Here is a 112,938-nt window from a genome sequence, read left to right as displayed (position 1 = left end):
GGCGGACGGGTCAGCGTCCGCTTCCAGGAGTATTACGCGGGCTTCCCGGTGGAGGGCGCCTACCTCACAGTCACCCTCTCCGCGGACGGTCGCGCCGAGTCGATCAGTGCCCGGTTCGTCACGTTCCCCACCGCGTACCCGGAGGCGACGGTGACCCCGGCGTACGCCGTGGCGGCCGCCAACCTGAAATACCGGGGCGTCGTCTGCCGGTGGCAGCAGAGCTGCCAGACCCAGTTGACCAACTGGTTGTCGGCGAACCCGCCGGTGACCCCGCTGGTGATCCTGTCGGCGGACCTGTTCGCCGGCACCACCCTGAGGCCGGGCGAGGAGCGGCTGGTCTACCGGGTGGCGCTGCCCGGCCGCGTCTCGTACGTCGATGCCCGCGGCGGCGGCAACGAGGTGTTCGCCGTCGACTCGCACGCCAACGCCGTGCCCTACACGATCCTCAACGGGCAGCAGGGTGACCGCGCGGAGATCACCAAGGCGCCGGGCACCCCGGCAACGACACCGGGAACTCATCTCGTCCCCGCCAACACGATGCACCCGGATTCGCTGGCGGTGTCGGGGTTCCTCAACCTGACCGACGCGTTCTACACCGCTCTGGGCCGCAACAGCTTCGACGACCAGGGCTCGCAGGTGAAGGCACGGGTCGGGCTGCCCTACGACGGCAACGCCGTCTGGTGCGGGCGTACCCCGCAGGAGACCAACCTGCCGCGGCAGACCGCGGACCCGGACCTGTACGACTGGCTCGACTGCCTGGATATCCGGATGCACCTCGGCACCAAGATCACGTCGCTGGACATCGTGGCGCACGAGTTCACCCACGGCGTCGTGGAGAGCAGCACCGGGTTCCTCGCCACCGGTGAGCCAGGCGCCCTCGGTGAGCACTACGCGGACCTCATGGGCAACCTGGTGGAGAACGACGCCAACGACTGGCGCATCGCCGAGGACTCCCCGGGCGGCGCGGTACGCGACATGCGCACCCCGCGGGCGTTCGGCCACCCGGACCACGTGGCGGCGCTCAACTCGGGCTGCTGGCTGTGCACCCACGAGATGGCCGGGGTGCCCAACAGCGCCGCCGTGATGAGCACTGACGGCAACGTGCCGGGCGTCAGCAGTCCGGGTATCGGGCGGCCCGCGATGACCGAGCTCGCCTACGCCACCCTCGTCGGCGGCCGCCTGGGCCCGGCGGCGGACTTCCTCAACCACCGGGTCGAGACCCTGGCCACCTGCAATGACGCCGTGGGCACCGGGCTGCGCGGGATCACATTCACGGTCCCGATGTGCGAGCACATCGCCAGGGCGTTCGACGCCGTGGGGGTCGTCGCGTTCGAGGACATCGGCTGGCAGGTGCAAGCCCTCGGCACGCTGCAGTACACGGTGAACGGCGGGCTGACCCTCTATCGCGGCTGCACGATCGCCGGGCAGACCCTGGTGGGCAAGGACCTGTCGACCGGGCAGGTGGTGACGTCGAACATCGCGGGCGGGCTGAGCATCAGCTTCGCCGGCGAGTGGGACGCACGCGTGGTGTCGCGAGCGGCCGCAGGCGACCCGATGGCGCGCGAGGCGGTGATCGAGATCTTCGTGCCGTGGCAGGACGGGGACGGCCGGGTCATCGTCGACCTCGTCGAGACGTACAACAAGCCGCCGGGAGTCACCGACGACCAGTGCCGGACGCCGCCGGAGCCGGTGCACCGCCGGAGGGTCTACAGCACCCAGAAGTTCGCGCACTGGCCGGTGATCTTCGACGGTGCCCGCGGCCACACGGTGATCAACGCGTTCCAGTCGCTGCCCGCCGGGTGCCGGGTCGAGCGGGTCACCGGCCTGCTCTACTGGCGGACCAACGGCTCCGGCGGGCACACCACGCCCGCGCCGCCGTCGACCACCACGTACGGCGACGGGATCCGCGGCTTCACCATCGGCCGCACCAACCCGGACCAGCCGCGGGACCTCGCGGCGAGCCTGCACTGGTGGCACATCGGCACCGGCGGGATCTTCCTGCGGGTGGCGTACGACATCTGGGAGCCGGACGGCGTCGACTGCCTGACCGCCGGCATCCAGGCCAACCCGTAACCCCACCGGCCGTCGTGGCCCGATAGGTCGTCGTGGCCGCCCAGGCGAATGCCGGGGCGGCCACGACGCGTACCAGAAGTCCCGTCAGGGGCGGCCGAGACCCGCCTCGCGGGCCCGGCGGGCCGCGGCGTGGCGGTCGGCCACGTGGAGCTTGGTGAAGATGTTCGACACGTGGTTGCGTACCGTCTTCGGGCTGAGATAGAGCCGCGCGGCGATTGTCGCGTTCGCCTCCCCGTCGGCCAGGTGAGCCAGGATCTCCCGCTCGCGGTCGGTGAGCCCGGGCAGCGCCGCCGTGACCGAGACGGCCGGGCGCGCGGTGAAGTACTCGACCAGACGCGCCGCGATACTCGGCCCGAACACCGCCCCGCCGGACGCCACCGAGCGGATCGCGGCCACCACCTCGTCCGGCGTCGCGCCCTTGAGCAGGTAGCCGCGGGCCCCCGCGCGCAGCGCCGCGAACACCGACTCGTCGTCGCCGTGCATCGTCAGCATCAGCACCCCGACCTCCGGCGCCTGCGTCCCGATCTCGCGGACCACCGCCACCCCCGACAGGTCGGGCATGTCCAGGTCCAGCACGGCCACGTCCGGACGCCGGGCCACCACCTGCCGCACCGCCTCCGTCCCCGACGTCACCGCCGCGACGCAGTCCAGCCCCGGGTAGGCCGCCAACAACTGCCGCATCCCGGCCAGGAAAATCGGGTGGTCGTCGGCGACCAGCACACCCAGGGGCGTCACCGGATCTTGCTCAGGCAAGCTACCCTCCTGACCGGGATTCGGGGACCTGCATCACCATGCGTTCGCCGCCGTCCCGGCGTCAATGGGTCGGCCGTCCCGGGACAGCACCTCTGGAGACCGATGACAGCCGTGGTCGAGCCCTCCGCCCGCGCCAGCCGCGCCTGGATCGCCCGCATGGTCCTCGCCATCCTCGTCACGCTCCTCGCCCTGGGCTGGCTGTGGGCGGCCCGGGCCGGGCACCCCTCCGACGGCACCTCCACCAACACCGACTCCCGCGCCTGGCACACCGACGGCCTCGTCCTCGACGTCGCCGTAGGCGACCGCACCGGGCTGCGCGCCGGAGACGTCGTCGTCGCGATCGCCGGTCGCCCCCTCGCCGCCGGATCCCTCGCCGACCAGCCGACCCGCATCGGCGACACCGTCGTCTACACCGTGGACCGGGACGGGCGTCGGATCGACGTGCCCGTCACCCTCACCGACTACCCGTTCCCACGGCTCGCCGCCCGCAACGCCTACACCCTGCCGTACATCCTCTTCCTGGTCCTGCTGCCCGCGTTTCTGGTCGCCCGGCGTCCGCGCGACCCGGCCGCCGTCACCCTCTACCTGGTCGCGGTGCTGCAATTCATCGGGTACGCCTCGCACATGTACGGCACCCAGGCCATCGAGATCGCCACCGGCCGGCTCTGGGTCACCACCGCGGCGGAGGTGGTCAACTGTGTCCTCTGGGCGTGCCTGCTCCACTTCGCCATCTCGTTCCCGCGAACCTGGCCCCTGCTGCGCCGCCGGCCGTGGCTGATCGCCCTCGGCTACGCCCTGCCCTTCCTCGCCTACGGCACGGCCCTCGCCACGAGCCTGCCCGCCGAGCGGGGGCTGCGGCACACCTGGACCCTCATCGGCGTCTCCGTGCCCGCCGCCCGGTTCTTCCCCGTACTCGTGCTCGCCGCGGTGGTCGCCAGCTACGTCCTCGCCCGCGACCCGTTGTCCCGGCAGCGGATGCGCCTGGTCAGCTACGGTCTCGCCGTCCTCGCCGGGGGCTATCTCCTGCTCGGCAAGCTTCCCGAACAGCTCCTCGGGCACCCGCTCATCCCGTGGCAATACCTCACCGTCGTCTGGATCCCCGCCCAACTGCTCCTCGCCGCCGCCGTCCTGCGCTACCGGCTCTGGGACATCCAGCTCATCCTGCGCCGGTCCCTCGTCCACGGCCTCGTCACCGTCACCCTCATCGGCGGCTACCTCGGTGCCGCCGCCCTGCTCAGCCGTGCCCTGCACGCTCGCCTCGAAGTCGTACCCGTCCTGCTCGTCGTGGTCGTCGCCATCTCCTTCAGCGCCGCCCGATCCGGGCTACGCCGCGTCGTCAGCCGCCTCGTCTACGGTCAGCGGGAAGACCCCTACGAGGTCATCCGCCAGCTCGGGCAGCGGCTGGAATCGGCGCATTCCGCCGAGGCCGCGTTGCACCAGCTCGTCGCGACCCTCGTCCGCGCGCTGCGCCTGACCCACGCCGCCATCGAGGTACCCGGGCTCGCGCTGCCGTCCAGCAGCCACGGCGTGCCCGGACCCACCGCCACCCGCCTCGACCTCGTCCACGACGGCGAGCCCATCGGCCGCCTCGTCCTCGACCCGGGCCCCGACCGGGAACCCTTCGGCCCCGCCGACCGCCGCCTCCTCGGCGGCCTCGCCCGCCAGGTCAGCTCCACCGCCTACAGCCTGCTGCTGGCAGCCCGGCTGCAGCGAGCGCTCGAAGGCACCGTCACCGTGCTGGAGGAGGAACGCCGCCGGCTGCGCCGAGAGATCCACGACGGCCTCGGCCCCACCCTCGCCTCCGCCGCCATGCGCCTCGAACTCGGCCGCTCCCTCATCGGCACCGACCCGGCCGCCGCCGAACGCATCCTCGCCGACCTCGCCGAAATCCACCGGGCCGTCCTCGGGGACATCCGGCAGCTCATCGACGGCCTCCGCCCCACCGTCCTCGACCACCTCGGACTCCCCGCCGCCCTGCGCGAACTCGTCGACCGGCTCACCGGCGGCATGCGTACCCAGCTCGACTGCGCGATCGGCGCCGACCCGATCCCGGCGGCGGTGGAGGTCGCCGCCTACCGAATCGTCTCCGAGGCGCTCACCAATGTCGTCCGGCACGCCGCCGCCGAGAACTGTTCCGTGTCGGTGTGGCGGGACGGGGACCTGCACATCGAGGTCACCGACGACGGGCGGGGCATCGCGCCGGACTACCGGCCGGGAATGGGCATGACGAGCATCCGCGAACGCTGCCTGGAACTCGGCGGCCGGGCCACCATCACCGCCGCCACCCCCGCCGGCACCGTCGTCCGTTGCCGGCTGCCCATCGCCGTACCCACGCCCGCCCCGGCCTGACCCTGGGGAGGCAAGGCGGGGGCCCTTGTTGACGCATTCGGTAGAGGAGGGGGCCCCGCTTGACCGTCCCGGGCGGCGGCGATCGTCGCCGTACCGGCCCGCTGAGGCGGGTCGACGTGGTGGAGGGCTGTTCGGGTCGCATAGCAGATCCACTGCGATCGCGGTCGTTGTCCACAGCGCTCCCGGTTGTCCACAGGCGACGGCGCCGGGGCGGCGCGGGCGGGGCGTTCCGGAGGAGTGTCTGGCCCAGCACCCGAGCCCGAGCGCTGGAGACCACGATGCCACCCCGTACCCTGCCGTCCCGTCCGCGACTGCCGCTGCTGGTGACCGCCGACGGCGACCTCCTCGACGAGCTGCTCCGCCTCGCCGCGGCGGGCGGCACCGAGGTGGAGCTAGCCGCCGACCCGGCGGCGGCCCGGGCCCGGTGGTTGCCCGCGCCCCTGGTGCTGGTCGGCAGCGACCAGGCGCCGGCCTGCCTGCGGGCCAGACTGCCGCGCCGGCCCGGGGTCGTCCTGGTCGGCCGGTCCGGTGAGATCGAACCGGGCTGGGAGGTCGCCGAGCTGATCGGCGCCGAGCACGTGGCGACGTTGCCGGCTGCGGAACCGTGGCTGGTCGACCGGTTCGCCGAGTGCGGGCCGGACCGCACCGGCCCCGGCCCGGCGCGGATCGTCGCGGTGCTCGGCGGGCGGGGTGGCGCCGGCGCCAGCGTGCTGGCCGGCGGGCTGGCCGTGACCGCCGCCCGCGCCCGGCTGCGCACCCTCCTGGTCGACGCCGACCCGCTCGGCGGCGGCCTCGACCTCGTCCTCGGCTGGGAGCAACTGGACGGGCTGCGCTGGCCGGCGCTTACCGACGCCGACGGGCGGGTCGACGCGCCGGCCCTGGTCCGGGCCCTGCCCAGCCGCGGCGATCTCGTGGTGCTCTCCTGGGATCGGGGTGACCTGCTGCCCCTGCCCGCGCCGGCGATGGCGGCGACGGTGGACGCCGCCCGCCGGGGTCGGGACTTCGTGGTGATCGACCTGCCCCGGCAGCTCGACGACGCCGCGGTGATCGCCCTCCAGGCCGCGGAGCGGGTGTTCCTCGTCGTACCGGCCGAGTTGCGGGCCACCGCGGCGGCCGCCCGGGTCGCGGCGGCGGCGGCACCCCATTGCGCCGACCTCTCCGCGATCGTGCGCGGCCCGGCGCCGGGCCGGTTGAAGGCGGCCGAGGTGGCGCGCGCCCTCGGCCTGCCGCTGGCCGGCACGCTGCGCCCCGAGCCCGGGCTGTGCCGGGGGCTGGAACGCGGCGAGGCGCCGGCGGCGGCCGGCCGTGGCCCGCTCGCCGCCCTCTGCCAGCGGCTGGTGGCGGAGCTGACCGGCGCGACCGGGCAGGGTGCGGCATGACCGACCAGGCCCGCCCCGAGGAACTGGCGATCCGTGTCCGGCGCCGCTTCGCCGCGGCGGCCACCCCGGTCACCCCGGCGGCGGTCGTCTCCGCCGTACGCGCCGACCCGACGGCCGCCGTCCTCGGCGACACCGCCGTGTTGCGGATCGCCGACCGGGTGCACGACGACCTCGTCGGCGCGGGGCCGCTCGCCGCGTTGCTGGCCGACCCCGAGGTCACCGACGTGCTGGTCAACGGCGTGCGGGTCTGGGTCGACCGGGGGCACGGCCTGCACCAGATCGCGGTGCCGCTCGGCGGGGTGGACGACGTCCGGCGGCTGGCCCAGCGACTGGCGGCGAGCGCCGGGCGCCGGCTGGACGACGGTTCACCGTACGTCGACGCCCGGCTCGCCGACGGCACCCGGCTGCACGCCGTGCTGCCGCCGGTGGCGACCGACGGGCCGTACCTGTCCCTGCGTACCTTCCGGCAACGGCCGTTCACCCTCGCCGAGCTGGTGCAGCACGGCACGGTGCCCCGGCCGCTGGCCCCGGTGCTCGCCGCGATCGTGGCGGCCCGCCTGGCATACCTGGTCGTCGGCGGCACCGGCTCCGGCAAGACCACGCTGCTCAACACGATGCTCGGGCTGGTGCCGTCGACCGAGCGCATCGTGCTGGTCGAGGACGCCGCCGAGCTGCGGCCGGTGCACCCGCACGTGGTGGGCCTGCAAGCGCGTACCTCCAACGTGGAGGGCTCCGGGGCGGTGCGGCTCGGTGACCTCGTCCGGCAGGCGTTGCGGATGCGGCCCGACCGGCTGGTGGTGGGCGAGTGCCGGGGCGCCGAGGTGGTCGACCTGCTGGCCGCGCTGAACACCGGCCACGACGGCGGCGCCGGGACGCTGCACGCGAACGCACCCGCCGACGTGCCGGCCCGGCTGGAGGCGCTCGGCCTGCTCGGCGGGCTGCCCCGGGCGGCGCTGCACGCCCAGGTCGCCGCCGCCCTCCAGGTGGTGCTCCAGGTCCGCCGGGGCGGCAGCGGGCGGGTGCTGGAGTCGGTCTGCCTGCTGCTGCCCGAGGGGCCCGATCGGCTGGTGACCGCCGTACCTGCCTGGGTCCGGGGCCGTGGGCTGGGGTTGGCCGGGCGGGCGCTCGGGTCGTTGCTGCACGAGCGCGGGGTGACCGTGCCGCCTGTGCTCTGCTCGGCCTGGCCCGAATCGGCGGCCCCGGCATGACCCCGGCACTCTGGTCGGCGGCCCTCCTGCTGGTCGCCGCGGCGCTGACCGTCGCCTGGCCGGTACGCGCCGGCCGGGCCCGACGCCGGGTCGTGCTCGGCACCGCCCCGACCGTTGGGTCCCAGACGACCGTTGCGGGCGAGGCGCGGCGTTCCGGTGCGGCGAGCGTGTCCGGTCTCCTCGGCGATGTCGCCGCGCCCGACCTCGCAGAACACGGCCGTGCTCACCACGGCGGCACCCACCGCGGCCCTTCCGGTGTCGGCGCGGCCGGACGCGGTGCTCCGCCGGGTGAGCCGTCCGCCGCGCGACCGGCGGCCCATCTGGTCGGCGGACGGTCGACCGGCCCTGGCCGATCGGTGCCTCGCCCGATTCCCGCCGGCGGCCCGCCCGGCCGGCACGACCCGCGCCGCCCCGCCGGTCCCTACCGGCCCGGGGCCGCCCTCCCGTCGGACGGCCACGGCTCCACCTGGCGTGCCCTCGCGGGCCGGGCGGGGCGCTCCGCGCCGCGCCCAGGGTGGCTGCCGATCGGGCGTAGCGGGCGGCGCCCGGGGTGGCTGCCGATCGGGCGTTCCGATGCGACCGGCCCGCCGGCCGGCACGAGCCGACTGAGGGTCCTGGTGGTCCTGGCCGGGGCCGTGACGGGCGGCATCGTGGCCGGGCCGGTGGCGGCGGTGGTCACGGCCGGTTACGGGACGCTGGGTGCCCGAGCGTGGCGCCGCCGTCACACCGTCCGCCACGCCGAGCGGGCCCGGCGACGCCGCCTCGACCAGCTCTGCGCCCTGGCCGCCGACCTCCGGGCCGGGCTGCCCGTGTCGGCGGCGGCCGACGGCACCGGCCTGCTCGACTCCACCGAGGACGGCCCGCGCAGCGCCGACTTCCCGCCCGCCCCCGGCGCGATCGCCACCTGGAACGAGCCGACCGGCGGGCGGCCGGCGACTCCGGCGGCGGCGCCGGACCGGCTGCACCGGCTGGCGCTGGCCGCCGTACGGCTCGCCGACCGGACCGGGGCGCCGCTGGCCGAACTGGTGGAGCGGATCGAGGCGGACGCCCGGGCCACCGACCGGGGGCTGGCCGGCGCGTCGGCCCAGGCGGCCGGCGCGCGGGCCACCGCCTGGCTGCTCGCCGCGCTGCCGGTCGGCGGCATCGGGCTCGGCTACGGCATCGGCGTCGACCCGGTCGCCGTGCTGCTGCACACCCCGCTCGGTGGTGGCTGCGCGGTGGCCGCGATGGTCCTCCAGATCGTCGGGCTGCTCTGGGCGGAACGCCTCGGCGCCGTGCCGGGCGGGGCGCGCTGATGCCCCGGGAGGCGCTGGTCGCGGGCTGCCTGATCGTCGCGGCCCTGCTGCTCGCCATAGTCGGCGGACCGGCGCGGCGGTCGGCGCACCGGCTGCGGTGGGTCGGCGCGGCCGGACCGGAGGCCCGGTCGGTCAGTGCGGCCGGACCGGAGCCGCGGTCGCTCAGTGCGGCCGGACCGGAGTCCCGGTCGGTCGGCGCGGCTGGGCCGGGCGCCCGGTCGGGCTGGCGGGCGGTACGCGGTGACCCGATCCGGCTCGGCGCCGGGCTGGCCGGGGTGGCGGTCCTGGTGGTCGTCGGTGGCTGGCCGGGACTGTTCGGCGGCGCTCTCGTTGCGGCCGTCGCGGATCGCCTGCTGCGCCGGATCGAGCCACGGGCGGCCCGGGACCGCCGGCTGCGGGAGGTGGCGGACCTGCCGCTCGCCGCCGATCTGCTGGCGGCGACGCTGCGGGCCGGGGCCCCGGTGGACCGTTCGGTGCTGGCCGTCGCCGAGGCCCTGGGCGGTCCGCTCGCCGACCGGCTCGGGCGGGTCGGCCGGACCCTGCTGCTCGGTGGCGAGCCGGGCGAGGCATGGGCCCACCTGAGCCCGGTGGCCGGGGCCGAGCGGCTGGTCACCGCCGCGGTGCGGTCGTCGAGCAGCGGGGCCGCCCTGGCCGGCGCGCTCACCCGGCTCGCCGACGACCTGCGGGCCGACCGGGCCACCGCCGCCGAGGCGTCGGCCCGGCGCGCGGGCGTGCTGATCGTGCTGCCGCTGGGGCTCTGCTTCCTGCCGGCCTTCATTCTCGCCGGCCTGGTGCCGGTGGTCGTCGCCGTCCTCGGCGACGTGCTCTGAAAACCAACGAGGGGAGAACGGCAATGCGCAAACTCGTCGCCCGCCTGCGCGGGGACGCCGGGATGAACACCGCCGAGTACGCGGTCGGCACGCTCGCCGCGGTGGCCTTCGCGGGCATCCTGCTGAAGGTGCTCACGTCGGGCAACGTGCAGTCGGCGTTGACCGCGGTCATCGACCGCGCGCTCAAGTGAGCGGGCGCCGGCGGGCCGGCCGGGACCGGGGTTCGTTCACGGCCGAACTGGCGGCCGGTCTGCCGGCGCTGACCCTGTTGCTGCTCACCGGACTGACCGCGATGGACGCGGTCGCCACCAAGGCGGGCTGCCTGGCCGCGGCCCGGGACGCGGCGCTGGCCGCGTCCCGGGGCGAGGCCGGTGCCGCGGCGGTTGCCGGCACCGCACCGCGCGGGGCGCAGGTGCGGGTCGCGGTGGACGGAGACCGGGTGACCGCCACCGTCCGCGCCCCGGTCCGGGCGCTCGGTGCCCGGCTGCCGCGACTCACGGTGGCGGCCAGCGCGGTCGCCGCCGTCGAGCCTGGCCTACCCGAGGCGCGGCCATGACCGGCCGGTGCCCCACCATCGACGCCGGACACGAGGAATGCGGCGCACGAGACGGCACCGACCGTCAGATCGGGCACGGCGCACCTGCCGCCGCCGCCGAGCGGGGTGGCGCGACGGTCTACCTCCTCGCTGTCGGGCTGGTCTTCGTCGTGTTCGGCCTCTTCGGCGCGACGGTCGGTGCCGCCCGGACGGCGCGGCAGCAGGCCCGGGTCGCGGCCGATCTCGGCGCGCTGGCCGGAGCCGGCCGGGCGGTCGGGGGCAGCGACCTGGCCTGCGCTGCGGCGGCCGAGATCACCCGGGCGAACGGCGCGCGGCTGGCCGCCTGCCGGCTCGACGGCCTGGACGTGCTGGTGACCGCCGAGATCACGGTGACCGCGCTGCCGGGGCTGGTGCGGGTGGTCAGCGTGACCTCCCGCGCCGGGCCGGTGCGCGGTTGACCGTCGGCCGGATGACCTGCGCCGACCTACGCAGGTGGGTTGCATCGGCTGGTCGCTCATCCAACCGGTGCCGGAGTCAACTACCCAGGTGCGGGGAGCCGAGTTCCTTCCGCAGTTGGCGGACCAGGTTCTGGAAGGCTGTTTCCGCCACCGCATGCTGAGCCGGGTCAGAGTCGGGGCCGAGACGGCGGAGCGCCTCTGCGACGTCATTCGCCAGTGACACCGTCTTGGCGCTGCACAAGAGGGTGAGAGTGGAACGGGCGACTTGCATCGTCTTCCGCCACTCTCGTCGGTCGTCCTGATCCATGCCGCGCTCGCCCACCGTCCGAAACTTGTTGAGCAGGTACCGCGTGCTGGTGACGTAGTCGACAGCTCCTCGAAGCGTCTGATCGCGGAGCCAGTGCCGACGCTCGCGCTGGGCCTGGAGCAATGCGCCAATGGCCACAACGACGAGGCTGGCGAGGGCGCCGAAGCCCGCCGCAGCAAGGTTCCCCATGGGCGTCGAGGCTACGGAACCATCGAAGTTCGGGCGAGACCAAACCGGACGGAACGGCTCACCGTTCGTAGCAGACGATAAGTCGCCAAGATCTACCGCGGGTGGGTTCACGGGGAAGGCGGGCGGGGGCGCGTACCTCGGGTGGTACGCGCCCCCCGGGCCTGATCAGCGGCCCTGGAGCGCGTCCAGGCCGATCGCCATGGCGATCACCAGTCGGCGGTCGACCTGCGGGTGCTGGATCTCGACCACGTACCGGTCGCGCAGGCCCCACTTCTTGATCACCGAGAAGACCGGCTGGCCGTTGGCGGTGAAGTCGAAGTGGTATGGCAGCCAGGACAGCGAGTCGACGAAGCGCCGCAGCAGGGCCACCGGCATGCTCCGCTCCTGGCCGGTGATCTGCGGCAGACCAGCCTGCTCGACGTGCCACGTCGAGCGGAGCAGGGACTGGGCGAAGTCCTTGCGGAACAGCCCGATCGGCTGCCCCGCGTGGTCGGTCACGTCGTACGTGGCGCCGAGGTCGAGCCGCTGGCGGGCCTTGAACCCGAGCAGCGGGGTCTGCTTCGAGTCGTCGGTGTAGATGGTCACCTGCTCCTTGAAGGCGAGGCGCTTCTGCTGGGCGAACGCCAGCAGCCCGCCCTCCGAGCCGTCCGGCGCGACGCTGTGGACCTCGTACTGGTTGACCATCATCCGGATCCGCTGCCGGACGTGGAACTGCTGCTGTTGCTGAAGGGCGTCGAGCTGCATGAAGTCTCCAATTCAAGGGGGTCGGGCCGGAGTCTCGCACAGCTGGCCCGTCAGCGTCCGACCTCCATGGTGGCCTTCATCGCCCAACCGTTCAGCACCTGGTGGATCCGGCGCAGGTGTTCCTCGATCTCGGCGAGCCGTTCCGCCTGGGCGAGCGAGGCCAGCGCCGCGCCGAGCGATATCAACTGGTCGGGGGTGAGTTTCTCCTGGTCGATGGCGTAGAGCAGGTCGACGGTCTCGGCGATGGTGTCGGCCACGGCTCCTCCTGCGGCAACGGGAACGGCGAATACGGCTGGTGGTCGAGCGCCGGCGAGTCAACGATGACTTCCTATGGAAGCGCTCCCATGTATCAATGCCCCGCCCGCACGGCGCTCATGCATGTCTTGTCCGCCGACCGGTCCCGGGTGGGCCCCCACGTGCGGCAGGTGGGGGTGTGCCGGGCGAGGGAGAGCCCAAAGTGCGGGATTTGGGCGTGCGTCAGGCGGGTGGGGCCGAGGTGCGGGAGGTGGCGGTATGTCGGGCGAGGGAGGGCCCGACGTGCGGGAGATGGGGGTGTGCCGGCGGAGGCAAGATCAACCCCCGGATCGCACGTCCCCGGCGGGCACGTCGCCGCTCCGGTCACCCTGCTGGGGCAGCGCCGGCACGGTCGGATCATCAGCCGGGAGCGGGTCCGCCTCGGCCGGGGGCAGGTTCGCCAGCACCACGTCGAGCACCTTGAGCGCGTCCGGTTTGGACAGCGGGTTGTTGCCGTTGCCGCACTTCGGGGACTGCACGCAGGACGGGCAGCCGGTCTCGCACCCGCACTCGGCGATCGCGTCCCGGGTGGCCCGCAGCCAGGCCGCCGCCGTCCGGTACGCCCGCTCGGCGAAGCCCGCGCCGCCCGGATGCCCGTCGTAGACGAAGACCGTCGGCGCCTCGGTGTCCGGGTGGATCGCGGTGGAGAGCCCGCCGATGTCCCACCGGTCGCAGGTGGCCATCAGCGGCAGCAGCCCGATCGCCGCGTGCTCGGCGGCGTGCAGCGCGCCCGGGATGTCGGCCGTCTGCACCCCGGCGCGCGCCAGCGACTCCGGCGACACGGTGAACCACACCGCGACCGTCCGCAGCTCCCGGGTCGGCAGGTCCAGCGGCCGGGTGTCGATCACCTCGCCCGAGGCGATCCGCCGCCGCTGGTACGACACCACCTGGCTGGTCACGTCGACCTCGCCGAGGAATAGCCCGACCGGCCCGGCGTCGGTGTACGAGCGCACCGAGGCCACCGACAGCGAGATGACGTCCCGGGCGTGGGTGGACCAGTCCGGCTCCTCGGCGTGCACCAGCGCGCAGCCGTCGGCCAGGTCCAGCGAGTCGACCACGTACGAGACGCCCTGGTGCAGGTAGACGGCGCCGGAGTGGACGAGGAAGTGCGACGAGCCGCCGTCGACGGTGCCGAGCAGCCGCCCGGTGGACGCCTCCACCACGCAGACCGGCGCGCCGTCGGAACCGCGCAGGTCCACCTCGGGGCGTTCCCGGTGCCGCCAGTACCAGCCGGTGGGCCGCTGCCGCAGTGCGCCCGCCTCGACCAGCGACTCGACCGCCTCCTTGGCCCCCTCGCCGAAGAGTTCCAGGTCGGCGGGGGTCAGCGGGGCCTCGGCCGCGGCGCAGGCCAGCTGCGGGGCGAGCACGTACGGGTTGGCCGGGTCGAGCACGGTCGCCTCGACCGGCCGGCCGAACAGCGCCTCGGGGTGGTGCACCAGGTAGGTGTCCAGCGGGTCGTCCCGGGCCACCAGCACGGCGAGGGCCTCCCCGCCGGAGCGGCCGGCTCGGCCCGCCTGCTGCCACAGCGACGCCCGGGTGCCCGGCCAGCCGCAGATCAGCACCGCGTCCAGCCCGACCAGGTCGACCCCCAGCTCCAGTGCGTTCGTTGAGGCGAGCCCGAGCAGGTCGCCGCGGAGCAGGGCCCGTTCCAGCTCCCGCCGCTCCTCCCGCAGGTAACCGGCCCGGTAGGCGGCCACCCGCTCACCCAGGCCGGGCACCGCCTCGTCCAGCCCGCGCCGGGCGCTCGCCGCGACCACCTCGGCGCCCTTGCGGGAGCGGACGAAGGCGAGCGTGCGTACCCCCTCGGCGACCGTGTCGGCGAGCAGGTCGGCGGTCTCCCGCAGCGCCGAGCGGCGGACCGGCGCCAGGTCCGCGGCCTGGTCCTCGGCGGCGGCCGGCAGCAGCGGCGGCTCCCAGAGCGCGAAGGTCACCCCGCCGCGCGGCGAGCTGTCCTCGGTGACGGCGGTGACCGGCAGGCCGGTGAGCCGGCCGGCGGTGGTCGCCGGGTCGCCGGAGGTGGCCGAGGCCAGTACGAACGTCGGCCCGGCGGGCAGCCCGGGGCGGCTGGGCCGGCCGTACTTCGCGCACTGCCGCCGCAGCCGGCGCAGCACGTGCGCCACGTGCGAGCCGAACACCCCCCGGTAGGTGTGGCACTCGTCGACCACCACGTGGGTCAGCCGGCGCAGGAAGCCCGACCACTGGGCGTGCCCGGGCAGGATGCCGTGGTGCAGCATGTCCGGGTTGGTCAGCACGAACCGGGAGTGCCGCCGGATCCACTCCCGCTCGGCCCGGGGGGTGTCGCCGTCGTAGCAGGCCGGGCGGACGTCCTCCAGTTCCAGCGCGGCGACCGCCCGCAGCTGGTCGGCGGCGAGCGCCTTGGTGGGGGCCAGGTAGAGCACCGTCGCCCGCGGGTCGGCCAGCAGGGTGGCCAGCGCCGGGAGCTGGTAGGCCAGCGACTTGCCCGAGGCGGTGCCGGTGGCGACGACGACGTGCCGGCCGGCGTACGCCAGCTCCGCCGCCTCGGCCTGGTGCCGCCACGGCGCGGTGACGCCGCGCCGGGCGAACGCCGCCCGCAGCTCCGCCGGGGCCCACGCCGGCCACGGCGCGGTCGTGCCCGCCCGGGCGGGCACCCGCTCGACGTGGGTGACCGGGTCGGTGGTCGTCCGGGCGCGCAGCCGGCGCAGCAGGTCGGCCGGCGCCCGCCCGGTGCCCGGGTCCGCGGCCGACGGCTGCCGGTCGGCGCGCGGCGCCGGGGGCGCCGGGCGGGGGCTGTCGTCGGTCACGTCCTGCACTCTCGCACTGGTTCGGGGTGAAGCCCGGGGCCGGTGGGTATGGGTTGCCTCTGCCGGTGACCTTCGGGTTCGTCTGGTGGAAGGTGGTTAGATGCCCAGGAGAGTTTACGGCTCTTGCGAGGGAGGGACCGATGGAGCTGTCGCTGGCGACCCGCACCGTGGGCGAGCACACCGTGCTCGAGGTCGGCGGTGAGGTGGACGTCTACACGGCCCCCCGCCTGCGCGAACGACTCCTTGAGTTGATCGACGGCGGGGCCCGCCACGTGGTGGTGGACCTCGGCCGGGTGGACTTCCTCGACTCCACCGGCCTCGGCGTGCTGGTCGGCGCGCTCAAGCGGCTGCGCACCGTCGGTGGCACGTTCGCGCTCGTCTGCGACAAGGAGCCGCTGCTCAAGATCTTCCGGATCACCGCCCTGGACCAGGTCTTCCCGCTGCACGCCACGGTCGACGCGGCGGTCGCCGCCGGCCCGGCGGCATGATGGCCACGGTCAAGCTCTCCTTCTCGCCCGCCCCGGTGCACGTGCGCACCGCCCGGCTGGTCGGCGTGGCGGTCGCCCGCCGCGCCGGCGTACGGGAGGACCTGCTGGACGAGGTGCGGCTGGCCATCGGTGAGGCGTGCACCCGCGCGGTGGCCCTGCACCGGCAGTACCACGTGCCCGATCCGGTGCTGGTGGAGATGGACGACACCGGCTCCTACACGGTGCGGGTGATCGACCGGGCGCCGATCGAGGCGAGCATCGGGCTGACCGCGCTGAACGCCGACCAGTTGGCCAACGAGTCGCTCGACGAGGACGACCTCACCACCGGCGTCGGCTTCGCCCTGCTCGCCGGGTTCGTCGAGGATCTCCAGGTGCGCCCGGTGCCGGAGGGCGTCGGCACCGAGGTCCGGATGGTGTGGCCGACCGGTCGCTGACCCACCCCGCAACCACCGCCGGCCGACGCCGGCGCGCCACGAGGCCGTGTCCCGCAACCGGGGCGCGGCCTCGTCGTGCTGGCCGCCTTCTATATCAGATAACTCCTCATAACACAGCGATGAAGATCATCGGGACACGGTGCCACCTCGGTGTGACCTCCAACACTGCGGAGGGCTACAGTACCCGGGTTGTCAGCAAGTGATCCGTTCCCGCAGCCAGCGGGAACGGGTGTTCATCGCTGGTCCGCCGGGGTGGGTTGGCGCGCGCTTGCGAGTCCACATCCAAGGCGTCGGCCCGTGCGTCTCCACGGATCGACGCGAGTGTTCGGTTACAGGAGGACACAGATGTCCGGGACCTTGGCCGCCGACGGCGGCGGGCTGTCCCTTACCGGAGCCAACGTGACGTACGTCGTCATCGCCGCGGTCATCGCGCTGGTGGCACTCGTCTTCGCCGCCGCCCTCACCAGGGCGGTACTGGCAGCCGGCAAGGGCACCACCAACATGCAGGAGATCTCCGGGGCCGTCCAGGAGGGCGCCTCGGCCTACCTGCTCCGCCAGTTCAGGACGCTGGCGATCTTCGTCGTCGTCGCCGTCGTACTGCTCTTCCTGCTGCCGGTGCACGACACCGACGGCAGCGAGATCGCGGTGAAGATCGGCCGGTCGGCCTTCTTCGTGGTGGGCGCCCTGTTCAGCGCGTTCATCGGTGGTGCCGGCATGTGGCTGGCCACCCGCGCCAACCTGCGGGTCGCCGCGGCGGCCCGGGAGCGCGAAGGTGGCCGTGAGGGCGCCATGAAGATCGCGTTCCGCACCGGCGGCGTGGTCGGCTTCCTCACCGTCGGCCTCGGCCTGTTCGGCGCCGCGCTGGTCGTGCTGCTCTTCAAGGGCGACGCGCCGACGGTGCTGGAGGGCTTCGGCTTCGGCGCCGCGCTGCTCGCCATGTTCATGCGGGTCGGCGGCGGCATCTTCACCAAGGCCGCCGACGTCGGCGCCGACCTGGTCGGCAAGGTCGAGCAGGGCATCCCCGAGGACGACCCGCGCAACGCCGCCACCATCGCCGACAACGTCGGCGACAACGTCGGCGACTGCGCCGGCATGGCCGCCGACCTCTTCGAGTCGTACGCGGTCACGCTGGTCGCCGCGCTGATCCTCGGCCGGGCCGCGTTCGGCGAGACCGGCCTGGTCTTCCCGCTGATCATCTCCACCATCGGGGTGCTGGTCGCGATCGTCGGCGTCTTCATCACCCGGCTGCGCACCAGCGACCGCAACGGCCTGACCGCGATCAACCGGGCCTTCTACCTCTCCGCGCTGATCGCCGCGGTGCTGGTGGCGATCGCCGCCTTCGCGTACCTGCCGGCGACCTTCGACGAGCTGGAGGGCGGGCTGACCGGCATCGACCGCGACCCGCGGCTGGTAGCCATCGGCGCGGTCGTGATCGGCATCGTGCTGGCCGCCGCGATCCAGGCGCTGACCGGCTACTTCACCGAGACCAACAAGCGTCCGGTGCAGGACATCGGCAAGAGCTCGCAGACCGGCGCGGCCACCGTCATCCTCGCCGGCATCAGCGTCGGCCTGGAGTCGGCGGTCTACTCGGCGCTGCTGATCGGCGCCGGCGTGTTCGGCGCGTTCCTGCTCGGCGGCAGCTCGATCACGCTCTCCCTGTTCGCGGTGGCGCTGGCCGGCACCGGCCTGCTCACCACGGTCGGCGTGATCGTGGCGATGGACACCTTCGGCCCGATCTCCGACAACGCCCAGGGCGTGGCGGAGATGTCCGGCGACATCGACGAGCACGGCGCGCGCACGCTGACCGAGCTGGACGCGGTCGGCAACACCACCAAGGCGATCACCAAGGGCATCGCGATCGCCACCGCGGTGCTGGCCGCGACCGCGCTGTTCGGCTCGTACACCGACACGCTCCAGTCGGCGGTCGCCGGCGCCCGCGGGCTGGACGTCACCGACCCGGCGGTCGGCAACGAGATCATCAACTTCCTCAACGTGGCGAACCCGCGCAACCTGGTCGGCCTGATCATCGGCGCGGCGGTGGTGTTCCTCTTCTCCGGCCTGGCCATCAACGCGGTCTCCCGCTCGGCCGGCGCCGTGGTGATGGAGGTCCGCCGGCAGTTCCGCGAGCTGCCCGGCATCATGGACGGCACCCAGCGCCCGGAGTACGGCAAGGTCGTCGACATCTGCACCCGGGACGCGCAGCGCGAGCTGATGACCCCCGGTCTGCTCGCCATCCTCGCCCCGATCGCGGTCGGCTTCGGCCTCGGTCCCGGCGCGCTGGCGGCGTACCTGGCCGGCGCGATCGGCGCGGGCACGCTGATGGCGGTGTTCCTGGCCAACTCCGGTGGCGCCTGGGACAACGGCAAGAAGCTGGTGGAGGACGGCGCGTACGGCGGCAAGGGCTCCGACGCGCACGCCGCCACGGTCATCGGCGACACCGTCGGCGACCCGTTCAAGGACACCGCCGGCCCGGCGATCAACCCGCTGATCAAGGTGATGAACCTGGTCTCGCTGCTGATCGCGCCCGCCGTGGTGGCGTGGAACGTCGGCGACGACGCGAACACCCCGCTGCGGGTGGCGGTCGCCGTGGTGGCCACGCTGATCATCGTCGCGGCGGTGGTGTTCAGCAAGCGCAAGGGCGTGGCGATGAGCGACTCCGACTCCGGGGTGGACACCCCGGATCAGCGGCCGGAGACGATCAACGCCTGAGTCCCGTACGACGGTCACGGTTCCCGGTCGGCGCCCGCCGGCCGGGAACCGTGCCGTCCGGCCCGGACCCGGCAAACCTGACCGGTGGCGGTTCCCCCGTCAGGCCGTACGCTGCAACGCATGCGTACGTGCCGGGCGTCTGCCGCCGGGAAGCTCACGGTGGTCCTGGCCACGCTCCTGCTCACGGTCGGCGCCTGCGGAGGTGGGCCCAGCCCCCGGGCCTGGGCCGCGTCGGTCTGCCAGGCGCTCGCCCCGTGGCGGGCGGAGATCAGCAAGCTGACCAGTGGGACCCAGCAGCAGATGACCGCGCAGACCACCCCGGCGCAGGCCCGGGAGAACCTGGTCCGGCTCTTCGACGGTGCCCACCAGGCGAGCGAGGACGCCCGCCGGCAGGTGGTGGAGGCCGGCGTCCCGGAGATCCCCGGCGGCGAGGAGATCTCCGCCGGCTTCCGGGCCTCGCTGACCCGGATGCGGGACGCGTACGGCCGGGCCCGCGACACCGTCCGCGGCCTGGACACCACCCGGCCCGCTGCCTTCTACGACGGGGTGCAGGCCGCGGTGGAGAACCTGAGCAAGGAGTACGACGCGAGCGCGCTGGACACCAGCCGGCTCCGATCCAAAGAGCTCAAGGCCGCCTTCGACGAGGTTCCGGAGTGTCGCTGACCCCACCCGACTCGCCCCCCGACCCGGGCCGCCAGCTGTCGCTGTTCGGCACCGAGGCCGCCGATCCGTCCGTCGCCGACCTGGCCGGCCTGCTCGCCGGGCCGGGGGAGGTGGTCCGGATGGGCGGCACGGCGCGGCTGTCGGTGGCGGTGGACGCGGGCTGGCGGGTGCACGTGCTGGTGGCGGAGCTGGCCGCGCGAGGGCTGTCGGCGACCTGGGAGACGGCCGGCGCGGAGGAGACCGGGCAGCGGCGGCACATCGTGCGCACCGCGTACGCGAGCACGCTGGCGCCGCTGGCGCTGGCCTGGACGCGCGGCGGGGTGAAGCGGCCACCGGCGGGCTTCCACCTCAACGGCCGCCGGCTGCGGATCTGGCTCGCCGCGGCCGGCCGGGCCGACCCGTCGGGCTTCCTGCTCCGGCTCGGCCCGGTCGACGAGGAGTGCTGGCCGCCGGTGCGGCGGGCGCTGGCCGCGGTCGGCCTGGCCGGGGCGCTGCTGGACGCCGACGCGGGCGGCCCGGCGTACCGGATCTCCGGCCGGCGGCGGCTCGCCCGGCTGGCGGAGCTGGTGGGCGACCGGCCGACCGCCGCGCCCCCGGCCGACTGGCCGGCGCGCCCGCCCGCCGGCCGGTGACCGCGGTCCGATACGTCCAGCGCGGATCGCCCGTGATCGCGGCAACCGGTGCCGGCCAGGTGTCCGATCATGGACAGCTGGCGCGGTGGTCCCGGCCGGAAAACGGCCTGATCTGCCCCCCACCGACGGTGCGGCGTCGTCACAGTCACCACTGTCCGGCCTACCCACGGTGTACGGTGGCGCCGTCCGGCACAACCGCCGGCGCGGCCGGCCCGTGGGGCGCCGCACCGGACGTTCGCCGCCCGTGACAACCGGAAACCGGACGGCGCGTTACGTTGGACATCCACCATCGGCGGTGGTCTGCCGGTGCAACGCGGCCCGAAACGGGCATTGAGTAGGAGTGAGGTCGGAGAGAGACGTGCCGAGCAAAGCTGCAACCACCCGTCTGGTCATCGTCGAGTCACCGGCGAAGGCCAAGACGATCTCGGGCTATCTCGGCCCGGGGTACGTCGTGGAGGCCAGCTTCGGCCACGTCCGGGACCTCCCACGCAACGCCGCCGACGTGCCGGCCAAGTACAAGGGCGAGCCGTGGGCCCGGCTCGGGGTGGACGTCGACAACGGCTTCCACGCCCTCTACGTGGTCTCCGCCGACCGCCGCCAGCAGATCAGCAAGCTGGTGAAGCTGGCCAAGGAGGTCGACGAGATCTTCCTGGCGACGGACGAGGACCGCGAGGGCGAGGCCATCGCCTGGCACCTGGTCGAGACGCTCAAGCCCAAGGTGCCGGTCAAGCGGATGGTCTTCCACGAGATCACCAAGCCGGCCATCCAGGCCGCGGTGGCCAACCCGCGCGAGATCGACCGGGACCTGGTCGACGCGCAGGAGGCCCGGCGCATCCTGGACCGGCTGTACGGCTACGAGGTCTCCCCGGTGCTGTGGAAGAAGGTCATGCCGAGGCTCTCGGCGGGCCGGGTGCAGTCCGTGGCGACCCGGATCGTGGTCGAGCGGGAGCGCCAGCGGATGGCCTTCCGCACCGCCGAATACTGGGACATCCTGGCCACCCTGGCGGTGGCGAACGCGGGCGAGGGCCCGCGCACCTTCAACGCCACCCTGGTCGCGCTGAACGGCGACCGGATCGCCACCGGCAAGGACTTCGAGCCGACCACCGGCCGGGTGAAGCCCGGCGCCGGTGTGGTGCACCTCGACGAGGGCGGGGCCCGGGGCCTCGCCGCCCGCCTGGCGGACCGGCCGTTCACGGTCACCCGGGTCGAGGAGAAGCCCTACCGTCGCCGCCCGTACGCGCCGTTCATCACCTCCACCCTCCAGCAGGAGGCGGCCCGCAAGCTGCGCTTCTCGTCGCAGCAGACGATGCGCACCGCGCAGCGGCTGTACGAGAACGGCTACATCACCTATATGCGTACCGACTCGGTGAACCTGTCGGAGACCGCCATCGCGGCGGCCCGCCGGCAGATCGTCGAGCTGTACGGCGAGCGCAGCGTGCCGCCGGAGCCGCGCCGGTACACCGGCAAGGTGAAGAACGCGCAGGAGGCGCACGAGGCGATCCGCCCGGCGGGGGACAACTTCCGCACCCCGGGCGACGTGGCCAAGGAGCTCTCCGGCGAGGAATACAGGCTCTACGAGCTGATCTGGCGGCGGACCATCGCCTCGCAGATGACCGACGCGGTCGGGTCCAGCGTCTCGGTGCGCATCCGGGCGGTCTCCACCGCCCAGGAGGAGGCCGACTTCGGCGCCACCGGCAAGACCATCACCGACCCGGGCTTCCTGCGGGCGTACGTCGAGTCCAGCGACGACGAGAACGCCGAGGCCGAGGACGCCGAGCGGCGGCTGCCCACCCTGGTCAAGGACCAGCCGCTGACCGCCGACGAGCTGGCCGCGCAGGGGCACCACACCCAGCCGCCGTCGCGCTACACCGAGGCGTCGCTGGTCAAGGCGCTGGAGGAGCTGGGCATCGGCCGCCCGTCGACGTACGCGTCGATCATGCAGACCATCCAGGACCGGGGGTACGTCTTCAAGCGCGGCCAGGCGATGATCCCGTCGTTCCTGGCGTTCGCGGTGATCGGGCTGATGGAGCGGCACTACCCCCGCCTGATCGACTACGACTTCACCGCCAGCATGGAGAACGAGCTGGACGAGATCGCCGGCGGCGACCACGCGGCGGTCGACTTCCTCACCTCGTTCTACTTCGGCAGCGCCAACGGCACCGGCGACCAGGCGATCGCGCACGCCGGTGGGCTCAAGAAGCTGGTGACCGAGAACCTGAGCGAGATCGACGCGCGCAGCGTCAACTCGATCCCGCTGCACACCGACGACGAGGGTCGCGAGGTGGTGGTGCGGGTCGGCCGGTACGGGCCGTACCTGCAGCGGGCGCTCCCCGGCGAGCAGCCCACGCCGTCGGGTGAGGGCGAGGAGGGCGGCGGCCAGGGCGACCGGGCGCCGATCCCCGAGGGCCTGGCGCCGGACGAGCTGACCCCGGAAAAGGTGCACGAGCTGTTCCTCGGCGGCGGGGGCGAGCGCAAGCTCGGCGACGACCCGGCCACCGGCGAGCCGATCCTGCTCAAGTCCGGCCGGTTCGGGCCGTACGTGGCCAGCGGGGAGCGCAAGTCGTCGCTGCTGAAGTCGCAGTCGCCCGACGAGCTCACCCTCGAACAGGCGTTGAAGCTGCTCAGCCTGCCCCGGGTGGTCGGCGTCGGCCCGGACGGCGCCGAGGTGGTGGCCAAGAACGGCCGCTACGGCCCGTATGTGCAGCTGGGCGAGGAGTCCAGGTCGCTGGAGTCCGAGGAGAAGCTCTTCACCGTCACGCTGGACGAGGCGTTGGCCCTGCTGGCCGCACCGAAGACCCGCCAGCGCCGGGCCGCCGCGCCGCCGCTGCGCGAGATGGGCGCCGACCCGCTGACCGAGAAGCCGCTGGTCATCAAGGACGGGCGGTTCGGCCCGTACGTCACCGACGGGGAGTTCAACGCCTCGCTGCGGCGCGGGCAGACCCCGGAGGAGCTGACCCTGGCGCAGGCCTCGGAGATGCTCGCCGAGAAGCGGGCGAAGGGGCCGGCGCCGAAGAAGAAGGCCACGAAGAAGGCGGCACCGGCCAAGAAGACGGCCGCGGCGAAGAAGACGACCGCCGCCAAGAAGACGGCCACGAAGGCGACGGCGGCGAAGAAGACCGCGGCCGCGAAGTCCACCGCGACCAAGAAGGCGACCACCGCCAAGGCCACCCCGGCCAAGAAGGCCGCCCCGCGCAAGGCCACCGCCGCCACCGAGTCCGACTGAGCCCGCTCTCCCGCCCCCGCGAGGCGGCGGGTTGCGGCGTGTCGCGCTGTCCTGCCGGCGTGAGGCAGCGCTATGCGGCATGTCGTGCTGTCCCGCCGCCCCGAGACCGCGAAATGCGGCACGTCGTGCTGAGCCCGCCGCCGCGAGGCCGACGTCGCGAGGCCGACGTCGCGAGGCCGACCGCCGCGAGATGGGAGTGGAGTGGCCGTTGCGCGACAGCGGTGAAGACGACCGCCCGCCTTCGGGTGAAATAACCGAAACGAGGGCCACCGGCGGTCCACCGCTCACCTAACGTGGGCCAGATGCTCGTGTCCGTGCTGCCCCGCCGGGCGCTGCTCGCCGTCGGGGCGGCCCTCGCCCTGCTGCTCGCCGTGGTGGCGGGGTGGCAGCTGCTCCGCCCGGCTGACCACGCTCCGCCAGGTGCCGCACCGGAGCCGCCGGTCCAGTCGACCGCCGGCCGGTCGGTCGCACCGGAACCGCCGGCCCGTCGGACGCTGCGGCTGGTCGCCGCCGGTGACGTACTGGTCCATCCTCCGGTCACCGAGCAGGCCCGCCGGGACGCCGGCCCGGCCGGCGGGCTCGACTTCGCCCCCATGTTCGCGGGCGTGGCGCCGGTGGTGCGCGGGGCCGACCTGGCGCTCTGTCACCTGGAGACCCCGCTGGCCGAACCGGCGGGCCCGTTCTCCGGCTACCCGTCGTTCAACGCGCCGCCGCAGGTGCTCGACGGGGTGCGGTCGGCGGGCTTCGACGGCTGCTCGACCGCCTCGAACCACACCCTGGACCAGGGCGCCGACGGGGTGACCCGGACGATCCGGGCGCTCGACGCGGCCGGCCTCGGGCACACCGGGAGCGCGCGCAGCGCCGCCGAGGCGGCCACCCCGCGGATCTACCGGGTCGGCGAGGTGCGGGTGGCGCACCTGGCGTACAGCTTGAACTTCAACGGCCTGGAGCGCCCGGCCGGCCGGGAGTGGCTGGCCAACCTGATCGACCCGCCGCAGATCCTGGCCGCCGCCCGCCGGGCGCGGGCCGCCGGCGCGGACATCGTCGTGCTCAGCCTGCACTGGGGTACGGAGTACGCGCACCAGCCCGACGCCGACCAGCGCGACTGGGCCCGGCAGTTGATCGCCTCGCCCGACGTGGACCTGATCCTGGGCCACCACGCCCACGCGGTGCAGCCGTTCCAGCGGTTCGGCGACAAGTGGGTGGTCTTCGGGATGGGCAACCAGTTGGCCCGGCACGCCGAGCCGGTCGCCGACAACCGGGAGGGGGTGATGGCCCGGGCCACCTTCACCGAGGTGGCGCCCGGCCGCTGGCGGGTGACCCGGATGGAGGCGCTGCCCACCTGGACCGACCTCACGCCCCGGCTGCGCCTGGTCGACCTGACCGCGGCGCTCGCCGACCCGGGCACGGCGCCGGCCGCCCGCCGGGACTACCAGGCCGCGTACGACCGGGTGCTGGGGTATGTGGGGGCCGGTCAGGCGGTGCTGCCGGAGGGCGCGCCGCCGAGCACCCGGTCCAGGTAGCCGTTGCCGAACACCCGCGCCGGGTCGAGCCGGTCGCGCAGCGCCAGGAAGTCGGCGAACCTCGGGTACGCGGGGGCCAGCGACGCCGCGTCCCGCCAGTGCAGTTTGCCCCAGTGCGGCCGGCCGCCCAGCTCCGTCGCCACCCGCTCGAACGCCCGGAAGTACGGCTCGTACGGCATGCCGACGTACTGGTGCACGGCGAGGTAGACCGAGTCCCGCCCGTAGCCGTGCGAGAGCCAGATGTCGTCGGCGGCGGTGAACCGCACCTCGACCGGGAAGAGCACCTTGAACGGCAGCCCGTCCACGATCCGCCGCAGGGCGGCCAGCGCCTCGGGCAGGGCGGCGCGCGGCAGGCCGTACTCCATCTCCACGAAGCGGACCCGGCGCGGGGTGCAGAAGACCGCGTCGGAGCGGCCGGTGTAGCTGCGCTCGGTGAGCGCCCGGGCGGAGACCGCGCTGATGGCGGGGGCCAGCGCCGGCACGGCGCGGCCCAGCCGGCAGGCGCCCGCGAAGACGGTGTTGGCGAGGAAGTCGTCGTCCAGCCAGCCGCGCCAGCGGGGCAGTGGCCGGTCGTCGGCGGGCACCCGGTCGTTGGTCTTGACCTGCACCCGGTCGGTGTACGGGAACCAGTAGAACTCGACGTGGTCGTGCTCCGCCACCAGCGTCGGCAGTTCGGCCAGCACGGCGGCCAGCGGCGCCGGCCGCTCGTGCGCCCGCAGCACGAAGGCGTCCACGCAGCGCAGGGTGACCTCGACCAGCACGCCGAGCGCGCCCAGGCCGACCCGGGCGGCGGCGAGCACGTCGGGGTGCTGGTCGGCGGTGCAGCGCAGCACCTCACCGGTGCCGGTGACCAGCGTCAACGCCTCGACGAAGGTGGACAGGCAGCCGTAGCCGGCGCCGGTGCCGTGGGTGCCGGTGGAGATCGCCCCGGCGACCGTCTGGGCGTCGATGTCGCCCAAATTGGGTAGGGCGAGGCCGTGTTCGGCGAGCAGCGCGTTGAGCGTTCGCAGGGTCATCCCGGCGGGTACGGTGACCAGCCGGGCGGATCGTTCCACCCGGATGTCGGTGCGCAGGGCGCCGAGCTCCAGCTGCCGGCCCTCGGGCCGGGCGATCGAGGTGAAGGAGTGCCCGCTGCCCACCGCTCGGATCCGCTCCCCCGCCGCGCCGGCCGACCGGACTGCCTCGGCGACGGCCTCCACCGTGGCCGGGCGCAGCACGGCGCTGGGGTCGGCGTGCTGGTTGCCGGCCCAGTTCGACCAGGCGGTGGTGGGCGGCGCGGTGGCGGCCATCAACCCTCCTCGAAATGAATATGAACTGACTTCATATCAGGAACGTTGTGCCTGGTAAATACCGCAATCGGGGTCCGATCGTTAGTACCGGTAGTCACGGACTCGTGACGTGCAGATATGTTCATCCGTCGAAGGGGGGTGGCGTCGAGTGTCCACACCAGCCGCCACGACCGGACCGCTGCGCCGCGTTCCGGTGCAGGGTCGAAGTGTGGCGCGCGTCCAGCGGATGCTGGACGCCTGCGCCGAGCTCGTCGACGAGGTCGGGTACGAGGGACTGACCACGACGTTGCTCGCCGAGCGGGCCGAGGTGGCGATCGGGTCGGTCTATCAGTTCTTTCCGGACAAGCGGGCGATCGTCCAGGCGTTGACCCTGCGCACCATGGAGTCCTACCTCCAGCGGCTCGACGAGCGGTTCGCCTCCGACGACCTGACCCACTGGTGGGACGGCGTCGACGCGGGCATCGACGAGTACATCACCATGCACCGCACCGTTCCCGGGTTCCGTACCCTGCACTTCGGCGACGTGGTCGACCTGCACCTGCTCGACGAGCAGCGGGACAACAACGGCGTGATCGCCGACCAGTTGGCCCGGGTGCTGACCGAGCGGTTCGGCCTGCGTGACGTACCCGACCTCCGGTTCTATCTGGAGATCGCCGTCGAGGCGGCCGACGCCCTGATCAAGCTGGCGTTCCGGCGCAGGCCCGAGGGCGACGACCGGGTCCTGATCGAGGCGAAGGCGCTGATCCGGGAATACCTCTACCGCCAGGTCGACACCAGGACCGAGGCCGGCCAGTCCAGCTGAGCCGGTCCGCCACCGGCCGGCGCCGGCGGCGACGCCCGGGGTGCGACCGGGCAGGGCCACGGCGGCGGGCGCCCGAGGTGCGCCGGGAGCCCCGCCGCCGCTCACAGATAGGCGTGACCCTCACCCCGGTAGGTGGGCGCGGTCGCCACGACGGCGTCGCCGTCGACCAGATGCAGCTCGTTGACGTGCTCGCAGAGCTCGCCGGCCTTGGCGTGGCGGAACCAGACCCGGTCGCCGACCCGCAGGTCGGCCGCGGCCCGCCCGGCCAGCGGGGTCTGCACCTCGCCGGCCCCCTCGGCGCCGAGCAGCCGCAGCCCCGCCGGCAGCCACGGCCGGGGGAGCCGGCTCTGGGCCGCCGGGCCGGAGGCGATCCAGCCGCCGCCCAGCACCGTGGCCAGGCCCGGCCCCGGGCGCCGGACCACCGCGCAGGCGAAGAACGCGGCCGGCGTCGGCCGCCAGGCCCGGTAGGCGTCGAACAGGGTCGGCCCGTACAGGCCCGATCCCGCGGTGACCTCGGTGACCGCGGGATCCGCGCTGGTCGCGGCCAGGCTGCCGGTGCCGCCGCCGTTGACGAACTCCAGGTCGGCGTGTTCGCGTACCGCGGCCACCGCCGCGCCCCGGCGGGCCAGCAGTTCCCGGTACGAGCCACGCTGGGCGAGCCGGATCGCGGTCCCGTACGCCGCCCGGCCGGGCGGGGCGTCGCCCAGGCCGGCGATCTGTGCCTCGTACGCCATCAGGCCGACCAGCCGGAAGCCCGGCCGGCCGGCGACGGCGGCGGCCAGCGCGCCGGCGGCCCGGGCGCTGTGCACCGGGGAGCGGCGCACACCCACGTGCACCCGCCCGCGCAGCGGTCGCCAGGAGGCGTCGAGTTCGAGGCAGATCCGCAGCGCCGGACGCCGTCCCGGGGGGCGGACGGTGTCGATCAGATCGAGCTGCTCGGTGCCGTCGACCATCAGCGTCACCGCGCCGGCCAGCGCCGGGTCGGCGGCCAGCCGGGCGAGCGCGCCCCGGTCGGCGGTCGGGTACGCCACCAGCACGTCGTCGCTCACCCCGGCCTCGACCAGCCGGAGCGCCTCGGGCAGCGTGAAGGCCATCACGCCGCGCCAGCCCGGCCGGGCCAGCGCGCGGGCGATCAGCTCGCGGCACCGCAGCGACTTGCTGGCGATCCGGATCGGCTTGCCACCGGCGCGCTCGGCCAGCGCCGTGGCGTTGGCGTCGAAGGCGGCCAGGTCGACCACCGCGTACGGCGGGTCGAGGTGGGCGGTCGCGGCGTCCAGGCGCCGCCGGAGTTGCTCGGTGTGGGTCACCACGTCTGCACGCTAACTGTCGGGGAGTGAATGCGAAATACCCTCGTATCTGTCCCGGGACTGCGCCGGCCGGACATGGCCTAGGCTCGGCGAGCAGGATGTCGCGGGCGGGGACCATCGCGGCCGCGGGACTAGAGTGTTCCACCGGGGGAGCCCAACGTTGGGCCGGCACGTGGAGGTACGGCCATCGAAAGCCAGCAGAACGGCGAGTCGTCCGGCGTGTCGCCGTCCGGCCCGCAGCCCGCGGGGTCCGCCGGCCGACCGCCGGCGGACGACCACGCCCGCCCGGACCTCGACGACACCTCGGCCGGCGCCGAGGCCCGGCAGCCCGGCGGGGGCAGCGCCCAGGCCGACCGCTCGGGGGCCAGCGCGATCCGCTCCGTGCTGCGCATCCGGCCGTTCCGCCGGCTCTGGATCGTGCTCGGCGTGGCCTCCTTCGGCGACTGGCTCGGCCTGCTCGCCACCTCCGTCTTCGCCGCCGCGCAGGTCTCCGGCAGCACCGCCCAGGGCGCCGCGTTCGGTGGCGTGATCGCGATCCGGCTGCTGCCCGCCCTGCTGCTCGGCCCGGTGGCCGGTGTCTTCGCCGACCGGTTCGACCGGCGGTGGACCATGGTCATCTGCGACCTGCTGCGGTTCGTGCTCTTCGCGTCCATCCCGCTCTACGCCCTCACCGGCGCCCCGGGCGGCCTGGTGGTCGGCTGGGCCGCGATCGCCACCTTCCTGATCGAGACGATCACCCTGCTCTGGATCCCGGCCAAGGAGGCCGCGGTCCCGAACCTGATCCCGCGCCCCCGGCTGGAAGCGGCCAACCAGCTCACCCTGATCACCACGTACGGGCTGACCCCGGTGGCCGCCGCCATCGGGCTGGCCGTGCTGGACCGCAGCGTGCGGGGTGCCACCGGCGGCGAGATGCCCGGCTGGGCCGAGCCGGCCCAGCTCGCGCTCTGGTTCAACGCCTTCTCCCGGCTGGCCACCGCGCTGGTGGTGGCCCTCGGGATCAAGGAGATCAGTCACGCCCAGCGTGGCGAGGCGGAGCGCACCGAGCAGAGCATGTTCCGCCAGTTCGCCGAGGGCTGGCGATACATCGGCCAGACCCCGCTGGTGCGCGGCCTGGTGCTCGGCATCTTCGGCGCGTTCGCCGGCGGCGGCATCGTGATCGGCACGGCGAAGTTCTTCGCCGCCTCGCTCGGCGCCGGTGACGCCGCGTTCTACCTGCTCTTCGGCGCGATCTTCGTCGGCCTGGCGCTCGGCATCGGGCTCGGTCCGATGATCGTGCGGGACATGTCCCGCCGCCGCTGGTTCGGCATGAGCATCGTGCTGGCCAGCGCCTCGGTGCTGGTGCTCGCCTTCGCCATCCACCTGTCCATGGCGATGCTCGGCGCGATCCTGGTCGGCGCGGGCGCCGGGATGGCCTTCCTCGCCGGCACCACGCTGCTCGGCGGCGAGGTCGCCGACGAGGTGCGCGGCCGGGTCTTCGCGGTGGTGCAGATCGGCACCCGGCTGGTGCTGATCCTGGCCCTGGCGCTCAGCAGCGTGCTGGTCGGCGTCGGCGGTTCGCGCCAGCTCACCATCGCCGACCTCGGCATCTCCGTCTCCTCCACCCGGCTGCTGCTGCTGGTCGCCGGTGCGGCCGGCATCTTCGCCGGGATCAGCGCGTTCGGCCAGATGGACGACAAGAAGGGCGTGCCGGTCCTGGCCGACCTCTGGGGCTCGATCCGGGGCCGCCCGCTGATGCCGGCCGAGCCGTTCGTCTCCGCCGGGCTCTTCGTGGTCTTCGAGGGCGGCGAGGGCGCCGGCAAGTCCACCCAGCTCGAGGCGCTCGCCGAGCGGCTGCGCGGGCTGCGCCGCGAGGTGGTGGTGACCCGCGAGCCCGGTGCCACCACGGTCGGCGCGCGGATCCGCTCGATGGTGCTGGAAAATGCCGGTGCCGAGGCGCCCTCGCCCCGGGCCGAGGCGCTGCTCTACGCCGCCGACCGGGCCCACCACGTGGCCACCGTGGTGCGGCCGGCGCTGATCCGGGGCGCGGTCGTGATCAGCGACCGGTACGTCGACTCGTCCCTGGCCTACCAGGGCGCGGGCCGTACGCTGCCGGTCGACGAGGTCTCCTGGCTCTCCTCGTGGGCCACCGGTGGGCTCAAGCCCGACCTGGTGGTGCTCCTCGACGTCGAGCCGCGCACCGGGCTGTCCCGGGTCGCGGCCCGCAACCAGGGCGCCGACCGGCTGGAGGCCGAGTCGCTCGCCTTCCACGAGCGGGTCCGGTACGCCTTCCTCGACCTGGCCGCCAACGACCCGAAGCGCTACCTGGTGCTGGACGCGGCCCGCCCGGCCGAGGAGATCGCCGAGCTGGTCGCCCGCCGGGTGGACGAGTTCCTGGCCGACCCGGCCGGCATCGTGCACCCGCGCCCCGCCCAGGGCCCGGACACCTCGGTGCAGCCGGAGTTATCCGACGCGGAGCTGGTGACGCTGGAGCGCCGGACCTGATGCCGGACGTCTTCGCCGACCTGGTCGGTCAGGACGAGGCGGTCGACACGCTGCGCCGGGCCGCCGCGTCGGCCGCCGCCGTGCTGCGCGCCGCCACGCCCGCCACCGACCCGGCCGGCGAGGATCGGGCCGGCGACCCCGGCGCCGGGATGACCCACGCGTGGATCTTCACCGGTCCGCCCGGCTCCGGCCGCTCGGTCGCCGCGCGGGCCTTCGCCGCCGCGCTCCAGTGCGTGCACGGCACCGGCTGCGGCGAGTGCGCCGGCTGCCACACCACCCTCACCGGCACCCACGCCGACGTCCGGCTGGTGGTGCCGGAGGGGCTCTCCATCGGGGTGAACGAGATGCGCGCGCTGGTGCTGCGCGCGGCCAGCACCCCGGCCGGCGGCCGGTGGCAGATCGTGATCATCGAGGACGCCGACCGGCTCACCGAGGCGGCCGGCAACGCGCTGCTCAAGGCGGTCGAGGAGCCGCCACCACGGACGGTGTTCCTGCTCTGCGCCCCGTCCACCCACCCGGACGACGTCTCGGTGACCATCCGGTCGCGGTGCCGGCTCGTACCCCTGCGGCAGCCGCCGGCCGCCGCGGTGGCCGAGGTGCTGGTCCGGCGGGACGGGATCGCCCCGGACGTGGCGGCCTGGGCGGCAGCCGCCGCCCAGGGCCACGTCGGGCGGGCCCGGCGGCTGGCCCGTGACCCGGAGGCGCGCAAGCGCCGGGACGCGGTGCTGGCGGTGCCGCGCCGGCTCACCGGGGTGGGCGCCGCCTTCGACGCGGCGTCCGCGCTGATCGAGGCGGCCGAGGCGGAGGCCGTCGCGTCGGTCGCCGAGGCCGACGAGGCGGAACGGGCGGCGTTGCAGACCGCGCTCGGCGCGGGCGGCACCGGGCGCGGTGCGGCCGGCGCGGCCCGGGGCGCGGCTGGCCAGCTCAAGGAGCTGGAACGGCGGCAGAAGTCGCGGGCCACCCGCGCCCAGCGGGACGCCTTGGACCGGGCCCTGGTCGACCTGGCCGGCTTCTACCGGGACGCGCTGACCACGGCGCTGCGCGCGCCGGTCGCACCGGTGCACACCGACACCGCCGCCGTGGCCGCCGCCGGGGCGCAGAAGTGGGCGGCCGAGGGGGTGCTGCGCCGGCTGGAGGCCGTGCTGGAGTGCCGGTCGGCGATCGAGGCGAACGTCAAGCCGAGGATCGCGGTGGAGGCCATGATGCTCGCCCTCTGGCGCGGCTGAGCGACGCGGGGGCGCTGTCCACAGGCATCGACAGCCTCGATTCGGGTGCGGTACGGTCCGGTGACGCCACGGTGATCGTGGCGGGACGCTCAGTGAGGGCCTGCCGGGAGGAGTCCGCCGATGCCGCGCGGGGAGATCGACGAGGCCTGGATCGAGGAGGCGGTGCGGCGCTACCGCCGCATCGAGTCCCTGCAGGCCGAGTTCGACCAGGCGGTGTCCACCGTGGAGGTCACCGTTCGCTCGCCCGACGGGCTGGTCGAGGTGGTGGTGACCGCCGGCGGCCGGATCACCGACGTCCGGTTCCTCGGCCCGCTGCACTCCCGCAGTCCCAGGGACGTGGCCGGCTCGGTGCAGGCCGCGGTGACCGCCGCAGCGGACGCCGCCCAGTGGGCCCGGGAAAAGCTGCACAACGAGACCTTCGCCGTCTACCGGCCGCTCGCGGGGGCCTGAGATGGAGTCTCTGCGCGCCCTCGCCGCGCGGCTCGACGAGGCGAGCGACACCCTGACCACGCTGGCGCACACCGTCACCGCCGCCGACCCGGCCCACCCGGTCTTCGGCGCGGACGCGCCCGGCCGGCCCGGCGAGATCGGGCGGGCCCTGCACCGGCGCTGGGCCGAGGCCACCGGCGACCGGTCCCGGGAGGCGGCGGCCGCCGCGGCCCGGCTGGCCGCCGCCGCAGCCGCTGTCCGGGCCGCCGCCGACCGCTACGCCGACACCGACGACGCCGCCCGCCGCCGGCTGACCAGGGAGGCCTGATGGACGCCCTGGACCGGCTCGCCGAACCCGGGCTGGACCTGCTGCGCCGGGTCGACGTCCTGCTCGCCGCCGGCGCGCCGGAGGGGCACCCGGTCTGGCCGCTGCTGCGCCGGATGCAGGTGCTCCCCGGCGACGCGCTGCGCGCCTTCCTCGACCTGCACCCGGCGCCGCTGGCCTCCGCCGGCGACGCGGTGCGCCGACTCGTCCAGGGATACGACGACGCGTGCGCCGCGCTCACCGATCCGGGCCTCTGGTCCGGCCCGGCCGCGGCCCACTACCACCAGGCCCGGACGACCCTGCTGCGCCACCTCGACGAGGGGCCGGAGAGCCTGGTCGGCCGGATGGAGGCGACCGCGGGCTACGCCGACGCGCTCGCCGAGTGGGTGACCGGCAGCCGGCTGGCGGTGGCCCGGGCGCTGGCCGAGGTGCTCGGCTGCACCGAGGCGGTGGCGGTCGTCGCGGCGACCCGACCGGTCGGTGCCGGAGCGTTTCCGCACGGCGCCCCGGGGGGTGCCTTTCCCGATGGCGCCGGGGCCGCCGGTCGCGCCGGGGTGGCCGAGGCCGCGGTGATCGCCACCCGGGTGCTGGCGGTGCTCAGCGTCGCCTACGACGGGGCCGAGACGCTGCTGCGGCAGTGGTCGCCGAGTCTGGCCGAGTCGACCTGGCGGCCGGTGGCGGAGGCCGGTCCGCGCTGGGGCGGCGCCGGCACCCGGATCGGCCGCTGACGCGCCCGGCGCCGGTGCCGGGCGCCGGGCGGGCCGGTGGCCCCGCACGGCACACGGCGCCGCGCTCGGGTCCGGTGCGAAGCCGGCTCCCGGGGCGACGCCGTGGCCTTACCTGCACCCCCCGCAGGTCTTCCTCCACTCAACGCCCCGAGCCGGCCGTTGTCCCGGTCGGCAGCCCGGATTCAGCCGTCCGGGCGAGGCAGGACCGCACGACGGGGCCGATGCCGGTAGCCGGGTCGACAGACGTCAACCGTCGCGCGCGGTGACCACCCGGCGACGGCCGGCGCGCCGGGACGGTCCCGGCGACGTAGGGTGAGGCCATGGGCATGCTCTGCGCGGTCAGCTTCAACCGGTACGGGCGCCTCTACTACCTCGACCCGGGCGAGCTGCGCCCCCAGGTGGGCGACAAGGTACTGGTGCCCACCGACGAAGGGCCGGAGGTGGCCGAGTGCGTCTGGGCCGCCCAGTGGGTCACCGAGGACACCGACGGCTTCCCCAAGCTGGCCGGCCTGGCGCAGGAGGACGACCTGCACCGGGACGAGCAGCTGCGCCGGCGCAAGGCGGACGCCAAGGTCGCCGCGAAGCGGCTGATCCGGGAGCACGGCCTGCCGATGAAGGTGGTGGCCGTCGACCACGTCCTCGGCGCGGTCGAGGGCGGCGGCGGGGAACGGACCACCATCTACTTCACCGCCCCGCACCGGGTCGACTTCCGCTCCCTGGTCCGCGACCTGGGCGCGACCCTGCACTGCCGGGTGGAGCTGCGCCAGCTCTCGGCCCGCGACTCGGCCCGGGTGCAGGGCGGCATCGGCTCCTGCGGGCGGGACCTGTGCTGCGCCACCTTCCTCAAGGACTTCGAGCCGGTCACCATCCGGATGGCCAAGGACCAGGACCTGCCGCTCAACCCGTTGCGGATCTCCGGCGCCTGCGGCCGGCTGATGTGCTGCCTCAAGTACGAACATCCGCTGTACCAGCGCTTCCAGGAGTCCGCGCCGGCGATCGGCAGCCGGGTCGGCACTCCGGAGGGCGACGGCAAGGTGGTCGGCCACAGCGTCCCGAGGGACACGGTGACGGTGCGCCTGGACGCCGACGGCTCCCGCTGCGCCTGCTCCCGCGCCTCCGTCTGCGCCCCCCGCCAGGCCCACGACCAGCACTACCCCCGCTGACCCCCGGGCCCTCCCGCGCCCCTCACCCGGGCGCGCAGGGTGCGGCCGTGGCGCGTCGAGGCAGCACTTTCCCCGAAGTTGCTGCCTCCCAGCCGGTCGAGGCAGCAGTTTCCCTGAAGTTGCTGCCTCCCCGTGGGTCGTGGCCGCGCTTTCCCTGAAGTTGCTGCCCCCGCCGGTCGTGTCAGCACTTTCCCCGAAGTTGCTGCCTCGCTTCCGGTCAGGCGGTCGGGCGGTCAGGTGAGGGTGATGGGGGGTTCGGCGAGGTGGGGGGTCAGCGGGGTCTTGGGGAGTAGCCACGGGGCGTGGGGGGTCTGGTCGGGGTTGACCTGCCAGTCGCGGGAGACCCGGTCCACGGCCACCGGATAGATGGTGAGCGTGCCGTCCGGGTCGATGCGCAGGCGGAGGAAGGCCTTCGCGTCCTCGATCCCCTGGCCGGCGAAGAGCTCGTTGACGTTCACCCCGAACGAACCGGCCACCAGCAGGTACACCGCCACCAGCTCGGCGGCGACCAGGCCGAGCACCGGCCCGTACAGGACCGCGGCGGCGACCGCCGGCAGCGGCCAGGGCCACTCGTAGAACGGCAGCTTCAGCCAGGCCCAGGTGCCGGCGGCGGCCAGCGCCAGGTGCGCCAGGCCGTGGCTGACGCCGAGGATCCAGTGCCGGGCGTGCCGCTTCCCGCCGGCACTGGGCGGCTTGGCGAAGAAGGCCGCCCCGAGCAGCGTCACCACCAACATGATCATCAACGGTACGCTGAACAGCCGCTGCTCGCTGGTGCCCGCCCGGTTGGTGACCACGCCCGCCATCGCCAGCATCAGCAGCGTGTGCAGCGTGCCGAGCAGGGTGGCGAAGCCCGGGTTGCGCAACGGCAGCCGCCCGAGGATCCCCCAGCCGTAGCGCCGGGAGCGGGCCCGGTCGGGATAGCAGGCCGCCAGGTCGTACGGGCGGGTGCGGCTGGCCCGGCGGGCGAGGGTGTCCCGCGGCGGCACCTCGATCCGCTCCGGCAGCTCGTGCGTCGGATAGAGGTACGCGCCACCGCCGCCACAGGTGATCAGCTGCCGCTCCGGGCCGGCGTACCGGGCGTAGTGGTGCAGGTCGCCGGAGAGCAGCAGCCGTACCTGCGCCCCGGTCGGGGTGATGATCGTCCGGATGAAGTAGTCGACGGAGTCGTACGCGGTGGGGTGGTCGGCGGCCTTGACCCAGGTCGGTGCCGGCACCGCCACGATCACCCGGCTCTGCGGGGTCAGCTTGCGGGCCACCTCGTCGAAGTAGCTGAGCTGCGGGTCGTCCAGGTACGAGCCGGACTGGTCGTCCAGGCCGATCAGCCACCAGTCCGCGGGCAGCTGCACCGCGAAGTACGAGCGGGACTGCCCGGTGGTCCAGCCGCCGAAGTTGCGGTCCCGGGAGCGGACGAAGAGCCGCAGGAAGGCGGTCAGCCCGTCGTACCAGTCGTGGTTGCCCGGCACCGCGAACAGCGTCGGCCGCTCGGGCGGCGCCACCGGCAGGGCGGCCTGGTACGGCCCCTTGCATCGGTCCTCGTACGCCTCGTACGCGGCCGACGGGTAGACCTGGTCGCCGCCCATCACCAGGGTCTGCGCCCGGGGCAGCCGGTGGCCGTCCACGGTCAGCTCCGGCTGCGCCAGCAGGTAGGCGATCGAGTAGGTGGCGTTGAACCCGTCACCCAGGTCGGCCACGTAGTCCAACCACAGCCCGCCGTCCGGCCCCACCTGCCGGCTGATCCGGGCGTCGAGCGCGTTCTGCAGCTCCCGCTTGTCCAGGTACGCCCCGAACAGCATGGCCAGCAGCGTACGGATGCCGGTGCTGATCAGCAGGAACGGCGCCAGCCACGGCACCGGCTTGCGCGGCGTGAAGCCGAGCTCCAGCGGATCGGTGCTGCGGGGCCGGCGGGCGGCCCGGGGCGCCTCGACGTCCGGCCGCCCCGGGCCGGGCGCGGCGTCGGGCTGGTCGGGACTGCCGTCCGGTGCGCGATCGTCGGTCACCCGCGGCAGCGTACGCCGGGCGGAACGCGAACGGTGTCCGGCCAACGACTGGACCGGCCGCGTTGTCCGGATCGGCCGGGCGGGGGATCCCGTTCGGTGGCGGCGGCGGTGTGCCGTACACTTGACGATCGTTGCCGCCTTAGCTCAGTCGGCTAGAGCGACGCACTCGTAATGCGTAGGTCGACGGTTCGATTCCGTCAGGCGGCTCCACGGAAAGGCCCAGGTCACCGGCTTGATCGCCGATCATGACCTGGGCCTTTTGCCTGCCATTGCGAGGCTGAGCAGCCAAGCGAGCAGCCAACCTCATTCACCCGACCACAGCGCCCCCTCCAGCCGTGACGCAGCTTCCCGCGCGACCTCGGGGGCCACGTGCGCGTAGATGTTGAGGGTGACGCTGATCTGGGAGTGACCGAGGATCTCCATGACCACGCGGGCGGGCACGCCCTGGGCGAGAAGGACGCTCGCCGCCGTGTGCCGCAAGTCGTGAAGACGAACCTGCCGGAGGCCAGTCCGCCGGATGATCTCCCGAAATGACCGGTAGTCGTTACGCGGGTGGATAGGCGTACCAACGGCCGTGGCGAAGACCAGGCCCGGATCGGCCCAGCTATCGGCATCGAACCGTTCCGTTGCCTGCCGTTCGTGGTGCCGACGCAGCGCCGCCAGCACCGTCGGTGGCAGCGGGAGTGTCCGACGAGACCGGGCAGTCTTCGTCTCGACGAAGACCAGGCCGCCCGTATCGGGGTCGCGTTGCAACTGCCCCCGTACCCGCAGGGTGCCGGCGGCCAGGTCGATGTCGTCCCACCGCAGTCCCAAGACCTCGCCTTGACGGAGCCCGAGCGCAATCCCGATGAGCCAGCGGGCTTCTAACCGCAGTCCCTCGACAGCCCGGAGGAAGCGCCGCGCCTCCGCCAGCGGGTCTGTGGATCTAAAGGTGTTTCCGGCCTGACCCGCCGGGCGTTGTGCCTGGTGAGGAGGGTGCCGTGATGACCGCGACTGAATGACCAGACCGGACGTAAGAAGCGGCCTGAGCCGTCGGCGGAGGCGAAGGCCGCCGCGGAGCTGGTCCGGGCCGCTAAGGAACAGGGCCTGTCGCTGACCGGGCCAGATGGGCTTCTGAAGCAGTTGACCAAGACGGTCCTGGAGACCGCGTTGAACGAGGAGATGACCGAGCACCTCGGCTACGACAAACACGATCCGGCCGGTGCTGGGTCGGGCAACATCCGTAACGGCAGCCGGTCGAAGACGGTCCTGACCGACGCCAACGGTCCGGTGCAGATCGACGTGCCGCGGGACCGGGCTGGCACGTTCGAGCCGCGGATTGTCCGTAAGCGGCAGCGCCGGCTGTCGGGGGTCGACGAGGTCGTGTTGTCGTTGTACGCCAAAGGCCTCACGACCGGGGAGATCTGCGCGCACTTCGCCGAGATCTACGGCGCTTCGGTGTCAAAGGAGACGATCTCGCGGATCACTGACAAGGTGATCGAGGAGATGACTGACTGGTCCCACCGGCCCCTCGACGAGGTTTATGCTGCGGTGTTCATCGATGCCATCGTGGTCAAGGTCCGCGACGGGCAGGTCGCGAACCGGCCGTTCTACGCCGCGATCGGGGTCACCCTCGACGGGGAGAAGGACATCCTCGGACTGTGGGCCGGCGCCGGCGGTGAGGGCGCCAAGTTCTGGATGAGCGTGCTAACCGACCTGCGTAACCGAGGCGTCAAGGACGTGTTCTTCCTCGTCTGCGACGGACTGAAAGGCAGCCTGCCCGAGGTGGTCACGAACGTGTGGCCCCAGACCGTGGTGCAGACCTGCATCATCCACCTGATCCGCAACACGTTCCGGCTCACCTCACGGCGGTACTGGGACGAACTGAAACGCGACATCAAGCCGATCTACACCGCCGTCAACGCGGACGCGGCCAGGGCCGCGTTCGACGACCTGACCGACAAGTGGCGCAGCCGGTATCCGGCCGTGATTCGCCTGTGGGACAACGCCTGGGCGGAGTTCATCCCGTTCCTCGCCTACGACCTGGAAATCCGCAAAGTCATCTGCTCCACCAACGCGATCGAGTCGCTCAACGCCCGCTACCGGCGGGCGGTCAAGGCCCGCGGCCACTTCCCCAACGAGCAGGCCGCGTTGAAGTGTCTGTACCTGGTGACCCGCTCCCTGGACCCCACCGGAGCAGGAAGAACCCGATGGACGATGCGCTGGAAACCCGCCCTGAACGCCTTCGCCATCACCTTCAGCGACCGCTTCCCCGGCGCTGAATCCTACTAACCAAGATCGCCGGAAACACCCTTAGCGAGACAGGCCCGCCCAAGTTGCAGTGTAAGCAGGTGTCGACGACCGATCGCGCTGGTGGCGGGACAGCGGCTCTATGTTCGGCTTCGACTCAACGAGGTGCGGGCAGCGGTGACCCCTCTGTCACGTCCATGTCGAGTCCGTGCGCGGCGACGTATGCGTTCACGATCTCGGTAGCGAGTCGTCCCCTTACGCCGACCGGCAGCCCTTGAGCTCGGGCCCACGCACGGATCGTTGGGCCGGGAGCCGGCAGGGCGGAGCCTGTCGCAGTGGCGGCGGTCGGCGCGGTCGGCGAGGGAACAGTTTTCGCGGGGGCGTGAGTTGTGGCCTCGGTCTTGGCTGGCTGGATGTAGTGAACCAGTTCGGCGAAGACGTCTGGAGTCACGATCCGCGTCTTGAGCTCGCGGGCTGCCTGTGCCTTGGTCGTGTACGGATCCACCCCGTCGGTGACGAGAACGACGGTCTTGCGGGACACGGAGCCGGTTACGCGGAGGCCCGCGGCTTGCGCTCGGCCTTCCAGACGAGCCCGCAGCAGCTCGTCGCAACCGGTGAAGGCGACGCCCTGGCCGATGCGCAACGGTTCGCCGTGCGGCCACGAATTTGGCAGGGGCAGGCAGCCTTTCCCGCGTTGCTCGGCGAGGGCGCTGCGAGCTTCGTCGAGAACGGCCTTGACGATCCCGTCGGTGAATCCGAGGGCCTGGGCGGCAGCGAGCAACTCTTGACGTTCGTCGCGAGTGACCTTGCCGTCTTCGATGGCCTTGTGCGACAGCGCCAAGAGGAAGCCGCGGTGAGCCGCATCGACCTGCTCCCGCGTCAGCGCGTAGGTATTAGCGAGGCCCGCGAGGGAAGCTGCCTCGTCGTCCGTCAAGACCCCGTCTTCCAATACCTCCGCCAGCAGCTCCAGGTAACCCGCTGTGCTGGTGGGTGCGCCTTCTTCCATTGCTGATGACAAGGGCAGGTCGTCGAGAAGAGCGGCAAGTGCGCCAGCCTGGGCCGGGACGGGTGTAGGGCCAACCGGGCGTCGCAGGGTCATGTTGATGGCTTGCCGCGGGATCACCGGCCATGTGACTTGGGTTGCGCGCGTGGGCAGGTGTAGATGGTCGGGTTCCGGTGGGCGACCGAAGTTCCGATCGAGATAAGACATGAGCAGGGTGGCCGTTGCGCGAGCATCCCCGAGTGCCGAGTGAGCGTTGTCGAGCCGGATTCCAGTGGCCCAGCAGCAGTCGGACAGGCGCCGACGGTCTAGACGTGGGAGGTAGGTCCAGCTCGCTTCCAAGGTGCAGAGGTGTGGACAGGCGGGCATAGTCCAACCTGCGCGCTCGTACTCATTGCCAAGGAACCCGAGGTCGAACCGGGCGTTGTGAGCGACCAGCGCGCGGCCGGTCAGGCGGGCATTCATCTCGCCGATAAGTTCGGCGAACCGAGGAGCCCTCCTGACCTCTGCCGCAGTGATCCCATGGATCCTGGTGGCACCTACAGGGCCATCCGGGTTCACGAGAGTCGTCCACTCGTCCACTACCCGACCGAACGGATCGGTAGTGATGACCGCGACCTCGACCAGGCGATCTCTAGAAGCCACCAAGCCGGTGGTCTCGACGTCGACAACAGCGAAGCCACCTACGGGTGGGGCGAAGGCAGCAGTGGGCTGGTGAGCATCCGAGGGCTGCCTTTGCAGGGGCGGCGGGTTGGGGGTGCTCAGTCGTCCACGAATTCGGTCCAAGATCCCCACGGCAACCCCCGCCTCCAGCGCGAAGCCGTATGGTCCGACAGCAGGTCGCAGGCTGCAAGCAGGATCAGCACCTTCGTCGGCTTTCGGACAGATGCCGTGGCCGAAAGGAGTAGGTGGCGGAGCGACCCGGGAATTCATGGAAGACGAGCCAGCAAGATCATCGGGCACACGCCGGGCACAACTGAGGCCGGCAAGGGCTGTCAGCCGACGTAAGGCAACAACAACTCTCGCCCTAGTCAGCCGGCCGATCCGTCCGATGTTCAGGGCAGCCCCGGCCTGCCGACTACCTCCGCCCCACCGGCTGGGCCGGGCGTGGGACTGCTCGACTCGGGGCGGGATCGCACCGCCCTGCGCTAGCCGCCTGAAAATGGCCAGCACGGCGAGTAGCCCGATGATCCTGGCGGCCGCTTCGCCGTCCAGTGGGCACGATAGCCGACCTCATTGATGACGGTGGGTGTCTCGGCGCCCTATCTCGCTCCGGCTAGGTGAGGTGCGGCCAGCCGTTTGCAGCAGGCGCTGCGCCCCGGGGTCAAGCTCCGCCGGCGAACGGCATCAAACGGCGCCCTGGATCGATAGAAACACCGAGATGGCAGGGCCAGCAGCTGACGACGCGCCTCCTCACGAAAAACCAATTGCCATCGCGGCCGGGCAGCAGCCCATCGTGCGGAAAGCAAAATTCGCCTCTAGGGACTCGGAGCCTTTACATCTAGCAGGAGGGGAGGAAGACCCATGCGCGCAGTGAGACTATGCACTTGCTCACGAACGTAGGGATGAACGAGGTCGAGAACGCCTCCCATGCCGAATTTCTGCAACTCTTCATCGGTCAATGAGGGGTCGCTAAAGTCGAACACCGCGCTCATAGTCAAGGCTGCCCGAAACGCTACCGACTTCCCGTCTGCGGAAAGCGCCTGCAGTTGGTACGTTACGTGATAAACCGCTGCTGAGTCGCCAAGGCGAACCATGGTTGGCAAAATCTCCGATTCAACGGAGAGAGGCAAACGAGGGCTAGGCGTTACCAAATCGCCTTCGATATTCCGAAGGCGAAGGTCCACGATCGACGCGACGTTTGCTACCTTGTCCGCATCGGATGGTCGATCGGCGGGTGACTTCGACATCTCAGCCAGCAACGGAGGGTAGCGCAGACATGGGGGAATGGCTTAGGCAAAGCTGGTCCAAGTCGCCTCTCGTAAGAAAGTTGTCCTCGCCTGGCGCCCGCACTGAGACAGGCTCAACATTAAGGCGGCGGACTGAGATGTCTTGCTCATGGCCGTCTGACTCACGCTGGTTTTGAATCACGGCAATCCACAGGTCATCCGCCTCGTGCATGATACGCATTTCTTGAGCAGACGTGCCGTATGCTAAATCTCTGGCCTTCCAGGAGTACAAAATTACCCACGGCCCCATTGAGAGGTGAACACGAAGCTCAAAGCCCAGAGCTCTAGCGAGCCGCTGAAGAGTCGAGAGACGCGGATCCTTCTGGCCCTGTTCAATGTCGGAGATCGCCGACTGCGACGTTTCCATGATCCGCGCGATATCTGCCTGGCTCATCTGCTTGTAACGTCTTGCCCAGGCAAAAGTCTTGAAAAGCGTTCGCCGGCGCCGCGCATCTTCGTACTCAGCGCGGGCGTCCGGATCGTTCAGCAGCTCGCGATCAAGCGCCTCCTGCAATGCCAACGCTTGTTCGAACAGGTCGGCCCGCCGGCGGGCGCTGCGCTTGGAGACGTCTCTGTCCCGGTGGCCCTCGTTGTTGGTCATCGTGAGTCTCCTCCGTCCCAGCTCGCCTGGACCCCGAGCCGGCATCGGTTAACACCGATGATGACAGGCGTCGGTCGCCTAGGGGAAGGGGTCGCCATCAAACTTAACTCACCTCTCCCTGGAGCGGATCAGCCACTCGGTCAGTCGATCTTGCGCTATCTCTAGTTCCCGATGAGGAACTTCTCCTCGTTGGACCGCCGCAAACGCGCGAAGTCCCCATGCCGCCAGTCGACTTCGGTGCGCTGTGGCGTAGAGCACGCCGTAGGTCCTGGTCCTGCCTGTGAGCCAGTACACGTGGATCGGGTGCTCTACTTCGTCCCCCTCGCGGAGGTCTTCGAACATGTAGGCACGCACGAGATCAACAAAGCCGCCTCGTGCGTCAGGGCCTAAGTCATGTAGCTCACCTTTGAGCGACTGATGCGGAGGTGGAGGCTCGTAGCAGCTCCAAGGGCGCAACACCGTATGCGACCTCCAGGTAACGGCCCGTTGCAGACACCATAGTGGAACTTCAAGTATCTGAATACTTGACCTCTCGGCGAGACGTGCACCTCAGACGGCAGGGTCGGCTGTGATCTCATTCAAAAGTTTCGCCATATGAAACTTGCGCACTACCGCGTGTCGAAACTCTCACTATAATCTGCCCATCCCTACAAAAAGGCGCAGGTAGCCTTGGGCACAGCTCCTAGCTCGCTCTTGAGATGGCCGGCTGGAGTAAGTGACGGCACCCGGCGGCTACCGGGTGCCGTTACGCGTAAAGTGATGGGATTGGGTCCTGGCCAGTGCCGATGCTGGGCGCCGAGGTGGACCAGGCCCTCGCCAGCCCACCTCGGACGCGTTGTCAGCAGGCGCGCAGCACCGCCGCGAGACCGCCCAGCAGGGGAACCCCGACCGTCAAGTAGCGGAGCACGAGGCCGTGCGGGAAAGACTTCCGGTTCTTCTGCCGCCGTTCGAGCTCGCGCTCCGGCTGGCTCCGCTGCTTGCCGCTGCGGCGAGCGTGTCGGCTAGGCGACTCTTCTGAGCGAGTGGCCCGCTTCTGCTCGGGGGCGCCCTGGACGGAGCGGCGCCGGTTGGGCTCCTTCTTGGCCTGGTTGGGAGTGGCCGGGTTGCTCGGGTTCGCCGCCGGCTTGCAGGACGTGGAGCGGCGCCGGTTGGGGTCCTTCTTGGCCTGGTTGGGAGTGGCCGGGTCGCTCGGGTTCACCGCCGGCATGCCCGCGGCGGGGGAGCGCCGCTTGTTCGCCTTCTTCGTTCGACGAGGGGTTCGCTCCTTGGTCCCGTCCGGCTGGACGTTGCGCGCCTGCATCGGGATCGAAACCGGGCTGAAGAGGCGAGCGTTGGTGGGGGTGGGCTCGTCGCCCGAGTACTGGAGGTGCTTCATCGCGTCTCCTGATCGTTCTCTGAGATGGCCGGCTGTCGTAAGTGACGGCACCAGGTTGTGGCTGAGGGGCCTCATCGGTCTGCACCTGCGGCTACAAGTGCGCTTTGACCTGCCCCTTCGTCAGCCCTCCTATGTTTTAACTGTGATTACCGATGAACGTGAGACTACCAGCGGGCTACGTCTGTCCTGTCTTCGACACCCGTCGGCGTGTCTGAGACGCCTGTCACCTTCTGAGGCGTAGCATTGAGTGTTTGCCCTGCCACCCAGAGCGACAGGGCGTGCCGCATGTGATCTTGTTTGGGCGCGAGACGCGCTGGGCGGAGAAGATCACGCGGCCCTCCAGGCGGGAACCGATCGCCCCAACTGGGCGGTCCAGGCTGTCGCCTGTGTCTCCTTGTTCTTGAACTCGAGCGAGCCAAACTTGGGGAGCGACTCTGGCCCCTCCGATCTTGCTGTCTCCGCGAGGTCTCGCACCTGGTCGGACACTGCCAGCACGATCGGCCGAGTGGTGGTCGCAAGCTGGCGCCGCATGGTTTCCGAGCCGAGCATGCGAACGGCAAAGGTCAGATCTCGCCCGATATACCCTCGCCCGTCGTAGGACGTCAACCCCACATGAAGGGCGAGGCGGAGCCGCAGGACCAGGCGAGAGGGCCGACCACGGTTGTAGTCATCGAGAAGCGACGTCAGGCGCGGTACGACCTGCGTCAGTACCTCCAGGGGTCTGCACGACATGATTACGAGAGCCCCGTCGCCACGATCGAGGATGTCCGCAGCGGAGTGCAGGCCGCCGTCTTCAAGCGCCCTGTCGAGGATGTGCATCAGCTCGGCCCGCAGGGCTTCTTGTGTCGCGAGGTCGCGGTCCTCGCGATGAAACTCCTCGATGTCCAGGCCAAAGATCGTGTAGGTGCCGCGCTTGTACATGGGGTCCCTCCCTCCGGTGGCCGGCAGGACACCGGGACCCCAATGGTACTACGACCCCTTACTAGTGTGAAGAAGTACCAAAACCCGTGGCCTTCTTACGTGCTGCCGGCGGATATGGCTCGGAGGGCAGCAGCATCATCGATCGTGATGGCTCGTCTGGCCGTCGTGATCATCCCCTTGGACCGGAAATCCCTCAGAACCTTGGCAACTGCCTCACGGGAGGCTCCCACGTAGCCCGCAAGCTCGGTCTGTGAGATGTCGGGGACCATGTACTTCTCGGCCTCAGAGTGGGCCGACGCCGGGGATCTGACGGCAAGCTCCAGCAGCGTCGCCGCCACCCTGGCCGCGACAGTCAGGGTAGCTAGATCCACTCGGCCGTGATCCGAGTCGCGCAGCCTTTGGACCACCTGCTGAAGCAGGAATCGCATGACGCGGGGGTGTGTGTCCAGGAAGTCGTTGAAGGTGTCGTCGCTAACGATTGCTGCTTGCACAGGCGTCACGGCTACCACAGTTGCCGACCTGGGCCGGTGGTCGAGCGGGGCCATCTCGCCCACGACCTCGCCGGGCCCCCGGGTGGCTAGTACCACTTCCTGGCCATGTGGGCCAGTAGAGACCACCTTGACCTGGCCGTGTCTGATTAACACAGCGTGGGTGGTGGTGTCGCCCTCGGCAAAAAGGACAGTTCCAGGCGCCAAGTCAACCGGGATCCCGAGCCGCTCCAGCTCAGCTATCTCGTCTCTACTGAGAGCCGCGCGAAGCTGAGCCACCTGGGAGTCCACCACGCCCGGATTTTACCCATGCCAACACGTAAATCTAGGCGCAGGACTAGGCGCCAACAGCTCGGAGTTGTCGCTCTCCGTCATGGGCAGCTGACAGCAGCTATTTACATCAACGGCGGCGACCAAGGTCAGACGCGCGGCTCTCACTGCAACCGGCTCGTAAGCGAGAGGGCGGGACCGGGGATGGACGACGGCTGCGACGGTGAGTGCCGCCAGTAGCGGGCAAGCGGTTAGGGGCTGCCGTCACCCACTTGTGGTCATACCCTGACCAGATGCCACAAGATCCAGACCATGTCCACCTGTACCGGTTGTTAGCGATGCTTCCAGGGCCAGACGATCAAGACTTCTGGGAAGTCGTTGCCAGGGCCAACGGCGTAGACCTGCACTACATCTACGAGAAGATGGGCCACTTGGCCCACTACCGCCGAGATCCAGCGCCTGCGAACAACCCTGGCTACACGATCGCAACCTTCTGCACCTATCTGATCATGTTCTTCGGTGGAGAGAAGCCGGAGATCTGGCGGCGGATCGCCGGTTCACTGTTCAACGTCGGTGACAATCAAGGCGGTCTCGGCGCGAGGTTCGTTGCCGACCTGACCGATACGGCTTGGCGCCTGACCGCACGCTACCGGCCCACGAACGATGCCCGTCTAGGTAACTGGTCCATGGCCCAGGTGCGTTACCCATCGGTGAAGGACTAGCACCGGGTTATGCCGATGCGCAAGAGGGCGTCGATGAGGCGAGCAGCCAATTGAGCAGCCAAGCCGGCGAGCATGGGCGGACGATCACGGACCCGGGCATCCAGTCAGCCACAGCAGCGCCGCTCGGAACAGGGGCCGGCGACCGACTTGTAATGCGTAGGTCGACGGTTCGATTCCGTCAGGCGGCTCGGTATGAAGCCCAGGTCGATGACCTGGGCTTTGCCGTTTCCGAGGTCGACGCCGCCGGGCGCTGATCGAGGGCCGGCGGCCGGTGCTGGTGGCCCCTGGTGCACGAGCCCTACCATGAGCCGATGATCGAGCAGGGTCGGCGACGCGTTCCGGTGCCGGTCGCCGCCGCCTCCGTGGTCCTGCTCGTGGCGGCCGCCTTCTCGGCGTCGAGGATGTTCAATGGTTCCTCCGTCGCGGCCGGGTTGGTCGGGGTGCTTCTGCTCCTGGCGTTGGCCTACGGCCTGTGGCGTGGCAGCGGGCGCGCCCGGTTCTGGGCAACCGTGCTCGCGACGGCCACCGCGGGGTACGGCGTGATCACGGTCAGCAAGGCTGACGCGTCCGGGTTGCTGCAGATCCTCGGTGCCTGCGTCGTCGTCGGTCTGTTGCTGGTGCCCGCGGCGTCCCGGCGGTGGTTTCACGCGTCGCCGACCGAGGATTAGCGCCGACCGGCCTCACATCCGGGCTTTCAGCACGTCGACCTCGCAGCCCGGCGCGGCCGGGTCGAAGCCGTGCTCGGCCAGCCAGCGGATCGCCAGCAGGCTTCGCATCGACCACCACGCGCGGATCACGTCGAGGTCGACGTCGGTGCCGTAGCCGGCGAGGACGTGACCGAGCCGCTCCTCGTGCCCGAGCGTCAGGATGGCGAGGTCGTACAGGGCGTCGCCCCAGCCTGCCTCGGACCAGTCGAGCACGCCGGTGATCTCGTCGTCCTCGACGAACACATGGGTGAGCTGCAGGTCGCCGTGCATGAACACCGGCGTCCACGGCCGGAGCGCGGCCTCGGCGACCCGGCGATTGCGGGCGACCAGGTCGGCGGCGAGGAGTCCGTTCGTGACGAGCCACTCGCACTCACTGTCGAGGCGGGGCGCCAACCCGTCGAGGTGGCGGCCCTGCCAGGGTGGCAGCGGGGCGTCGTGCAGCTTCCGTACGGCGGCACCCGCCGCGGCCCACGCGGCCGGCGACGCGGTCGACGGCTCGCCGAGGCGGCCGAGTGCCGTCCCCGGCAGGGCGGCGAGCGCGAGCGCGGGCGGCTTTCGCCACAGCACCTCCGGCGTCGGGATCGGCGCGATGGCCATCGCCTCGACCTCGACGTCCAGGCGCGTCTGATCGGCGTCGACCTTCAGGAACACGTCACCGACGCGCAGGGTCGCGCGCTCGTTGTGGGCGACGACGACCTCAACCTCCTCCACGCCGGCCATTATGGCGGGGACGACCAGCGATGTCGCCGGGTTTATTCGCGTGCGACCGCACGGTCCTGCGGCCCGCTTCCGGATGGCCCGATGGGGCCACACCGAGTGGCGAGCGAGGCATCAGGCGTCCGTCCGGCTGCCGTCACCAGCGGTCTCGACTCGGTTGGCCACCCCGGTAGGCGCGTCGTGCGCCGGTAGTGCCGGTGGCCCCGGGTTGCCACAGTGGACCTGTGCCGGCGGCCGTCTCGCCGGCGGGGAGGGGCGGCCGGTGGAGACGGTGGGGCCGGGCCCCGTAGCCCGCGGAAGCCGCGACATGAAGTCCGGCGATGACAGGTCGTTCGGGTGGTGGTATTTCCAGCACGTGTCCGACGAATTCGCCATCGTGGTGACGGTTCAGGCGACCAACATTCTCGGCGGTGGCAGGGGTTCGCCGAGGATGTCGGTCCATTTCTACGACGTCGGTGGGACGGCACGGGAAAGCTGGGCCGTCCCGATCGACCGGATCTCGCTCGCCGAAGACGGGCGTCTGTCGGTCGATGACATCGTCGCGGAGCAGGAGGACGGCCTCCGGATACGTGTCGGCACCGCCGCCCTGTCGCTCGACATCCGAATGGGCAGGTCCTGCGGCCCGTGGGGGCCCGTGGACGGTGAGATCGCCAGCAGCCACGGGGGCGCGAGGTCTGCCAGGTGGCAGGTACGGCTGCCACATGGACCGTCCCGGGCGTGGATCGCGTTCGCGGGGGCTGAGCACCGGGCCGCGGGTCACGCCTACCATGACCGGAACTGGGGCACCCTGCCGATGTCCGAGGCGTTTCGCCGCTGGAGTTGGGCGACGGTGGTCATAGCTGACTCAACCCTGGTGGCCGCGCGCCTGGTGCACTCCTCCGGGGAGGTGCGAACCCACTCCAACGGGCGATGGGAGGAGTTGGCGGAATGGCTGGCCAGGTCCGAGGCCCAAGGTGCCGCGCACAGTGCTGACGCCGAGGGTGCGCGCCACTTCCGGGAGGCGTTCGGCTACGACGGCTACGCCCGACCAGCCCGCCTGGTCAAGGCGAAGTCATATGTGGAGCCCGCGGCCAGCGCGGAATACCATCGATGGCTGCTTGTCGGCACCGATCAGGGGCGAGCCCGGATATGCGGAGTAGCGGAGTCCGCGGTGTTGCAGGGGTCGAGTGAGGAGCGTCCTTGAAGGCGTGGATCATCCAGTACGGCGTGCAGATCTTCTTCGGCCTCGCCACGGTGACGCTGAGCATCATCACGATCCGGCAGAAGGTGAAAGAAAACCGGGTGAAGCTCGACCAGCTGGCGGGCGGCGACCGGAAGGCGACCCTGTTCCTCACCCGCGACCCACTGGTCAAGGCATTGGGCGCGATGTATAAGGACACTCGGCCGGGAGATACGATCTGGGGCCAGTGCGTCGGCTGTGACCACTACACCGAAGCGGTGCGGGACGCCGTCCTGAAGGCGGCCGGGCAGGGGGTGTCCTTCCGGATCATCGTGAACAGGTACGCTCCCACGCTGGCGGAATTCAGAAGCATCTTCGACCCGATCGCCTCCGCTCACCTCGTCGAAGGTGGTGACAATGCCATCCGGATCCAGGGTCTGAGTGACCGGCTGGTCGTCGTGAGCATCCCGGAGATGACCGCCTACACCGGCCTGCAGATCCGTGACCCGTACGTGATCGGCATTTTCAAAGACTGGTTCGACCGCCGATTCCAGGCTCTGCAGTCGACGACTGCGCCCTGAGCGACGGCCGTCTCGGCCGATTCCTGGCCGGTCGGCCGGTCTGCCCCGGGAATGCGTGACGTCCGGTCAGGCGGCCATCCGCACCGGTAGCAGCGCGAGAACGACGGTCGCGGCGACCGCGAGCAGGATGCGCAGCGGACGAAGACCTCGCCACCAGGGGACCACCCAGAGCAGCAGCCACAGCCCGCCCGCGATCGCCACGTGCCCGCCGATCACCCGGAGGGTGGTCTCCTCACACCTGTTGTCGGCCAGCGCCTGCTGACACAGCGCCGGCGAGTGGGGGGAGGGGTGAAGGAGGCTTGCCAGGAGCCCGGCGGCGCAGGCCAGCACCGGGGCCGCCACCAGGGTGAGCAGCGGCGTCACCACCCATCCGGCGAGATCCCGGCGCCGGTCCGGTAGCCATCTCATCGCCAGGAGCCTACGACCGGGCGACCGGCGGCGGGGGGCGCTCGGGAGCCGCCTGAAGCATCAGACGGCCGCGAGCAGCCCGTCGAGCGGCCGGGGCAGGACGTCCCGGTCGACTGCCGCCTCGACCAGCAGCCGGATGTAGCGCTGGTGGCGGCGCGAGCTGCTGCGCAGGAAGCGGTGCAGCTGCGCTTCGGGATCGCGGCCGCCCCAGGCGGGCTGGCTCTGGAACGAGCGGAACGAGCGGAGGTCGCCCCGCGCGTCGAGGACCGCCTCCACGCCCGGTACGCCCAGGGCGCGGATCAGCTCGTCCTCCAGATCCTTGACGCAGACGTGGAACCCGAGGCGCTCCAGGTCGGCGCGGGTACGGGGCGAACCGACCCGGGCCGTCGCCAGGCCGCGCCGGAAGATCTCCTCCTCGAGCAGGTCGCAGAGGCCGCCGAGTCGTACCCGGTCGCCGAGGGGTGCCAGCCTGGTCAGGAAGCGGCCGATCGCGTGCGCCCCACCCATCGGCACGATGACGACCCGGTCCGCCGCGAGGTCCCGGCCCCGGCCCGCCGCGGCCGCCTCCAGGGCGATCTGGTCGCTGATGCCCTCGACGAGCACCACCGCCGCGGCGGACTCGACCCTCGCCAGGGCATGTGCCGTCGCCCGGAGCGAGGCGGCGTTGCCCCCTCGCTGGCCGTCGACCGCCCCTCGGGGGAAGAGGTCAGCTCTGCCGGACGTGGCCATGACCGTAATCATCGGCGATGCGCCTGCGGGCGGACCAGGGATTTAGGCCCCGTCCTGCCGATCGTGTCGGCCCGCCCGGGTCCCGCCGGCGGCGGGATGGAGCCGGGCCCGTCCGGTTGCCGGCGGGCGGCAGCGGACCCAGGATGGCGGAATGTCGGAGACCACCCTGCGGGTGCTCACGCTGAACACGCTCGCGCCGTTCTTCGCCGACTGGCCACGCCGCCGGTCGGTGCTGGTCGAGGGGCTGCGCGCGTTGCGGCCGGACGTGGTGGCGTTGCAGGAGGTGGCCGGCGGCGGGGAGTTGGACGAGGCCGGCGACCTGCTCGGGCCGGAGCATCACCTGGTGCCGCACCCGGGCCGGTCGGCCGACGGGGTCGGCGCCGTGCTGGCCAGCCGGTGGCCGATGCGTACCCTCGGGGTGCTGGACCTGCACGTGGCGCCGCGCACCGCCGCCCTGCCGTGGAGTGCCGCCGTCGTGGTGGAGGTGGCGGCGCCGCCGCCGCTGGGCCCGGTGATCGTCGCCCACCACAAGCCGACCTGGCAGTACGACGCCGAGCACGAGCGGGAGTTGCAGGCGGTGCGCACGGCCCGCTACCTCGAGGAGGTCGTCGCCGAGCGGCGACCCGAACGGCTCGACCCGCACGGTCCGGACGCCGAGCCGCACGTGGTGGTGCTGGGCGACTTTGACGCGGCACCCGACGCGGCCAGCGTCCGGTTCTGGACCGGCCGGCAGTCGCTGGCCGGCGTCAGCGTCTGCTACCAGGACTGCTGGGCGGCGGTCCGGGGCGACGAGCCGGGGCACACCTTCTCGCCGGACAACCCGCTGGTCCGGTCGGGGCTGATGCCGCTGGACCGGGGCCGTCGGATCGACTATGTGCTGGTCCGGTGCGGTGCGCACGGGCCGACCCTCGACGTGGCGGACTGCCGGCGGGTCTTCGCCGAGCCGGTCGACGAGGTGTGGGCCAGCGACCATTTCGGAGTCCTCACCGACCTGCGACTCCCGCCGCACCCGCCGGGCGTCTGGGCCGCGCCGACGGTGGCGCGTTGACGGTTGGGCCGCGCCGGACGGGCGGCTGGGCCGCGCCGGCCGTGGCGCGTTAACAGGGGGCCCCTGCTATACCGCAGGCGTTAATAAGGGCACCCTCCTTGCATGCGCGCATAGAGTGCGCGGATGTTCGCGATCACGCTGCACGACCGAGCCGAGCTGCGCCCCCTGGAGCCGTGGCAGGCCGAGGAGTTCCTCGCCCACCTGGACCGGGCCCGGGCCACCGTGGACCCCTGGATCCCGTGGGCCAGCCGGAGCACCGACCTCGACTCGGCCCGCGCCACCCTCCAGCGGTACGCCGACCTCGCCGCCCGCGACGCCGGCCGGCTGTACGGCATCTGGCTCGACGGCACCCTCGTCGGCGGGGTCATGTTCGTCGCCTTCGACGTCGCCGGCGGCAACTGCGAGATCGGCTGCTGGGCGGAGCCCGCCGGGCAGGGCCGGGGCCTGGTCACCCGGGCGGCGGCGCGGCTGGTCGACTGGGCGGTCCGGGTGCGGGGCATCCACCGGGTCGAGTGGCACTGCCGTCCGGAGAACACCGCCAGCAGCAACGTCGCCCGCCGGCTCGGCATGCGCCTCGACGGCACGCTCCGCGAGCAGTTCCACTACCAGGGCGTACGCCACGACACCGAGATCTGGTCGCTGCTTGCTCCCGAGTGGACGGGCCCGCGCTGACCCGCCTCGGGAGCGACGGAACGGTACCGTCCCAACGGCCAGGTCGGACACTGGCCGTTCGGTGCTGGCCTGGTGGGATCGATGCCTGGCAAACTGCGGTCATCCGTCGGCCCCACCGGGCCGGCGAGGCACATGAGCCCATCCCGGGCCCGCCCTATACGGGGGTTTTTCTTGGCACTCCGCCGTTCGGCGGTGGCCGCGCTCGCCATGGCTCTCGCGGGGACGATGCTCCCCGCGATGTCCGCCGCCCAGGCCGCGCCGTCACCCGACCAGAAGCTCGACAGCAAGCAGTCACCGCGCCAGGAGCGCCCCGGCAAGGGGGCGCAGCGCGCGTACGATCCGCACGCGGTCCTCGTGAAGTTCAAGCCGGGCGCCGCCCGGTCGGCGAAGGACAAGGCGCTGTCCCGCCGGTCCGCCCGGATCGCCTCCGAGGTGGGGCGCACCGGTTATGTGAAGGTGGAGACCGACGGGTCGGCCACCGAGCTGCTGGCCGCGCTGGGCAAGGACCCGGCCGTCGCCAGCGTCTCGCTGGACTACCAGCGGCAGGCCACCGCCAACCCGAACGACCCGGGCTACTACTACGGCGACCAGAATTACCTGAAGTCGCTGCGGCTGCCGCAGGCGTGGGACGTCAGCAAGGGCTCCACCGCCCAGGTCATCGCCGTGCTGGACTCCGGCGTGCGGACCACGCACGAGGACCTGACGGGCCGGACCGTGCCCGGCTACAACGCGATCACGAACTCGACCACGACCGCGAGTTTCCAGGACGACTTCGGTCACGGCACGCTGGTGGCCGGAATCGCGGCGGCGAACACCAACAACAGCAAGGGCATCGCCGGCGCCGCCTGGACCGCCCGGGTCATGCCGGTCAAGGTCCTGAACAACCAGGGCAGCGGCAACGACTCGAACATCGCGCGGGGCATCATCTGGGCCACCGACAAGGGCGCCAAGGTGATCAACCTGTCGCTGGGCGGTCCGGGCGACAGCCCGGTGCTGCACGACGCGGTGAAGTACGCCTACAGCAAGGGTGTGGTGGTGATCGCCGCCGCCGGCAACGCCGGCGACGACACGCCGCAGTACCCGGCGGCGTACCCGGAGGTCCTGGCGGTGGCCGCCGTCGACCACGGCAGCCGGCTCACCGACTTCAGCTCCTCCGGCGACTGGGTCGACGTCTCGGCCACCGGCTGGGACGTCGTCTCCACCGGGTACGACGCGAACAACTCCTACTGGTTCGAACTCCCCGGCACGTCGTTCTCCGCGCCGCTGGTGTCCGGCATCGCGGCGCTGGTACGCGCCAAGTACCCGACGTTCAAGCCGGCCGACGTGATGAACCGGCTGCGGTGGAGCGCCCGGGACGCCGGCCCGCGCGGCATCGACCCCTACTACGGCTACGGCCTGGTCGACGCGTACGCCGCGGTGGGCGGACGGTGGGCCCCGGAGCTGACCGCGCCGTCGGTGGGGGACACCAACGACACCCCGGCCCGGGCGACCGCGCTGGGCACCTCGGCGACCGGCACGATCGGCATCGAGGGTGACATCGACTGGTACCGGTTCTCGCTGGCCGCCCCGCAGATGTGGGTCGGCCGGGTCAACCCGCCGGCCGTCGTGGACACGGTGGCCCAGAGCACCGACCCGGTGCTGGCGCTCTACGACGCCGACCTGAAGCTGATCAACGAGGTCGACACCTACGGCCCCGGCGACCTGGAGACCATCGCGGCCACCCTGGACGCGGGCACCTACTACCTGTCGGTGCGCAACTACAACGGATCGCGGGACGCCCGCGCCTACTCCCTCACCACCTCAACCGGCGAGCCCGGTGTGGTCACCCCGGGCGGCGAGCAGCTCTGGGTGCGGGACGTGACGCCGGCCCCGTTCGTCGGCGGGCAGGCGCTCACCACCGCCCCGAAGGTCACCTTCGCCCGCCCGGTGGCGCCGGATTCGGTAAACGCCGGCACCGTCAAGCTGGTCAGCGGCAAGACCGGCTCGACCGTGGCGACCACCGCCACGCTCAACGGGTCCACCGTGACGCTGGTGCCGACGAAGCCGCTGCTGGACAACACCCCGTACCGGATCGTGGTCAAGGGGGTGCGGGACACCTCCGGCGCGACCCAGGCGGAGGCGTACTCCAGCATCTTCAAGACCGTCGACAACGCACCGGGCGCGGTCACCGCGCTGACCGCGAAGGGCGTCTACCGTGGGGTCGCCCTGAGCTGGACGCTGCCGGCGCTCACCGACCTGGACCAGGTGATCGTCCGGATGGCGGCGGGGACCACCCCGCCGACCTCGCCCACCGCCGGCACCTCGGTGTACGCCGGCACGGGCAGCTCGGTCACGGCGTCGAACCTGACCGCCGGCACCTCGTACGCGTTCGCGGTGTGGGTGAAGGACCGCAGCGGCCGGCTCAGCCCGGTGGCGACCGCCCGGGCGACCGGGACGACGGCGAGCATCACCAGCAGCGTCACGTCGCTGACGTTCGGCAAGACCGTGCAGGTCTCCGGCAAGGTGCTGCGCAAGGACAACGGCGCGGCGATCGCCGGTGTGCCGGTCGAGCTGATGGCCCGGCGCAAGGGCACGTCGACGTTCACCCGGGTGGCGACGGTGACGTCGAACAGCGTCGGCTACGTGGCGTTCACGCACAAGCCGTCCTGGTCGGTCGACTACATGTGGACGTACCGGGGTTCCGGTGGGTTCATCGGGGCGCCCAGTGCGGTGCGGTCGGTGTCGGTGGCGCCGGTGGTGTACGCGAACCTGTCGAAGACGTCGTTCCCGCTGGGTGGCACGGTGGCCCTGTCGGGGAGTGTCGCGCCGGGTCACGCGGGCCAGACGGTGTATCTCCAGCGCCTGGTCTCCGGGGTGTGGAAGACCCAGACCAGCAAGGCGTTGTCGTCGACGAGCGGGTACTCGTTCTCGATCAAGCCGACGGCCCGGGGCACGTACTCCTACCGGGTGTACAAGCCGGGTGACTCGGACCACGCGACGGCGTACAGCCCGTCGCGCAGCTTCAAGGTCTCCTGAGCGGTCGGCACGCCGATCGGCCCCTGCCACGCCCGGCAGGGGCCGATCGGGCTCGGGCCGGTCAGAACCGCTGACCCGGCTCGGTGCCGGTCGGGTGGCCGGTCGGCTCGGTCACCGGGACCACCTCGGTCTCGGTCACCACGTACTCGGGCTCGCCGGTCGCCGTACGGTCGCTGTCCTGGTCCCCGTCGGCGCGGTGCCGGGCGGCCGCGGCGGCGGCGATGCCCGCGCCGGCCACGGCGGCGCCGGCCGCCACCGCCGGGCCGGACACCCCGGCCTTGCCGCTGTCCCCCCGGGAGGCCGCCGCGGCGTCGATGCCGGGCGTGCCCGGGGCCAGCCCGTCGTCCACCGCACCGCGCCAGGCGCCGGTCTCGGCGCCCCGGCCCTCGATGAAGGTACGGAACTTCTCCAGGTCGGACTCGGCCTGCTTCGCCACCAGGTGCAGCGCGTCGCCGGCCTTCTCGACCAGCCCCTCCGGCTCGTACTCCAGGGAGAGCCGGACCGCGGTGCGGTCCGCGCCGACCGGCTCGAAGTAGACCGCGCCGGCGTTCGTGGCGCCCTCGGTGGCCGCCCAGGCCACCTTGCGGTCCGGCACCTGCTCCAGGATCCGCGCGTCCCACTCGCGCTTGACGCCGCCGATCTGGGCGACCCAGTGCAGCCGCTTGTCGTCGAGCTGGCGCACCTCCTTGACCCCGCCCATGAACCGGGGGAACTCCTCGAACTGGGTCCACTGGTGGTACGCGGTGCGGACCGGGACCCGTACCTCGAGGTTTTCTCGACCTTGGTGGTCATCGCGATGTCCTCCCTCGTCACGGCCGGCGCGTCAGCCGTCCTCGCGGTCGGGGCTCTCCAGCCGGAAGAAGTTGCTCTGCCGGCCGTCGGAGCGTTCCTCCTGGTAGATGAAGTTGAGCCGCCGCGCGTCGAAGGCGCGGAACCACTCGTCCCAGCTGATCTCGGTGAGCCGGCTCTCCCGGCCGTTGGCCGGGAAGTCGAGGCGCAGCACGCCCGCGTGCCCGTCGTGCTCGCTGCCCTCGACCGTGCACGGCACGCCCTTGCGCGCCTCGGCCCAGCGGCGGATCACGTCGTGGTCGGTGGTGACCAGGCTGCGGCCGGGGCGCTCCGGCTCGTCGTCGGTGGAGGTGATCTCCTGCGAGTACCGCACCGAGCTGGAGGTGTGCGCGCCGGTCCGCGCGCCGCCGCCGGCCTTGCCGCCGCCCCGTGCCGAGCCCGCGCCGGCCTTGCCGGAGTGTTCCTCGCGCAGGCTCTTGACCAGGGCCTTCACCAGCGCGTCGTGCTGCATGTCGCGGGTTCCGCGGACGCCCCGGGAGCGCAGCCGCTCGCGCAGCTCGTCGACCTTCAGCCGGGCGATCTCGCTCTCGTCGACGTCGGGGGTGTTCGGGGTCTGGTTGCCGGGCGGGTTCTTGGTCGCGGTCGTGCCGCGTCCCTTGCCGTCATGGGTAGCCAATGATCCTCATCCTTCCCTCGGCCAGTGGTTCAGGGGTGCCGCGCAGCGCGCGGTGGGCCGTTCAGAGGAATCAGTACCCTCGGCCGCCGGCTGAAACGTCCGGCCGGGGGTGGCCGGGACGGATCAGGCGTACAGGGTCTTCAGATAGTCCGGACCGTAGTGCCGCTCCAGGTCGGCGAGGCTCTCCGCGGGCGTCTCGACCTCCTTGACCAGCCGTGGGCGCGGCGGCAGCGCCTCCGGCCGCCAGGTCTCCGGCCGCCACAGCTCGGCGCGGAGGAACGCCTTCGCGCAGTGATAGAAGATCTGCTCGACGGTCACCTCCACGGCCAGCACCGGGCGGTGCCCCTTGACCACCATCCGGTCGAACCACGGCGCGTCCCGCACCAGCCGGGCCCGGCCGTTGATGCGCAGCGTGTCGGTGCGCCCCGGGATCAGGAAGATCAGCCCGACGTGCGGGTTGTCCAGGATGTTGCGGTAGCCGTCGGCGCGCCGGTTGCCCGGCCGCTCCGGAACGGCGATCGTCCGCTCGTCGAGCACCTGCACGAAGCCGGCCGGGTCGCCCTTCGGTGAGACGTCGCAGCTGCCGTCCGCGCCGGCGGTGGCGACCAGGCAGAACGGCGACGCGGCCAGCCACTGTCGGTCCCGCTCGTGCAACACGGTGCGCTCCTTGGCCAGCGAGCGGGGCATCGGCGCCCCCAGCAGCTCGCGCAGCTCCTCGGGCGAGGTGATCTCCACCGTCACGTGAACCTCCCTGCGGCCGTTGACCATGGTGGCGAGCCGGCCGGGTGCCGGACGGCGCCGGGATCAGCCTAGGAGAGCGCGTCGAGCGCGAGGTTTGCCCATGGACCGCACGGGTACCGCCTCACTCGCAGCGCGCCCGGATGTGAAAACCGTGGAGGCGGGGATGGAGAGCCGACTGAAGGTGCTGGGCCATCCCGTGCATCCCATGCTGGTGATGTTCCCGGTGGCCCTCTTCGTCACCGGGACGATCTTCGACATCGTCGACACCGTCGGCGGCCCCGACTTCCTCGCCGAGGTGGCGTACTGGAACATCACCGTCGGCCTGATCGGCGGCCTGCTGGCCGCCGTGGCCGGCGCGTTCGACCTGCTGGCCATCCCGGCCGGCACCCGCGCCAAGCGGGTCGGGGTCAGCCACGCCGCCGCCAACCTCGCGGTCATCCTGCTCTTCGCCGCCGTCTGGGTGGTCCGGCTCAACGCCGAGTCCCGGGCGGCGGGTGGCGCGCTGATCGCGATCGAGGTGGTCGGCCTGGCACTGCTGGGCATCAGCGCGTGGCTCGGCGGGGAACTGGTCGACCGGCTCGGCGTCGGCGTCGATCGCGACGCCCATCTGGACGCGCCCAGTTCACTGCGGCCCCCGGCCGCCCAGCGGAGCGGAGACGTGCGATGACGGAGCAGAGTGGAGCCGGCTTCGGCCGTGGTTGGCGCGGCCGGCAGCAGGGCTGGGACCCGATGGGCGAGTTGCAGTCGCTGCGGTCCGAGCTGAGCCGGCTGGTCGGCGGCGGGCGGGGCAGCTCCCCGGACGTCGAGCTGACCGAGTCCGGGGACGGCTGGGAGGTGATCGTCCGGCTGCCCGGGGTGGCACCGGAGGAGGTCGCCGTCGAGCTGGACGACCGGGAGCTGTGCGTACGGGCCCGGTCGGAGGCCGAGGTCAACGCCGAACAGGGCATCCCCGGCGGCTTCGAGACCCGCGGCTTCGAATACCGGATCGACCTGCCGTCCCGGGTCGACCCGGACGCCATCGACGCGGTGATGGACCACGGCCTGCTCCGGGTCCACCTGCCCCGGGCCCGCCGGGCCGCCCCGCGCACCATCACCGTCGGGCGCACCGGCCCGCGTGCCAACGGGCGCGCCCCGATCGCCGACCCGGCCGCCGACCGGGAACTGCACCACCCCGACACCACCGCCGACGAGATCGACCGGCCGTAGCCCGCATGGTCAGCCCGTCCCTGCTCGGCCCGGTCGCCGAGCCCGTGCCCGACGTCGCGCGGATCGCCGTGCTGCGCGCCAACGCGCTGGGTGACTTCATCTTCACCCTGCCGGCGCTGGAGTCGCTGCGGGCCGCGTACCCGGCGGCGGAGATCGTGCTGCTCGGCGCGCCGTGGCACGCGAAGCTCTGGCGCGACCGCCCCGGCCCGGTGGACCGGGTCCTGGTGGTGCCTCCGGCGCCCGGGATCCGGGCGCCGGAGGCGGGCGAGGCGGAGGACGGGCTGGCCGACTTCCTGGCCGCGGCCCGCGAGGAACGCTTCGACCTGGCGTTGCAGCTGCACGGCGGTGGGGGCAACTCCAATCCGGTGGTGGCCGGGCTCGGCGCCCGGGTCACCGCCGGGCTGCGGGCCGAGGACGCGCCGCCGCTGGACCGGTGGATCCGGTACGTCTACTACCAGCACGAGGTGATCCGCTACCTGGAGGCGGTGGCCCTGGTCGGCGCCCCGGCGACCACCGTCATCCCGGCGCTGGCCGTCACCGACGCCGACCGCGCGGAGGCCCGGCGGGTGCTCGGCGCGCCGGAGCGGCCCCGGATCGCGCTGCACCCCGGGGCCTCCGACACCCGCCGGCGCTGGCCCCCGGAACGCTTCGGCGAGGTGGCCCGGGCGCTGGCCGGCGACGGGTACGAGGTGCTGGTCACCGGCACGCCGAGTGAGCAGGAGACGGTGGACCGGGTGGTCGCCTCGGCCGGGGTGCCGGTGCGCGCCGAGGTCGGCACGCTCAGCCTGGGCGGGCTGGCCGCCTGCTACGCCGACTGCGCGCTGGTGATCTCCAACGACACCGGGCCGCTGCACCTGGCCGGCGCGGTGGGCACCAGCACCATCGGCATCTACTGGCTGGGCAACCTGATCAACGGCGCCACCCCGCTACGGGCCCGGCACCGGCCGATCGCGTCCTGGACGACCCGCTGCCCGGTGTGCGGCGTCGACTGCACCCGCGACATCTATCCGCACCGACCGGGGGAGAGCGGCTGCGCGCACCGCGACTCGTTCGTCACCGACGTCCCCGTCGCCGAGGTCCTCGAAGCCGCCGCCGACCTGCGGTAAGGAGGGTGCCCTTGTTAACGCCTCCGGTAGAGGCGGGGCCCCCTGTTAACACCCCGCCGGGGCGCCGGCCAGGTGGGCCGCGCCGGTCGGTGGGCCGCGCCGGTCAGGTGGGCCGTGCCGGTCGGTGGGCTGTGCCGGTCAGGCCGGCTGCGGGGCGTCGGAGTCGGCGAGGACGACCTCCCACGCCTCCACCTCCCGCTCGGTGACCGTGGTCGGCGACTCCAGGTGGTATGCCCCGCTCGGCACCACGCCCGCGCCGCCGTACCGGGCCATCACCGCGAGCTGGGCCGCGACGTCCTCGCCCTGGTGCCGCTCGGGCAGCCGGCGCCAGAAGCCGAAGCCGCCCGCGTCGACCAGCTTCGCCCGGTCGTAGAGCACACAGCCGCCGATCCAGGAGACCTTGTACGCCCGCCACGTGCCCGCCGGCAGGTCGAGCTTCTCGGTGACGTGCAGCAGGTTCGCCGCCGGGTGCAGGGCGGCCCGGTGCCACTCGGCCGTGCCGGGGCGGACCCGCTCCGGCACCGGGGGACCGTCCCACTCCTCGTAGTGCCCGTGCGTCTCCGGGCGTACATCCTCGGCGTACGACAGGCCGTGCACCGCGTTGCCCACGAAACCGCAGCCCAGCTCCTCGATCGCGGTGACCAGCCGGCGCAGCGTGCCCGGTTCCAGCCACACGTCGTCGTCGAGGCAGAGCACGTACCGGGCCGTCGAGGCGTCCAGCAGGTAGGCCCGGTGCTCGGCCAGCCCGCGCCGGGGCAGCCGCCGGGTCAACAGCACCGGGTGCCCCCGGTGGCGCAGCGCCCGGACCATGGTGGCCGCCGCCGGGTGCGCGTACGCGGGCTCGCCGTCGGACTGGTCGCTGACCACCACGCCGAACCCGGGCACCCCGTCCTGGGCGGCCAGCCCGGAGAGGGTGACCGCCAGCTCGGCGGGACGGTTGCGGGTGGGGATCAGCACGTCCAGCGAGCGCGGCGCACGGAACCGGTCGGGGGCGTCGGGGTCGAGCGGTCGGTTCACGGTCGGCGCCTGCCCGTCACCGGTGCGGTGACCCCGTCGCGGTCGGCGGGCGCCTCGTGGCGCTGGACGCCGTCGCGGCGGGCGAGGTCGCCGTGCCGGTGGACGCCGTCGCGGTGGGCGGCGTCCTCGCGGCGGGCGGCGCCGTCGAGCTGGACGTCGTCGCGGCGGGCGGGGCCGTCGGCCAGTGGGGTGTGCGCGCGGATCCGGTCGATGATGGCGGAGGTGGACCGGTCCGGCACGTAGCCGAGGGTGCGGACCTGCCCGCCGAGCCGGCGGACCAGCGGCGCCTCGGGCACCATCTCCGGCGGGTAGTCGCCGCCCTTGACGTACACGTCGGGCCGGACGGCCTCGATCAGCGCGGCCGGTGAGTCCTCCTCGAAGACCACCACGTGATCCACGCAGGACAGCGCGGCGAGCATGGTGGCCCGGTCCTCCACCGGGTTCACCGGCCGGTCGGGGCCCTTGAGGCGGCGGACGCTGCCGTCCGAGTTGACCGCCACCACCAGCAGGTCGCCCAGCGCCCGGGCCTGCTCCAGATAGCGCACGTGGCCCGGGTGCAGCACGTCGAAGCAGCCGTTGGTGAAGACGATCGACCGCCCGCCGGCGCGCTGCTCGGCGACCAGCCTGCCCAGCTCGTCCGCGTCCACCACGACCGGGCTGTCCGGGTCGCCGCCGGGCGCGCCGAGCGCGTCGAGCAGATCCTCCCGGCGGCACACGCAGGTGCCGGTGTCGGCGACCGTGACGGTGGCCGCCAGCTGGGCGAGCTGGGCGGCGGTCGGCAGCGGCGCCTCGGCCGCCAGGGCCAGCGTCATCGCCGCGAGGTACGCGTCGCCCGCGCCGACCGCGTGACTCGCCGGCACCGGGGTGCTGTGGCTGCGCCGGGGCGTACCCTCGGCGTCGCCGACCACCGCGCCCTCGGTGTCGAGGGTGACCGCCACGACGTCGGCGCCGGTGTGCGCGCGCAGCTCGGCGAGGCGGGCCTCGGCCAGCACCGCCCGGTCCACGCCGTCCCCGGCGGCGGTGTTCACGGTGACCCCGGTGCCGGTGACGCTGAGCCCGTCCCCGGTCATCGCCACCCGGTCCTCCGCCGGGGTCGGTTCACCGGTCGGGGCGCCCGACCGGTGGCCGTTCGCCGCCGGCGTGGTCCACGGCCCGTTCGGGTCGACCCGTCCCGCGTCGGGCACGAACCGTTCGGCGGGCGCCGCGCCGACGCTCAGCTCGGACGGGCCGTCGTCGTCCCGGTCCGACCCGGGGTGGTTCAGGTGCAGGCCGGTGCCGGGGTGCCCGTCCGCCCGGGCGCCGAAGCCGACGGCGGCGGCCCGGGCCAGCAGCCGGGTGGCCTCGGCGAAGCTCGGGGTGACCACGGTCGGCGACAGGCCGTGCCAGTCGGCCAGGTCGTGCGCGTCGAGCGCGACGGTGGCGTACCGGTCGCGGTTGGCGACCAGCCAGGCGCGCACCACCTCGGGCAGGGCACCCAGCCCGTAGTCGCAGACCACCAGGGTGGGCGGGGCCCCGCCGGCGGCGGCGCGCAGCTCCTCGGTCGCGCACTCCAGGGCGGTGATCAGCCGGGCCACGCCGTCGGCGTCGAGCGGGTCGTCCGGGTCGCCGGAGTCTTCGCGGAGCAGGATCTGGTTGCCGGCGAGCATCCGGCGCTTGACCGGGGTGGGCCGGCCGGGCTGGCCGACCGTGCGGTCCCAGACGCCGGCCCGGTCCAGGCAGTCGTGCAGTTCGTCGCCGGCCACGTCCGCCCCGACCGGCGCCACCAGCACCGCCCGGCCGCCGAGCGCGGCGACGTTCACCGCCGTGTTGGCCGCCCCACCGGCGGCGGAGATGCGCCGGCGCAGGGTGAGCACCGGGGCCGGCGCCTCGCGGCAGAGCCGGTCGGACTCCGCGAACCGCCACTCGTCGAGCATCGCGTCGCCTACCACCAGGACGGCACGCTCCCGCCAGCTCTCCACGACGGTGGCGAGCCGGCGCTGTTCCGCTGCTGCTCCTGCCATGCCCTCCGGGGTCCCCGGGAGCGGTCGGGTCAAACCTGCGCGGGATCGACCGGCGTCGGGACGGATCGGGCAGCGCGCGCGTGCCGGACCGAGGCCCGCGGCGGGGTGGCGGCGCCCACCCCGAGTGGGGCGTTTCGGGCAACCCGCGCCGGGAACGATTCCAGGATCACCCCGGAGAGGAGTACGCACATGGCAACGACCCTGCAAGGCAAGCGCATCGCCTTCCTCGCGGCCGACGGCGTCGAGGAGGTCGAGTACGTCCAGCCGCGCGAGGCGGTCGAGCAGGCCGGAGCGGCGGTGGAGCTGGTCTCGCTGAAGCCCGGCTCGATCCAGTCGTTCAACCACCTGGACCAGTCGAAGACGTACGACGTCGACGTGACCGCGGCGCAGGCGGACGCCGGGGCGTACGACGCCCTGGTGCTGCCGGGCGGCGTGGCGAATCCGGACTTCCTGCGCACCGACCCGGACGCGGTGCGATTCGTCCGGTCGTTCTTCGACGCCGGCAAGCCGGTCGGCGTGATCTGCCACGGCCCGTGGACGCTGATCGAGGCGGGTGTGGTCCGTGGCCGGCGGATGACCTCCTGGCCCAGCCTGCGCACCGACCTGACCAACGCCGGGGCGAGCTGGGTGGACGAGGAGTGCGTGACCGACAACGGGCTGGTCAGCAGCCGCAAGCCGGACGACCTGCCGGCGTTCTGCGCCAAGATCGTCGAGGAGTTCGGCGAAGGGAAGCACCCGGCCCGGTGATCGGGTGTGCCGGCGGCGTCGTGGCGCAACCCACGACGCCGCCGGCTCACGTTCCGGGAGATTCGGGTCCGGAGGGACGCATGTTCCCGCCCATGCGGGAAAGAAGGCCGGATGACCGTCCACGCCGGCACCCCCGTGCTCAATGCCCGCCAGATCCGCCTGCTGATGTTCGGTCTGATGACCGGCATGCTGCTGGCCGCGCTCGACCAGACCATCGTCGGTACGGCGTTGCCGACCATCGTGGGCGAGTTGGGCGGTATCGACCACTATTCGTGGGTGGTGACCGCGTACCTGCTCGCCTCCACCGCCTCCACCCCGCTGTACGGCAAGATGGCCGACCTGTACGGGCGGCGGCCGGTCTTCCTCTTCTCGATCGGTACGTTCCTGGTCGGCTCGCTGCTGGCCGGCCTGTCGCAGGACATGACCCAGCTGATCGTCACCCGGGGCGTGCAGGGCATCGGCGCGGGTGGCCTGATGACGCTGGCCTTCACCATCATCTCGGACGTGGTGTCGCCCCGGGAGCGGGGCCGCTACCAGGGGTTGTTCGGCGCGGTCTTCGGCCTGTCGTCGGTGGCCGGCCCGCTGGTGGGCGGCTACTTCGCGGAGACCAACTGGCGGTGGATCTTCTATATCAACGTGCCGCTGGCGATCCTGGCGATCGTGGTCTGCTACCACGTGATGCGGTTGATCCCGTTCCAGCGCCGGGAGCACGCCATCGACTGGCTGGGCGCGGCGCTGCTGGTGGCCGGGGTGAGCTGCGTGCTGCTGGCGTTGAGCTGGGGCGGCACCACCTACCCGTGGGGCTCCGGGCTGATCCTCGGGCTGTTCGTCGCGGGCGCGGTGCTGGGCACGCTCTTCGTGCTCCAGGAGGCCCGGGTCGCCGAGCCGATCCTGCCGCTGCGGCTGTTCCGCAGCGCCACCTTCGCGCTGGCCAACGCGGCGGGCTTCGTGCTCGGTCTGGTGATGTTCGGGTCGATCATCTTCATCCCGCTCTACCTCCAGATCGTCAAGGGCGCCTCGCCGACCCGCAGCGGTCTGCTGATGCTGCCGATGATGGCCGGCATCATCGTCACCTCGATCCTCACCGGCCGGGCGATGAGCCGGATCGGCCGGTACAAGTGGTTCCCGGTGGCCGGTTCCGCGGTGCTGGTCGCGGGGATGCTGCTGTTCCGGCAACTCCAGGTCGACACCTCGCTCTGGCTGGCGTTCGGCTACATGGTGGTGATCGGCGTCGGGCTGGGGCTGTGCATGCAGTCGCTGATCCTGGCCGTGCAGAACGCGGTGGCCCCCCGGGACCTGGGCGCGGGCACCTCGTCGGCGACGTTCTTCCGCTCGCTGGGCGGCTCGTTCGGCGTGGCCATCCTCGGCGCGCTGCTGTCGTCCCAGCTCAGCGGCCAGCTCGCGGACCGGCTGCCGGCGGCCATCGGGCAGCTCCCGCCGGACCAGCGGGCCGCCGTGGCCGCCGCCGGCGGGACCAACATCTCGATCAACGACCCGGCCACCATCCTCGCCCTGCCCGGCCCGGTCCGGGCCGCGATCCAGGCGTCCTTCGTCGAGTCGCTGCACCTGGTCTTCCTGACCACCGGCCTGATCGCCATCCTGGCCGTGCTGGTCACCCTGGCCCTGCCGAACCGCGAGCTGCGCGGTGCCGGTCCGCAGGGCGCCACCGGCGGCGCCGACCCGCTGGGCGGCAAGGCCGCCGCGCCGGGCGGTAAGCCGCTGCCCAAGGAGTCGAAGGACGAGGCCGCCGCCGAGATGGAGGCCAAGTCGCAGACCATGCTGTGAGGCCGCCGGGTGCCCGGCCCGGGTGCCCGGCCCGGGTGCCGGGTCCGGGCCCGGGTCCGGGTCCGGCGGCAGTTTCCGGGAAGTTGTTGCCTCCGCCGGCCGGTAGGCAGCAGCTTCCCTGATGTTGCGCGGATCTTGTGCCGGTCAGGGCCCGGTGAGCAGGCCGAGGATCAGCGCCAGCGGCGGCCAGGCCGCGCGACCCCGGCGCACCACGGCGTACGCGCGCAGCAGCGCCGCCGGCTCGGTGAGCGGCAGCAGGCGTACGCCGGGCGCGGTGGGCTGGTCGGCGGGGAGCAGCCCCACCCCGAGCCCGGCGACGATCAGATCCTGGACCAGTTCGAGGCTGTCCGCCCGGTGGGTGACCCGGGGTTCGAAGCCGGCCATCGAGGCGATGGTGCGGACCACCACCTCGTCGGCGGTGTTGCGCGAGTTGACGATCCAGTCGGTCGCCCGGAACCGGTCGAGGACCGTCGGCGAGTCGCCCGCCGGGGGCGTCGGTGTGCCGGCCGGGACACCGAGGTGCCAGGCCGCCGACCAGAGCGGGGTGGCCGCCAGCGTCGCGTCGGCGGGGGCCGGGGCCAGGGTGTAGTCGTAGGTCAGCGCGAGATCGACCTCGTCGGCCGCGAGCAGCGCGTACGCCTCGGCCGGCTCGTGCTCGTGGATGCTCAGGTGGACCCGGGGGTGGTCGGCGGCGAGCCGGGTGGTGAGCGGCAGCAGCGAGCGCCGGACGGCGGTGGCGAAGCCGGCGACGCGTACGGTGCCGGCCGGTTCGGCGTGCGGGTCCAGGTCGAGCCGGGCGGCGTCGACGGCGGCCAGGATGGTCACCGCGTGCTCGGCGAGCCGGCGGCCGGCGGGGGTGAGTCGGACCCGGCGCCCGTGCGGCTCGACCAGCTCGACGCCCACCTCCCGGGCCAGCACGGCGAGCTGCTGGGACACCGTCGAGGTGGTGACGTGCAGCTCGTCGGCGACCTGGCGCATCGAGCCGAGCCGGGCCAGTTCGCGCAGCAGGCGCAGGCGACGCAGGTCCATCCGGCCATTGTTCACTCTCACCGAACGGATCGTCCAGAAATAGCACGTGGACGCGAACGGTCGGCGGTGGCTCTACTGGTGGCATGACGAGTTCCACCCCCGCCCGGTCGGGCACCGCCATGGCCGTCGCCTCGATGATCTGCGTCCAGCTCGGGCTGGCCGCCTCGGTCGGGCTGTTCGACCGGGTCGGCCCGGAGGGTGCCGCCTGGCTGCGGCTGGCCTGGGCCGGGGTGCTGCTCGCGGTCCTGGTCCGGCCGCGTCCGTCGGCGTTCAGCCGGTCCGCCCTGCGGGCCTGCGTGGCGCTCGGCGTGGTGACGGCCGGGGTCACCCTGCTCTTCATGGCGGCGGTGGCCCGGCTGCCGCTGGGCACCGCCAGCGCGCTGGAGTTCCTCGGGCCGCTCGGCGTGGCGGTGGCCCGCGGCCGGGGCGGCGCGAAGCTCTGGCCGGCGCTCGCGGCGGCCGGGGTGCTGCTGCTCACCGAGCCGTGGCACGGCGGCATCGACCCGGTCGGGGCGGCGTACGCGCTCGGCGCGGCGGTCTGCTGGGCGGCGTACATCCTGCTCACCCAGCGGGTGGGCGACGAGGTCTCCGGGGTGCGCGGCCTGGCCGTGTCGATGCCGGTGGCCGCCGTGGTCGCCACCGGCGTCGCCGGCCCGTCGGTGCTCGGCGAGCTGACCTGGCAGGTGCTCCTGGCCGGGCTGGGGCTGGCCCTGCTGCTGCCGGTGATCCCGTTCGTGCTCGAACTGCTCGCGCTGCGCCGGCTCACCGTCGCCGCGTTCGGCACCCTGATGGCGTTGGAACCGGCGATCGCCCTGGTCGTCGGGCTGGCCGCGCTGGGCCAGGTGCCCGGGCCGGGGGCGGTGGCCGGCATCGCGTTCGTGGTGGTCGCGGGGATCGGCGCCGAGCGCTCCGGCGCCCGGCCGCCGGCCGACCGCCCCACGCTGCCGCCCGGCGGGACGTCCGGGCCTGCGCAGCCGGTGCCGGAGGAGTCGGAGGCCGCGGCCGGGACGAGGTGTTAACAGGGGGCCCCTGCTATGCAGAATGCGTTAACAGGGGACCCTTCCTTACCTGCCTACTTGAGGATGAGGCGGTTGGTCTGCTCGAAGACGTCCAGGTCGGCGAGGGTTTCCAGCACGCTGGCGGAGAGCGGCGTGGGCAGCGCGTCCCGGTGGAAGAAGCCGGCGTCCACGGTCTCGTCGGTGAACCGGGCCAGCTCCCCGTCCCACTCCTCCACCCGGAAGGCGGTGGTGAAGATCTGGTAGGTGTGGCCGTACATGTTGGTGTGGGTCCGGTCCGGGCCGGTGTAGAGGGCGAACGCGGCGACCCGCAGCGCCCGGAGGCCGGTCTCCTCCCGGACCTCGCGGACCGCGCAGTCGGCGATCGACTCGCCCAGTTCCATCGCGCCGGCCGGCAGGGCCCACTGGTTGTTGTCCGAGCGCTGGATCAGCAGCACCCGGGCCGCGTTGTCGCGGACCACGGCGCGGGCGCCGACGAACATCAGCGTGCGGTCACCGGCCAGGGCGCGCAGTTGCCCGACGTACGAGTCGGCCCAGGAGATGCTCACCCGGCCCAACTTACGGGGGTTCCGCTGGTGTGACCGGCGACACTAGCTTGTTACCCATGCGTAGCACGATGATGGACGCCCCCCTCCAGATCGCCCGGATCCTCGACCACGGCTCCACCGTGCACGGCACGGCGGAGGTGGTCACCTGGACCGGCGCCGAGCCCCGCAGGATGTCGTACGCCGAGGTGGGCCGCCAGGCCGCCCGGCTGGCCCACGCGCTCCGCGAGGAGCTGGGCGTGACCGGCGACGAGCGCGTCGCCACCTTCATGTGGAACAACGCCGAGCACCTGGTGGCGTACTTCGCCGTGCCGAGCATGGGCGCGGTGCTGCACACCCTCAACCTGCGGCTCTTTCCCGACCAGGTGAGCTACATCGCCAACCATGCCGAGGACCGGGTGGTGATCGTCGACTCGACGCTGATCCCGCTGCTGGCGAAGGCCATCGGCGCGATGACCACGGTGCGGCACGTGGTGGTGGTCGGCGGCGGCGACCCGGCGCCGCTGCTGGCCGCGACCGGTGACCGGGTGGCCGTACACCGGTGGGAGGAGCTGCTGGCCGGGCGGCCGGACCGCTACGACTGGCCGGAGGTGGACGAGCGGGACGCGGCCGCGCTCTGCTACACCTCCGGGACCACCGGCAACCCCAAGGGGGTCGCCTACTCGCACCGTTCGATCTACCTGCACTCGTTGCAGATCTGCATGCCGGAGGGCTTCGGGCTCGGGCCGACCGACCGGGAGCTGGCCATCGTGCCGATGTTCCACGCGATGTCCTGGGGTCTGCCGTACGCGGCGTTCCTCTCCGGCGCGTCGCTGATCATGCCGGACCGGTTCCTCCAGGCCGAGCCGATCGCCGCGATGATCGCCGCCGAGCGGCCCACCCTGGCCGGGGCGGTGCCGACCATCTGGACCGACCTGCTCAGCTACCTGGACGCCCACGACGTGGACACCTCCTCGCTGACGGAGGTCATCGTCGGCGGCTCGGCGTGCCCGCCGGCGCTGATGCACGCGTTCTCCGAGCGGCACGGCATCGAGGTGGTGCACGCCTGGGGGATGACCGAGATGTCGCCGCTCGGCTCGGTCTCCCGGCCGCCGGCCGGGGCGACCGGCGAGGAGGCCTGGCGCTACCGGTACACCCAGGGCCGGGTGCCGGCCGGCGTGCAGGCCCGGATCGTCGGCCCGCTGGGCGAGCCGCTGCCCGCCGACGGGACGTCCGTCGGCGAGCTGGAGGTCCGCGGCCCGTGGGTGGCCGCACGGTACGTCGGCGACGACGCCCCGGACGCCGAGAAGTTCCGCGACGGCTGGCTGCGGACCGGGGACGTCGGCACGCTCTCGCCGGACGGCTTCATCACCCTCACCGACCGGGCCAAGGACGTGATCAAGTCCGGTGGCGAGTGGATCTCCTCGGTGGAGCTGGAGAACGCGTTGATGGCCCACCCGGACGTGGTGGAGGCCTGCGTGGTGGGGGTGCCGGACGAGCGCTGGGGTGAGCGTCCACTCGCCACGGTGGTGCTCCGGGAGGGCGCCGAGGTGGGCGCGGAGCAGCTGCGTGACTTCCTCGCCGGCTCGGTGGCCCGGTGGCAGTTGCCCGAGCGTTGGGCGGTCATCGACGCGGTGCCGAAGACCAGCGTCGGCAAGTTCGACAAGAAGGTGGTCCGGTCCCGGTACGCCGAGGGTGACCTGACCGTACGGGAGCTCGCCGCGCCGTGACGACGGCGGTGTAACACTTTTCGCGCGGGGGTCGCCTGAATGGTCAGGGACGTGGTTCTGCAGGACATCCCTCCCCAGAGGCGGCCCCGGCGTTCGCACCGCGCCGGGGCCGCCCGCTTCTGGCGGGTTGGCCCCGCACCGTCATTCTTGCGAAACTTGTTCGCCTCTGTCCCGGTGACGGGGAAATCCGGTTGCGTCCGTCCGGCTCACGACTCGCTGGTGGTGATCAGGACCTTGCCGACCACCGAGTTCTGCACCGCCTCGTGCGCCGCCCGCGTGGCGGACAGCGGGTGGTGGTGCAGCGGCAGGCCGGCCTCCTCGCCGACCCGCACCGCGCCCTGGGCGACCGCCGCCGCCACGTCCACCACGGCCTGCGCCTTGGCCGCCTTCGGCTCGGTGTAGACCAGCACGAACTGCCAGCGGGCGTTCGGCACCATCATCGGCCGGATCGGGATGGTCACCTCGTCGCCGCCGTCGTCGGCGTACACACAGACCGCGCCGCCGGTGCGCAGCAGTTGGGCGTCGGCCGCCGCGTTGCGGGCCGCGGAGACCTCGACGATCGTGTGCACCCCGTCGGGGGCGATCTTGCGGACCTCCTCGACCACGTCCTGCTCCCGGTAGTTGACCACGAAGTCGGCCCCGGCCGCCGCCGCGAGCTGCGCCTTCTCCGGGCTGCTCACCGTGGCGACCACGCAGGCGTCCGCCCACCGGGCGAGCTGGATCGCCGCGTTGCCCACCGCGCCCGCCCCGCCCTGCACCAGCACCGTGTGGTCGGCCAGCGCCCCGGCGTGCAGCCTGTCCGGCATGAACTCGCCGACGGTCAGGCACCGGTGCGCGGTGAGGAACGGGATGCCCAGGCAGGCGCCCAGGTCGAAGGAGGCGTCGCCGAGGCGTACCGCCTGCCGCACCGGCACCACTGTGTACTCGGCGGCGGTGCCCCAGGGCCGCTGCCAGGCGGCCTCCCACAGCCACACCCGCTCGCCGATCCAGTCCTGGTCGACCCCGCCGCCGACCGCCTCGACCACCCCGGCGCCGTCCTGCCCGGGGGTCTGCCACCCCGCCGGCAGCGGCCACGCCTGGCGGGCCTTCCAGTCGGTCGGGTTCACCCCGGCGACGGCCATCCGGATCAGCAGCTCGCCCGGGCCCGGCTCGGGCACCGGCCGGTCGACCAGTTGGAGCACCGACGCAGCACCGGTCTGCTCGTACACGATCGCCTTCATCGCCGGTCTCCTCACCTCGACGGCCGGTGGCTCCCCTACCCGGGTCGGCCCTGATCATTCCGATCCGGGCACCCGCCGAAAATCTACAACCGTCAGGCCGTCGGCTTGAGCACCACCTTCGACCAGCCCTCCTCCCGCCGGTCGAACCGCTGGTACGCCTCCGGCGCGGCGTCCAGCGGCACCTCCTTGCTCACCACGAAGCTCGGCGTCGCCCGCCCCGCCATGATCAGGTTGCGCAGGTACTCGTTGTAGGTCTTCACGTTGGCCTGACCGGTCCCCATCCGCAGGCCCTTCTCGAAGAACTTGCCGACCTTGAACAGCAGCTCACCGTGGGCCGAGTGCGGGTCCGGCGCGCCCGGGTCCTCGGCCAGGTAGAGCCCGACCACGCCGATCGCCCCGGTCGGCCGGACCACCTCGACCAGGCTGTTGAGCACCGCCGCCGGCTGCTCCTCGCCGCTGGCCGCCGACGCCTGGTAGCCCACCGCGTCCACGCCGTGGTCGGTGCCCACCCCGTCGGTCTGCTCCATGATCTGCTCCACCGGGTCGCCCCTGCCGAAGTCGACCGGGATCGCGCCGATCGACTCGGCGAGCCGCAGCCGGTCCGGCACCCGGTCCACCACGAACACCTCGGCGGCGCCCTTCAGGATCGCCGAGTAGGCGGCCATCAGCCCCACCGGACCGCCGCCCATCACGGTGATGTTCTCGCCGGGGCGCAGCCCGGTCATCGCCACCCCGTGGTAGCCGGTCGGGAAGATGTCGGCGAGCATCGCGTAGTCGTTCTCGTGTTCGGTGCCGGGCGGCAGGCGCAGGCAGTTGAAGTCGGCGAACGGCACCCGCAGGTATTCTGCCTGCCCACCCCGGTAGGGGCCCATCGACACGTAGCCGTACGCGCCGCCGGCGAAGCCCGGGTTCACCGTCAGGCAGAAGCCGGTCTTCTGCTCGCGGCAGTTGCGGCAGAACCCGCACGCCACGTTGAACGGCATGGAGACCCGGTCGCCCTTCTTGATGTGCACCACGCCCGGCCCGACCTCGACCACCGTGCCCATGTTCTCGTGGCCGAAGACGATGCCCGGCTCGGCCTTCGTCCGCCCCTCGTACATGTGCAGGTCGGACCCGCAGATCGCGGTTGTTGTGATCTTGACGATGACGTCGTTCGGGTCCTCGATCCGCGGATCCTCGACCTGGTCGACGGTGACCTCGTGCGGCCCCTGATACACCACTGCCCTCATGTCACCGACCGTAGGCGGGTCGGGACCGCCGGGGAGGCGGTTCAGCCGAGCCGCTCCACCACGTCCGGGGTGAGCGCGCCGATCGCGGGCAGCACCACGGCGGCCAGCGCCGCCGCGTCCGGGTCCAGCGGATACGAGCCGTGCGGCACGGCCACCACCCGCATCCCGGCGGCGGCCGCCGACCGCACCCCGTTCGACGAGTCCTCCACCGCCACGCAGCGGGCCGGGTCGACCGCCAGCCGGGCCGCCACCGCCAGGTAGACGTCCGGCGCCGGCTTGCCCCGCGCGGTCTGCTCCGTCGACAGCGTCGCGCCGAAGGCGTCGGCCAGGCCGGTGGCCTCCAACGCCGCCCCGATCAGCCGGGTCGGCGACGAACTGGCCAGACCCAGCGGCCACCGCGCGGCCAACCGGCGGACCACCGCGTCGGCGTCGTCGATCAGCGGTACGTGGGCCGCGTACCGGCGGGACATCTCGGTCACCACCTCGGTGGCCACCCGCTCGGCGCCCCGGTCGACGCCCAGCTCACCGCTGAGGTAGGCCGACCACTCGGCGGTGCTCATCCCCATCAGCCGGCGCTGGGTGTCCGGCAGCCACCGGCCGCCGTGCTCCGCCACGTACGCCCGGCGCACCTGCTCCCAGACCGGCTCGGAGTCCACGATCACGCCGTCCAGGTCGAAGATCACCGCATCCGCCATCCGCCCATCCTGCCCGACGGGACGGGACGGGCCGGCGCCGGATCAGCGGGCCGCCGTCGCCGCGCCGCTCGGGTCGGGGCGCTGGGCGGGCAGCCCGATCGGGGCCTGCGGCGGGATGATGCTCAGGCACCGGCTGCTGATCGGCTCCAACAGCTCCCGCAGCCGGGCCGTACGCTCCGCGCCCAGCGCCCGCCACGGCCCGATCGCGGCCCGGTCGGTGGCCTCCTCGACAGCCCGGAAGGCCGCCGTCGCGGACGCGGTGGGCGACCGGTCGGCGGCCAGCCAACCCTTCTCGACCAGGCGCTCCTCGGCGGCGTCCCACTCCTCGTCGGTCCAGCCCCGGGCCGACTGGTGGAACTGCCGGTACTGGTCCGTCCGGCACCGCCAGGCGACCACCTCGAGCGGGTCCAGCCCGGTGCCGACCAGCGCCGCGACGTGCCCGTCGCCCCGGTGCTCGCGCAGCGTGGTGGCGGCCTGCCAGAGCCGGGCCAGCGGGTATTCCCCGCGGGGCAGCGCGGCGTTGACCGCGCCCAGCACCCGCCCGGCGGTCGTCACCCGGCCGGCGGCCTCCTCCAGCAGGTCGGCCGCCTCGACCAGGTGCGCCTCGGGCAGCTCGTAGGTGAACTCGGCGAGCGCCTGCACGGCCCCGGTGAGCCGGGCCCGCAGCGCCTCCGCCGGGGTGGCCAGCCGCCACACCGAGGGCAGCGCCCGGGCCACCATGTCGGGCGCGAAGCTGAAGAACGCGGCGACCACCGGGGCGGCCGGCACCGGGCCCAGCGGGGCGGCCCGCCCGGCGAAGTAGCCCCGCCAGTAGCCGCGCAGCCCCACCGCCTCGTAGGCGGCCCGGGCCCGCGGGTGGAAATAGGTCACCGCGTGGACCGGCTCGAAGTGGGTCCACATGGTCCGGGCCAGGCCCGGGTCGTCGTCCAGCGCCGGCACGTGCACCTCCGCGTCGGTGTGACAGGCACCGCGGCCGGCGTACCGACCACGGTGCCTGTGAACCTAGTGCCGCTGGGTGACGGTTAGGAAGCCCGATGTGAGCTACTGGGCAGCGAGCACGTCAACGACGAAGCGCAGCGGGCCGGCCGGGCGCCCACCGGAGGAGTCGTTGCCGTACGCCAGCTCGGCCGGGATGTCGAGCTGCACCCGGCTGCCCACCGGCACCCCGACCAGGCCCTCGTCCCAGCCCTTGATGACCTGGCCGACGCCGATCGGGAAGCTGACCGGCTGGCCGCCGTTCCAGGAGGCGTCGAACTCCTTGCCATCCTTGTAGAACACGCCGACGTAGTTGGTGGTGATGGTCTGGCCGGCCTTCACCTCCGGGCCCTTGCCCTTGACCAGCGGGGTGACGGTCAGCTTGCTCAGCTCACCCTTGCCGGCGGCCACCGTCGGCTTCTTGGCCAGCGCGGGGTCGGTGCCCGGCGGCAGCTGGCCGGGGGCCGGCTGGTCGGCCGGCTGGTCCGCGGGCTGGTCGGCCGGCGCGCTGGCGGACGCCGAGGTGCTGGCCGTGGGCTGCTTGTCGTCGTCGCCGCCGTCGGCCAGCCAGACGATGCCGCCGATCAGGGCCACCACGGCGATCACACCGGCGGCGGCGCCCAGCATCGCCTGCCGGCGGCGCTTCGCCTCGGCGGCCTTCTTCGCCGCCAGCTGGGCGGCCAGCCGCCGCTCCCGCTTGGTGCCCGGGTCGTTCCGCACCTGTTCGCTCACGTCGTCGACTCCCTGCCGGTGAGGTGGATGGGCCCGGGCGGCCGACGCCGGGGCCAGCGCACACGGTACCCGCCCGCACAGCCCTCCCCTAGTGCAAGGAGGGGCCCCCTGTTAACGCATTCGGTAGAGGAGGGGGCCCCTATTAACACCTGTGGCTGGTGGGGAAGTCGTGCCCGGGGGGCCGTGGAGGGGAGTCGTGACCGCTGTGCCGGACGAGGTCAGGCGGTCTTGCGGGGGGCGGTCTTCTTGGCCGCCTTCTTCGCCGGCGCCTTGGCGGCCTTCTTTTCGGCGGTCTTCTTGGCCGGCTCCGCCTTCTTCGCCGTCGACGTCTTCTGCGCCGTGGCCTTCTTCTCGGCCGTCTTCTTGGCCGGGGCCTTCTTCGCCGGCTCGGCCTTCTTGGCCGCCTTCTTCTGCGCCGAGCGGGCCGCCGAGATCGGGGTGGGTTCGGCCCCGCCGCCGGTCGGCTCGCCCCGGGCCGCCCGGGCCCGGTCCACCGACGCCCGCAGGGCGGCCATCAGGTCCACCGCGGCGGCCGGCGCGGCCTCTTCCTCCTCCGGCTGGACCACCTCCCGGCCCTCGACCTTGGCGTCGATGACCTCCTGCAACGCCGCCCGGTAGTCGTCGGTGAAGGCGTCCGGCTCGAACTCGCCGGCCATCGAGTCGATAAGCGAGCTGGCCATCGCCAGCTCCGGGGGCCGCACCTTCAGGTCCTCGTCCAGGAAGCCGAAATCGGGGGTACGGATCTCGTCCGGCCAGAGCATCGTGTTGAGCAGCAGCACGCCCTCGCGTACCCGCAGGGTGGCGAGCTGCTCCCGCTGGCGCAGCGCCACCTTGACGATCGCCACCCGCTCGGAGTCGGCCAGCGCGTCCCGCAGCAACACGTACGGCTTGGCGGCCGTGCCCTCCGGTTCGAGGAAGTACGCCTTGTTGTAGAGGATCGGGTCGACCTGCTCGGCGGGAACGAACTCCAGCACGTCGATCGCGTGCGAGGTGGACAGCGGCAGGTCGGCGAAGTCCTCGTCGGTCAGGATGACCATCTCGCCGCCGCCGATGTCGTAGCCCTTGGCGATGTCGTCGTAGGTGACCTCCTCGCCGCAGACCGAGCAGGTGCGCTTGTACCGGATGCGGCCGCCGTCCTCGCGGTGCACCTGATGGAACCGGATGTCCTTCTCCTCGGTCGCCGAGTAGACCTTCACCCCGATCGACACCAGGCCGAACGACACCGCCCCCTTCCAGATCGCCCGCATCCCCGCGCTCCTCTCCCCGGTTCTGACCAGAATCGCAAATGATCGAACGGGACGCACGCCCTTCCGCCGGCAACTACAGTCAGGAGGTGTCCGGCGCGCCGTTGAAGCCGATGCTCGCGATGACCGGGCAGCTCCCGGCCGGCGCCGGCTGGGCGTTCGAGTTCAAGTGGGACGGCATCCGCGCGCTCGCCGACATCTCCCACGGCGACCGGCACTTCTACGCCCGGTCCGGCGTCGAGATCACCACCGCGTACCCGGAACTGCTCAACCTGGCCGAGCAGGTCGACGACGCGCTGCTCGACGGCGAGGTGGTCCTCTTCACCGACGGCCAGCCCTCGTTCACCGCGCTGGCCGAGCGGATGCACGTGCGCAACGCGGCGAAGGCGGCCCGGCTGGCGGCGAGCGTACCGGTCACGTACATGATCTTCGACCTGTTGCGGCTGCGCGGCCGGGACCTGACCGCGCTGCCCTACCACCAGCGGCGGGCCGAGCTGGAGGCGCTCGGGCTCGGCGCCGCCCGGTGGGCGGTCCCGCCGGCCTTCGGCGACGGCCCGGCCACCTACCAGGCGGCGGGGGAGCACGGCCTGGAGGGGGTGATGGCCAAGCGGGTCGACTCGGCCTACCGGCCGGGGGTCCGCTCGCCGGACTGGGTGAAGGTCAAGCTGGAGGTCACCGGGGACTTCGTGGTGGGTGGCTGGCGACCCGGCGCGCGCAAGATCGGCGGGCTGCTGGTCGGGGTGCCCGCGCCGGACGGCCGGCTGGTCTACCGGGGGCGGGTCGGCGGCGGGATCGGCGCGGCCATCGAGCGGGAGCTGCTGCGCGAGCTGGAGCCGCTGCGCGCCGGCGGGTCGCCGTTCGCCGGGGACGTGCCGCGCGAGGATGCCCGGGGGGCGATCTGGGTAACGCCCCGGGTGGTGGTGGAGGTGAAGTACGGGCAGCGCACCCCCGACGGGCGGCTGCGTTTCCCGCGGATCCTGCGACTGCGCCCGGACAAACCGGCGGAGGAGGTCGTCGACGGTGCCTGAGCGGTTGAAGGTGGAGGTCGAGGGGCGCGGGTTGGAGCTGTCCAACCTGGACAAGGTGCTCTATCCGAAGGCCGGCTTCACCAAGGGCGAGGTGATCGACTACTACACCCGGATCGCCCCGGTGCTGCTGCCGCACCTGAGGGACCGGCCGCTGACCCGGATCCGGTTTCCGAACGGCACCGACGGCGGGTCGTTCTTCGAGAAGAACGCCCCGGCCGCGACCCCCAGATGGGTACGCACCGAGACGCTGCCCGCCCCCGGCTCCACCAAGGGCCGGGAGACCATCGACTACGTGGTCTGCGACGAGCTGCCCACCCTGGTCTGGCTGGCCAACCTCGCCGCCCTGGAGCTGCACACGCCGCAGTGGAAGGTCGGCGCGCACCCGGACCTGATGGTGGTCGACCTGGACCCGGGCGCCCCGGCGGCGCTGCGGCAGTGCTGCCAGGTGGCCCTGCTGATGCGGGACCGGCTGGCGCTCGACGGCATCGACTCCTACCCGAAGACGTCGGGCAAGAAGGGGATGCAGCTCTGCTGCCCGATCGCGGGGACGCAGGACGCCGACGACGTCTCGGCGTACGCGAAGCGGATCGCGCAGGAGCTGGAGCAGGAACACCCGAAGCTGATCGTGTCGAAGATGGCGAAGAACCTGCGGCCGGGGAAGGTCTTCATCGACTGGAGCCAGAACAACGCGGCGAAGACGACGGTGGCGCCGTACTCGCTGCGGGCGCAGGCGGTGCCGTCGGTCTCCACCCCGTTGACCTGGGACGAGGTCTCCGCCGGGGCGGCCGGCAAGCGGCCGGCGACAAAGCCGTACACGGCCGGTGAGGTGCTCAAGCGGGTGGCGGCCGACGGTGACCTCCTGGCCCCGCTGCTGGCCGGCGGTCCGGAGCTGCCCGCCGGCTGAGCCGGGCGGTGGTCGAACCCGGATGGCTTAGGCTCGGCGGATGGCCGTTCATCCGCCCGCGCCCGTGCCGGCCGCCGCGCCGACCGGCACCGACGAGCCGCTGCTGACCTACGTCGACGACGCCACCGGCGAGCGCACCGCGCTGACCGCGCCGCAGCTCGGCGAGTGGGCGGCCCGCAGCGCCGCGCTGCTGCGGGACGGCTGCGGCCTCGGTCCCGGCAGTCGGGTGGCGGTGCTGCTGCCGCCGCACTGGCGTACCGCCGCGATCCTGGTCGGCGCCTGGTCGGTCGGGATGGCCGTGTCGTTCCGGCCGCGGGCCACCGCCGGGTTGCCGGTGCTCGAACCGGGCGCCGACCGGCCGTACGACGCGGTGTTCGTGACCCCGCAGCGGCTGGACGACTGGCTGGAGGACGTGCCCGACGGGGTGCACCGCTACCTGGTCGGCACCCGGCCGGGGCCGCTGGCCGAGGTGCCGGTGGGCTGGCTGGACTGGTCGACGGAGGTGCTCCGGCACGCCGACACCCCGCCCGACCACGCCGCCGTCGATCCGGCCGGTCCGGCCACCCCGGACGGCACCAGCTACGGCGCCTGGCGGCGGCTCGCCGGGGAGGTGGCCGCGCAGCTCGACCTGCGGCCCGGCGACCGGCTGCTGGTCGACGCCGCCGAGCACGAGCAGCCGCTGAAGTGGCTGCTCGCCCCGCTCGCCGCGGGTGCCTCGGTGGTCGTCTGCGCCGGCCTCGACCGGAGCCGCCGGGACGCGCTGGCCGCCACCGAGCGGATCACCCGCGTCCTCTGATCACTGCTGCCCGCCGGGACTGCTGCCCGCCGGGGCTGCTGCCCGCCGGGGCTGCTGCCCGCGCGGCGGAGGGGTGGGTCGACCATCGATGGATGGTGGGTAGAGTGTCCGGCTGTCCGGTAATTGATCTTCAAGGAGGCCGGCGATCGTGGCCGACAGGTCGACCACTCCGTCCGCCGAAGGCCGCCCGATCTGGCTGATCACGGTCTGCGGGCTGGGGCTGACGTCGATGATCTGCGCGCTGATCTTCTCCCGGGGGCTCGGCCGAGCACCGGAGGCCGCGGAGCCGGCGGCGGCCGGCACGTCCCTTCCGGCGGTGCTGGACGTCCCAGTGGAGAGGCAGGAGACCCCGTCGCCGCCGGCAGCCTCCGCCACGCCGAGCAGCTCCGCCGCCGCGCCCACCGGCACCCCGTCGGTCACGCGCACCCCCACCCCGTCCGGAACGGCCGCCGCCACCGGGTCGGCCGCCGCCACCGGCAGGCCCACCGCCAGGCCCAGCGTGACCCGGTCGGCCACCTCGACCGCCAAGCCGACGCCGTCGCCGACGCCGGCGCCGGGTCCGGTCCTGCTCGGGCCGGCGGACGGGCCGGGCGTGACCGGCCTGGTCCAGCGGTACTGCGAACGGCACGGCGGCGGCTCGGCGAGTGCCCAGCGCGACGGCGGGTGGCGGTGCACCCGCTTCCTCTCCAGCTCCACCGTCGAGATGGACGTGGCCTGCCAGGAGGCGTACGAGCCGGACGCGTTCGCGCGCACGTCGGACGCGGGCGATCCGTACGCCTGGCGGTGCTATCGCTGACCCACCCGGACCTGCCTGGGCGGCGTGGCCCGGCGCGGCCCGGCGCGGCGCGGCGCGGCCCGGCCCGGCTTGGGATGGTTGGTCGGGAGGCTACCAACTTGATGACGTGAACGAATCAGTCCGAGCAGGCGCTCCCGCGCCGCAGGTGGCTGACCTGCGGGAGCCGAATTCCTGCGGGCGCCGTTGACGGGCGGGTGATTCGTTCACGTCATCAAGTTCGTAGTCTCCGCACGGCACCTCGCCCGTCGGCGGCCTTTCGCGCCCGGCGCGGACACCGAGCTGGCAGCACGGGGGCAGTCGCGGGGTCGGTACCGGGGCGGCGTGGGGCCGGCCAAGGGGGGCTGTTGCCGAGGCCAGCGGCGTGTTCTGATACCGGGACGAGGATGTCACCGACCCTCGTCGCGGCGGCCCGGAGCATCCCCTCGGCCGCCTACCCCCAATGCGTGAAAGGTGTAACCATGCGCAGAAAACCCGCGTACCAACTGGCGGTGCTGACCGCCGCCGCAGCCACGTTCCTGACGGCCGGTGGGACGTACGGGGCGGTGGGCGCGTCGGCCTCCGCGACCGCCTCGCCCGGTGTCGAGGCGTGTGCGCCCGGAGCTGAGGCGCACACCGTGGCCCGGGTCAAGGAGGGCGCCACCGCCCAGGAGCCGGAGCTGTACTCGAAGAACGAGGCGAACGCGTACGGCGTACTCAAGGACGCCCCGCGCCTGCCCAACGGCAGCGTCACCGTCCCCACCGTGTTCCACATGGTCTCCGACCACCCGCTCACCGCGGCCGAGACGACCCGGTGGAACACGCTGATCGCGGCGCAGATGAAGGTGCTCAACGACTCCTTCTCCGGCAAGACGGCGGCGGACGCCTCCGACACCCCGTTCCGGTTCGACCTGGTCGACACCACCTGGACGGTGAACAGCGCCTGGTACACGGTCGTGCCGGGCAAGAACGAGCGGGACATGAAGAAGGCGCTGTACACCGGCGACGCCCGCACCCTCAACGTGTACGCGGCGAACATCGGCGGCGGCCTGCTCGGCTGGGCGTACTTCCCGAAGGGTTACAACAACGGCCGCGACTTCATCGACGGCGTGGTGATGCTCGACGAGTCGATGCCGGGCGGCACGGCCGGCAAGTACGCCGAGGGTGACACGCTGACCCACGAGGTCGGGCACTGGCTGATGCTGGAGCACACCTTCGCGCACGGCTGCTCCGCCTCCGGCGACTTCGTCGCGGACACCCCGCGTGAGGCGCACCCGCAGTTCAACTGCCCGGTCGGCGCGGACAGCTGCACCGCGCCGGGCCTGGACCCGATCCACAACTTCATGGACTACACGCAGGACTCCTGCATGAACATGTTCACCCCGGGCCAGGCGGAGCGGATGAGCGACGCCTGGGTCGCCTTCCGCGCCGGCGGCGGCAAGCAGTAAGCGAGCCACTGCGGCGCAGGTGACGGGGTTGACGGGCCACTGCCCGTCAACCCCGTCGGCGTCAGGGCCGCCGCTCAGTCGAACGCGGCGGCGAACATGCCGGGCTGGTAGGAACCGCCCTTCTGGTGCACGATCACCGCGAGCCGGTTGGCCGCGTTGATCAGCGCGACCAGGCAGACCAGCGCGGCGACCTGGTCGTCGTCGTAGTGCTTGCGCACCTGCGCCCACGTCTCGTCGGAGACCCCCTGGGCGGCGTCGGCGAGCCGGGTGCCCTCCTCGGCGAGCGCCAGCGCGGCCTGCTCCGCCTCGGTGAAGACCGTCGACTCGCGCCAGGCGGCGACCAGGTGCAGACGGACCGGGTCCTCGCCGCCGGCCACCGCCTCCTTGACGTGCATGTCGATGCACCAGCCGCAGCCGTTGAGCTGGCTGGCCCGCAGCGACACCAGCTCCTGCGTCGACTTCGGCAGCGGCGACTGCTGGATCGCCAGCCCGGCGTTGGCGAACCGCTTGAAGAACTTCATGGCGGTCTCGTTGTCGAACATGTTGAATCGGGCGTCCATGATCCGTCCCTTACTCGTGGTGGCCTGGAACGAACACGAGATGCCGGCGGCCCGACCGCTGTGACGGCACGCTGGACGTGACGCCCGCCACCGCCACCCGCTGTCACAGATCCGCCGTACCCGGCATCTGATGGGGTCGAGAGCGAACGGGAGGCACCCATGGACCCGGCCACCGAGGCGTTCCTGCGCCACCGCAACCTGCTCTTCACCGTCGCGTACGAAATGCTCGGCTCGGCCGCCGACGCGGAGGACGTCCTCCAGGAGACCTGGTTGCGGTGGTCGGGGGTCGACCTCGACGAGGTACGCGACCAGCGCGCCTACCTGGTCCGCATCGCCACCCGGCAGGCGCTGAGCCGGCTGCGGACGCTGGGCCGCCGCAAGGAGTCGTACGTCGGCTCCTGGCTGCCGGAGCCGCTGCTCACCACCCCCGACGTGGCCGACGACGTGGCCCTGGCCGACAGCGTCTCGATGGCGATGCTGCTGGTGCTGGAGACCCTCGCGCCGATCGAGCGGGCAGTGTTTGTGCTGCGCGAGGTGTTCGACGTCGGATACGACGAGATCGCCGAGGCGGTCGACAAGAGCCAACCGGCCGTACGCCAGATCGCCCACCGGGCCCGCCAGCACGTCGCGGCCCGCCGGCCCCGGCAGGTGGTGTCCCCCGCCGAGACCCGGGACGCGCTGGACGCGTTCCGGCGGGCGGTGGAGACCGGCGACCTGCAAAGCCTGCTCGACATCCTCGCCGGGGACGCCGTCCTGCTGGCCGACGGCGGCGGGATCAAGCAGGCGGTGCCGCGGCCCATCGTCGGCGGCGACAAGGTGGCCCGCCTGCTGACCGCCGGCTGGGGCCGGGTCGGCGACCGGGCGTCGATCGAGCCGGCCGAGGTCAACGGCCACCCGGCGCTGATCGTCCGGCTCGATGGGGAACTGGACACGGTCTTCGCGGTGCACCTGGCCGGGGGCCGCATCACCGGCCTGTACGCCGTCCGCAACCCGGAGAAGCTCTCCCACATGGGCCAGGAGACCCTGCTGCGCCGCTGACCCGGCGCGCGTCGTGCCCTCCGCGCAAGATCGCGCTCGCTCTTCGGGCGAGGTCGCGCTCGCTCTCCGCGCGAGGCCGCGCCCGCTCTTCGCGCAAGATCGTGCTCGAACAGGGAAGTAGTGGCCTTCCAGGCGCTCGGAGGCCACTATTTCCTGGATCGAGCGCGATCTTGCCGGGCGTCGCTGGGTCAGCGGCGGCCGAGCCAGGGAGCGCGACGAGCGCACGTCGTGGTGTGGTCCGCCGGCAACGCGCACCGGCCCCGGCCGTCGGGCAACGGCCGATCGCAGAACACCCAATGGCGTACGCACTGCTGGTCCTCGGCCGACACGGTCACCCCGCCCGGCTCGACCCGGGCGCTGAGCTGCGCCAGGACCCGCGCGGCGGTACGCGCGAAGATCCGCGCCCGGTGCAGGTCCGGCGCGGTGACCCCCAGGTGGATCACCCAACGCTCGGTCATCGGTAGCGACGGTTCGCCGGCTGGGCGCTCTGCCAGTCCCGCAGGGCGTTCTTGATGCGTACGTTCTCCTCCTGCACCGCGACCAGGGCGGTCTGCGCGACGGCCAGGTCGTCGGCGACCCGGTGCAGGAAGGCGCGGATCTCGGCCGGGTCGAGACCGTGCCGGCGGACGTTGAAGCAGCGCTCCCGCACCTGCCAGGGACGGAGTGGGGCTCTGTTCGTCGCGCTCGTCGGTGCTGGTTGCGGCGCGTCGGGCCGGCGGGTCAGCCGGCGGAGCAGGTTGCGCACGAGGTGACCGCCCTTCGTGGAGGTCGCGGATTGGGGGAGGTCTCCGCCGCTGCGACCGGCGGAGACCGCCCCTTGCTGCCGCCCGGTGGGCAGGGCGGCAGGGCCGCGCCGGGGGAGCGCGGAGGGTGTGGTCTCGACGGCGATGAGACCGGTACGAGAGGCGCCAACCGACCGCAGCAGCACCGCATCACCGAGAGCGACGGTACCGGCACCTATCACCTCTATCAAAGCTCTCTTACCTGTCGAATCTCGCTGCGGCTCCCGCCTGCTGCTCCTACGTCAGTTATTGCCGCTGTTTCACCTGTTGCTCGAAACTGGGAGGGCCAACCGACTGCAAGGGGCCTCCACGTGCCGATTCCGCCGACCATGAACGAGTTGATCAAGGATCTGCTGAGGCGGATCGATGAGGGCGAGTTCCGGCCCGGGTCGCAGATTCCGTCCACACAGCAGCTGTCCGACCACTATGACGTGTCGGTGTCGACGATTCACCGGGCGGTGGCGACGCTCCGGGAGCAGGGTGTGTTGGTCGGGCGGCCAGGTCGCGGCGTCTTCGTCGCGGAGTCGACCCAGCGCTGAGTGTGACGAGGTGAACCGTCCCGCCTGACCGCCGGGCGACGACAGCGGGGGAGCGAAAACGGGTACGCGGGACGTCGCCACCCTTCTATATGCTCTGCCACCTCGATGGCGATGCACGCCATCGCGTGGGGAGAGTGGATACGTCCGTGCGCGTACGAAAAATGCTGGCCGCGTCACTAGGGATCATGGTGGGCGCCGGCCTGGTCGGCGTCACCGCCGTGCCGGCACAGGCATACGAGGACCGAGACGTGAGCAGGTCCGGCTGGGCCTACACCGACTCCCAACAGCCGAACCGGTCGTTCGTCAACCCTACTGGTGACGCGCCGATCGGCGCCTGGGCGGATGCCGCCGGCATCAAGCACAAGTCCCGGTCCTACTTCACCTTTGACATCTCGCGCTTCGGTGGCGCCGTCATCCACAAGGCGGATCTGGTCATCGCGGAGCGGTCGGCGGCCGACTGCGCGTCGGCCCAGCCGGTGGAGCTGTGGCGCACCGACCCGATCAAGCCGACCACCAGCTGGGAGTCCGCGCCACGTCACCGTGAGCTGCTCGGCACCGTCCAGGCCGGCGGGGAGGCGACCTGCCCAGGATATCTGACCTGGGACATCATGCCGGCGCTCCAGAAGCTGGCCAATCGGAAGGAGTCGACCCTCACCGTTGAGGTCCGGGTGCCGCACGGGTACGAAGGCAAGCTCTCCCACGGCCGCAAGCTGCGACCGACCCCGCTCATCCACGTTGAGGCCAACCACGCGCCCACGGTCACCCGGATCGGGCTGGAGATCCCCTCCTGGGCGTGCGGCACCACGGAGAAGCCGCAACCCGTCGGGCCGCGCAACTACAACCTGATGATCAGCGGGGCGGACGCTGATATCACCGATCCCACCCTCAACGGTCAGTTCGCCGTCTGGCCTGTCGGCCAGGAGGACCAGCGTTCCGAGCAGTTCGGGCCGAGCTACGGCGGCGGCACCGTCTCCAAGCTCGACTGGGACATGTCGCGGTACCCGGACGGCACCGTGGTGGCCTGGACCGCCCGCGCCTACGACGGGTACGACTACTCCGCGTGGGCCAAGACTTGCTACGTGCGGATCGACGCGCAGCGGCCGGCCACCCCCGTGGTCACCTCGGCGAGGTACCCGGCGGACGGCCAACCGCATGGTGGCACCGGAGTGCCGGGCACGTTCACCTTCTCCGCGAACGGTTCGCCGGACGTGGTGGGCTACTACTGGGGACGCTACGGCCAGACGTACAACTACCTTCCCGCACCCGCACCGGGCGCGGACGCCACGCTGGAATTCACGCCGGCCTCGTTCTTCGAGTCGCTGAGCGTGCGCAGTGTGGACGCCGCGTCCAACTCCTCCGAAGTGACCAGCTACGAGTTCCGCGTCAACTCGACGGCACCGCAGGTGCGGGTGACGGTGGGTGGGGTCGGCCTGCCCAGCCGGCTGGCGATCTCGACAAACATCGAAGGGGTCACCGAGTTCGGCTACACGATCGGTGACGGCGACGAGGTCCGCGTGCCCGCCGACACCGACGGCACGACGGACGTTCCGGTGGTCTTCACGGCGACCGGCACCACCAGACTCCAGGTGCGCAGCTACTCCGGTAGCGAGTTCGTCGGCGCGTACACGCAGAACGTCCTGGTCGACGACACCCCGGTCGTGGAGTCGGCCGACTTCGCGTTCCCGGACCACGACGGCGTGGTGGACCGTCCGGGCAGCTTCACCTTCCGGCCCGGCCGCACCGGCGTGGTCGCCTACGAGTACGCGTTCCGGTACGACGAGATGCAGCGCGTCGACGCGGCGGCGGACGGCAGCGCGGTGCTGCGCTGGACGCCGACCGAGCCGGGCTGGCACACGCTGAACGTGCGCAGCATCAGTGCCGACGGCACCGTCTCGGAAGTCGAGCAATACCAGTTCAGCGTCACCGATCCCAAGCCGATCGTCTACTCCAACACCTACAACGAGTACGGCGCGTCCGGCGGCGTGGGCATCGCCGGTGAGTTCGGCTTCGACACCGCGATGCCGGACGTGGACGTCTACCTCTATCGGCTCAACGACGGGCCCGAGCAGACCGTCGACCCGGACTACAGCTCGGCCCGGGTGACGCTGACGCCGGACCGCGCGGGCCGCAACACCCTGACGGTGCGTACGCGTTTCCTGGACGGCTCCTTCTCGCCGACGCGCACCTACACCTTCGAGGTCAGCGACGCGCCGGTGGTGACGTCCGGCGACTACCCCCAGAACGGTGAGGGTGGCCAGCCCGGCCAGGCGGGCCGGTTCACCTTCAAACCGGGCCGCTCCGACGTGGCGGAGTACCGCTACACGCTGGAGTACAGCGGCGAGGAGCAGGTGGTGGCCGCCGGCGCGGACGGCACGGCCACCGTCGAGATCACTCCGACCCATCCCGGGTACACGCTGTTGACGGTCACCAGCCGGGCGGCCGACGGCACGGCCAGCGCCGAGCGGCAGTACTACTTCCGGGTCCGCGACCCGCACGTCAGCGTCTACAGCGGGTACGACGAGTACAGCCCGCGTGGTGGGATCGGCGCGGTCGGCACGTTCCGGGTCTCCACCGAGATCAGCGAGGTGATGACCTTCGAGTACCAGCTCAACGGCGGTGCCTGGCAGAGCGTGCCGAAGGCCACCGACTCAACGGTGACCGACATCTCGATGACCATGGACCGCAACGGCGCGAACGTCTTCTCGGTGCGGGGCCGCACCGCGGCGGGCGAGTACACGCCGCAGACGGACTACCCGTTCCTGGTCGGCACGGCACCGCTGGTCTCGTCGGACACCTACCCGGCCGGTCAGTGGGCCGGTGGCGTCGGCGTGCCCGGGGACTTCACCTTTGCCCAGGGCACGCCGGGCGTGGTGGAGTTCGAGTACACGGTCGAGGGCGGGGAGCCGGCGACGGTGGCGGCGAACGCCGCCGGGGTCGCCACCGTGACCTGGACGCCGACCTCGGTCAGCTCGCACACCATGACGGTGCGGGGACGCACCGCCGACGGGGTGTGGACCGACCCGACGAGCTACTACTTCCTGGTCGACTTCTCCTGACCGGCCGCTGACCCGGTGGGCCGCCTCGTTCGGGGCGGCCCACCGGGTCACGTGGGCGAGCGTGGCTCAAGCGGCGGCGACCCCGTGTTCCTGCTTGACTGCGACCTTCCCGCCCTTGCGGATCTTGCCGGCACCGCCCGCCGCGCCCTTCTTGGGCGCCAGCTGCGACACGCGCTGCGGGGAAATGCCGAGGAGCGCACCCGCGTCCCTGACCGTGTAGCCCTTGGCCAGGAGTGCGCGGGCGGCGGCGACGGTCGCCTCTTCGGCGGACTCTTCGGCCTTACGCAGTGCGCTGCGCGCCTTGCGGGCGCGGGTCACCTCTTGTGGCAGGTCGGGTTGCACATCCACGTCGAAACTGTCGGGCTTCACGTCGAGCATGAGCGCGATGGCTTCACGTGCCATCCCGTCGACCTGGTCGAGACGGCGAGCCTGCGAGAAAACACCCTTGATCTCTGGCACGGTGATCGCCCACCAGTCACCCGAGCGCACGCACCTCGCGGTGTATTTCATCGAAGCCGGCCCCCTTCTACCTCAACCCCAGGCTGCGCAGGATACCTCGCGCTGTCAGCTCGTTGATCTCCTTGTGTCGCGGTACCACCACGTTCTGCTGGCCGTACCTGTAGATCGTGTGGCTGCCGCCTTCGCGGACCTTTTCAAAGGTCACGCCCGCATCGGCAGCCGCCTTGCTGATCTGGTTGATTAGGTCGACCCGCTTCACCCGGCAAGTCTAGGATACTAGATGCAACAAGTAGAGCACCCTAGACTTGAGTGTCGCCCGCCCGCAGGCTCAAGGAGGCACGGTGCAGCCCGGTGCCCGTCCCGAGATCACCCACTACACGTACCGCGTCACCTGGTCCACCGATGACCGGGAGTTCGTCGCGACCTGCGCCGAATTCCCCTCCCTCTCCTGGCTGGCACCCTCGCAGATCGAGGCGCTGCACGGGCTCGAAGCCATGTTGAGCGGCGTGACTGCCGACATTCAGGAGCCGGGCGAGCAGGTGCCCCACCGCTGATTCGTTTACGACATCAAGTTGGTAGGCAACGAAACAGCCCCCAGTCCGGGCGCTGACCTGGTGGGCTGCCGCCATGTGGGGGCGAACCGCCGGCGCTCGCCCAGCCCAGCCGGCCCAGCCCAGCCCGGCCGGCGCTGAACGCCTGCGGCGCGCGCAGATCCGGCCCTGCATGCGGGATGTGGCGGTGTCAGGCGACCCGGCCACCGTCACATCCCGCAAACCGGCCCATCAAGACGCGCGTCAGTCGAAGGACGGCAGCGACGGCCCGAGCACGTCGTCGGCGTCAACGATCGTGTACGCGTACCCCTGCTCCGCCAGGAAGCGCTGCCTATGCGCCGCGTACTCGGTGTCGATCGTGTCCCGGGAGACGACCGTGTAGAAGTGTGCCTGCCGCCCGTCGGCCTTCGGCCGCAGCACCCGCCCGAGCCGCTGGGCCTCCTCCTGCCGTGACCCGAACGTGCCGGACACCTGGATCGCCACCGCCGCCTCCGGCAGGTCGATCGAGAAGTTCCCGACCTTCGAGATGACGAGGGTCCGCACCTCACCGGACCGGAACGCGTCGAAGAGCCGCTCGCGCTCCTTGTTCGTCGTCGACCCCTGCACGATCGGCGCGTCCAGATACTCGCCGAGCTGGTGCAACTGGTCGAGGAAACCACCGATCACGAGCACCTGCTCGGAAGGATGCCGCTCCACGAGAGCACGCACCACCGGTAGCTTGGTCCGGGCCGTCGCCGCCATCCGGTAGCGCTCCTCGGCCTCCGCCGTCGCGTACGACATCCGCTCCGCGTCGGTGAGCGTCACCCGGACCTCGGTGCACTCGGCGGGGGCGATCCAGCCCTGCTGCTCGATGTCCTTCCACGGCGCGTCGTACCGCTTCGGGCCGATCAGGGAGAACACGTCGCCCTCCCTGCCGTCCTCGCGTACCAGGGTGGCGGTGAGGCCCAGCCGGCGGCGGGCCTGGAGGTCCGCGGTGAAGCGGAAGATCGGCGCGGGCAGCAGGTGCACCTCGTCATAGACGACCAGGCCCCAGTCGCGGGCGCCGAACAGGTCCAGGTGGGTGAACGCGCCGCCGCGCCGCGAGGTGAGCACCTGGTACGTGGCGATGGTGACCGGCCGGATCTCCTTGCGCTCGCCCGAGTATTCGCCGATCTCCTCCTCGGTCAGCGAGGTGCGGGCGATCAGCTCCCGCTTCCACTGCCGGCCCGCCACCGTGTTCGTCACCAGGATCAGCGTGGTGGCCTTCGCCTCGGCCATCGCCGCCGCCCCGACCAGCGTCTTGCCGGCGCCGCAGGGCAGCACCACCACGCCCGACCCGCCGGCCCAGAACGCTTCCACCGCCTCCCGCTGGTAGGACCGCAGGGTGAACGGCTTGCCGCCGTCCTTGCCGGCCTCGGCCAGCTCGATCGGGTGCGCCTCGCCGTCGACGTAACCGGCCAGGTCCTCCGCCGGCCAGCCCAGCTTCAGCAGCGCCTGCTTCAACCGGCCGCGCTCCGACGGGTGCACCTGGATGGTGTCGTCGTCGATCTTGTTGCCGAGCATGCCGGCGAGCTTCTTGCTCTTCGCCACCTCGACCAGCACCACCCGGTCCAGGGCGCGCAGCACCAGGCCGTGCGCCGGGTCGTTGGCGAGCTGGAGCCGGCCGTACCGGTCCATGGTCTCGGCCACGTCGACCAGCAGCGCGTGCGGCACCGGGTAGCGGGAATACTTGATCAGGGAGTCGACCACGCCCTCGGCGTCGTGGCCGGCGGCCCGGGCGTTCCACAGCCCCAGCGGGGTCAGCCGGTAGGTGTGCACGTGCTCGGGGGAGCGCTCCAGCTCGGCGAAGGGCGCGATGGCCATCCGGCACGCCTGCGCGTCGGGGTGGTCGATCTCCAGCAGCAGGGTCTTGTCCGACTGCACGATCAGTGGTCCACCGCTCACGCCAGTGTCCTCTCCCTCACCCGGGCCGGCCCCACGGGTGCAGGGTGAACCTGCCCGAGGCCGACCATCCAGTGTTGCACGCGCGCCAACCGACCCGAGAAAAATGCCCGCCGGACGCAACCGGCACGGCATTCAGAAACGTCTTGCAGAGGGGCGGATGTGTCGGTCGTGGGTGAGGCGCCGGCACCGTCCCCGGCCAGGGGAGGTTCGCCGGTCGGAGCCCGGCGGGCGCGCGTTCGAGGCATCGGGGGCGAGCGCGCGGCGGGGCTCGCCGGCGGACCGTCGCCCTTCTCACTCTGGTGATCAGGTGTCACTCTGGAACCTGGGGCACGATCCACGGGGTGGGGAGGCACGGCATGACCGTCGAGCGGGAGGTGCTCTCCGACAGCGAGCAGCCGGCAGAGGTGCCCACGGCCGTCCTGGTCGGGTACGTGCTCGCCGGGGTCGGTGTCTTCGGCTGGTTCCTTTTCGGCTGGCTGGTGCAGCAACAGGGCTTCATCGCCTCGGTCGGCGAGTCGGCCGGCGCCGCGTTCGCGCTGCTGCTCGGCGTCTCGGTGATCGCCTCGATCCGGCGCGGCGGACGCTGACCAGCGGTCAGTCCTCCAGCACCGCGGCGGTGATCCGGTGCAGGGCGAAGGTGTGCAGCATCTCCGTGCGCTCGTCCTCCGCCCGCAGGTAGCCGGCGCCCATCGACACCGGCCGGACCAGCCGGGACGCGGTCGCCCCGTGCGCGTCGACGTAACCGACCCAGACCAGCGCCTTGTCCCGCACCGCCTGCTGGAGCACGGCCAGGGCCTCGGAATGACCGTGCACCGGGGCCGGCCCGCTGGGCGGGGCGCCGCGCACCACGGCCGGCGCCCGCCGGGCCGCCCGCGCCGCCGCGTCGCCGCGCCGGATCTGCTCCACCACGCCCAGCAGCCGCGGCATCGGCAGCCGCGGCGTCGCCAGCGGGTCCACCGCCCGGGTCGACACCGGCGTCCGGGCCGGCGCCCGCCGGATCTTCGGCCGGGTCAGCACCGTCGCGCCGCCGGCATCCTCCGGCACCGGCGCGTACCCGGCGTCGCGCAGCGCGACAAGCATCCGGTTGACCTGGTACGGCGTCATCAGCACCGTCGGGGCCAGCCGGCGGAACGCCAGCGACTCCAGCCGCCGGTCCGCCAGCACCTCGGTGAGCAGCGCCTCGTCGTCGCTGCGCACGTACCCGCCGGCCGAGCCGACCCGCAGCCCGCCGTGCTTGCGGGCCACGTCGTCCACCAGATAGGCCAGGCCCTGCGGCACCGGGGTGCGGGACCGGCGGCGGAACAGCGCGTGCAGGTCGTCCGCCGAGTAGCCGGCGTCCAAGGCCCGCCGCACGCTGGCCGGGGTCACCCGGTAGACGCTCGCCCCGCCCGCCGACTCGTGCTCGGCCACCACGTCCAGCTCACCGGCCAACGCCGGGTCGGGCGGACCGGGCACCACCACCGTCAGGTCGGCCTGCACCAACACGTGATCCACCGGGGCGGGCAGCAGCGCGTCCAGGGCGCGTACCGCCGTGGACGGGTCGCCCGACTCCGCCTCGGAGAGCAGCCCCAGCGGGTCGCCCCCGGCCCGCTCGTCGGCCTCGGTGACGTCGGCCAGCAGCAGCCGCCCGTACGAGGTGAGCGCGCCCAGGCCGGTCACCCCGAGCTGGGCGGCCTCGGCCAGCACCTCCCGGTGCGCCGCCTCCCGCCCCCGGGCCCGCCGCGGCGCCCGCCACTCCAGGAGGGCCAGCGTCTCGTCCGGGGTGGGCGCGGTGGCCGGCTCCAGGTCGGCCAGCACCCCGAGCACCGCCCGGCGGGACGCGGGCGCCCCGGCCCGTTCCGCCTCGGCGGAGAGCACCGGGATCGGCCGGTCCCGGTCGTCGCGCTGCCCCACCAGGCCCGGCTGCCGGGTCATGGTCAGCCACGCCCGGGCCAGCTGCTCCCAGCGCTGGGCCAGCGACAGCGCCCGCCACACCTCGTACCCGCCGGTGGGCAGCACCTGCTGGTCACCGCCGTAGCGGGCGGTCGCGGAACCGGTCAGGTCCAGCTCGCCGAGCAGGCCCGCCGCGTACGCCACCTCGAACAGCAGCGCGGTGGTCGGATCGTCCAGCCCGAGCACCCGGGCCAGCCGGCGCAGGTCACGCACCCCGACGCCGCCCGAGCGGAGCACCGGCGCGGGCTCGGCGGCCAGGGTCTCCAGCAGCGCCTCGGTGTGCCGGACCACCTCCATGGTCTGCCCGGCCCCCGCCGAGTCGACGGCCTTCGCCTCCCGCGGCGGGCCGGACACCGGGGGCGGGGTGGTGCTGATCGGGCCGAGCGGGCCGGTCTCCCGGCGCAGCAGCAGGCCCACCTCGCGGGGCAGTTCCACCGTGCCGCCGCCCTTGCCGCTGGACACCCGCACCAGCAGCCGGTGCTCGACCAGCCAGCGGACCGGGGAGCCGGTGGGCGCGCCGCCGTTGGTGACATCCGGCGGCAACGCGTCCTCCGCCCCGACGGCGGGGGCCTGCAACGACCCCGGGGGCACGCTGCCCACCGGCGGCCCGGCCGCGAGCCGGTCCAGGACCGCCCGGGCCGAGGCGGGAGCGGCGAGCAGCGTACGCCGCAGCTTCGCCGGGTCCGCGCAGACGGCGGCCGAGCGCGGGTCCAGCTCCGCCGCCGGTCGGCCCAGCCCCGCCGGGTACGGGGACACCTCGTCGACGCCCCCCACCACCCGCAGCTCGTGCTCCGGGCCGTACAGCAGGAAGAGCGCGCGCAGCCGGCCCAGCGCGCCGCGGATCGCGGCCGGGGCCGGCGGGCGGGCCCCGCCACCCGCCATCGCGAGGATCGCCTCGGCGGTGGTGGTGCCGGCGTCCGGATCGCGGGTCAGCCGCGCGGCGTCCAGGATCTGAAGGGTGAACTGGTCCAGCCCGTCCAGGGCACGCGCCACGGAGACCCGGGACTGGGCCCGGATGGCCAGCGCGGAGACGTCGGCGGGCACCGGCACGACGAGATCCGGCCGCAGCTGGAGCAGCGCGGCCAGCGAGTCGTCGGGCAGGGACCGCAGGTGGTCGGCGAGTGAGGTGGTCATCGTCGTTCCACGCTAGCCCGCAGGGGCGACGTCCCGCCGCTCGGACGTCCGGCTCGGTCCGGGTTGGGCGGGTACGTTCGCCACATGCCCCCACTGATGGTCGGTTTCGACCTCGACATGACCCTGGTCGACTCGCGTCCCGGCATCGCCGCCGCGTACCGGGCGCTGACCGCCCGCACCGGCGTGCCCGTGGACGCCGACCTGGCGGTGTCCCGGCTCGGGCCGCCGCTGCGCACCGAGATCGCCCACTGGTTCCCGCCGGAGCGGGTCGAGGAGGCGGTCCGCGCGTACCGCGAGCTCTACCCGGCGTACGCGATCACGCCGACGCTGCCGATGCCCGGCGCGGTCGAGGCGATCGCCGCGGTGCACGAGCGCGGCGGCCGGGTCATGGTGGTCACCTCGAAGATCGGCCGGCTGGCGAAGCTGCACCTGGACCACCTGGGCCTGGCGGTGGACGAGCTGGCCGGCGACCTGTTCGCCGAGGAGAAGGCGACCGCGCTGCGGGAGCACGGGGCGACCCTGTACGTCGGGGACCACGTGGCCGACATGGCGGCGGCCGGCGCGGCCGGGATCCCCGGGATCGGGGTGGCGACCGGCCCCTGCGCGGGCGACGAACTGCGGGCCGCCGGGGCGCGGCTGGTGCTCGATGATCTCGTCGGATTCCCAGCGGCACTCGACCGGATCATCCGGCTAGCCTTGGAGCAGTAGTCGTTCGAGCGAAGCAGGGGTTCTCAGGTGCCTACGGGTCGAGTGAAGTGGTACGACACGGCCAAGGGATACGGGTTCGTCACCAGTGACGAGGGTGGCGACGTGTTCCTGCCCAAGGCCGCGCTGCCGGCGGGTGTCACCGACCTCAAGGGTGGTCAGCGGATCGAGTTCGGTGTGGTGGAGAGCCGGCGAGGTTCCCAGGCGATGAGCGTACGGCTGCTGGAGGCGCCGCCGTCGGTGGCCGAGGCGCGCCGGCGACCCGCCGACGAGCTGCACGGCCTGGTCGAAGACATGATCAAGGTGTTGGAGGCGAAGGTCCAGCCGGACCTGCGTCGCGGCCGGTTCCCGGACCGGAAGACCGCGCAGAAGGTCGCTCAGCTGGTCCACGCGGTGGCGCGCGAGCTGGAGGTCTGAGGGACGAGCCCGGCGTCGGCGGCCCGGCCCAGCAGCGCCTCCACGGCGGCGAAGCCGGCCTCTCCCAGGTCGGCGGTGAACTCGTTGACGTAGAGGCCGATGTGCCGGTCCACCACGTCGGGCTCCATCTCCTGGGCGTGCGTGAGCACGTACTCCCGGCTGGCCCCAGGGTCGGCCCACGCCTGCCGGACGGACTCCCGGATCCAGCCGGCGGCCGCCACCGGGTCGACCGCGCCCTTGCGGGCCAGGATCGCGCCGAGCGGGATCGGCAGCCCGGTGTCGCCCTCCCACCACTCGCCGAGGTCGACCAGGGCGGTCAGCCCGTGCCGCGGGTAGGTGAACCGCGCCTCGTGGATCACCAGCCCCGCGTCGTACCGGCCGGCGGCCACCCCCGGCATGATCTCGTGGAACGGCACCACCTCGATCCGCGCCGGCGGCCGGTCCGCCGCCCAGAGCCGGAACAGCAGGTACGCCGTGGTCCGCTCGCCCGGCACCGCCACCGTCGCGCCGGACAGGTCGGTCCGGTCGCCGCGGGTGAGCACCAGCGGGCCGCAGCCCCGGCCCAGCGCCCCGCCGCAGGGCAGCAGGTGGTAGTCGTCCAGCAGCCAGGGCAGCGCCGCGTAGCTCACCTTGACCAGGTCGAACGCCCCCCGCTCGGCGGCGGTGTTGGTGACGTCCACGTCGGCGTAGGTGACCTCCACCGCCGGCGCGCCGGGCACCCGCCCGTGCACCAGGGCGTCGAAGACGAACGTGTCGTTCGGGCAGGGCGAGATCGCGAGGGAGAGCGCCACGACCCCACCGTAGCCCCGCCCCCGCCCCTGGCTCCGCCCCGCCCACCGACCGTGACCCACGCCTCCGCCGGCGGTCCGCGCTGCCGCTGGCCGTCTTCGCTGCTGCCTGTTGGCCTGCGGTGGTGGTGGGCGTGCGGTGGTGGTGGGCGTGCGGTGGTGGTGGGCCTGGGCCGATGGTTGGGGCCGGTGGTTGGGGCCGGTGGTTGGCCTGGGCCGGTGGTCGGGTGGCGGTGGCGGCTGGTTGCTGATCCGGCACCGGTCGATCGCCTGCCGGCGGGTGCTGGTGTCGGAGGCGATGGCCCGGACGAACCGGAACGAGGTGTGGGGCCAGCTGCCTCGGCGGGTCGTCCCGGGGCCACCGGGGGCCGTTTCAATGCCTACCAACTTGATGTCACAGACGAATCAGGGCGGGGACGGATTGCGGGATGTCGGGGTTTCATTCCCGGTATTTGATTCGTTTACGTCATCAAGTTGGTAGGCGCTGAAACGCACCCGCCGTCCCCAGGCCCACCGCTTTTCCACAGGGTTTTCCACAGGCGGACGATGGCTGTTGAGCGGGGCGCCGGTAGGGCAGACGATGTGGGGCATGACCAAGTCGGGGGAGGTGGCATGGTTGGGCGCCACGTCGAAGGAGGTGGCCGGGCTGGGCGCCACGTCGAAGGAGGCGGTGGGCCTGGGCGCCACGTCGGGGGAGATGGCCGGCCTGGGCGCCACGTCGGGGGAGGCGATCGACCTGGGCGCGACGCTGCGGGCGTTGCGCCGCCGGGCCGACCTGAGCCAGCGCGAGCTGGCCGCACGGTCCGGGATCCCGCAGGGGACCATCGCCCGGATCGAGTCGGGGCAGGCGACCGACCCGCGCTTCCGCACCGTCGAACGACTCGCACGGGCCGTGAACGCCCAGCTGACCGTCTCGCTGCCGGCAGGTGACACCTCGGCCGGTGACGCCCCAGCCGGTGACACCTCGGCCGGTGACACCTCGGCCGGTGACAACCCGGCCGGCGACGCCCCGGCCGGTGACAACCCGGCCGGTGACACTCCAGCCGGCGTCGGCTCGGCCGCGCTGGCGGTCGGGGCCGACGGCCCACGGGACGCGGCCGGGCGGCACTGCCCGGCGCACCTCGACGGGCGGGAGGTCCGCGAACCACGGGACTGGCCGGGCGCGTGGTGGGCCGGCTGGTACGACCTGCCCGAGCCGCTCTGGCCCCTCAAGCTGCCGGCCGCGACGTGGCGGCTGGACCGGCGCGAGCGGGATCGCCGACGCCGGGGCGCGGCAGTGCGCCGCCGGGTGCAGATCCGCCGCCCGGCCTGCCGTCGACGTCGTGGCGGTTAGTCGCGGAACTGCCCAACGGCGAGCTGGTCGGCGAGCTGCGGGCCCACGAGCGCAGCCTCGACCTGGCGCTCGGGTACGACCTGGGTGGGCAACGGGAGATCGTGCTGGACGGCGTGCTGGTCGCCGCCGAACACCGGTGGCTCGGCATCGGCCGGCGGCTGCTGGGGGCCCTGGCGGACGAGATGCGCCGGGCCGGTGTGGTGGAGGCGCGGGCGGTCGCCGAGTGGGGCAGCGGGTTCCTCTACGCCTGTGGCTGGGAGCAGGAGGCTTCGCGGCCGATCGCCTTCCGGCTCGCGCTGCCGAAGGATCAGCTCAGTGCAGTGCCTGGGCGGCCTCGGTGAGGGCGGCGATGGCCTCCCGCATTCGCCAGGCGTCCCGGTCCCGGGGGCCGATCGGGTTGGAGATCGTCCTCAGCTCACCGAAGGGCAGCCCGGCCTGCATGGCGGCGACCGCCACGCCGTACCCCTCCATGGCCTCGGCCACCGCGTCGGGGTGACGGACGGCGAGGGCCTGGGTGCTGGCGGCGGTGCCGGTGACGGTGCCGACGGTCAGTACCGCGCCCACGATCGCCGCCGGTAGCGCCTGCCGCAGCTCGGCCAGCAGCGCTGCGTCGGCGTCCACCGACGGGCCGCCGCCCAGCCACTCCGGTGGCATGCCCAGCTCGTCGACCGGGATGAAGCCCTCCGGCGACTCGGCGCCCAGGTCTGCGGCGACGCTGCGGGTGCCCAGCACCGTGCCGCCGACGGGCACCCGGTCGGCGAAGCCGCCGCCCACGCCGGCGCTGAGCACCGCCCGGAACGGGTGGCCGGCCGCCTCGGCCAGGGTGAGCAGTCGGGCGGTGGCCGCGGCGGCCACGGCCGGCCCCACCCCGACCGGGCGCACGGTCACCGTCGGGTCGGTGAGCCCGGCCCGGACCGCCTCGGCCTCCACCGGCACGGCGGTCACCACCAGCAGTCTCGTCACGACACCGGTCCGGGTGAGCCGCGCCGTTCCTCGTCGTCCGCCCCGCCGGCCCGGGGCACCGCCGACGACGGCCGGTAGACGTGGTAGCCGGGCGGGGCCAGCCCGTCGTAGCCGGTGGGGGCCGGCGAGGTGGGCGCCGCCCGACGGGCGGCCTCGGTGGCGTCGTCGGTCTCGTCCGCGGGATACCTGTCGTCGGGTTCGCCGGCACGAGGGTCACGGCCGGCGACGCCGCTGCGGCGGGCATTGCCGGGCTCGGTGGTCTCGGCGCGGTCGGCGCCGGTCGGCTGATCCTGTTCGGCGTCCTGTTCGGCGTGGCGGTCCCGCTCCGCGCGCCGGTCCTGCTCGGCGAGGCGGTCCTGCTCGTCGTCGTCGAGGGGGCGACCGACCAGGCGTTCGGCGCGGAGCCGGCGGGCGACCAGGAGGCCGCGGAGGGCGGCGAGGACCGCGACCCCGGCCGCGACGAGGACGCCGACCCGGCCGGCGAACGGGACCAGGCCCAGCGCGCCGCCGGCCACGAAGGCGAGCATCAGCGCCGTCTCGGAATGGGCGAAGGAACTGGCCCGCAGCCGCTCCGGGATGCGCTCCTGGATCGAGGCGTCCACGGTCAGCTTGGCGATCCCGCTGAACAGGGCGGTCACCAGGCAGAGCACCGCCACCATGGGCAGCGAGAACTTCAGCGTGGCGAGCACGCCCACCCCGGCCACGATGATCAACGCGCTGGACTGGATGGCGACCGGGCGGTGGATGCGCAGCCGGGTGCCGATCGCGGTGGCCAGGAAGCCGCCCACCGCCAGCGCCCCGCCGACCACGCCCAGCGCGACCTGCGGGCCGAGCTCCCGGCCCCAGAAGACCGTGGTCAGGTCGCCGGCCTTGATCGCGAAGGCGAGGAAGAGCAGCAGGAAGCCGTACATGCCGCGCAGGGTGGCGGAGCCGATCAGGGTGGCGATCACCAGCCGGCCGGCGGGGCGGCCCCGGCCCAGTGGCCGTTCCCGGTCCCGGCCGCGCAGCGCGCGCAGCGGCTGGGGCACCCGCTCCGGCGGCTCCGAGTCCGCCTTCGGCGGCAGCCGCAGCGCGATCACCATGCCGACCAGGAAGATCACCGAGGCGACCCGCAGCGGCCACTGCGGGCCGAACCAGAAGGCGGCCAGGCCGAGCGGCGCCATCAGCGCGCCCGCCACCGTCCCGTAGACGCTGGCCCGCGCGCCTACCTGGGACAGGCCGATGCCCTCGGGCAGCAGCCGGGGCACCGCCGCGGACCGGGCCACCCCGTACGCCCGGGACAGCGCCAGCACCCCGAAGGCGGCCGGGTACAGGCCGAAGCTGTCCAGATAGTCGGAGATCAGCCAGGCCAGGAAGGCCCGGCCGAGCATGGTGGCCGCCAGCGCGTACCGGCGGCCGTGCCGGAAGTGGTCGAGCAGCGGGCCGACCACCGGCGCCAGCATGGCGAACGGCACCATCGTCACCAGCAGGTAGAGCGCCACCTTGTTGCGCGCCTCGCCGAGCGGCACGTCGAAGAAGATCGTGCCGGCCAGCCCGATCGCGATGAGCGTGTCGCCGGCGCAGGAGAGCGCGTGCAGGTCGAAGAGGCGGACCATGCCGACCTCGTTGCCGGCGCTGCGGGCCCGGGCCGAGCCGGCCCGCCGGGTCATCCACCGGCCGCCGCTGACCGAGCCGCGCAACAGCAGGCGTACGGCCCGGATGCCGGTGCCCACGGTCCGCCCGAGTGCGGATCGCTCGGGGCGGGAGAACAGCGGCATGTGTTCCATCCTCGCCCATCCGATCCGGGAACGCCGCAGCACCGGCGCAGAAGCCTCCCGGGGAGTCCCTCTGTCGGGCTCCGCCGGGCATGGGGAACAATGGACCGGTGACCAGGCCCGCCTCCACCCGCGCCCGTCTCGACCAGGTGTGCGCCGCTGCCGTCGAGGTGGCCCGCGCCGCGATCACCGACGTGGAGCCCGCCGACGTCGGCGACCACCTCCAGGCCGTGGCCGAGGGGGACCGCCTCGTCACCCACTACTTCGAGTGCCGGCTGGCCGGCTACCGCGGCTGGCGCTGGGCGGTCACCGTGACCCGGGTGCCGCGCAGCCGCACGGTCACCATCTGCGAGACGGTCCTGCTACCCGGCCCCGACGCGATGCTCGCCCCGGGCTGGGTGCCCTGGCAGGAGCGGCTCAAGCCGGGCGACCTGGGCCCGGGCGACCTGCTGGTCACCCCCGCCGACGACGACCGGCTCGCCCCCGGCTACCTGCTCTCCGACGACCCGGCGGTCGAGGAGACCGCCTGGGAGCTGGGCCTGGGCCGGCCCCGGGTGATGTCCCGGGAGGGGCGGGCCGAGGCGGCCCAGCGCTGGTACGACGGCGACCACGGCCCCGCCGCGCCGATCTCGACCGCGGCGCCCGCCGCCGCCCGCTGCGGCACCTGCGGCTTCTATCTGCCGCTGGCCGGTCAGCTGCGGCAGGCGTTCGGGGCCTGCGGCAACTTCTACGCCCCCGACGACGGCCGGGTGGTCAGCGCCGACCACGGGTGCGGCGCCCACTCGGAGACGCTGACCGAGACGCCGGAGACGCCGGTCGACGAGTTGCCGACGGTCTACGACGACAGCGCGGTCGAGGCGGTCACGGTGAGCCGGGCTCCCGGGTCCGTCGAGTCGGCCGAGCCGGCGGAGCCGTACGGTCACCCGTGACGTCGGTGGTCCGGGCCGCGCGGGGCCGGCGGAGCTGAGTCGGTGCCGGCCGGGGTGGCGCGAGCCGCGCTGAGTCGGTGCCGGCCGGGGTGGCGCGAGCCGCGCTGAGTCGAGTCGGTGCCGGCCGGGGTGGCGCGGGCCGGCGGAGCTGAGTCAGCTCTGGCCGGCGGCGGCCCGGCGGCGACGCCGGTGGGCGTCGTGGCGCATCATTGTCGCGAGACCGGGGAAGCCCCACAGAAAACCGGCCAGGCAGGTCCAGAGCCAGTTCTGGTGGCCGTTCGCGGTCAGCCAGTCGCGGAAGAAGAGCAGCAGGACCAGCCCGGCCACCGCCCAGGCGACCAGCCCGACGACGGCGAACGGCACCATCGGCGGGTCGAGCGGCTCCGGCCGCGGCGGCTGCTGCTGAGGCACGGACAAAAGCGTACGCGATCAACTTTCCCTGCCCGCCACTGATCTGGGACGATGCGCGCGTCCAACCGAAGATCACCTGCGAGGGACCAGATGTCCATAGCGCCGCCGGACAACGGCACCGCACCCGATCCCGCCCAACCCCGCTCCGGTTTCGACCGGTTCTTCGAGATCACCTCCCGCGGCTCGACGATGAGCCGGGAGGTGCGGGGTGGCCTCGCGACCTTCTTCACGATGGCGTACATCGTGGTGCTCAATCCCCTGATCCTGGGCGGTGCCGTCGACGGGGACGGCAAGCAGCTCGCGATCCCCGCGCTGGCCGCGGCCACCGCCCTGGTGGCGGGTCTGATGACGATCCTGATGGGCGTCGTCGGCCGGTTCCCGATGGCGCTCGCCGCCGGCCTCGGCGTCAACGCGCTGGTGGCCTTCGAGATCGCCCCCGAGATGACCTGGGCCGACGCCATGGGCCTGGTGGTGATCGAGGGTGTGCTCATCGCGATCCTGGTGCTGACCGGGCTGCGTACCGCGGTGTTCCGCTCGGTGCCGACCCAGCTCAAGACCGCCATCGGCGTGGGTATCGGCCTCTTCCTGACCATCATCGGCCTGGTGGACGCGGGCTTCGTCCGCCGGGTGCCGGACGCGGCGAACACCACCGTGCCGGTCGGCCTGGGCATCAACGGCAAGATCGTCAGTTGGCCGATGCTGGTCTTCGTGGTCGGCCTGCTGGTCACCATCGTGCTGGTGGTCCGCCGGGTGCGCGGCGCGATCCTGATCGGCATCCTGGCCTCGACCGTGCTGGCGATCATCGTGGAGGCGATCACCAAGGTCGGCCCGTCCTTCGTCAACGGCCAGCCGAACCCGAAGGGCTGGTCGCTGAACGTGCCGGCGCTGCCGGAGAAGGTGGTCGACATCCCCGACCTCTCCCTGCTCGGCAACTTCAACGTGCTGGGCTCGTGGAGTCGGGTCGGCTGGCTGGTCCCGCTGATGTTCGTCTTCACCCTGATGATCACCGATTTCTTCGACACCATGGGCACCATGGTCGCGATCGGTCAGGAGGGGGACATGCTCGACGAGCAAGGCACCCCGCCGCGGGCGAAGGAGATCCTGCTGGTCGACTCGATCGCCGCCGCCGCGGGTGGCGCGGCCTCGGTGTCGAGCAACACGTCGTACATCGAGAGTGCCGCGGGGGTCGCGGAGGGCGCCCGGACCGGCGTGGCCAACCTGGTCACCGGCGCCCTGTTCCTGCTGGCGATGTTCCTGGCGCCGCTGGCGGTGGTGGTGCCGTTCGAGGCGGCGTCCACCGCGCTGGTGGTGGTCGGCTTCCTGATGATGACCGCGGTGCGGACCATCGACTGGACCGACTACGAGATCGCCATCCCGGCGTTCCTCACCATCGTGCTGATGCCGTTCACCTACTCGATCTCCAACGGCATCGGCGCGGGCATCATCACGTACGTGCTGGTGAAGCTCGCCAAGGGCAAGGCCCGCGAGGTCCACCCGCTGCTCTACTTCGTGGCCCTGCTGTTCGTGCTGTACTTCCTGCGCGGGCCGATCGAGTCCGCGGTGCTCTGACGATCCTGAGCCCGGGCCGGGTGCCGCCTCGGCCACCCGGCCCGGAGCAGGACAAACTTCTCGTGAGCGTGGTCATATCGCATGTCGTTAGCCATGCTCATTAGGTAGGCTAACGACTGTGACGGAGCGGACGGTGACGGCGGAACGCGTGCCACCGGCGCAGCTGGCCCCCCAGTTGCGAGATGCGATCACCCGGCTCAACCGGCGGGTCCGACAGGCCCGCCCGGTGGGCGACCTGACGGTCACCCAGCTCTCCGCGCTCACCAGCCTCAAGCTGGCGGGCGCGCTGACACCCCGGGAGCTGGCCGACGTCGAACGGGTGCAACCGCCCACGATGACCAGGATCGTCGCGAAGCTGGAGGAGCGCGGCCTCGTGCGGCGCACCCCCCATCCGACCGACGGTCGCCAGGTCATCCTGGCGGCCACCGAGGGCGGACGGGCCGTGCTCGACCAGTTCGAGCGGGTCCGCGACGAGTGGCTGGCCAGCCGGCTGGCCGCCCTCGACGAGGAGGACCGGGACACGCTGCGGCGAGCCGCCGAGATCCTTTCGCGGATCGCCCGCGACTGACCGCGCCACCGGGTCCGCGCCGTCCACCGTGGATGACGCGTACCCGAGGAGGCGCACCAAGAGTGCAGGCGAAGCTGAGCACGATGTTCCAGTCCCTACGAGTCCGCAACTACCGGCTCTTCGCCACCGGACAGCTGATCAAACTGATCGGCGTCTGGATGATGTTCATCGCCCAGGACTGGCTCGTCCTCGACCTCTCCGGCAACTCGGCCACCGCCCTCGGCGTGGTCACCGCCCTCCAGTTCACCCCGGTGCTGCTGCTCACCCTGCTCTCCGGCCGCCTCGCCGACCGGTACGACAAGCGCCTGCTGCTCTTCGTCGCCAACGCCTTCTGGACGGTGCTGTCGCTCGCCATGGCCACCCTGGTGATCACCGGGCTGGTGCAGCTCTGGCACGTGTTCGCCTTCGCCGCCCTGCTCGGCACCGCCAACGCCGTGGAGACCCCGGTCCGGCAGGCGTTCGTCAGCGAACTGGTCGGCACCCCCCTGCTGCCCAACGCACTCTCGCTCAACGCGGCCACCTTCAACTCCGCGCGGATCGTCGGACCGGCGCTGGCCGGCCTGGCCATCGCCGCCTTCGACGTCGGCCCGGTCTTCCTGGTCACCGCGGTCAGCTCGCTCGCCCCGCTGGTCAACGTGATCCGGATGCGCCCGGCGGAGCTGCACCGCAAGGAGCTGCCGCCTGTCGCCGAGCGCGACCAGGCCAAGGTGATCGACGGCCTGCGGTACGTCTGGCGCCGGCCCGACCTGCTGCTGCCAATGGTGATGATCTCCATCATCGCCACCTCGCTGTTCAACTTCCAGCTCACCCTCGCCGCGCTGGCCAAGACCGTGTTCAACACCGGGGCCGCCTCGTTCGGCCTGTTCAGCAGCGCGCTGGCGGTCGGCGCGCTGGCCGGCGCGCTGGCCGGCACCGGGCGGCGCAGCCGGCCCACCGTCTGGGTGGTGCTCGGCGCCGCCGTCGCCTGCTCGGCGTTCGGCACCCTGGTCGGGCTGGCCTCGGCGTACTGGCTGGTGGTGGCCCTGCTGCTGCCCACCGGCTTCTTCATGGTCTACTTCGCCCAGGCGGCCAACCAGCGGATCCAGCTCGGCGTCGACGCGGCCTTCCGGGGCCGGGTGATGGCGCTCTGGGTGCTGGTCTTCCTCGGCACCAACCCGATCGGCGCACCGGTGATCGGCTGGCTCGCCGAGACCTACGGCGCCGGCGCCAGCATCTGGATCGGCGGCCTGATCTCGCTGGCCACCGCCCTGCTCGCGCTCACCTGGCAACTGCGCCGCTCCGGCGCCCGGCTGCGGTTCCGGGTGCTTCCGATGCCCCGGTTCTACGTGGTCTCCGCCCCGGAGTGCTGACCCGGACGCCCCGCCCCGGCCGCACGCCAGGGGCCGTGTTGGGTCAGACCGGAATGTGGTTGGCGACGACCTGGGCCCAGCGCCGGTAGCCGGCCGCCGAAAGATGAAATCGGTCCGTCGCGAAGAAATGCGGCGGTGGGATTTCGGCCATCGTGACCCAGGTCGTGCACGGGCGCGTCCGGCAGATGCCGCGCGAGACCTCGTCGAGTGCCTCCGCACGCGCGGTCAGCACCCGGCCGAGGGTCGGGGGGACCGAGGGAAACAGTGCGAACGGCGGAACGCCGGCCACGATCACGTGGCCGGAGCGCTCCATGAGATCGTCGACGATGGCCGCCAGGTCCGCGGCCCATTCGTCGGGGTGGCGGCCGCCCATGACGTCGTTGCCGCCGGCCAGGAGGACAGCCGCATCGAGATCCTCGCCGATCTGCGACAGCAGCCGGTAGCGGATTCGGCGCGCGGTGGCGCCGAACTGGCCGACCACCTGCCACTGCACAGGCCGCAGCGTGCGCGCGGTCAGCTCACGGGCGAGCCACCCGGTGAAACTCTCGTCATGGTTGTCGACCCCACACCCGGCCGCCGTGGAGTCGCCGAGAACGGCGACGCGCAAGGGCTGGCGCGCCGTGGTGGTTCCGACCGTGCCGGTGGTCGGCCCGGCGGCCGGCGGGGCGATCTTGATCGTGGCCTTGAGCCACAAGCCCTGCATCGTGGCAATCGGCAGGTCCAATACTCTCATCGTGGGCTTGACATCCCGCCGCCGACCTTGGCAGCCACGATCCGGGACGCCGCCTTGCGTAGCAGGCCGGGCACGAGCTGGCGATGCAGGACCGACAGCGGCGACCAGACCAGGTGCGCCAGCCACCGGTCGTAACGTAGAAACGTTCCCAGCGCCACGCTGTCACCGGTTGCTTGGACGACCAGGTTGGCAGCCAGGAACCACGAGGTGGCCTCAAGTCGGACGCAGTCATCAGCCCGTTCACCGATCTGCCAGCCGGCGACGGTGTCCGCCGACCCGGTCCGGCGCAGCCGCAGGCCCAGCAGGCCCCGCCACAGAAACAGTTCGATGGCGTCGGGCTTGTCGCCGAACATCGCCCGGGCCCAGCGTTCCGCCGTCGCGGCGGCGTCGGTCGGCAGCACGAAGTAGTCGGCGTAGTCGATCCGGGACAGCGTGCTGAGGGTACGCACTGACGCGGGCAGACGTTCGACCCCGACGGTGCTGAGGGCTGCGCCTACGCTCATGCGGGCAGCTCCATTCCTAATATACGGTGCCGTATATTGTTACTGTAGCAGTCATATACGGTGGCGTACACAACGGAGCGAGGTGAGGCGCAGTGGCTGCCACCCGCACGCCCCGCGACAGGTGGATCGAGGAGGGCCTGCTGGTCTTGGCCGAGGGCGGGCCGGACGCCGTCCGGGTCGAGGTGCTCGCGAAGCGGCTCGGCGTCACCAAGGGCGGTTTCTACGGCTTCTTCGACGACCGTGATGCGCTGCTGCGCGCGATGCTCGACGTGTGGGAGCGCGAGAGCACGGACGAGGTGATCGCACGCGTCCAGCGTGAGGGTGGCGACCCGCGCAGCCAGATCCAGCGGGCCGGGATGCTCACGTTTTCGAGTAGTCGGTTGCTGCCGATCGACCTCGCGATCCGCACCTGGGCTCGGCACGACGAGGCGGTCGCCGAGCGGCTGCGCGCGGTGGACAACCGACGGATGGCGCTGCTGCGCCAGCTGATCGGGGCCTTCTGCACCGACCCGGAGGAGATCGAGGCCCGCGCCCTGCTCGCCTCCTGCCTGGCGATCGGTGTGCACTTCCTGGCCGCCGATCACGAGCAGCGCACCCGGGGTGACGTCGCGCAGCACGCGGTCGACCTGTTGTTCGACCGCCCGCCCCGCCCCACGGCGGCCGAAACTGTGGCGCGCAAACCCTGACGGGTCGTCCGAGGATTGGGTAAGGAGTGGCAAAATTGCCGGACGCTAACACGGCGATTCGGCTTATACCCCCTGTGAGCGTCATAACCAGCCTGGTGCCGCCGGCCTGCCTTGTTTGATATTTGTGCGAACCGGTGGCACGGCCAGTCACGGCTGGCTGATCGGATTCGGTCCGGTGCGCCGGATCCGCGAGGATCCGGCCGACGACCGGCGTTGCGGATAACGGCAATCCGGTGGCGGCGGCTCCGCCGGGGCCTTAGCGTCGAGGCGTGGGTGACCCCGATGCGGTGACGCTGGCCCTGGCGTTCGTCGCCGTCGCGTGCGTGCCCGCGCTCATCGCCGCGCTGTTCTGCGCCGACGAGATCGTCGACCGGGTCGCCTGCGGCTGGTCCGAGTGGCGCGAGGCACGCCGGGAACGGCGCACCATCGCCCGGCTCGACCGGGCCATCGAGGCCGACGCGCTCACCCGGGACATCGACCTCACCGAGTTCGACCGGGACGGCCGCCGGTCGCTGCAACAGGTCGCCGCCGACCTGCGCCGCCTCGGCCGGCACCGGAGGGCCGCCACCGGCCGGTCCGTGGTCTGGCACGGCGCCGTCATCGAGGCGTACGACGAGCGGCTGCGAGCCGCCTGCCGCGCCCTCGACCTCACCGAACACCTCGGCGAGCTGACCGGGGTCGACCGGGAGATCGAACGGCTCCGGGTCGAGGGCGAGCTGCACGCCGCCGGGCTGACCCTGCCCGCCGCCCGCCCCGAACACCGGCTGCGGCACCGCTGACCGGTGCGGCTCTTCGTCGCCGTCTATCCGCCGCCCGAGGCGATCGACCAGCTCACCGCGCGGGTGGCCCGGCTGCGGGTGGGTGCGGCCGCCGCCGCCGGGATCAACGTACGGCTGGCCGACCCGGCCAACGCCCACCTCACCCTGGCCTTCCTCGGCGAGGTCGAGGAGAGCCGGCTGGTCGAGGTGGAGAGCGTCCTCGGGCGCGCGGTGCAGACCTTCCGGGCCGGCCGGGGCAGCGCGCCCCGGCTGCGGCTCGGCGGCGGCGGCCGGTTCGGGCGGGGCCGGTTCACCATCCTCTGGGTCGACCTGCGCGGTGACGTGGCGGAACTGTCCATCCTGGCCCGGCTGATCCGGTCCGGGCTGCGCCGGGCCCGGCTGCCGCACGACGAGAAGCCCTTCCGGCCGCACCTGACCATCGCCCGCCCCGGCGACCGGATCGACGCCGCCGACGTCGAGGCCGACCGGGTGGCGCTCGACGACTACCTCGGCCCGGACTGGCCGGCCGGCGAGCTGGTGCTGGTCCGCAGCCACCCCGGCCCCCGCCCGACGTACCACCGGCTGGCCGCCTGGCCGCTGTAGCCCGGTTTCTCAGCGGGCCGGCTGGCTGCTGTAGCCCGGGTTCCTCAGCGGGCCGGCTGGACCAGGCCGCTCTCGTACGCCACCACCACGAGCTGCGCCCGGTCCCGGGCCGGCACCTTCATCAGCAGCCGGCTGACGTGCGTCTTCACCGTGGCCAGGCTCAGCCGCAGGTGCGCGGCGATCTCCGCGTTGGACAGTCCCCGGGCGACCAGCACGAGCACCTCCCGCTCCCGCTCGGTGACCCCGGCCAGGGTCCGGGGCAGCGGGCGGCCCGGCTCGGGACGGCTGGCGAACTCGGCGATCAGCCGGCGGGTGACCGTCGGCGCGAGCAGCGCCTCCCCGGCCGCCACCAGCCGTACGGCGGCGATCAGCTCGTCCGGCCGGGTGTCCTTCAGCAGGAACCCGCTGGCCCCGGCGCGCAGCGCGCCGTAGACGTATTCGTCCAGGTCGAAGGTGGTCAGGATGAGCACCCGGGTGCCCGCCGTCGCCGGCGCGGCGCAGATCCGCCGGGTCGCCTCGATGCCGTCCAGCTCCGGCATCCGGACGTCCATCAACACCACGTCCGGCCGCTCCCGGTGGGCCGCCGCCACGGCCTCCGCGCCGGTGCCGGCCTCGCCGACCACCGTCAACCCCGCCGTCACCTCGATCAGCAGCCGGAAGCTGGCCCGCAGCAGGGCCTGGTCGTCGGCGATGAGCACCCGCACCGGGCCGTCGCCGGTCACGCCGGCTCCCCGTACGGCAGCCGGGCCCGGACCTGGAAGCCGCCGTCGGGCCCCGGACCGGCGGCGAACTCGCCCCGGTAGAGCGCCACTCGTTCCCGCATCCCGACCAGCCCCTGCCCGCCCGCCGGGACGCCCGCCTTCGGACGGCCGTCGTCGGTGACGGTGAGGCACAGCTCGCCAGGGGCCGCGCGCACCTCCACCCGGCAGCGGGCCGAACCGGCGTGCCGCAGCACGTTGGTCAGCGCCTCCTGGACGATCCGGTACGCCGACAACCCGACCCCCTCCGGCACCGTCCCGTCACCGCGTACGTCCAGCTCGACCGGCACCCCGGCGGACCGGGTCCGCTCGACCAGCGCCGGCAGGTCGGCCAGGCCCGGGGTGGGGGCGAGCGGGGCCTCCAGGCGCAGCGAGGCCAGCACCCGCCGCAGGTCGGCCAGCGCGCCCCGGCTGGTCGCCTCGATCACCCGCAGCGCCTCCCGGACCTCCTGCGGGCGTTCCTCCGCCACGTGGTCGGCGACCATCGCCTTGACCGCGATCAGGCCCATGCTGTGCGCGACCACGTCGTGCATCTCCCGGGCGATGCGTAACCGCTCCTCCCGGACCGCCCGCTCCGCGGCCTGCTCGACGGTGCGCGCCGCGTACGCCCGGCGTTCCCGCACCGTCCAGCCCACCGCCCAGCTCGCGCCGAGCACCAGCGCGGCGAAGGCGACCTCCAAGCCGCCCGGGCCGAACGGCGAATTCACCGAGACGGCCAGCGCGACCGCGATCACCAGCAGGCCGCCGGCGAGCACCGGCAGGGACCGGCGCGCGGGCAACCGGCCGCCGACCGTGTAGAGCACCGTGCCGACCGCGACCAGCGGCCCGGCGCTCGCATAGTCCGGCACCAGGTCCGTGGCCAGGGCCAGCGCGGCCACCGCGAACGCGGCCACGGCGGCCGGCACCGGCCAGAGCCGGCGGATGGCCACCGGCGCGCCCAGGGCCACCCCGACCGCCACCGACACCCAGGCCGGCTCGTGCGGCCCGGTCGCCGGCGGCTGCGGCACCTCGACGGCGGCGTACCAGCCGAGCACGGCGACCGCCACGGCGAACAGCCCGTCGACCACCAGCGACTGGCCGGGGGTGAGGTGGCGCAGTAGCAGCGGTGGCGCGGTGGCGGTCACCCGTCCACGCTAGCCAGCCGGGCGCGCCGGGTCGTCCCCCCGGCGGCCGTCATCCTCGAGACCTATCCGCGCCGCCCGGCTACCGCTCCCGGACGACCCGGCGATGACCGCGCCGGCCTGACGCTTTCCCCGGCGCCGGCCGGCACCGTGGACGCCATGGTCACCCCAGCAGTCTCCCTTGCGGACGTACGCAGGAGCTACCGCGACGGCGCCCACCGGGTGGACGCCCTGGCCGGCGTCACCGTGGACTTCCCGCCGGGCAGCTTCACCGCGATCATGGGCCCGTCCGGCTCCGGCAAGTCCACCCTGCTGCACTGCGCCGCCGGCCTCGACCGGCCCACCAGCGGCACGGTCACCGTCGGTGGCACCGACCTCGGCACCCTGGACGAGACCGCGCTGACCCGGCTGCGCCGGGACCGGGTGGGCTTCGTGTTCCAGGCGTTCAACCTGGTCTCCGCGCTGACCGCGGCGCAGAACGTCACGCTGCCGGCGCGGCTCGCCGGCCGTTCGGTGTCACCCGCCGCGCTGGCCGCCGCGCTCGACGCGGTCGGGCTCACCGACCGGGCCGGGCACCGGCCCAGCCAGCTCTCCGGCGGTGAGCAGCAGCGGGTGGCGATCGCCCGCGCGCTGTTCAGCCGGCCCGCGGTCCTCTTCGCCGACGAGCCGACCGGCGCGCTGGACAGCCGTACCTCCCGGCAGGTGCTGCGACTGCTGCGCGACCTGGTCGACGAGCACGGCCAGACGATCGTCATGGTCACCCACGACCCGCTCGCCGCGACCACCGCCGACGAGGTGCTGATGCTGGCCGACGGCCGGCTGGTCGACCGGCTCACCGAGGTCACCGCCGAGTCGATCGCCGCCCGGATGGCCGCGCTGGAGCTGTCGTGCTGACCCGGGAGCGGCTCGGCGCGCTGGTCTCGGTGCTGCTCGGCGTCGCCGTCGTGACGGTCAGCCTGCTGCTGCTCGGCTCGCACGTGCCCCGGGTGCCGGAGCGCTTCGTCGCGGCCGGGGTGGTGGTGCGCAGCCCCGCCCCCGACGACGTTGCCAGCACCTTCCCGCAGACCCGGCCCTGGTCGCCGGAGGAGACGTCCGCGCTGGTCAACCGGCTGGCCGCCGTATCGGGGGTGGTCACGGCGGTGCCGGACCGCGACTTCTACGGCCAGCCGGTGATCGCCGGGCGGCCGGTGCCCGACCAGGTACGCGGCCAGGGCTGGGCCGGTGCCGCGCTGGCCGGGCACCGGCTCACCGCCGGCTCACCGCCGGTCGGCGAGCGCGACGTGGTGGTGGGTCGGGCGCTCGGCGTGCCCGTGGGTGGGCGGTTGACCGTGCTCACCGCCGCCGGCCCGGCGAGCTGGACGGTCAGTGGCCTGGTCGACCCGCCGGCCCTCTACGTGGCGGACCCGACGGCCGCCCGGCTGGCCCCCGGGGTGCGGGCCATCGGCCTGCTCGGCCGCCCGGACATCGGGGCGGTGACCGCGGCCGTCGGCACCGCCGGCACCGTGCTCACCGGCCCGGCCCGGGGTGCGCTGGAACCCCGGGCGGATGCCCGCACCCGCTGGATCGGCCTCCAGGTGCTCACCGCGATGGCGGCCCTGTCCGCCTTCGCCGGCGTCTTCGTGGTGGCGTCCACCTTCGCCTTCGTGGTCAACCAGCGCCGCCGGCAGTTCGGCCTGCTGCGCGCGGTCGGGGCCACCCCGCGTCAGGTCCGCCGGCTGGTGCACCGGGAGGCGCTCGCCGTGGGCGCCGCCGCCTCCGCCGCCGGGGTGCTGCTCGGGGCGCTGGCCGCCGTGCCGCTGGCCCGGGTGCTTGTCGACGCCGGGCTCGAACCGGCCGGCTTCACGGTCCGCTGGCAGGTGTGGCCGCCGCTGGCGGCGTTCGCGGCCGGCCCGGTGGTGGCCCTGCTCGGCAGCGCGGTCGCGGCCCGCCGGGCCGGCCGGATCCCGCCGCTGGCGGCGCTGCGCGAGGCGGCGGTGGAGACCCGGCCGATGACCCGGGCGCGGTGGGCCACCGGGCTGGCCGTCGCCGCGGCCGCCGGTGCGGCGGGACTGGCCACCGCCACCACCGACGACGTACGCGGGATGGCCACCACCTCGCTGCTCGGCGCGATGGCGCTGATCGTGGCCGCGACGCTGCTCGGCCCGGCGGTGCTGCCCGCCCTGGTCCGGGCCCTGCTCTGGCCGTTGCGCGGGGTCACCGGCACGCTGGTGCGGGAGAACGCGCTGACCGCGGTGCGACGGACCGCCTCCACGGCGGCGCCGGTGCTGCTCACCGTCAGCTTCGCCGTCTTCATCACCGGAAACGTGCAGACCACCGCCGGCGCGTACGCCGCCGCCCGGGACGCGGCGGTACGGGCGCCGGCCGTGCTGGTGCCGGACGGCACCCCCGGCCTGGCCGACGCGGCGGTGACCGGCACGGGCGGCGCGGCCCTGCTCCCCACCGAGGTGCACGTCGACCGGGTGGCCGTGCCGGCGGTCGGCCTGGAACCGGCGGCCTACCGGGCGGCGGTCCGCGACCCGGGGACGGCCGCCGGCTCCCCGGCGGCGCTGGCCGGGGACACGGTGGCGCTCAGCCGGTCCACCGCGCAGCGGTTCGGCTGGCGGCCGGGCGGCGTCGCGCCGGTGACCTTCGCCGACGGCCGGCGGGTCGCGCTGCGGGTGGTGGCCGTGCTGGAGGACGGCGCCCCGGCGGGGCTCGTGCTGCCCCGGGACACGGTCCGGGCGCACGACCCGTCGGCGCTCACCTCGGCGGTGTTCCTGCCGGAGCGCCCGGCCGGTGCGTCGGCGATCGGGGCCCGGGTGGTGGACGCGGCGAGCTGGGCCCGGCAGGCCGACGCCGAGGAGGACCGGCTGGTGTGGATCTTCACGGTGCTGCTGGTGGGCGTCTCCGCCGGCTACGGCGCCGTGGCGGTGGCCGGCACGCTGCTGATGGCCACCGCCCGCCGGGCCGCCGACCTGCGCCAACTCCGGCTCGTCGGGGCCACCCGCCGGCAGGTGCTGCTGACCGTGGCCACCGAGTCGGTGCTGGTGGTGGCGGTCGGCGCCCTGCTCGGCGGGGTGGTCGCCTGGCTCGCCCTCCAAGGCTCGATGGGCGCGTTGCGCGAACAGGCCGGTGCCCCGGTCGCGCTGGTGGTGCCGTGGCCGGTCGTGTCGGCGGTGGTCGCCGCCTGTCTGCTGCTGGCCCTGGCCGCCACCGTCCTGCCGGCCCGCTCCCTGGCCCGCTGACGCGCCCGCCCGGCGTCCCGCGCCCGCCCGCCGGGAGCGCCGCGGGACGCCGGGCGGGCGCCGACGGCCAGGTGGCGGACTACCAGGCCCACGCCTCCGGGCCCGGGCCGCCGTTGCCGACCGGCGGGAACAGCTCGTCCAGCCGGCCCAGGGTCGCCTCGTCCAGCGACACGTCGAGGGCGCCCAGGTTGCGGTCCAGTTGGTCGCGGGTGCGCGGGCCGACGATCGGGGCGGTCACCCCGGGCCGGGAGAGCAGCCAGGCCAGCGCCACGTCCGCCGGGTCGTGGCCGAGGTCCGCGCAGAGCTTCTCGTACGCCTCGATGGTCGGTCGGTGTGCGGCCAGCGCGTCGGCCGACCGGCCGGATGCCCCGCGCGCCGCGCCGCCGGAGGCCATCTTGCGGATCACCCCGGAGAGCAGCCCGCCGTGCAGCGGCGACCAGGGGATGATGCCCAGCCCGTAGTGCTGCGCGGCGGGGATCACCTCCAGCTCGACGTGCCGGGTCATCAGGTTGTAGATGCTCTGCTCGGAGACCAGGCCGAGGAAGTTGCGCCGCGCCGCGGCGGCCTGCGCCTGGGCGAGGTGCCAGCCGGCGAAGTTGGACGAGCCGACGTAGAGCACCTTGCCCTGCGCGACAAGCGTCTCCATCGCCTGCCAGATCTCCTCCCACGGCGTGGTCCGCGAGACGTGGTGCATCTGGTAGAGGTCGATGGTGTCGGTGCGCAGTCGGCGCAGCGACTCCTCACAGGCCCGGATGATGTGCCGGGCGGAGAGCCCCTGGTCGTTGGGCCAGTCGCTCATCTTGCCGTACACCTTGGTGGCCAGCACGACCTTGTCGCGCCGGCCGCCGCCCTGGTCGAACCAGCGGCCGATGATCTGCTCGGTGACGCCCTCGCCGAGCTGCCAGCCGTAGACGTTGGCGGTGTCGAAGAAGTTGATGCCGTGTTCCAGCGCCCGATCCATGATGGCGAAGCTGTCCGGCTCGCTGGTCTGCGGGCCGAAGTTCATCGTGCCCAGGCAGAGCCGGCTGACCGACAGACCGGTACGCCCCAGATTCGTGTACTCCATGCCTTCACCCTGGCACGTGGGCACTTCGAGTGACCAACGAACTCCGGCCGGCGTCGAGGACGCCGGCCGGAGTGTGTCGGATCAGCTCGGTCAGGATGACTCGCGGGCGG

The 112,938-nt window shown here is 72.9% G+C and carries 109 protein-coding genes, 1 tRNA gene and 2 pseudogenes (2 of these 112 cut by a window edge); 62 read left to right on the top strand and 50 right to left on the bottom strand.

The window, feature by feature from the left end; all coding sequences use genetic code 11:
- A protein-coding gene (locus K7640_RS08440; RefSeq protein WP_222954139.1) for a M4 family metallopeptidase crosses the window boundary here: on the top strand, positions 1–2,073 show its 3' portion. It extends 999 nt beyond the left edge of the window; the window shows 2,073 of its 3,072 coding nt (coding positions 1,000–3,072); the start codon falls outside the window, past its left edge; its stop codon occupies positions 2,071–2,073.
- Positions 2,074–2,157: 84 nt separating this feature from the next.
- Here K7640_RS08440 and K7640_RS08435 read toward each other — a convergent pair whose 3' ends face one another.
- Positions 2,158–2,826, bottom strand: a complete 669-nt coding sequence (locus K7640_RS08435) for a response regulator transcription factor (RefSeq protein ID WP_255608394.1) — start codon at positions 2,824–2,826, stop codon at positions 2,158–2,160.
- A 102-nt stretch (positions 2,827–2,928) separates the two neighbouring features.
- On the opposite strand from K7640_RS08435, the gene K7640_RS08430 reads away from it, so the two are divergent.
- From K7640_RS08430 to K7640_RS08395, 8 genes are all read left to right on the top strand, one after another.
- Positions 2,929–5,175, top strand: coding sequence for a sensor histidine kinase (locus K7640_RS08430; protein WP_222954138.1), 2,247 nt, complete (start codon positions 2,929–2,931; stop codon positions 5,173–5,175).
- 278 nt (positions 5,176–5,453) lie between these two features.
- The gene (ssd, locus tag K7640_RS08425; RefSeq protein WP_222954137.1) at positions 5,454–6,554 is read left to right on the top strand and encodes a septum site-determining protein Ssd; all 1,101 of its coding nucleotides are present in this window, start codon (positions 5,454–5,456) and stop codon (positions 6,552–6,554) included.
- Positions 6,551–7,762, top strand: a complete 1,212-nt coding sequence (locus K7640_RS08420) for a TadA family conjugal transfer-associated ATPase (RefSeq protein ID WP_222954136.1) — start codon at positions 6,551–6,553, stop codon at positions 7,760–7,762. The genes ssd and K7640_RS08420 overlap by 4 nt, the downstream gene beginning before the upstream one ends.
- Before the next feature lie 320 nt (positions 7,763–8,082).
- Complete coding sequence (locus tag K7640_RS08415; protein WP_374198074.1) at positions 8,083–9,057, top strand: hypothetical protein; 975 nt, start codon at positions 8,083–8,085, stop codon at positions 9,055–9,057.
- A complete protein-coding gene (locus K7640_RS08410; protein ID WP_222954135.1) occupies positions 9,057–9,887 on the top strand; it encodes a type II secretion system F family protein in 831 nt (276 codons plus the stop codon). The genes K7640_RS08415 and K7640_RS08410 overlap by 1 nt, the downstream gene beginning before the upstream one ends.
- Positions 9,888–9,910: 23 nt before the next feature.
- Positions 9,911–10,078, top strand: a complete 168-nt coding sequence (locus K7640_RS08405) for a DUF4244 domain-containing protein (protein WP_222954134.1) — start codon at positions 9,911–9,913, stop codon at positions 10,076–10,078.
- On the top strand, positions 10,075–10,443 hold the full coding sequence (locus K7640_RS08400) for a TadE family type IV pilus minor pilin (RefSeq protein WP_222954133.1): 369 nt from the start codon (positions 10,075–10,077) through the stop codon (positions 10,441–10,443). Before K7640_RS08405 ends, K7640_RS08400 begins: the two co-directional genes overlap by 4 nt.
- Positions 10,440–10,880, top strand: coding sequence for an Rv3654c family TadE-like protein (locus K7640_RS08395; RefSeq protein WP_222954132.1), 441 nt, complete (start codon positions 10,440–10,442; stop codon positions 10,878–10,880). Before K7640_RS08400 ends, K7640_RS08395 begins: the two co-directional genes overlap by 4 nt.
- A 76-nt stretch (positions 10,881–10,956) precedes the next feature.
- Here K7640_RS08395 and K7640_RS08390 read toward each other — a convergent pair whose 3' ends face one another.
- From K7640_RS08390 to K7640_RS08375, 4 genes are all read right to left on the bottom strand, one after another.
- On the bottom strand, positions 10,957–11,376 hold the full coding sequence (locus tag K7640_RS08390) for a hypothetical protein (RefSeq protein ID WP_255608392.1): 420 nt from the start codon (positions 11,374–11,376) through the stop codon (positions 10,957–10,959).
- A 165-nt stretch (positions 11,377–11,541) separates the two neighbouring features.
- The gene (locus K7640_RS08385) at positions 11,542–12,120 is read right to left on the bottom strand and encodes a hypothetical protein (RefSeq protein WP_222954131.1); all 579 of its coding nucleotides are present in this window, start codon (positions 12,118–12,120) and stop codon (positions 11,542–11,544) included.
- Between the two features lie 50 nt (positions 12,121–12,170).
- The gene (locus K7640_RS08380) at positions 12,171–12,377 is read right to left on the bottom strand and encodes a hypothetical protein (protein ID WP_222954130.1); all 207 of its coding nucleotides are present in this window, start codon (positions 12,375–12,377) and stop codon (positions 12,171–12,173) included.
- A 315-nt stretch (positions 12,378–12,692) separates the two neighbouring features.
- A complete protein-coding gene (locus K7640_RS08375) occupies positions 12,693–15,197 on the bottom strand; it encodes a DEAD/DEAH box helicase (RefSeq protein WP_374198066.1) in 2,505 nt (834 codons plus the stop codon).
- A gap of 140 nt (positions 15,198–15,337) precedes the next feature.
- Here K7640_RS08375 and K7640_RS08370 point away from each other — a divergent pair, with 140 nt between their 5' ends.
- From K7640_RS08370 to K7640_RS08340, 7 genes are all read left to right on the top strand, one after another.
- Complete coding sequence (locus K7640_RS08370) at positions 15,338–15,685, top strand: STAS domain-containing protein (RefSeq protein WP_222954129.1); 348 nt, start codon at positions 15,338–15,340, stop codon at positions 15,683–15,685.
- Positions 15,682–16,119, top strand: a complete 438-nt coding sequence (locus tag K7640_RS08365; RefSeq protein ID WP_222954128.1) for an ATP-binding protein — start codon at positions 15,682–15,684, stop codon at positions 16,117–16,119. Before K7640_RS08370 ends, K7640_RS08365 begins: the two co-directional genes overlap by 4 nt.
- Positions 16,120–16,464: 345 nt before the next feature.
- On the top strand, positions 16,465–18,828 hold the full coding sequence (locus K7640_RS08360; protein WP_222954127.1) for a sodium-translocating pyrophosphatase: 2,364 nt from the start codon (positions 16,465–16,467) through the stop codon (positions 18,826–18,828).
- Positions 18,829–18,948: 120 nt separating this feature from the next.
- Positions 18,949–19,491, top strand: coding sequence for a hypothetical protein (locus tag K7640_RS08355; protein WP_222954126.1), 543 nt, complete (start codon positions 18,949–18,951; stop codon positions 19,489–19,491).
- On the top strand, positions 19,482–20,123 hold the full coding sequence (locus K7640_RS08350) for a hypothetical protein (RefSeq protein ID WP_222954125.1): 642 nt from the start codon (positions 19,482–19,484) through the stop codon (positions 20,121–20,123). The genes K7640_RS08355 and K7640_RS08350 overlap by 10 nt, the downstream gene beginning before the upstream one ends.
- Positions 20,124–20,481: 358 nt before the next feature.
- A complete protein-coding gene (gene topA, locus K7640_RS08345) occupies positions 20,482–23,346 on the top strand; it encodes a type I DNA topoisomerase (RefSeq protein ID WP_222954124.1) in 2,865 nt (954 codons plus the stop codon).
- Between the two features lie 302 nt (positions 23,347–23,648).
- Positions 23,649–24,869, top strand: a complete 1,221-nt coding sequence (locus K7640_RS08340) for a CapA family protein (protein ID WP_255608389.1) — start codon at positions 23,649–23,651, stop codon at positions 24,867–24,869.
- On the opposite strand, the gene K7640_RS08335 is transcribed toward K7640_RS08340, so the two are convergent.
- A complete protein-coding gene (locus tag K7640_RS08335) occupies positions 24,821–26,158 on the bottom strand; it encodes a D-arabinono-1,4-lactone oxidase (protein WP_222954123.1) in 1,338 nt (445 codons plus the stop codon). The genes K7640_RS08340 and K7640_RS08335 overlap by 49 nt on opposite strands.
- Positions 26,159–26,384: 226 nt before the next feature.
- On the opposite strand from K7640_RS08335, the gene K7640_RS08330 reads away from it, so the two are divergent.
- On the top strand, positions 26,385–26,960 hold the full coding sequence (locus tag K7640_RS08330; RefSeq protein WP_222954349.1) for a TetR family transcriptional regulator: 576 nt from the start codon (positions 26,385–26,387) through the stop codon (positions 26,958–26,960).
- Positions 26,961–27,061: 101 nt separating this feature from the next.
- Here K7640_RS08330 and K7640_RS08325 read toward each other — a convergent pair whose 3' ends face one another.
- Positions 27,062–28,270 (bottom strand): amino acid deaminase/aldolase, encoded by a 1,209-nt coding sequence (locus tag K7640_RS08325; protein ID WP_222954122.1) that lies wholly within the window; start codon positions 28,268–28,270, stop codon positions 27,062–27,064.
- Positions 28,271–28,648: 378 nt separating this feature from the next.
- Here K7640_RS08325 and tmk point away from each other — a divergent pair, with 378 nt between their 5' ends.
- From tmk to K7640_RS08295, 6 genes are all read left to right on the top strand, one after another.
- The gene (tmk, locus tag K7640_RS08320) at positions 28,649–30,748 is read left to right on the top strand and encodes a dTMP kinase (protein WP_222954348.1); all 2,100 of its coding nucleotides are present in this window, start codon (positions 28,649–28,651) and stop codon (positions 30,746–30,748) included.
- A complete protein-coding gene (locus K7640_RS08315) occupies positions 30,748–31,974 on the top strand; it encodes a DNA polymerase III subunit delta' (protein ID WP_222954121.1) in 1,227 nt (408 codons plus the stop codon). Before tmk ends, K7640_RS08315 begins: the two co-directional genes overlap by 1 nt.
- A 120-nt stretch (positions 31,975–32,094) precedes the next feature.
- Positions 32,095–32,424, top strand: coding sequence for a YbaB/EbfC family nucleoid-associated protein (locus K7640_RS08310; protein WP_222954120.1), 330 nt, complete (start codon positions 32,095–32,097; stop codon positions 32,422–32,424).
- A 1-nt stretch (position 32,425) separates the two neighbouring features.
- A complete protein-coding gene (locus K7640_RS08305; protein ID WP_222954119.1) occupies positions 32,426–32,731 on the top strand; it encodes a hypothetical protein in 306 nt (101 codons plus the stop codon).
- The gene (locus K7640_RS08300) at positions 32,731–33,456 is read left to right on the top strand and encodes a hypothetical protein (protein ID WP_222954118.1); all 726 of its coding nucleotides are present in this window, start codon (positions 32,731–32,733) and stop codon (positions 33,454–33,456) included. Before K7640_RS08305 ends, K7640_RS08300 begins: the two co-directional genes overlap by 1 nt.
- Before the next feature lie 320 nt (positions 33,457–33,776).
- Positions 33,777–34,619, top strand: coding sequence for a regulatory iron-sulfur-containing complex subunit RicT (locus tag K7640_RS08295; protein ID WP_222954117.1), 843 nt, complete (start codon positions 33,777–33,779; stop codon positions 34,617–34,619).
- Positions 34,620–34,852: 233 nt separating this feature from the next.
- Here K7640_RS08295 and K7640_RS08290 read toward each other — a convergent pair whose 3' ends face one another.
- Positions 34,853–36,616 carry a metallophosphoesterase gene (locus K7640_RS08290; RefSeq protein WP_222954116.1) on the bottom strand — a complete coding sequence of 588 codons (1,764 nt, stop codon included), beginning with the start codon at positions 36,614–36,616 and terminating at the stop codon, positions 34,853–34,855.
- 133 nt (positions 36,617–36,749) lie between these two features.
- On the opposite strand from K7640_RS08290, the gene K7640_RS08285 reads away from it, so the two are divergent.
- Positions 36,750–36,826 (top strand) — tRNA-Thr (locus tag K7640_RS08285).
- A 93-nt stretch (positions 36,827–36,919) separates the two neighbouring features.
- Here K7640_RS08285 and K7640_RS08280 read toward each other — a convergent pair.
- Positions 36,920–37,528, bottom strand: a complete 609-nt coding sequence (locus K7640_RS08280) for a site-specific integrase (RefSeq protein WP_374198073.1) — start codon at positions 37,526–37,528, stop codon at positions 36,920–36,922.
- A gap of 81 nt (positions 37,529–37,609) precedes the next feature.
- Between K7640_RS08280 and K7640_RS08275 the strand changes: the two genes are divergently transcribed.
- Positions 37,610–38,887 carry an IS256 family transposase gene (locus K7640_RS08275; RefSeq protein ID WP_222954347.1) on the top strand — a complete coding sequence of 426 codons (1,278 nt, stop codon included), beginning with the start codon at positions 37,610–37,612 and terminating at the stop codon, positions 38,885–38,887.
- 115 nt (positions 38,888–39,002) lie between these two features.
- Here K7640_RS08275 and K7640_RS08270 read toward each other — a convergent pair whose 3' ends face one another.
- From K7640_RS08270 to K7640_RS08245, 7 genes and pseudogenes are all read right to left on the bottom strand, one after another.
- Positions 39,003–40,055, bottom strand: coding sequence for a histone-like nucleoid-structuring protein Lsr2 (locus K7640_RS08270; protein ID WP_255608387.1), 1,053 nt, complete (start codon positions 40,053–40,055; stop codon positions 39,003–39,005).
- 3 nt (positions 40,056–40,058) lie between these two features.
- Positions 40,059–40,778: pseudogene (locus K7640_RS30960) on the bottom strand (exonuclease domain-containing protein); the annotation flags it as partial.
- A 545-nt stretch (positions 40,779–41,323) separates the two neighbouring features.
- The gene (locus tag K7640_RS30955) at positions 41,324–41,602 is read right to left on the bottom strand and encodes a protein-export chaperone SecB (RefSeq protein ID WP_374198072.1); all 279 of its coding nucleotides are present in this window, start codon (positions 41,600–41,602) and stop codon (positions 41,324–41,326) included.
- A gap of 154 nt (positions 41,603–41,756) precedes the next feature.
- Entirely contained in the window at positions 41,757–42,395 is a 639-nt protein-coding gene (locus K7640_RS08260; protein ID WP_222954113.1) for a helix-turn-helix domain-containing protein, read from the bottom strand.
- Positions 42,396–43,233: 838 nt separating this feature from the next.
- Positions 43,234–43,770: a hypothetical protein gene (locus tag K7640_RS08255; protein ID WP_222954112.1), complete on the bottom strand. Its 537-nt coding sequence runs from the start codon at positions 43,768–43,770 to the stop codon at positions 43,234–43,236.
- Between the two features lie 327 nt (positions 43,771–44,097).
- The gene (locus tag K7640_RS08250; protein ID WP_222954111.1) at positions 44,098–44,691 is read right to left on the bottom strand and encodes a hypothetical protein; all 594 of its coding nucleotides are present in this window, start codon (positions 44,689–44,691) and stop codon (positions 44,098–44,100) included.
- 95 nt (positions 44,692–44,786) lie between these two features.
- Positions 44,787–45,473 carry a Crp/Fnr family transcriptional regulator gene (locus K7640_RS08245; protein WP_222954110.1) on the bottom strand — a complete coding sequence of 229 codons (687 nt, stop codon included), beginning with the start codon at positions 45,471–45,473 and terminating at the stop codon, positions 44,787–44,789.
- A 269-nt stretch (positions 45,474–45,742) separates the two neighbouring features.
- Here K7640_RS08245 and K7640_RS08240 point away from each other — a divergent pair, with 269 nt between their 5' ends.
- Together K7640_RS08240 and K7640_RS08235 are read left to right on the top strand one after the other, a co-directional pair.
- Positions 45,743–46,171, top strand: coding sequence for a hypothetical protein (locus K7640_RS08240; protein ID WP_222954109.1), 429 nt, complete (start codon positions 45,743–45,745; stop codon positions 46,169–46,171).
- A gap of 311 nt (positions 46,172–46,482) precedes the next feature.
- Positions 46,483–46,839 carry a hypothetical protein gene (locus K7640_RS08235; RefSeq protein ID WP_222954108.1) on the top strand — a complete coding sequence of 119 codons (357 nt, stop codon included), beginning with the start codon at positions 46,483–46,485 and terminating at the stop codon, positions 46,837–46,839.
- 12 nt (positions 46,840–46,851) lie between these two features.
- On the opposite strand, the gene K7640_RS08230 is transcribed toward K7640_RS08235, so the two are convergent.
- Entirely contained in the window at positions 46,852–47,598 is a 747-nt protein-coding gene (locus tag K7640_RS08230) for an aminoglycoside phosphotransferase family protein (RefSeq protein ID WP_222954107.1), read from the bottom strand.
- A gap of 304 nt (positions 47,599–47,902) precedes the next feature.
- Here K7640_RS08230 and K7640_RS08225 point away from each other — a divergent pair, with 304 nt between their 5' ends.
- Positions 47,903–48,778 (top strand): hypothetical protein, encoded by an 876-nt coding sequence (locus tag K7640_RS08225; RefSeq protein WP_222954106.1) that lies wholly within the window; start codon positions 47,903–47,905, stop codon positions 48,776–48,778.
- On the top strand, positions 48,775–49,335 hold the full coding sequence (locus K7640_RS08220) for a hypothetical protein (protein WP_222954105.1): 561 nt from the start codon (positions 48,775–48,777) through the stop codon (positions 49,333–49,335). The genes K7640_RS08225 and K7640_RS08220 overlap by 4 nt, the downstream gene beginning before the upstream one ends.
- A 66-nt stretch (positions 49,336–49,401) precedes the next feature.
- Here K7640_RS08220 and K7640_RS08215 read toward each other — a convergent pair whose 3' ends face one another.
- Positions 49,402–49,743, bottom strand: a complete 342-nt coding sequence (locus K7640_RS08215; protein ID WP_222954104.1) for a hypothetical protein — start codon at positions 49,741–49,743, stop codon at positions 49,402–49,404.
- Between the two features lie 60 nt (positions 49,744–49,803).
- Entirely contained in the window at positions 49,804–50,472 is a 669-nt protein-coding gene (locus K7640_RS08210; protein WP_255608384.1) for a TOPRIM nucleotidyl transferase/hydrolase domain-containing protein, read from the bottom strand.
- 151 nt (positions 50,473–50,623) lie between these two features.
- Between K7640_RS08210 and K7640_RS08205 the strand changes: the two genes are divergently transcribed.
- The 3 genes from K7640_RS08205 to K7640_RS08195 all read left to right on the top strand — a co-directional run bounded on the left by K7640_RS08205 (position 50,624) and on the right by K7640_RS08195 (position 55,207).
- Positions 50,624–51,520: an endonuclease/exonuclease/phosphatase family protein gene (locus K7640_RS08205; RefSeq protein WP_222954103.1), complete on the top strand. Its 897-nt coding sequence runs from the start codon at positions 50,624–50,626 to the stop codon at positions 51,518–51,520.
- 123 nt (positions 51,521–51,643) lie between these two features.
- Positions 51,644–52,192: a GNAT family N-acetyltransferase gene (locus tag K7640_RS08200; RefSeq protein WP_222954102.1), complete on the top strand. Its 549-nt coding sequence runs from the start codon at positions 51,644–51,646 to the stop codon at positions 52,190–52,192.
- Between the two features lie 237 nt (positions 52,193–52,429).
- The gene (locus K7640_RS08195; protein ID WP_222954101.1) at positions 52,430–55,207 is read left to right on the top strand and encodes a S8 family serine peptidase; all 2,778 of its coding nucleotides are present in this window, start codon (positions 52,430–52,432) and stop codon (positions 55,205–55,207) included.
- A 343-nt stretch (positions 55,208–55,550) separates the two neighbouring features.
- Here K7640_RS08195 and K7640_RS30060 read toward each other — a convergent pair.
- From K7640_RS30060 to K7640_RS08180, 3 genes and pseudogenes are all read right to left on the bottom strand, one after another.
- A pseudogene (locus K7640_RS30060) lies at positions 55,551–55,982 on the bottom strand (SRPBCC family protein); the annotation flags it as partial.
- A 48-nt stretch (positions 55,983–56,030) separates the two neighbouring features.
- Entirely contained in the window at positions 56,031–56,672 is a 642-nt protein-coding gene (locus K7640_RS08185; RefSeq protein ID WP_222954100.1) for a hypothetical protein, read from the bottom strand.
- Positions 56,673–56,795: 123 nt separating this feature from the next.
- Positions 56,796–57,413 carry a pyridoxamine 5'-phosphate oxidase family protein gene (locus K7640_RS08180; protein ID WP_222954099.1) on the bottom strand — a complete coding sequence of 206 codons (618 nt, stop codon included), beginning with the start codon at positions 57,411–57,413 and terminating at the stop codon, positions 56,796–56,798.
- A 163-nt stretch (positions 57,414–57,576) separates the two neighbouring features.
- On the opposite strand from K7640_RS08180, the gene K7640_RS08175 reads away from it, so the two are divergent.
- Genes K7640_RS08175 through K7640_RS08165 form a run of 3 tightly spaced genes read left to right on the top strand, consistent with a single transcriptional unit; the run spans position 57,577 to position 59,725 of the window.
- A complete protein-coding gene (locus K7640_RS08175; protein WP_222954098.1) occupies positions 57,577–58,080 on the top strand; it encodes a DUF2231 domain-containing protein in 504 nt (167 codons plus the stop codon).
- Positions 58,077–58,619 carry an Hsp20/alpha crystallin family protein gene (locus tag K7640_RS08170; RefSeq protein WP_222954097.1) on the top strand — a complete coding sequence of 181 codons (543 nt, stop codon included), beginning with the start codon at positions 58,077–58,079 and terminating at the stop codon, positions 58,617–58,619. Before K7640_RS08175 ends, K7640_RS08170 begins: the two co-directional genes overlap by 4 nt.
- A gap of 5 nt (positions 58,620–58,624) precedes the next feature.
- Complete coding sequence (locus K7640_RS08165) at positions 58,625–59,725, top strand: glycosyltransferase family 9 protein (RefSeq protein WP_222954096.1); 1,101 nt, start codon at positions 58,625–58,627, stop codon at positions 59,723–59,725.
- Positions 59,726–59,863: 138 nt separating this feature from the next.
- On the opposite strand, the gene K7640_RS08160 is transcribed toward K7640_RS08165, so the two are convergent.
- Positions 59,864–60,742 (bottom strand): glycosyltransferase family 2 protein, encoded by an 879-nt coding sequence (locus K7640_RS08160; RefSeq protein WP_222954095.1) that lies wholly within the window; start codon positions 60,740–60,742, stop codon positions 59,864–59,866.
- Positions 60,739–62,742, bottom strand: coding sequence for a D-glycero-beta-D-manno-heptose 1-phosphate adenylyltransferase (rfaE2, locus tag K7640_RS08155; protein ID WP_222954094.1), 2,004 nt, complete (start codon positions 62,740–62,742; stop codon positions 60,739–60,741). The genes K7640_RS08160 and rfaE2 overlap by 4 nt, the downstream gene beginning before the upstream one ends.
- A 189-nt stretch (positions 62,743–62,931) precedes the next feature.
- On the opposite strand from rfaE2, the gene K7640_RS08150 reads away from it, so the two are divergent.
- The gene (locus K7640_RS08150) at positions 62,932–63,489 is read left to right on the top strand and encodes a type 1 glutamine amidotransferase domain-containing protein (protein WP_222954093.1); all 558 of its coding nucleotides are present in this window, start codon (positions 62,932–62,934) and stop codon (positions 63,487–63,489) included.
- 111 nt (positions 63,490–63,600) lie between these two features.
- Positions 63,601–65,274, top strand: coding sequence for an MDR family MFS transporter (locus K7640_RS08145; protein WP_222954092.1), 1,674 nt, complete (start codon positions 63,601–63,603; stop codon positions 65,272–65,274).
- A gap of 144 nt (positions 65,275–65,418) precedes the next feature.
- On the opposite strand, the gene K7640_RS08140 is transcribed toward K7640_RS08145, so the two are convergent.
- On the bottom strand, positions 65,419–66,303 hold the full coding sequence (locus tag K7640_RS08140) for a LysR family transcriptional regulator (protein WP_222954091.1): 885 nt from the start codon (positions 66,301–66,303) through the stop codon (positions 65,419–65,421).
- An 83-nt stretch (positions 66,304–66,386) separates the two neighbouring features.
- Here K7640_RS08140 and K7640_RS08135 point away from each other — a divergent pair, with 83 nt between their 5' ends.
- The gene (locus K7640_RS08135; RefSeq protein ID WP_222954090.1) at positions 66,387–67,322 is read left to right on the top strand and encodes a DMT family transporter; all 936 of its coding nucleotides are present in this window, start codon (positions 66,387–66,389) and stop codon (positions 67,320–67,322) included.
- Between the two features lie 53 nt (positions 67,323–67,375).
- On the opposite strand, the gene K7640_RS08130 is transcribed toward K7640_RS08135, so the two are convergent.
- Positions 67,376–67,867, bottom strand: coding sequence for an NUDIX domain-containing protein (locus K7640_RS08130; RefSeq protein ID WP_222954089.1), 492 nt, complete (start codon positions 67,865–67,867; stop codon positions 67,376–67,378).
- Between the two features lie 56 nt (positions 67,868–67,923).
- Here K7640_RS08130 and K7640_RS08125 point away from each other — a divergent pair, with 56 nt between their 5' ends.
- Positions 67,924–69,573, top strand: coding sequence for a fatty acid--CoA ligase (locus tag K7640_RS08125; RefSeq protein ID WP_255608380.1), 1,650 nt, complete (start codon positions 67,924–67,926; stop codon positions 69,571–69,573).
- A 206-nt stretch (positions 69,574–69,779) separates the two neighbouring features.
- Here K7640_RS08125 and K7640_RS08120 read toward each other — a convergent pair whose 3' ends face one another.
- From K7640_RS08120 to K7640_RS08095, 6 genes are all read right to left on the bottom strand, one after another.
- Complete coding sequence (locus K7640_RS08120) at positions 69,780–70,793, bottom strand: NADPH:quinone reductase (RefSeq protein ID WP_222954088.1); 1,014 nt, start codon at positions 70,791–70,793, stop codon at positions 69,780–69,782.
- A gap of 92 nt (positions 70,794–70,885) precedes the next feature.
- A complete protein-coding gene (locus K7640_RS08115; protein ID WP_222954087.1) occupies positions 70,886–72,022 on the bottom strand; it encodes a glutathione-independent formaldehyde dehydrogenase in 1,137 nt (378 codons plus the stop codon).
- Between the two features lie 41 nt (positions 72,023–72,063).
- Positions 72,064–72,717, bottom strand: coding sequence for an HAD family phosphatase (locus tag K7640_RS08110; protein ID WP_222954086.1), 654 nt, complete (start codon positions 72,715–72,717; stop codon positions 72,064–72,066).
- 42 nt (positions 72,718–72,759) lie between these two features.
- Positions 72,760–73,617, bottom strand: a complete 858-nt coding sequence (locus K7640_RS08105) for a hypothetical protein (protein WP_222954344.1) — start codon at positions 73,615–73,617, stop codon at positions 72,760–72,762.
- A gap of 141 nt (positions 73,618–73,758) precedes the next feature.
- Positions 73,759–74,424: an FKBP-type peptidyl-prolyl cis-trans isomerase gene (locus K7640_RS08100; protein ID WP_222954085.1), complete on the bottom strand. Its 666-nt coding sequence runs from the start codon at positions 74,422–74,424 to the stop codon at positions 73,759–73,761.
- A 218-nt stretch (positions 74,425–74,642) separates the two neighbouring features.
- Positions 74,643–75,671 (bottom strand): Ku protein, encoded by a 1,029-nt coding sequence (locus tag K7640_RS08095; RefSeq protein WP_222954084.1) that lies wholly within the window; start codon positions 75,669–75,671, stop codon positions 74,643–74,645.
- A gap of 86 nt (positions 75,672–75,757) precedes the next feature.
- On the opposite strand from K7640_RS08095, the gene ligD (K7640_RS08090) reads away from it, so the two are divergent.
- Genes ligD (K7640_RS08090) through K7640_RS08080 form a run of 3 tightly spaced genes read left to right on the top strand, consistent with a single transcriptional unit; the run spans position 75,758 to position 78,396 of the window.
- Entirely contained in the window at positions 75,758–76,696 is a 939-nt protein-coding gene (gene ligD / locus K7640_RS08090; protein WP_222954343.1) for a non-homologous end-joining DNA ligase, read from the top strand.
- Entirely contained in the window at positions 76,689–77,600 is a 912-nt protein-coding gene (gene ligD, locus K7640_RS08085) for a non-homologous end-joining DNA ligase (RefSeq protein ID WP_222954083.1), read from the top strand. Before ligD (K7640_RS08090) ends, ligD (K7640_RS08085) begins: the two co-directional genes overlap by 8 nt.
- A gap of 40 nt (positions 77,601–77,640) precedes the next feature.
- Positions 77,641–78,396: a TIGR03089 family protein gene (locus K7640_RS08080; RefSeq protein ID WP_222954082.1), complete on the top strand. Its 756-nt coding sequence runs from the start codon at positions 77,641–77,643 to the stop codon at positions 78,394–78,396.
- On the opposite strand, the gene K7640_RS08075 is transcribed toward K7640_RS08080, so the two are convergent.
- Positions 78,397–78,924 (bottom strand): hypothetical protein, encoded by a 528-nt coding sequence (locus K7640_RS08075; RefSeq protein ID WP_222954081.1) that lies wholly within the window; start codon positions 78,922–78,924, stop codon positions 78,397–78,399. It lies immediately after the preceding gene.
- A 64-nt stretch (positions 78,925–78,988) separates the two neighbouring features.
- On the opposite strand from K7640_RS08075, the gene K7640_RS08070 reads away from it, so the two are divergent.
- Entirely contained in the window at positions 78,989–79,192 is a 204-nt protein-coding gene (locus K7640_RS08070) for a hypothetical protein (RefSeq protein WP_222954080.1), read from the top strand.
- Between the two features lie 458 nt (positions 79,193–79,650).
- Positions 79,651–80,616, top strand: a complete 966-nt coding sequence (locus tag K7640_RS08065; protein ID WP_222954079.1) for a zinc metalloprotease — start codon at positions 79,651–79,653, stop codon at positions 80,614–80,616.
- A 74-nt stretch (positions 80,617–80,690) separates the two neighbouring features.
- On the opposite strand, the gene K7640_RS08060 is transcribed toward K7640_RS08065, so the two are convergent.
- Positions 80,691–81,176 (bottom strand): carboxymuconolactone decarboxylase family protein, encoded by a 486-nt coding sequence (locus K7640_RS08060; protein ID WP_222954078.1) that lies wholly within the window; start codon positions 81,174–81,176, stop codon positions 80,691–80,693.
- Positions 81,177–81,335: 159 nt separating this feature from the next.
- On the opposite strand from K7640_RS08060, the gene K7640_RS08055 reads away from it, so the two are divergent.
- Positions 81,336–82,214: an RNA polymerase sigma-70 factor gene (locus K7640_RS08055; RefSeq protein WP_222954077.1), complete on the top strand. Its 879-nt coding sequence runs from the start codon at positions 81,336–81,338 to the stop codon at positions 82,212–82,214.
- Positions 82,215–82,402: 188 nt separating this feature from the next.
- Here K7640_RS08055 and K7640_RS08050 read toward each other — a convergent pair whose 3' ends face one another.
- Entirely contained in the window at positions 82,403–82,672 is a 270-nt protein-coding gene (locus tag K7640_RS08050) for a hypothetical protein (protein WP_222954076.1), read from the bottom strand.
- Entirely contained in the window at positions 82,669–82,959 is a 291-nt protein-coding gene (locus K7640_RS08045) for a DivIVA domain-containing protein (protein WP_222954075.1), read from the bottom strand. Before K7640_RS08045 ends, K7640_RS08050 begins: the two co-directional genes overlap by 4 nt.
- Positions 82,960–83,307: 348 nt before the next feature.
- Here K7640_RS08045 and K7640_RS08040 point away from each other — a divergent pair, with 348 nt between their 5' ends.
- Both K7640_RS08040 and K7640_RS08035 read left to right on the top strand, forming a co-directional pair.
- Positions 83,308–83,535 carry a winged helix-turn-helix domain-containing protein gene (locus K7640_RS08040; RefSeq protein WP_222954074.1) on the top strand — a complete coding sequence of 76 codons (228 nt, stop codon included), beginning with the start codon at positions 83,308–83,310 and terminating at the stop codon, positions 83,533–83,535.
- A 146-nt stretch (positions 83,536–83,681) separates the two neighbouring features.
- Positions 83,682–86,591: a hypothetical protein gene (locus tag K7640_RS08035; RefSeq protein WP_222954073.1), complete on the top strand. Its 2,910-nt coding sequence runs from the start codon at positions 83,682–83,684 to the stop codon at positions 86,589–86,591.
- 66 nt (positions 86,592–86,657) lie between these two features.
- On the opposite strand, the gene K7640_RS08030 is transcribed toward K7640_RS08035, so the two are convergent.
- Both K7640_RS08030 and K7640_RS30760 read right to left on the bottom strand, forming a co-directional pair.
- The gene (locus K7640_RS08030) at positions 86,658–87,101 is read right to left on the bottom strand and encodes a type II toxin-antitoxin system HicB family antitoxin (RefSeq protein WP_222954072.1); all 444 of its coding nucleotides are present in this window, start codon (positions 87,099–87,101) and stop codon (positions 86,658–86,660) included.
- A 16-nt stretch (positions 87,102–87,117) separates the two neighbouring features.
- On the bottom strand, positions 87,118–87,309 hold the full coding sequence (locus tag K7640_RS30760) for a type II toxin-antitoxin system HicA family toxin (protein ID WP_222954071.1): 192 nt from the start codon (positions 87,307–87,309) through the stop codon (positions 87,118–87,120).
- Between the two features lie 82 nt (positions 87,310–87,391).
- On the opposite strand from K7640_RS30760, the gene K7640_RS08020 reads away from it, so the two are divergent.
- Positions 87,392–87,604 carry a hypothetical protein gene (locus K7640_RS08020; protein WP_255608377.1) on the top strand — a complete coding sequence of 71 codons (213 nt, stop codon included), beginning with the start codon at positions 87,392–87,394 and terminating at the stop codon, positions 87,602–87,604.
- A gap of 240 nt (positions 87,605–87,844) precedes the next feature.
- Here the strand turns inward: K7640_RS08020 and K7640_RS08015 are convergent, their stop codons facing one another.
- Entirely contained in the window at positions 87,845–89,524 is a 1,680-nt protein-coding gene (locus K7640_RS08015; RefSeq protein WP_222954070.1) for a DNA repair helicase XPB, read from the bottom strand.
- 356 nt (positions 89,525–89,880) lie between these two features.
- On the opposite strand from K7640_RS08015, the gene K7640_RS08010 reads away from it, so the two are divergent.
- Positions 89,881–90,111, top strand: coding sequence for a hypothetical protein (locus tag K7640_RS08010; RefSeq protein WP_222954069.1), 231 nt, complete (start codon positions 89,881–89,883; stop codon positions 90,109–90,111).
- Between the two features lie 7 nt (positions 90,112–90,118).
- On the opposite strand, the gene K7640_RS08005 is transcribed toward K7640_RS08010, so the two are convergent.
- On the bottom strand, positions 90,119–92,590 hold the full coding sequence (locus K7640_RS08005; protein WP_222954068.1) for a helicase-associated domain-containing protein: 2,472 nt from the start codon (positions 92,588–92,590) through the stop codon (positions 90,119–90,121).
- Positions 92,591–92,674: 84 nt separating this feature from the next.
- Between K7640_RS08005 and K7640_RS08000 the strand changes: the two genes are divergently transcribed.
- Positions 92,675–93,298 carry an HAD family hydrolase gene (locus K7640_RS08000; RefSeq protein ID WP_222954067.1) on the top strand — a complete coding sequence of 208 codons (624 nt, stop codon included), beginning with the start codon at positions 92,675–92,677 and terminating at the stop codon, positions 93,296–93,298.
- 27 nt (positions 93,299–93,325) lie between these two features.
- Positions 93,326–93,712, top strand: coding sequence for a cold-shock protein (locus K7640_RS07995; RefSeq protein WP_222954066.1), 387 nt, complete (start codon positions 93,326–93,328; stop codon positions 93,710–93,712).
- On the opposite strand, the gene K7640_RS07990 is transcribed toward K7640_RS07995, so the two are convergent.
- Positions 93,673–94,503 (bottom strand): 1,4-dihydroxy-6-naphthoate synthase, encoded by an 831-nt coding sequence (locus K7640_RS07990; RefSeq protein ID WP_222954065.1) that lies wholly within the window; start codon positions 94,501–94,503, stop codon positions 93,673–93,675. The two genes, K7640_RS07995 and K7640_RS07990, sit on opposite strands and share 40 nt — an antisense overlap.
- A gap of 586 nt (positions 94,504–95,089) precedes the next feature.
- Between K7640_RS07990 and K7640_RS07985 the strand changes: the two genes are divergently transcribed.
- A complete protein-coding gene (locus K7640_RS07985) occupies positions 95,090–95,833 on the top strand; it encodes a helix-turn-helix domain-containing protein (RefSeq protein WP_255608373.1) in 744 nt (247 codons plus the stop codon).
- A complete protein-coding gene (locus tag K7640_RS30755; protein ID WP_222954064.1) occupies positions 95,728–96,174 on the top strand; it encodes a GNAT family N-acetyltransferase in 447 nt (148 codons plus the stop codon). The genes K7640_RS07985 and K7640_RS30755 overlap by 106 nt, the downstream gene beginning before the upstream one ends.
- Here K7640_RS30755 and K7640_RS07975 read toward each other — a convergent pair.
- The gene (locus K7640_RS07975) at positions 96,146–96,796 is read right to left on the bottom strand and encodes a futalosine hydrolase (protein ID WP_222954063.1); all 651 of its coding nucleotides are present in this window, start codon (positions 96,794–96,796) and stop codon (positions 96,146–96,148) included. The genes K7640_RS30755 and K7640_RS07975 overlap by 29 nt on opposite strands.
- Entirely contained in the window at positions 96,793–98,553 is a 1,761-nt protein-coding gene (locus tag K7640_RS07970; RefSeq protein WP_255608371.1) for an MFS transporter, read from the bottom strand. The genes K7640_RS07975 and K7640_RS07970 overlap by 4 nt, the downstream gene beginning before the upstream one ends.
- An 89-nt stretch (positions 98,554–98,642) precedes the next feature.
- Between K7640_RS07970 and K7640_RS07965 the strand changes: the two genes are divergently transcribed.
- On the top strand, positions 98,643–99,479 hold the full coding sequence (locus K7640_RS07965; RefSeq protein ID WP_222954062.1) for a DUF3027 domain-containing protein: 837 nt from the start codon (positions 98,643–98,645) through the stop codon (positions 99,477–99,479).
- A gap of 153 nt (positions 99,480–99,632) precedes the next feature.
- On the opposite strand, the gene K7640_RS07960 is transcribed toward K7640_RS07965, so the two are convergent.
- Positions 99,633–99,890 carry a DUF2530 domain-containing protein gene (locus tag K7640_RS07960; RefSeq protein WP_222954061.1) on the bottom strand — a complete coding sequence of 86 codons (258 nt, stop codon included), beginning with the start codon at positions 99,888–99,890 and terminating at the stop codon, positions 99,633–99,635.
- A 90-nt stretch (positions 99,891–99,980) separates the two neighbouring features.
- On the opposite strand from K7640_RS07960, the gene K7640_RS07955 reads away from it, so the two are divergent.
- From K7640_RS07955 to K7640_RS07945, 3 genes are all read left to right on the top strand, one after another.
- Complete coding sequence (locus tag K7640_RS07955) at positions 99,981–101,459, top strand: NCS2 family permease (protein ID WP_222954060.1); 1,479 nt, start codon at positions 99,981–99,983, stop codon at positions 101,457–101,459.
- Positions 101,460–101,577: 118 nt separating this feature from the next.
- The gene (locus K7640_RS07950) at positions 101,578–102,027 is read left to right on the top strand and encodes a MarR family winged helix-turn-helix transcriptional regulator (protein WP_222954059.1); all 450 of its coding nucleotides are present in this window, start codon (positions 101,578–101,580) and stop codon (positions 102,025–102,027) included.
- 62 nt (positions 102,028–102,089) lie between these two features.
- Positions 102,090–103,376, top strand: coding sequence for an MFS transporter (locus K7640_RS07945; protein ID WP_222954058.1), 1,287 nt, complete (start codon positions 102,090–102,092; stop codon positions 103,374–103,376).
- A 43-nt stretch (positions 103,377–103,419) separates the two neighbouring features.
- On the opposite strand, the gene K7640_RS07940 is transcribed toward K7640_RS07945, so the two are convergent.
- Entirely contained in the window at positions 103,420–104,100 is a 681-nt protein-coding gene (locus K7640_RS07940) for an SGNH/GDSL hydrolase family protein (RefSeq protein ID WP_222954057.1), read from the bottom strand.
- 5 nt (positions 104,101–104,105) lie between these two features.
- A complete protein-coding gene (locus K7640_RS07935; protein WP_222954056.1) occupies positions 104,106–104,612 on the bottom strand; it encodes a hypothetical protein in 507 nt (168 codons plus the stop codon).
- A gap of 92 nt (positions 104,613–104,704) precedes the next feature.
- Between K7640_RS07935 and K7640_RS07930 the strand changes: the two genes are divergently transcribed.
- The 3 genes from K7640_RS07930 (at position 104,705) to thpR (ending at position 106,659) form a co-directional block, all read left to right on the top strand.
- On the top strand, positions 104,705–105,298 hold the full coding sequence (locus K7640_RS07930; RefSeq protein WP_222954055.1) for a TetR/AcrR family transcriptional regulator: 594 nt from the start codon (positions 104,705–104,707) through the stop codon (positions 105,296–105,298).
- 269 nt (positions 105,299–105,567) lie between these two features.
- A complete protein-coding gene (locus tag K7640_RS07925) occupies positions 105,568–106,077 on the top strand; it encodes a hypothetical protein (RefSeq protein ID WP_222954054.1) in 510 nt (169 codons plus the stop codon).
- Between the two features lie 3 nt (positions 106,078–106,080).
- The gene (gene thpR / locus K7640_RS07920) at positions 106,081–106,659 is read left to right on the top strand and encodes an RNA 2',3'-cyclic phosphodiesterase (RefSeq protein ID WP_222954053.1); all 579 of its coding nucleotides are present in this window, start codon (positions 106,081–106,083) and stop codon (positions 106,657–106,659) included.
- A gap of 44 nt (positions 106,660–106,703) precedes the next feature.
- Here thpR and K7640_RS07915 read toward each other — a convergent pair whose 3' ends face one another.
- Positions 106,704–107,381 (bottom strand): response regulator transcription factor, encoded by a 678-nt coding sequence (locus K7640_RS07915; protein WP_222954052.1) that lies wholly within the window; start codon positions 107,379–107,381, stop codon positions 106,704–106,706.
- The gene (locus K7640_RS07910; RefSeq protein WP_308042486.1) at positions 107,378–108,541 is read right to left on the bottom strand and encodes a sensor histidine kinase; all 1,164 of its coding nucleotides are present in this window, start codon (positions 108,539–108,541) and stop codon (positions 107,378–107,380) included. Before K7640_RS07910 ends, K7640_RS07915 begins: the two co-directional genes overlap by 4 nt.
- Positions 108,542–108,697: 156 nt before the next feature.
- Here K7640_RS07910 and K7640_RS07905 point away from each other — a divergent pair, with 156 nt between their 5' ends.
- The gene (locus K7640_RS07905; protein WP_222954051.1) at positions 108,698–109,432 is read left to right on the top strand and encodes an ABC transporter ATP-binding protein; all 735 of its coding nucleotides are present in this window, start codon (positions 108,698–108,700) and stop codon (positions 109,430–109,432) included.
- Entirely contained in the window at positions 109,426–111,762 is a 2,337-nt protein-coding gene (locus K7640_RS07900; RefSeq protein WP_222954050.1) for an ABC transporter permease, read from the top strand. The genes K7640_RS07905 and K7640_RS07900 overlap by 7 nt, the downstream gene beginning before the upstream one ends.
- 79 nt (positions 111,763–111,841) lie before the next feature.
- Here the strand turns inward: K7640_RS07900 and K7640_RS07895 are convergent, their stop codons facing one another.
- Together K7640_RS07895 and sepH are read right to left on the bottom strand one after the other, a co-directional pair.
- Positions 111,842–112,828, bottom strand: coding sequence for an aldo/keto reductase (locus tag K7640_RS07895; RefSeq protein ID WP_222954049.1), 987 nt, complete (start codon positions 112,826–112,828; stop codon positions 111,842–111,844).
- Positions 112,829–112,918: 90 nt separating this feature from the next.
- Positions 112,919–112,938: the 3' portion of a septation protein SepH gene (gene sepH, locus K7640_RS07890; protein WP_222954048.1), read on the bottom strand. The gene runs 1,075 nt beyond the window's last position; 20 of the gene's 1,095 nt are visible here — the last part of the coding sequence; the start codon falls outside the window, past its right edge — the gene reads right to left on this strand; its stop codon occupies positions 112,919–112,921.

Source organism: Micromonospora sp. PLK6-60 (assembly GCF_019890675.1).
Classification (GTDB): Bacteria; Actinomycetota; Actinomycetes; order Mycobacteriales; family Micromonosporaceae; genus Micromonospora.
Note: the sequence above shows the minus strand (reverse complement) of the source record. Positions and strands in the feature narration are given on the sequence as shown.

Excerpts from the sequence above, each read along its gene's own strand:
- K7640_RS08430 (WP_222954138.1), top strand. The coding sequence starts at position 2,929 with ATGACAGCCGTGGTCGAGCCCTCCGCCCGCGCCAGCCGCGCCTGGATC.
- ssd (WP_222954137.1), top strand. The coding sequence starts at position 5,454 with ATGCCACCCCGTACCCTGCCGTCCCGTCCGCGACTGCCGCTGCTGGTG.
- K7640_RS08420 (WP_222954136.1), top strand. The coding sequence starts at position 6,551 with ATGACCGACCAGGCCCGCCCCGAGGAACTGGCGATCCGTGTCCGGCGC.
- K7640_RS08410 (WP_222954135.1), top strand. The coding sequence starts at position 9,057 with ATGCCCCGGGAGGCGCTGGTCGCGGGCTGCCTGATCGTCGCGGCCCTG.
- K7640_RS08405 (WP_222954134.1), top strand. The coding sequence starts at position 9,911 with ATGCGCAAACTCGTCGCCCGCCTGCGCGGGGACGCCGGGATGAACACC.
- K7640_RS08395 (WP_222954132.1), top strand. The coding sequence starts at position 10,440 with ATGACCGGCCGGTGCCCCACCATCGACGCCGGACACGAGGAATGCGGC.
- K7640_RS08390 (WP_255608392.1), bottom strand. The coding sequence starts at position 11,376 with ATGGGGAACCTTGCTGCGGCGGGCTTCGGCGCCCTCGCCAGCCTCGTC.
- K7640_RS08385 (WP_222954131.1), bottom strand. The coding sequence starts at position 12,120 with ATGCAGCTCGACGCCCTTCAGCAACAGCAGCAGTTCCACGTCCGGCAG.
- K7640_RS08370 (WP_222954129.1), top strand. The coding sequence starts at position 15,338 with ATGGAGCTGTCGCTGGCGACCCGCACCGTGGGCGAGCACACCGTGCTC.
- K7640_RS08365 (WP_222954128.1), top strand. The coding sequence starts at position 15,682 with ATGATGGCCACGGTCAAGCTCTCCTTCTCGCCCGCCCCGGTGCACGTG.
- K7640_RS08360 (WP_222954127.1), top strand. The coding sequence starts at position 16,465 with ATGTCCGGGACCTTGGCCGCCGACGGCGGCGGGCTGTCCCTTACCGGA.
- K7640_RS08355 (WP_222954126.1), top strand. The coding sequence starts at position 18,949 with ATGCGTACGTGCCGGGCGTCTGCCGCCGGGAAGCTCACGGTGGTCCTG.
- K7640_RS08340 (WP_255608389.1), top strand. The coding sequence starts at position 23,649 with ATGCTCGTGTCCGTGCTGCCCCGCCGGGCGCTGCTCGCCGTCGGGGCG.
- K7640_RS08335 (WP_222954123.1), bottom strand. The coding sequence starts at position 26,158 with ATGGCCGCCACCGCGCCGCCCACCACCGCCTGGTCGAACTGGGCCGGC.
- K7640_RS08330 (WP_222954349.1), top strand. The coding sequence starts at position 26,385 with ATGCTGGACGCCTGCGCCGAGCTCGTCGACGAGGTCGGGTACGAGGGA.
- K7640_RS08315 (WP_222954121.1), top strand. The coding sequence starts at position 30,748 with ATGCCGGACGTCTTCGCCGACCTGGTCGGTCAGGACGAGGCGGTCGAC.
- K7640_RS08310 (WP_222954120.1), top strand. The coding sequence starts at position 32,095 with ATGCCGCGCGGGGAGATCGACGAGGCCTGGATCGAGGAGGCGGTGCGG.
- K7640_RS08305 (WP_222954119.1), top strand. The coding sequence starts at position 32,426 with ATGGAGTCTCTGCGCGCCCTCGCCGCGCGGCTCGACGAGGCGAGCGAC.
- K7640_RS08300 (WP_222954118.1), top strand. The coding sequence starts at position 32,731 with ATGGACGCCCTGGACCGGCTCGCCGAACCCGGGCTGGACCTGCTGCGC.
- K7640_RS08295 (WP_222954117.1), top strand. The coding sequence starts at position 33,777 with ATGGGCATGCTCTGCGCGGTCAGCTTCAACCGGTACGGGCGCCTCTAC.
- K7640_RS08270 (WP_255608387.1), bottom strand. The coding sequence starts at position 40,055 with ATGTCTTATCTCGATCGGAACTTCGGTCGCCCACCGGAACCCGACCAT.
- K7640_RS30955 (WP_374198072.1), bottom strand. The coding sequence starts at position 41,602 with ATGGTTCGCCTTGGCGACTCAGCAGCGGTTTATCACGTAACGTACCAA.
- K7640_RS08260 (WP_222954113.1), bottom strand. The coding sequence starts at position 42,395 with ATGACCAACAACGAGGGCCACCGGGACAGAGACGTCTCCAAGCGCAGC.
- K7640_RS08255 (WP_222954112.1), bottom strand. The coding sequence starts at position 43,770 with ATGAAGCACCTCCAGTACTCGGGCGACGAGCCCACCCCCACCAACGCT.
- K7640_RS08250 (WP_222954111.1), bottom strand. The coding sequence starts at position 44,691 with ATGTACAAGCGCGGCACCTACACGATCTTTGGCCTGGACATCGAGGAG.
- K7640_RS08240 (WP_222954109.1), top strand. The coding sequence starts at position 45,743 with ATGCCACAAGATCCAGACCATGTCCACCTGTACCGGTTGTTAGCGATG.
- K7640_RS08235 (WP_222954108.1), top strand. The coding sequence starts at position 46,483 with ATGATCGAGCAGGGTCGGCGACGCGTTCCGGTGCCGGTCGCCGCCGCC.
- K7640_RS08230 (WP_222954107.1), bottom strand. The coding sequence starts at position 47,598 with ATGGCCGGCGTGGAGGAGGTTGAGGTCGTCGTCGCCCACAACGAGCGC.
- K7640_RS08225 (WP_222954106.1), top strand. The coding sequence starts at position 47,903 with ATGAAGTCCGGCGATGACAGGTCGTTCGGGTGGTGGTATTTCCAGCAC.
- K7640_RS08215 (WP_222954104.1), bottom strand. The coding sequence starts at position 49,743 with ATGAGATGGCTACCGGACCGGCGCCGGGATCTCGCCGGATGGGTGGTG.
- K7640_RS08210 (WP_255608384.1), bottom strand. The coding sequence starts at position 50,472 with ATGGCCACGTCCGGCAGAGCTGACCTCTTCCCCCGAGGGGCGGTCGAC.
- K7640_RS08205 (WP_222954103.1), top strand. The coding sequence starts at position 50,624 with ATGTCGGAGACCACCCTGCGGGTGCTCACGCTGAACACGCTCGCGCCG.
- K7640_RS08200 (WP_222954102.1), top strand. The coding sequence starts at position 51,644 with ATGTTCGCGATCACGCTGCACGACCGAGCCGAGCTGCGCCCCCTGGAG.
- K7640_RS08195 (WP_222954101.1), top strand. The coding sequence starts at position 52,430 with ATGTCCGCCGCCCAGGCCGCGCCGTCACCCGACCAGAAGCTCGACAGC.
- K7640_RS08175 (WP_222954098.1), top strand. The coding sequence starts at position 57,577 with ATGGAGAGCCGACTGAAGGTGCTGGGCCATCCCGTGCATCCCATGCTG.
- K7640_RS08170 (WP_222954097.1), top strand. The coding sequence starts at position 58,077 with ATGACGGAGCAGAGTGGAGCCGGCTTCGGCCGTGGTTGGCGCGGCCGG.
- K7640_RS08165 (WP_222954096.1), top strand. The coding sequence starts at position 58,625 with ATGGTCAGCCCGTCCCTGCTCGGCCCGGTCGCCGAGCCCGTGCCCGAC.
- rfaE2 (WP_222954094.1), bottom strand. The coding sequence starts at position 62,742 with ATGGCAGGAGCAGCAGCGGAACAGCGCCGGCTCGCCACCGTCGTGGAG.
- K7640_RS08150 (WP_222954093.1), top strand. The coding sequence starts at position 62,932 with ATGGCAACGACCCTGCAAGGCAAGCGCATCGCCTTCCTCGCGGCCGAC.
- K7640_RS08145 (WP_222954092.1), top strand. The coding sequence starts at position 63,601 with ATGACCGTCCACGCCGGCACCCCCGTGCTCAATGCCCGCCAGATCCGC.
- K7640_RS08140 (WP_222954091.1), bottom strand. The coding sequence starts at position 66,303 with ATGGACCTGCGTCGCCTGCGCCTGCTGCGCGAACTGGCCCGGCTCGGC.
- K7640_RS08135 (WP_222954090.1), top strand. The coding sequence starts at position 66,387 with ATGACGAGTTCCACCCCCGCCCGGTCGGGCACCGCCATGGCCGTCGCC.
- K7640_RS08125 (WP_255608380.1), top strand. The coding sequence starts at position 67,924 with ATGCGTAGCACGATGATGGACGCCCCCCTCCAGATCGCCCGGATCCTC.
- K7640_RS08120 (WP_222954088.1), bottom strand. The coding sequence starts at position 70,793 with ATGAAGGCGATCGTGTACGAGCAGACCGGTGCTGCGTCGGTGCTCCAA.
- K7640_RS08115 (WP_222954087.1), bottom strand. The coding sequence starts at position 72,022 with ATGAGGGCAGTGGTGTATCAGGGGCCGCACGAGGTCACCGTCGACCAG.
- K7640_RS08110 (WP_222954086.1), bottom strand. The coding sequence starts at position 72,717 with ATGGCGGATGCGGTGATCTTCGACCTGGACGGCGTGATCGTGGACTCC.
- K7640_RS08105 (WP_222954344.1), bottom strand. The coding sequence starts at position 73,617 with ATGTGGACCCACTTCGAGCCGGTCCACGCGGTGACCTATTTCCACCCG.
- K7640_RS08095 (WP_222954084.1), bottom strand. The coding sequence starts at position 75,671 with ATGCGGGCGATCTGGAAGGGGGCGGTGTCGTTCGGCCTGGTGTCGATC.
- K7640_RS08080 (WP_222954082.1), top strand. The coding sequence starts at position 77,641 with ATGGCCGTTCATCCGCCCGCGCCCGTGCCGGCCGCCGCGCCGACCGGC.
- K7640_RS08065 (WP_222954079.1), top strand. The coding sequence starts at position 79,651 with ATGCGCAGAAAACCCGCGTACCAACTGGCGGTGCTGACCGCCGCCGCA.
- K7640_RS08060 (WP_222954078.1), bottom strand. The coding sequence starts at position 81,176 with ATGGACGCCCGATTCAACATGTTCGACAACGAGACCGCCATGAAGTTC.
- K7640_RS08055 (WP_222954077.1), top strand. The coding sequence starts at position 81,336 with ATGGACCCGGCCACCGAGGCGTTCCTGCGCCACCGCAACCTGCTCTTC.
- K7640_RS08050 (WP_222954076.1), bottom strand. The coding sequence starts at position 82,672 with ATGACCGAGCGTTGGGTGATCCACCTGGGGGTCACCGCGCCGGACCTG.
- K7640_RS08030 (WP_222954072.1), bottom strand. The coding sequence starts at position 87,101 with ATGAAATACACCGCGAGGTGCGTGCGCTCGGGTGACTGGTGGGCGATC.
- K7640_RS08010 (WP_222954069.1), top strand. The coding sequence starts at position 89,881 with ATGACCGTCGAGCGGGAGGTGCTCTCCGACAGCGAGCAGCCGGCAGAG.
- K7640_RS08005 (WP_222954068.1), bottom strand. The coding sequence starts at position 92,590 with ATGACCACCTCACTCGCCGACCACCTGCGGTCCCTGCCCGACGACTCG.
- K7640_RS08000 (WP_222954067.1), top strand. The coding sequence starts at position 92,675 with ATGCCCCCACTGATGGTCGGTTTCGACCTCGACATGACCCTGGTCGAC.
- K7640_RS07985 (WP_255608373.1), top strand. The coding sequence starts at position 95,090 with ATGACCAAGTCGGGGGAGGTGGCATGGTTGGGCGCCACGTCGAAGGAG.
- K7640_RS07970 (WP_255608371.1), bottom strand. The coding sequence starts at position 98,553 with ATGCCGCTGTTCTCCCGCCCCGAGCGATCCGCACTCGGGCGGACCGTG.
- K7640_RS07965 (WP_222954062.1), top strand. The coding sequence starts at position 98,643 with ATGGGGAACAATGGACCGGTGACCAGGCCCGCCTCCACCCGCGCCCGT.
- K7640_RS07955 (WP_222954060.1), top strand. The coding sequence starts at position 99,981 with ATGTCCATAGCGCCGCCGGACAACGGCACCGCACCCGATCCCGCCCAA.
- K7640_RS07935 (WP_222954056.1), bottom strand. The coding sequence starts at position 104,612 with ATGAGCGTAGGCGCAGCCCTCAGCACCGTCGGGGTCGAACGTCTGCCC.
- K7640_RS07905 (WP_222954051.1), top strand. The coding sequence starts at position 108,698 with ATGGTCACCCCAGCAGTCTCCCTTGCGGACGTACGCAGGAGCTACCGC.
- K7640_RS07895 (WP_222954049.1), bottom strand. The coding sequence starts at position 112,828 with ATGGAGTACACGAATCTGGGGCGTACCGGTCTGTCGGTCAGCCGGCTC.